General features: G+C 71.8%; 97 protein-coding genes and 3 pseudogenes (2 of these 100 only partly in view). 54 read left to right on the forward strand and 46 right to left on the reverse strand.

Annotation, left to right across the window (positions count from 1 at the left end; genetic code table 11):
* From thrC to AY578_RS22770, 21 genes are all read left to right on the forward strand, one after another.
* On the forward strand, nucleotides 1-327 hold the end of the coding sequence (gene thrC, locus AY578_RS22670; RefSeq protein ID WP_019524099.1) for a threonine synthase. The gene continues 732 nt to the left of window position 1, outside the view; the window shows 327 of its 1059 coding nt (coding positions 733-1059); the start codon falls outside the window, past its left edge; its stop codon occupies nucleotides 325-327.
* A gap of 395 nt (nucleotides 328-722) precedes the next feature.
* Nucleotides 723-1640 carry a homoserine kinase gene (gene thrB / locus AY578_RS22675; RefSeq protein ID WP_019524098.1) on the forward strand — a complete coding sequence of 306 codons (918 nt, stop codon included), beginning with the start codon at nucleotides 723-725 and terminating at the stop codon, nucleotides 1638-1640.
* A 418-nt stretch (nucleotides 1641-2058) separates the two neighbouring features.
* Complete coding sequence (rho, locus tag AY578_RS22680; protein ID WP_028961086.1) at nucleotides 2059-4089, forward strand: transcription termination factor Rho; 2031 nt, start codon at nucleotides 2059-2061, stop codon at nucleotides 4087-4089.
* 177 nt (nucleotides 4090-4266) lie between these two features.
* Complete coding sequence (locus AY578_RS22685; protein ID WP_137210306.1) at nucleotides 4267-6030, forward strand: trypsin-like serine protease; 1764 nt, start codon at nucleotides 4267-4269, stop codon at nucleotides 6028-6030.
* A 169-nt stretch (nucleotides 6031-6199) separates the two neighbouring features.
* Nucleotides 6200-6421 (forward strand): 50S ribosomal protein L31, encoded by a 222-nt coding sequence (gene rpmE / locus AY578_RS22690; RefSeq protein ID WP_006130146.1) that lies wholly within the window; start codon nucleotides 6200-6202, stop codon nucleotides 6419-6421.
* A gap of 109 nt (nucleotides 6422-6530) precedes the next feature.
* Complete coding sequence (gene prfA / locus AY578_RS22695; RefSeq protein WP_019524095.1) at nucleotides 6531-7598, forward strand: peptide chain release factor 1; 1068 nt, start codon at nucleotides 6531-6533, stop codon at nucleotides 7596-7598.
* 26 nt (nucleotides 7599-7624) lie between these two features.
* On the forward strand, nucleotides 7625-8470 hold the full coding sequence (prmC, locus tag AY578_RS22700) for a peptide chain release factor N(5)-glutamine methyltransferase (protein WP_019524094.1): 846 nt from the start codon (nucleotides 7625-7627) through the stop codon (nucleotides 8468-8470).
* 56 nt (nucleotides 8471-8526) lie between these two features.
* Nucleotides 8527-9174: an L-threonylcarbamoyladenylate synthase gene (locus tag AY578_RS22705; RefSeq protein ID WP_019524093.1), complete on the forward strand. Its 648-nt coding sequence runs from the start codon at nucleotides 8527-8529 to the stop codon at nucleotides 9172-9174.
* Nucleotides 9171-9851, forward strand: a complete 681-nt coding sequence (locus AY578_RS22710; protein WP_019524092.1) for an arsenate reductase/protein-tyrosine-phosphatase family protein — start codon at nucleotides 9171-9173, stop codon at nucleotides 9849-9851. The genes AY578_RS22705 and AY578_RS22710 overlap by 4 nt, the downstream gene beginning before the upstream one ends.
* A 101-nt stretch (nucleotides 9852-9952) precedes the next feature.
* Nucleotides 9953-11191, forward strand: a complete 1239-nt coding sequence (locus AY578_RS22715; RefSeq protein ID WP_136238862.1) for a serine hydroxymethyltransferase — start codon at nucleotides 9953-9955, stop codon at nucleotides 11189-11191.
* Between the two features lie 126 nt (nucleotides 11192-11317).
* Nucleotides 11318-12673, forward strand: a complete 1356-nt coding sequence (locus tag AY578_RS22720; protein WP_019524090.1) for an MraY family glycosyltransferase — start codon at nucleotides 11318-11320, stop codon at nucleotides 12671-12673.
* Between the two features lie 311 nt (nucleotides 12674-12984).
* On the forward strand, nucleotides 12985-13422 hold the full coding sequence (locus AY578_RS22725) for a Cg1360 family ATP-synthase-associated protein (protein ID WP_019524089.1): 438 nt from the start codon (nucleotides 12985-12987) through the stop codon (nucleotides 13420-13422).
* Between the two features lie 225 nt (nucleotides 13423-13647).
* The gene (gene atpB, locus AY578_RS22730; protein ID WP_026243712.1) at nucleotides 13648-14469 is read left to right on the forward strand and encodes a F0F1 ATP synthase subunit A; all 822 of its coding nucleotides are present in this window, start codon (nucleotides 13648-13650) and stop codon (nucleotides 14467-14469) included.
* Nucleotides 14470-14540: 71 nt separating this feature from the next.
* A complete protein-coding gene (locus AY578_RS22735; protein ID WP_005311859.1) occupies nucleotides 14541-14780 on the forward strand; it encodes an ATP synthase subunit C-like protein in 240 nt (79 codons plus the stop codon).
* A gap of 43 nt (nucleotides 14781-14823) precedes the next feature.
* Nucleotides 14824-15372 carry a F0F1 ATP synthase subunit B gene (locus AY578_RS22740; RefSeq protein WP_019524087.1) on the forward strand — a complete coding sequence of 183 codons (549 nt, stop codon included), beginning with the start codon at nucleotides 14824-14826 and terminating at the stop codon, nucleotides 15370-15372.
* The gene (locus AY578_RS22745; protein ID WP_136238863.1) at nucleotides 15369-16184 is read left to right on the forward strand and encodes a F0F1 ATP synthase subunit delta; all 816 of its coding nucleotides are present in this window, start codon (nucleotides 15369-15371) and stop codon (nucleotides 16182-16184) included. The genes AY578_RS22740 and AY578_RS22745 overlap by 4 nt, the downstream gene beginning before the upstream one ends.
* 134 nt (nucleotides 16185-16318) lie before the next feature.
* Nucleotides 16319-17908 carry a F0F1 ATP synthase subunit alpha gene (gene atpA / locus AY578_RS22750; RefSeq protein ID WP_019524085.1) on the forward strand — a complete coding sequence of 530 codons (1590 nt, stop codon included), beginning with the start codon at nucleotides 16319-16321 and terminating at the stop codon, nucleotides 17906-17908.
* 21 nt (nucleotides 17909-17929) lie between these two features.
* Nucleotides 17930-18847: a F0F1 ATP synthase subunit gamma gene (locus AY578_RS22755; RefSeq protein WP_019524084.1), complete on the forward strand. Its 918-nt coding sequence runs from the start codon at nucleotides 17930-17932 to the stop codon at nucleotides 18845-18847.
* Nucleotides 18847-20283 carry a F0F1 ATP synthase subunit beta gene (atpD, locus tag AY578_RS22760; RefSeq protein WP_019524083.1) on the forward strand — a complete coding sequence of 479 codons (1437 nt, stop codon included), beginning with the start codon at nucleotides 18847-18849 and terminating at the stop codon, nucleotides 20281-20283. Before AY578_RS22755 ends, atpD begins: the two co-directional genes overlap by 1 nt.
* A 131-nt stretch (nucleotides 20284-20414) precedes the next feature.
* Nucleotides 20415-20792 (forward strand): F0F1 ATP synthase subunit epsilon, encoded by a 378-nt coding sequence (locus AY578_RS22765; protein ID WP_019524082.1) that lies wholly within the window; start codon nucleotides 20415-20417, stop codon nucleotides 20790-20792.
* Nucleotides 20793-20921: 129 nt separating this feature from the next.
* Complete coding sequence (locus AY578_RS22770; RefSeq protein WP_136238864.1) at nucleotides 20922-21368, forward strand: DUF2550 domain-containing protein; 447 nt, start codon at nucleotides 20922-20924, stop codon at nucleotides 21366-21368.
* A 75-nt stretch (nucleotides 21369-21443) separates the two neighbouring features.
* On the opposite strand, the gene AY578_RS22775 is transcribed toward AY578_RS22770, so the two are convergent.
* From AY578_RS22775 to AY578_RS22785, 3 genes are all read right to left on the reverse strand, one after another.
* Nucleotides 21444-23270, reverse strand: coding sequence for a glycoside hydrolase family 18 chitinase (locus tag AY578_RS22775; protein ID WP_028961088.1), 1827 nt, complete (start codon nucleotides 23268-23270; stop codon nucleotides 21444-21446).
* Nucleotides 23271-23410: 140 nt separating this feature from the next.
* Nucleotides 23411-24049: a response regulator gene (locus AY578_RS22780; RefSeq protein WP_019524079.1), complete on the reverse strand. Its 639-nt coding sequence runs from the start codon at nucleotides 24047-24049 to the stop codon at nucleotides 23411-23413.
* Nucleotides 24049-25239 (reverse strand): sensor histidine kinase, encoded by a 1191-nt coding sequence (locus AY578_RS22785; protein ID WP_020700084.1) that lies wholly within the window; start codon nucleotides 25237-25239, stop codon nucleotides 24049-24051. Before AY578_RS22785 ends, AY578_RS22780 begins: the two co-directional genes overlap by 1 nt.
* Nucleotides 25240-25392: 153 nt before the next feature.
* Between AY578_RS22785 and AY578_RS22790 the strand changes: the two genes are divergently transcribed.
* Complete coding sequence (locus AY578_RS22790) at nucleotides 25393-25980, forward strand: hypothetical protein (RefSeq protein WP_161107314.1); 588 nt, start codon at nucleotides 25393-25395, stop codon at nucleotides 25978-25980.
* Nucleotides 25981-25998: 18 nt separating this feature from the next.
* Here AY578_RS22790 and AY578_RS22795 read toward each other — a convergent pair whose 3' ends face one another.
* Both AY578_RS22795 and AY578_RS22800 read right to left on the reverse strand, forming a co-directional pair.
* On the reverse strand, nucleotides 25999-26571 hold the full coding sequence (locus AY578_RS22795) for a cob(I)yrinic acid a,c-diamide adenosyltransferase (RefSeq protein WP_019524076.1): 573 nt from the start codon (nucleotides 26569-26571) through the stop codon (nucleotides 25999-26001).
* A 51-nt stretch (nucleotides 26572-26622) separates the two neighbouring features.
* Nucleotides 26623-27288 (reverse strand): maltokinase N-terminal cap-like domain-containing protein, encoded by a 666-nt coding sequence (locus AY578_RS22800; protein ID WP_136238867.1) that lies wholly within the window; start codon nucleotides 27286-27288, stop codon nucleotides 26623-26625.
* 286 nt (nucleotides 27289-27574) lie between these two features.
* Here AY578_RS22800 and AY578_RS22805 point away from each other — a divergent pair, with 286 nt between their 5' ends.
* The 3 genes from AY578_RS22805 (at nucleotide 27575) to AY578_RS22815 (ending at nucleotide 31678) form a co-directional block, all read left to right on the forward strand.
* Nucleotides 27575-28423 carry a 3-hydroxyacyl-CoA dehydrogenase family protein gene (locus AY578_RS22805; protein WP_019524074.1) on the forward strand — a complete coding sequence of 283 codons (849 nt, stop codon included), beginning with the start codon at nucleotides 27575-27577 and terminating at the stop codon, nucleotides 28421-28423.
* A gap of 153 nt (nucleotides 28424-28576) precedes the next feature.
* Nucleotides 28577-28900, forward strand: coding sequence for an STAS domain-containing protein (locus AY578_RS22810; RefSeq protein ID WP_019524073.1), 324 nt, complete (start codon nucleotides 28577-28579; stop codon nucleotides 28898-28900).
* Between the two features lie 261 nt (nucleotides 28901-29161).
* Nucleotides 29162-31678 carry an ATP-binding protein gene (locus AY578_RS22815; protein ID WP_258905060.1) on the forward strand — a complete coding sequence of 839 codons (2517 nt, stop codon included), beginning with the start codon at nucleotides 29162-29164 and terminating at the stop codon, nucleotides 31676-31678.
* A gap of 75 nt (nucleotides 31679-31753) precedes the next feature.
* Here AY578_RS22815 and nucS read toward each other — a convergent pair whose 3' ends face one another.
* Nucleotides 31754-32425, reverse strand: a complete 672-nt coding sequence (gene nucS / locus AY578_RS22820; RefSeq protein ID WP_019524071.1) for an endonuclease NucS — start codon at nucleotides 32423-32425, stop codon at nucleotides 31754-31756.
* A gap of 288 nt (nucleotides 32426-32713) precedes the next feature.
* On the opposite strand from nucS, the gene AY578_RS22825 reads away from it, so the two are divergent.
* Complete coding sequence (locus AY578_RS22825) at nucleotides 32714-33106, forward strand: SCO5389 family protein (RefSeq protein WP_019524070.1); 393 nt, start codon at nucleotides 32714-32716, stop codon at nucleotides 33104-33106.
* 85 nt (nucleotides 33107-33191) lie between these two features.
* Here AY578_RS22825 and AY578_RS22830 read toward each other — a convergent pair whose 3' ends face one another.
* Nucleotides 33192-34220, reverse strand: a complete 1029-nt coding sequence (locus AY578_RS22830) for an LLM class flavin-dependent oxidoreductase (protein WP_161232972.1) — start codon at nucleotides 34218-34220, stop codon at nucleotides 33192-33194.
* A 241-nt stretch (nucleotides 34221-34461) separates the two neighbouring features.
* Here AY578_RS22830 and AY578_RS22835 point away from each other — a divergent pair, with 241 nt between their 5' ends.
* Nucleotides 34462-34794 (forward strand): Rv1322 family protein, encoded by a 333-nt coding sequence (locus AY578_RS22835; protein ID WP_019524068.1) that lies wholly within the window; start codon nucleotides 34462-34464, stop codon nucleotides 34792-34794.
* Nucleotides 34795-34810: 16 nt separating this feature from the next.
* Here the strand turns inward: AY578_RS22835 and AY578_RS22840 are convergent, their stop codons facing one another.
* From AY578_RS22840 to mce, 7 genes are all read right to left on the reverse strand, one after another.
* The gene (locus tag AY578_RS22840; protein ID WP_028961095.1) at nucleotides 34811-35704 is read right to left on the reverse strand and encodes a DUF2705 family protein; all 894 of its coding nucleotides are present in this window, start codon (nucleotides 35702-35704) and stop codon (nucleotides 34811-34813) included.
* Entirely contained in the window at nucleotides 35701-36909 is a 1209-nt protein-coding gene (locus AY578_RS22845) for an ABC transporter ATP-binding protein (protein ID WP_019524066.1), read from the reverse strand. Before AY578_RS22845 ends, AY578_RS22840 begins: the two co-directional genes overlap by 4 nt.
* 132 nt (nucleotides 36910-37041) lie before the next feature.
* A complete protein-coding gene (locus AY578_RS22850; RefSeq protein ID WP_019524065.1) occupies nucleotides 37042-37815 on the reverse strand; it encodes an ABC transporter permease in 774 nt (257 codons plus the stop codon).
* Between the two features lie 2 nt (nucleotides 37816-37817).
* Complete coding sequence (locus AY578_RS22855) at nucleotides 37818-38792, reverse strand: ABC transporter ATP-binding protein (RefSeq protein ID WP_019524064.1); 975 nt, start codon at nucleotides 38790-38792, stop codon at nucleotides 37818-37820.
* A gap of 88 nt (nucleotides 38793-38880) precedes the next feature.
* Nucleotides 38881-39819 (reverse strand): coiled-coil domain-containing protein, encoded by a 939-nt coding sequence (locus AY578_RS22860; RefSeq protein WP_019524063.1) that lies wholly within the window; start codon nucleotides 39817-39819, stop codon nucleotides 38881-38883.
* 183 nt (nucleotides 39820-40002) lie between these two features.
* The gene (gene scy / locus AY578_RS22865) at nucleotides 40003-43851 is read right to left on the reverse strand and encodes a polarized growth protein Scy (RefSeq protein ID WP_215187996.1); all 3849 of its coding nucleotides are present in this window, start codon (nucleotides 43849-43851) and stop codon (nucleotides 40003-40005) included.
* A gap of 226 nt (nucleotides 43852-44077) precedes the next feature.
* Nucleotides 44078-44518: a methylmalonyl-CoA epimerase gene (mce, locus tag AY578_RS22870; RefSeq protein WP_031023179.1), complete on the reverse strand. Its 441-nt coding sequence runs from the start codon at nucleotides 44516-44518 to the stop codon at nucleotides 44078-44080.
* 147 nt (nucleotides 44519-44665) lie between these two features.
* Between mce and AY578_RS22875 the strand changes: the two genes are divergently transcribed.
* Both AY578_RS22875 and meaB read left to right on the forward strand, forming a co-directional pair.
* Nucleotides 44666-45889: an acetyl-CoA C-acetyltransferase gene (locus AY578_RS22875; RefSeq protein ID WP_078504552.1), complete on the forward strand. Its 1224-nt coding sequence runs from the start codon at nucleotides 44666-44668 to the stop codon at nucleotides 45887-45889.
* A gap of 40 nt (nucleotides 45890-45929) precedes the next feature.
* Entirely contained in the window at nucleotides 45930-46886 is a 957-nt protein-coding gene (meaB, locus tag AY578_RS22880) for a methylmalonyl Co-A mutase-associated GTPase MeaB (protein WP_215048350.1), read from the forward strand.
* Nucleotides 46887-46956: 70 nt separating this feature from the next.
* Here the strand turns inward: meaB and AY578_RS22885 are convergent, their stop codons facing one another.
* Complete coding sequence (locus AY578_RS22885) at nucleotides 46957-47547, reverse strand: PepSY domain-containing protein (protein WP_215048349.1); 591 nt, start codon at nucleotides 47545-47547, stop codon at nucleotides 46957-46959.
* A gap of 121 nt (nucleotides 47548-47668) precedes the next feature.
* Between AY578_RS22885 and AY578_RS22890 the strand changes: the two genes are divergently transcribed.
* Nucleotides 47669-48388, forward strand: a complete 720-nt coding sequence (locus tag AY578_RS22890; protein ID WP_258905061.1) for a response regulator transcription factor — start codon at nucleotides 47669-47671, stop codon at nucleotides 48386-48388.
* A complete protein-coding gene (locus tag AY578_RS22895; protein ID WP_258905062.1) occupies nucleotides 48385-49875 on the forward strand; it encodes a sensor histidine kinase in 1491 nt (496 codons plus the stop codon). Before AY578_RS22890 ends, AY578_RS22895 begins: the two co-directional genes overlap by 4 nt.
* A 28-nt stretch (nucleotides 49876-49903) precedes the next feature.
* Here the strand turns inward: AY578_RS22895 and AY578_RS22900 are convergent, their stop codons facing one another.
* From AY578_RS22900 to AY578_RS22915, 4 genes are all read right to left on the reverse strand, one after another.
* Nucleotides 49904-50380 (reverse strand): MarR family winged helix-turn-helix transcriptional regulator, encoded by a 477-nt coding sequence (locus AY578_RS22900; protein WP_006130189.1) that lies wholly within the window; start codon nucleotides 50378-50380, stop codon nucleotides 49904-49906.
* A 97-nt stretch (nucleotides 50381-50477) separates the two neighbouring features.
* Nucleotides 50478-51278, reverse strand: a complete 801-nt coding sequence (locus tag AY578_RS22905) for an AIM24 family protein (protein ID WP_161232978.1) — start codon at nucleotides 51276-51278, stop codon at nucleotides 50478-50480.
* Nucleotides 51275-51925, reverse strand: a complete 651-nt coding sequence (locus tag AY578_RS22910; RefSeq protein ID WP_019524053.1) for an AIM24 family protein — start codon at nucleotides 51923-51925, stop codon at nucleotides 51275-51277. Before AY578_RS22910 ends, AY578_RS22905 begins: the two co-directional genes overlap by 4 nt.
* 1 nt (nucleotide 51926) lies before the next feature.
* Nucleotides 51927-52559 carry an AIM24 family protein gene (locus AY578_RS22915; RefSeq protein WP_215048352.1) on the reverse strand — a complete coding sequence of 211 codons (633 nt, stop codon included), beginning with the start codon at nucleotides 52557-52559 and terminating at the stop codon, nucleotides 51927-51929.
* A gap of 225 nt (nucleotides 52560-52784) precedes the next feature.
* Here AY578_RS22915 and AY578_RS22920 point away from each other — a divergent pair, with 225 nt between their 5' ends.
* The 3 genes and pseudogenes from AY578_RS22920 to AY578_RS22930 form a co-directional block, all read left to right on the forward strand.
* The gene (locus AY578_RS22920; RefSeq protein ID WP_019524051.1) at nucleotides 52785-53129 is read left to right on the forward strand and encodes a DUF3817 domain-containing protein; all 345 of its coding nucleotides are present in this window, start codon (nucleotides 52785-52787) and stop codon (nucleotides 53127-53129) included.
* Nucleotides 53126-53419: an MTH1187 family thiamine-binding protein gene (locus tag AY578_RS22925; RefSeq protein WP_019524050.1), complete on the forward strand. Its 294-nt coding sequence runs from the start codon at nucleotides 53126-53128 to the stop codon at nucleotides 53417-53419. Before AY578_RS22920 ends, AY578_RS22925 begins: the two co-directional genes overlap by 4 nt.
* 104 nt (nucleotides 53420-53523) lie before the next feature.
* A pseudogene (locus AY578_RS22930) lies at nucleotides 53524-53748 on the forward strand (hypothetical protein); the annotation flags it as partial.
* Between the two features lie 254 nt (nucleotides 53749-54002).
* On the opposite strand, the gene AY578_RS22935 reads toward AY578_RS22930, so the two are convergent.
* Nucleotides 54003-54236, reverse strand: a complete 234-nt coding sequence (locus AY578_RS22935) for a bacteriocin immunity protein (protein WP_020700082.1) — start codon at nucleotides 54234-54236, stop codon at nucleotides 54003-54005.
* Nucleotides 54237-54289: 53 nt separating this feature from the next.
* Nucleotides 54290-54583 (reverse strand): hypothetical protein, encoded by a 294-nt coding sequence (locus tag AY578_RS22940; protein ID WP_019524047.1) that lies wholly within the window; start codon nucleotides 54581-54583, stop codon nucleotides 54290-54292.
* A 131-nt stretch (nucleotides 54584-54714) separates the two neighbouring features.
* Between AY578_RS22940 and AY578_RS22945 the strand changes: the two genes are divergently transcribed.
* From AY578_RS22945 to AY578_RS22960, 4 genes are all read left to right on the forward strand, one after another.
* Complete coding sequence (locus AY578_RS22945; protein WP_019524046.1) at nucleotides 54715-54939, forward strand: GntR family transcriptional regulator; 225 nt, start codon at nucleotides 54715-54717, stop codon at nucleotides 54937-54939.
* Nucleotides 54940-55040: 101 nt separating this feature from the next.
* Nucleotides 55041-55550 carry a MarR family winged helix-turn-helix transcriptional regulator gene (locus AY578_RS22950; protein ID WP_019524045.1) on the forward strand — a complete coding sequence of 170 codons (510 nt, stop codon included), beginning with the start codon at nucleotides 55041-55043 and terminating at the stop codon, nucleotides 55548-55550.
* A 43-nt stretch (nucleotides 55551-55593) separates the two neighbouring features.
* A complete protein-coding gene (locus AY578_RS22955) occupies nucleotides 55594-55926 on the forward strand; it encodes a DUF3817 domain-containing protein (protein ID WP_019524044.1) in 333 nt (110 codons plus the stop codon).
* A gap of 84 nt (nucleotides 55927-56010) precedes the next feature.
* Nucleotides 56011-57711 (forward strand): coenzyme B12-dependent isobutyryl-CoA mutase large subunit, encoded by a 1701-nt coding sequence (locus AY578_RS22960; protein ID WP_136238875.1) that lies wholly within the window; start codon nucleotides 56011-56013, stop codon nucleotides 57709-57711.
* A 64-nt stretch (nucleotides 57712-57775) separates the two neighbouring features.
* On the opposite strand, the gene AY578_RS22965 is transcribed toward AY578_RS22960, so the two are convergent.
* Both AY578_RS22965 and AY578_RS22970 read right to left on the reverse strand, forming a co-directional pair.
* Nucleotides 57776-58576 (reverse strand): SAM-dependent methyltransferase, encoded by an 801-nt coding sequence (locus tag AY578_RS22965; RefSeq protein WP_019524042.1) that lies wholly within the window; start codon nucleotides 58574-58576, stop codon nucleotides 57776-57778.
* 107 nt (nucleotides 58577-58683) lie between these two features.
* Nucleotides 58684-59304 carry a TetR/AcrR family transcriptional regulator gene (locus tag AY578_RS22970; protein ID WP_019524041.1) on the reverse strand — a complete coding sequence of 207 codons (621 nt, stop codon included), beginning with the start codon at nucleotides 59302-59304 and terminating at the stop codon, nucleotides 58684-58686.
* Nucleotides 59305-59540: 236 nt separating this feature from the next.
* On the opposite strand from AY578_RS22970, the gene AY578_RS22975 reads away from it, so the two are divergent.
* From AY578_RS22975 to AY578_RS22990, 4 genes are all read left to right on the forward strand, one after another.
* Nucleotides 59541-60515: a tetratricopeptide repeat protein gene (locus tag AY578_RS22975; RefSeq protein ID WP_215048346.1), complete on the forward strand. Its 975-nt coding sequence runs from the start codon at nucleotides 59541-59543 to the stop codon at nucleotides 60513-60515.
* Nucleotides 60516-61172: 657 nt separating this feature from the next.
* Nucleotides 61173-61808, forward strand: a complete 636-nt coding sequence (locus AY578_RS22980; RefSeq protein WP_019524039.1) for a DUF6230 family protein — start codon at nucleotides 61173-61175, stop codon at nucleotides 61806-61808.
* 116 nt (nucleotides 61809-61924) lie between these two features.
* The gene (locus AY578_RS22985) at nucleotides 61925-62494 is read left to right on the forward strand and encodes a DUF6114 domain-containing protein (RefSeq protein WP_019524038.1); all 570 of its coding nucleotides are present in this window, start codon (nucleotides 61925-61927) and stop codon (nucleotides 62492-62494) included.
* A complete protein-coding gene (locus AY578_RS22990; protein ID WP_026243708.1) occupies nucleotides 62484-63782 on the forward strand; it encodes a prolipoprotein diacylglyceryl transferase in 1299 nt (432 codons plus the stop codon). The genes AY578_RS22985 and AY578_RS22990 overlap by 11 nt, the downstream gene beginning before the upstream one ends.
* 99 nt (nucleotides 63783-63881) lie before the next feature.
* Here the strand turns inward: AY578_RS22990 and pyk are convergent, their stop codons facing one another.
* The 3 genes from pyk to pta all read right to left on the reverse strand — a co-directional run bounded on the left by pyk (nucleotide 63882) and on the right by pta (nucleotide 68705).
* Nucleotides 63882-65309, reverse strand: coding sequence for a pyruvate kinase (gene pyk / locus AY578_RS22995; RefSeq protein WP_019524036.1), 1428 nt, complete (start codon nucleotides 65307-65309; stop codon nucleotides 63882-63884).
* 73 nt (nucleotides 65310-65382) lie between these two features.
* Nucleotides 65383-66594 carry an acetate kinase gene (locus AY578_RS23000; protein ID WP_019524035.1) on the reverse strand — a complete coding sequence of 404 codons (1212 nt, stop codon included), beginning with the start codon at nucleotides 66592-66594 and terminating at the stop codon, nucleotides 65383-65385.
* Nucleotides 66591-68705 (reverse strand): phosphate acetyltransferase, encoded by a 2115-nt coding sequence (pta, locus tag AY578_RS23005; protein ID WP_028961108.1) that lies wholly within the window; start codon nucleotides 68703-68705, stop codon nucleotides 66591-66593. The genes AY578_RS23000 and pta overlap by 4 nt, the downstream gene beginning before the upstream one ends.
* A 184-nt stretch (nucleotides 68706-68889) precedes the next feature.
* On the opposite strand from pta, the gene AY578_RS23010 reads away from it, so the two are divergent.
* Nucleotides 68890-69915, forward strand: a complete 1026-nt coding sequence (locus AY578_RS23010; RefSeq protein ID WP_026243707.1) for an ATP-dependent 6-phosphofructokinase — start codon at nucleotides 68890-68892, stop codon at nucleotides 69913-69915.
* Between the two features lie 433 nt (nucleotides 69916-70348).
* Here the strand turns inward: AY578_RS23010 and AY578_RS23015 are convergent, their stop codons facing one another.
* From AY578_RS23015 to AY578_RS23030, 4 genes are all read right to left on the reverse strand, one after another.
* Complete coding sequence (locus AY578_RS23015; protein ID WP_202415304.1) at nucleotides 70349-71068, reverse strand: helix-turn-helix domain-containing protein; 720 nt, start codon at nucleotides 71066-71068, stop codon at nucleotides 70349-70351.
* Between the two features lie 287 nt (nucleotides 71069-71355).
* Nucleotides 71356-72219 carry a carbohydrate ABC transporter permease gene (locus AY578_RS23020; RefSeq protein WP_161232980.1) on the reverse strand — a complete coding sequence of 288 codons (864 nt, stop codon included), beginning with the start codon at nucleotides 72217-72219 and terminating at the stop codon, nucleotides 71356-71358.
* A gap of 5 nt (nucleotides 72220-72224) precedes the next feature.
* Nucleotides 72225-73178, reverse strand: a complete 954-nt coding sequence (locus AY578_RS23025) for a carbohydrate ABC transporter permease (RefSeq protein WP_161232981.1) — start codon at nucleotides 73176-73178, stop codon at nucleotides 72225-72227.
* Between the two features lie 19 nt (nucleotides 73179-73197).
* Nucleotides 73198-74598 carry an extracellular solute-binding protein gene (locus tag AY578_RS23030; RefSeq protein ID WP_215188849.1) on the reverse strand — a complete coding sequence of 467 codons (1401 nt, stop codon included), beginning with the start codon at nucleotides 74596-74598 and terminating at the stop codon, nucleotides 73198-73200.
* Nucleotides 74599-74914: 316 nt separating this feature from the next.
* Between AY578_RS23030 and AY578_RS23035 the strand changes: the two genes are divergently transcribed.
* Entirely contained in the window at nucleotides 74915-75085 is a 171-nt protein-coding gene (locus tag AY578_RS23035) for a hypothetical protein (RefSeq protein ID WP_215188850.1), read from the forward strand.
* Between the two features lie 3 nt (nucleotides 75086-75088).
* Here the strand turns inward: AY578_RS23035 and AY578_RS23040 are convergent, their stop codons facing one another.
* Nucleotides 75089-75772: a response regulator gene (locus AY578_RS23040; RefSeq protein WP_019524025.1), complete on the reverse strand. Its 684-nt coding sequence runs from the start codon at nucleotides 75770-75772 to the stop codon at nucleotides 75089-75091.
* A complete protein-coding gene (locus AY578_RS23045) occupies nucleotides 75769-77412 on the reverse strand; it encodes a sensor histidine kinase (RefSeq protein WP_026243705.1) in 1644 nt (547 codons plus the stop codon). The genes AY578_RS23040 and AY578_RS23045 overlap by 4 nt, the downstream gene beginning before the upstream one ends.
* 155 nt (nucleotides 77413-77567) lie before the next feature.
* On the opposite strand from AY578_RS23045, the gene AY578_RS23050 reads away from it, so the two are divergent.
* The 4 genes from AY578_RS23050 to AY578_RS23065 all read left to right on the forward strand — a co-directional run bounded on the left by AY578_RS23050 (nucleotide 77568) and on the right by AY578_RS23065 (nucleotide 82306).
* Nucleotides 77568-78956: a cation:dicarboxylate symporter family transporter gene (locus AY578_RS23050; protein WP_215188851.1), complete on the forward strand. Its 1389-nt coding sequence runs from the start codon at nucleotides 77568-77570 to the stop codon at nucleotides 78954-78956.
* Nucleotides 78957-79155: 199 nt separating this feature from the next.
* The gene (locus AY578_RS23055) at nucleotides 79156-79584 is read left to right on the forward strand and encodes a MerR family transcriptional regulator (protein ID WP_019524022.1); all 429 of its coding nucleotides are present in this window, start codon (nucleotides 79156-79158) and stop codon (nucleotides 79582-79584) included.
* Nucleotides 79581-79904 carry a thioredoxin domain-containing protein gene (locus AY578_RS23060; protein ID WP_019524021.1) on the forward strand — a complete coding sequence of 108 codons (324 nt, stop codon included), beginning with the start codon at nucleotides 79581-79583 and terminating at the stop codon, nucleotides 79902-79904. Before AY578_RS23055 ends, AY578_RS23060 begins: the two co-directional genes overlap by 4 nt.
* A gap of 170 nt (nucleotides 79905-80074) precedes the next feature.
* Nucleotides 80075-82306: a HelD family protein gene (locus AY578_RS23065; RefSeq protein ID WP_215188853.1), complete on the forward strand. Its 2232-nt coding sequence runs from the start codon at nucleotides 80075-80077 to the stop codon at nucleotides 82304-82306.
* A gap of 18 nt (nucleotides 82307-82324) precedes the next feature.
* Here the strand turns inward: AY578_RS23065 and glgB are convergent, their stop codons facing one another.
* The 5 genes and pseudogenes from glgB to AY578_RS34135 form a co-directional block, all read right to left on the reverse strand.
* A complete protein-coding gene (gene glgB, locus AY578_RS23070; RefSeq protein WP_258905088.1) occupies nucleotides 82325-84559 on the reverse strand; it encodes a 1,4-alpha-glucan branching enzyme in 2235 nt (744 codons plus the stop codon).
* Between the two features lie 328 nt (nucleotides 84560-84887).
* Nucleotides 84888-86306, reverse strand: a complete 1419-nt coding sequence (locus tag AY578_RS23075) for a maltokinase N-terminal cap-like domain-containing protein (RefSeq protein WP_215189440.1) — start codon at nucleotides 86304-86306, stop codon at nucleotides 84888-84890.
* A 109-nt stretch (nucleotides 86307-86415) separates the two neighbouring features.
* Nucleotides 86416-88238: pseudogene (locus AY578_RS34125) on the reverse strand (maltose alpha-D-glucosyltransferase).
* On the reverse strand, nucleotides 88235-88750 hold the full coding sequence (locus tag AY578_RS34130; RefSeq protein WP_420341318.1) for an alpha-glucosidase C-terminal domain-containing protein: 516 nt from the start codon (nucleotides 88748-88750) through the stop codon (nucleotides 88235-88237). The pseudogene AY578_RS34125 and the gene AY578_RS34130 overlap by 4 nt, the downstream one beginning before the upstream one ends.
* Nucleotides 88751-89725: 975 nt before the next feature.
* The gene (locus AY578_RS34135) at nucleotides 89726-90085 is read right to left on the reverse strand and encodes a hypothetical protein (RefSeq protein WP_420341319.1); all 360 of its coding nucleotides are present in this window, start codon (nucleotides 90083-90085) and stop codon (nucleotides 89726-89728) included.
* A 1006-nt stretch (nucleotides 90086-91091) separates the two neighbouring features.
* On the opposite strand from AY578_RS34135, the gene AY578_RS23095 reads away from it, so the two are divergent.
* Complete coding sequence (locus tag AY578_RS23095; RefSeq protein ID WP_028961697.1) at nucleotides 91092-93710, forward strand: glycosyltransferase family 1 protein; 2619 nt, start codon at nucleotides 91092-91094, stop codon at nucleotides 93708-93710.
* Between the two features lie 289 nt (nucleotides 93711-93999).
* Here the strand turns inward: AY578_RS23095 and AY578_RS23100 are convergent, their stop codons facing one another.
* The 8 genes and pseudogenes from AY578_RS23100 to AY578_RS23135 form a co-directional block, all read right to left on the reverse strand.
* The gene (locus AY578_RS23100; protein WP_028961698.1) at nucleotides 94000-94521 is read right to left on the reverse strand and encodes a DUF1990 domain-containing protein; all 522 of its coding nucleotides are present in this window, start codon (nucleotides 94519-94521) and stop codon (nucleotides 94000-94002) included.
* A 91-nt stretch (nucleotides 94522-94612) separates the two neighbouring features.
* Complete coding sequence (locus AY578_RS23105) at nucleotides 94613-96265, reverse strand: M4 family metallopeptidase (protein WP_136239255.1); 1653 nt, start codon at nucleotides 96263-96265, stop codon at nucleotides 94613-94615.
* 272 nt (nucleotides 96266-96537) lie between these two features.
* Nucleotides 96538-98583, reverse strand: a complete 2046-nt coding sequence (locus tag AY578_RS23110; RefSeq protein ID WP_136239254.1) for a M4 family metallopeptidase — start codon at nucleotides 98581-98583, stop codon at nucleotides 96538-96540.
* A 494-nt stretch (nucleotides 98584-99077) separates the two neighbouring features.
* The gene (locus AY578_RS23115; RefSeq protein WP_136239253.1) at nucleotides 99078-100844 is read right to left on the reverse strand and encodes an ABC transporter ATP-binding protein; all 1767 of its coding nucleotides are present in this window, start codon (nucleotides 100842-100844) and stop codon (nucleotides 99078-99080) included.
* Nucleotides 100841-102615, reverse strand: a pseudogene (locus AY578_RS23120) (ABC transporter transmembrane domain-containing protein). Before AY578_RS23120 ends, AY578_RS23115 begins: the two are co-directional and overlap by 4 nt.
* Entirely contained in the window at nucleotides 102612-103553 is a 942-nt protein-coding gene (locus tag AY578_RS23125; RefSeq protein ID WP_136239251.1) for a fructosamine kinase family protein, read from the reverse strand. The pseudogene AY578_RS23120 and the gene AY578_RS23125 overlap by 4 nt, the downstream one beginning before the upstream one ends.
* A gap of 67 nt (nucleotides 103554-103620) precedes the next feature.
* Entirely contained in the window at nucleotides 103621-105477 is a 1857-nt protein-coding gene (locus AY578_RS23130; protein WP_028961702.1) for an ABC transporter ATP-binding protein, read from the reverse strand.
* Nucleotides 105474-107261, reverse strand: coding sequence for an ABC transporter ATP-binding protein (locus AY578_RS23135; RefSeq protein ID WP_026243736.1), 1788 nt, complete (start codon nucleotides 107259-107261; stop codon nucleotides 105474-105476). The genes AY578_RS23130 and AY578_RS23135 overlap by 4 nt, the downstream gene beginning before the upstream one ends.
* Before the next feature lie 220 nt (nucleotides 107262-107481).
* Here AY578_RS23135 and AY578_RS23140 point away from each other — a divergent pair, with 220 nt between their 5' ends.
* The 4 genes from AY578_RS23140 to AY578_RS23155 are packed head-to-tail and all read left to right on the forward strand — an operon-like array spanning nucleotide 107482 to nucleotide 111071.
* Nucleotides 107482-108384: an ABC transporter ATP-binding protein gene (locus AY578_RS23140; RefSeq protein WP_136239249.1), complete on the forward strand. Its 903-nt coding sequence runs from the start codon at nucleotides 107482-107484 to the stop codon at nucleotides 108382-108384.
* Nucleotides 108381-109130, forward strand: a complete 750-nt coding sequence (locus AY578_RS23145; protein WP_028961704.1) for an ABC transporter permease — start codon at nucleotides 108381-108383, stop codon at nucleotides 109128-109130. Before AY578_RS23140 ends, AY578_RS23145 begins: the two co-directional genes overlap by 4 nt.
* 26 nt (nucleotides 109131-109156) lie before the next feature.
* Nucleotides 109157-110413, forward strand: a complete 1257-nt coding sequence (locus AY578_RS23150) for a sensor histidine kinase (protein WP_258905098.1) — start codon at nucleotides 109157-109159, stop codon at nucleotides 110411-110413.
* Nucleotides 110403-111071: a response regulator gene (locus tag AY578_RS23155; protein WP_019524344.1), complete on the forward strand. Its 669-nt coding sequence runs from the start codon at nucleotides 110403-110405 to the stop codon at nucleotides 111069-111071. Before AY578_RS23150 ends, AY578_RS23155 begins: the two co-directional genes overlap by 11 nt.
* A gap of 24 nt (nucleotides 111072-111095) precedes the next feature.
* Here AY578_RS23155 and glgX read toward each other — a convergent pair whose 3' ends face one another.
* On the reverse strand, nucleotides 111096-113348 hold the full coding sequence (gene glgX / locus AY578_RS23160) for a glycogen debranching protein GlgX (protein ID WP_258905106.1): 2253 nt from the start codon (nucleotides 113346-113348) through the stop codon (nucleotides 111096-111098).
* Nucleotides 113349-113534: 186 nt separating this feature from the next.
* Between glgX and AY578_RS23165 the strand changes: the two genes are divergently transcribed.
* Nucleotides 113535-114615 carry the 5' portion of a L,D-transpeptidase gene (locus AY578_RS23165; RefSeq protein WP_215187902.1) on the forward strand. The gene runs 146 nt beyond the window's last position, so the window shows 1081 of its 1227 coding nt (coding positions 1-1081); the start codon lies at nucleotides 113535-113537; its stop codon lies off the right edge, out of view.

The raw sequence follows: 114615 nt of genomic DNA on the forward strand, positions 1-114615 counted from the left end.
GGCAACCCCGCCTCGTGGCAGTTCGCGCTCGCCGCGCGGGACGAATCCGGCGGCCGCATCGACGAGGTGACGGACCGTGAGATCCTGCGCGCCTACCGGCTGCTGGCCTCCCGGGAGGGCGTCTTCGTCGAGCCCGCGTCCGCCGCGTCGGTCGCCGGTCTGCTGAAGGCCGCCGAGCAGGGCCGGGTCGACCCGGGCCAGACGATCGTCTGCACGGTCACCGGCAACGGTCTGAAGGACCCCGACTGGGCCGTCGCCGGCGCCCCGCAGCCGGTCACCGTCCCGGTCGACGCCGCGACCGCCGCCCAGCGGCTGGGTCTCGTCTGACCCGCGGCACCCGGTGCCGTCCGGCCCGCCGGTCCCCGTGCTCCGCGGTGGCGGAAGCCGCGCGCTTCCGCCGCCGCGAACCGCACAAACGGCGTAAGGACGCGCCTGCCCGGGGACGCTCCCCACAGGGGGTGCACAGGGGGCTTGCGACACGCATCGTGCGCCTCCTGTGCGCCCTATGTCGCAGGTGAACCTTCCTTCGATAGGCTGTAGGGAACCCGCCCGCCGCATATGCCGCGGCAGTGCGCCGTCCCCAGGGTCCCGCCAGTGACCCGGGACGGCCCGGCAGCGGCCGGCCAGCCCGGTCGGCGGCGGCCCCAGGGTTCTCGTACGCCATCGAATGTCCATCGAATGTCATTCGACAGTCCACGCAGCTACAGGAGAGTCTTCGAGCGATGGCCGGTCCCGCGTTCCGCGCCGCCGCCGTCCGGGTGCGCGTCCCCGCCACCAGCGCCAACCTCGGCCCGGGCTTCGACGCCCTCGGCCTGTCGCTGGGGCTCTACGACGACGTGGTCGTCCGGGTGGCCGACTCCGGGCTGCACATCGACATCGCGGGTGAGGGCAGCGAGACCCTCCCGCGGGACGAGAGCCACCTTCTCGTACGTTCCCTGCGCACCGCCTTCGACCTGCTCGGCGGGCAGCCGCGCGGTCTCGAGATCGTCTGCGCCAACCGCATCCCGCACGGCCGGGGCCTCGGCTCCTCCTCGGCCGCCATCTGCGCCGGGATCGTCGCCGCCCGCGCCGTGACCATAGGCGCCGAGGCCAAGCTCGACGACACCGCGCTGCTCGAGCTGGCCACCGAGATCGAGGGCCACCCCGACAACGTCGCGGCCTGCCTCCTCGGCGGTTTCACCCTGTCCTGGATGGAGGGCGGCGCCGCCCGGGCGATCAGGATGGAGCCCGCCGATTCCATCGTTCCGGTGGTTTTCGTGCCCGCGAAGCCGGTACTCACCGAGACCGCGCGCGGACTGCTCCCGCGCACCGTGCCGCACGTCGACGCCGCCGCCAACGCGGGCCGCGCCGCCCTGCTCGTCGAGGCCCTCACCCGGCGCCCCGAGCTGCTGCTGCCCGCCACCGAGGACCGCCTGCACCAGGAGTACCGCGCCCCGGCCATGCCGGAGAGCGCCGCACTGGTGGAGCGGCTGCGCGGGGACGGCATCCCCGCGGTCATCTCCGGCGCCGGACCCACGGTCATGGCGCTGGCCGACGCGGGCACGGCCGACAAGGTCGAAGCGCTCGCCGGCGCCGACTGGGCCGCCAACCGGCTGAGCCTGGACGTCCAGGGAGCGAGCGTCCTTCCGCTCGCGACCTGACACGGTTGCCGGATTTCGAGAGGGGGAATGTTTGTTGGATCCGGTAGTGTTAACCTCAAGTCTGCACCCGACCCCACCATGGCGAGGTGCCTCGTGTCCCCGTCCGGGACAGACATTCTTCCGGGAGCTCCCCAAGCCGCACTGTGTTCACTGCTACGTACGCGGGCAGTACGTCGTACGCGGACACTGAACGGCCCGCAGGTGGGGGCACCCCCTCTGGGGGAGCTTCGGAATCGGTGCGACCACGCCACGTGACACCGGGTGCCACGGCTCGAGGTAGCGCCATCACCAGATATCTCTTCCGCCGCGCAGGCGGACAACCGCCCCGGCACGGTCCACACATCAGGGAACGATGCCGGACAGCACAACCGGTCGCCGAGCCAGACAGGCCGACGTCCGCTCCAGGGAAGGACCCTTCGTGAGCGACACCACCGATCTGATGGGCGCACGTGTCGAGGAGACCGCTGCCGCGCCCGCCACGGACGCTTCCGCGCCTGCCTCCGGTGCCGGCTCCCGGCGGCGCCGCGGTACCGGCCTCGAGGGCATGGTGCTGGCCGAGCTGCAGCAGGTCGCAACCGGCCTCGGCATCAGGGGCACGGCGCGTATGCGCAAGAGCCAGCTGATCGAGGTCATCAAGGAGGCGCAGGCCGCCGGTGGAGGCACCCCTTCCGGGGACGCCCCGGCCAAGGCCGAGTCCGCCGAGAAGCCGAAGCGCCGCGCCACCTCCCGCACGCGCACGGGTGACACGGCCGAGAAGGCCGAGAAGAAGACCGAGGCCAAGGACGAGCAGGCGCCCGCCGACAAGGCCGCGGCCCAGCAGCAGATCGAGATCCCCGGCCAGCCCTCGCCGAAGGCCTCCGCCGCCGAGCAGGCCGAGCAGGCCGCGGAGGGCGCCCCCGAGCGCCGCCGCCGTCGCGCCACCGCCGACGCGGGCGCTCCGGCCGAGACGGTCACGGCCGAGGCGAAGACCGAGACCAAGTCCGACGCCGCGGGCCAGCAGCAGAACCAGCAGGGCGACGGCAAGTCCGACCAGGAGGGCGGCGAGGGCCGCCGCCGCGACCGCCGTGAGCGTGGCCGTGACCGTGACCGTGGTGACCGCGGTGACCGTGGCGACCGCCGCAACAAGGGCGACGACCAGCAGCAGAACCAGGGCGGCGGCCGTCAGCAGAACCAGCAGGGCGGCGGGGGCCGCCAGGACGACGGGTACGACGACGACGGAGGCGGCCGCCGTGGCCGTCGCGGCCGCTACCGCGACCGCCGTGGCCGCCGTGGCCGCGACGACGTGCAGGAGCCGCAGATCAACGAGGACGACGTCCTGATCCCGGTCGCGGGCATCCTGGACATCCTCGACAACTACGCCTTCATCCGCACCTCCGGCTACCTGCCGGGCCCGAACGACGTGTACGTCTCCCTCGCCCAGGTCCGCAAGAACGGCCTGCGCAAGGGCGACCACATCACCGGCGCGGTCCGTCAGCCCAAGGAAGGCGAGCGGCGCGAGAAGTTCAACGCGCTGGTCCGCCTGGACTCCGTCAACGGCATGGCGCCCGAACACGGCCGCGGCCGCCCGGAGTTCAACAAGCTGACCCCGCTCTACCCGCAGGACCGCCTCCGTCTGGAGACCGACCCGGGCGTGCTGACCACGCGGATCATCGACCTCGTGTCGCCCATCGGTAAGGGCCAGCGCGGTCTGATCGTGGCCCCGCCGAAGACCGGCAAGACCATGATCATGCAGGCGATCGCCAACGCGATCACGCACAACAACCCCGAGTGCCACCTGATGGTCGTCCTCGTCGACGAGCGTCCGGAAGAGGTCACCGACATGCAGCGGTCGGTGAAGGGCGAGGTCATCTCCTCGACCTTCGACCGCCCGGCCGAGGACCACACCACGGTCGCCGAGCTCGCCATCGAGCGCGCCAAGCGTCTGGTGGAGCTGGGTCACGACGTGGTCGTGCTGCTCGACTCGATCACGCGTCTGGGCCGTGCGTACAACCTCGCCGCCCCGGCCTCCGGCCGCATCCTCTCCGGTGGTGTCGACTCGACCGCCCTGTACCCGCCGAAGCGCTTCTTCGGTGCGGCCCGCAACATCGAGGACGGCGGCTCGCTGACCATCCTCGCCACCGCCCTGGTGGACACCGGGTCCCGCATGGACGAGGTGATCTTCGAGGAGTTCAAGGGCACCGGCAACATGGAGCTCAAGCTCGACCGGAAGCTCGCCGACAAGCGCATCTTCCCCGCGGTGGACGTCGACGCGTCCGGTACGCGTAAGGAAGAGATCCTGCTCGGCAACGAGGAGCTGGCGGTCGTCTGGAAGCTGCGCCGGGTGCTGCACGCGCTCGACCAGCAGCAGGCGATCGAGCTGCTCCTCGACAAGATGAAGCAGACGAAGTCGAACGTCGAGTTCCTGATGCAGATCCAGAAGACGACGCCGACGCCGGGCAACGGCGACTGACGTCACCTTCTTCCGGGCCCCCGCGGGCACGCGAACGGCCGTCCCTTCACGGGGCGGCCGTTTTTCGTACACAACTGTCGTCGGACAGGTGTACGATCACGGGGCTTCGAGCCGTCCCCGAACAGGGTTCGACGCTCGAACTCCGCATCCCGAGGGGGGAATTGCATGGTTACACCCATGTCCGGACCCGGCCGTCGCAGACGCCGGTTCGCCGTGGCCGCGGCCGGTGCCGCCGTGGCCGTCGGAGCGGCGCTGCTGTCGGCGCCGGCGGCCCAGGCGTCGCCCGGGCTGCCCCGGCCGAACGTCACTCCGGCGACGGAGACACCGTCCCGGTCCGAGCTGATCAGCCGCGTCGTCAAGGCGATGGCCGCGGACGAGGCCGCCGGGGCCAAGGAGAAGGCGTCGCTCAGCACGAGCGGCAAGGCCGGCTCCGGCATCGACGCGAAGATCATCGGTGGCACCACCACCACGATCTCCGCGGCGCCCTGGATGGCGCAGCTGCACTACTACGACCCGTACACCGGCGAGGGCTTCTTCTGCGGCGGCACCGTCGTCGCGCCGACGAAGATCCTCACCGCCGCGCACTGCGTCAAGGGGTACAACTGGTACCTCAACGGCGCCGTCGTCACGGGCGCCACCCAGCTGCCGTCCGCCGACGGCGACCTGCACGGCGGCACCGTCTCCGGTGTCTGGCGGCAGTGGAACAACCCGGCGTACAACGCGGCCGCCATCGACAACGACATCGCGGTGCTCACGCTGCCGGTGCCGGTGAAGGCCACGCCGCTGCGCATGACGACCGCGGGTGACACCGCGTCGTACACGGCCGGGACCAACGCCCGGGTCTACGGCTGGGGGCGCACCAGCTCCACCAACAACGAGATCTCCGAGTACCTGAAGACGGCGACGCTGCCGATCCAGTCCGACGCCACCTGCGGCGGCGCCTGGGGCAGCGACTACGTCCGCGGTCACATGGTCTGCGCGGGCGCGCCGGCCACCGGCAGCGACGCCGGCACCACCACCGCCTGCAACGGCGACTCCGGTGGTCCGCTGGTGGTCAACAACCGGATCGTGGGCGTCGTCTCCTGGGGTGTCCAGGACTGCGTGGCGAAGGGCGCCTACGGCGTCTTCACCAAGGTGACGAGCTACGTCGGCGTCACCTACCCGCGCATCGACGACACCGACATCAACGGCGACCACCGCGCCGACCTGTGGGCCCGCAAGAAGTCCACGGGTGTCGGGTACTCCCGGAACTCGCTGAGCTCCAAGTTCGCCGCCCAGGAGGCGTGGGGTGACTGGAGGGGCGTCAACGTCGTCCTCCAGACCGACCTCGACCGTGACGGCTACCAGGACCTCGTCTACCGCGCCACGGACGGGTCCCTGTACTGGGCGCACTACGTGATCTCCAGCGACAGCTGGGCCACCAAGCGGCTCAGCACCGGCTGGAAGTCCGTCCGCCAGATCGTCACCCCCGGTGACGTGACCGGCGACTACCTGCCCGACCTGCTGATGGTGGACTCGGCGGGCGTGCTGTGGACCTACCCGGGCAAGGGCAACGGCACCTTCTCGGCCCGTCTGAAGACGGGCACGGGCTGGGCCGGGTTCGACGTCCTGCGCGGCCACGGCGACTTCACCGGTGACGGCCGCACGGACCTCGTGGCCCGTGTCCGCTCCACCGGCGACCTGTACCTGTACAAGGGCACCGGCAAGGCCGGCTCCGGCTCCTTCACGGGCCGGACCAAGCTGGCCACGTGGAAGAGCACCACGTACAACGCGATCGTCACGGTCGGGGACGTCAGCGGCGACGGGAAGGCGGACCTGCTGGCCCGCACCCCGAGCGGCACGATGTACCTGTACCGGGGCACCGGCCGAGGCGCCGCGCCGTTCTTCTCGGCACGGCTGTCCATGGGCACGGGTTACCAGCAGTACGACGTACTGGGCTGAGCCCGCCGCACGTCCGCAGGACCGAGAGGTGGCCCCGGGAATGTTTCCCGGGGCCACCCCCGTTTTGGGAGACGGCCCCAGTCCTGGCAGACTGGTACGTCGGCCCCGGTTCACGCTCCCGCATCCCGCGGGCGGCGACCCGGCGCCCTCCCGAAACCTAGGAGACACCTTGAAGCGCGACATCCACCCCGAGTACGTCGAGACGCAGGTCAGCTGCACCTGCGGCGCGTCGTTCACCACCCGCAGCACGATCTCCAGCGGCAACATCCGCGCCGAGGTCTGCTCCGAGTGCCACCCGTTCTACACGGGCAAGCAGAAGATCCTCGACACCGGTGGCCGTGTGGCCCGCTTCGAGGCCCGCTTCGGCAAGGCTGCCGGCTCCAAGAAGTAGCGAGCACCGATTCGCCGGTCCACGGCCGCGTCCCCGCCCGGGGGCAGGCCGGGACCGGCGTTTTTGGTCGCCCGCCCCTTCACCCCCGTACCAGCAGCAGGAGCCCACCATGTTCGAGGCCGTCGAGGAACTCGTCGCCGAGCACGCCGACCTGGAGAAGAAGCTCGCCGACCCGTCGGTCCACGCCGACCAGGCAGGCGCGCGCAAGCTGAACAAGCGCTACGCCGAACTCACCCCGATCGTCGCCACGTACCGCTCCTGGAAGCAGACCGGCGGCGACATCGAGGCCGCGCGCGAACTGGCCGCCGACGACCCGGACTTCGCCGCCGAGGTCAAGGACCTCGAGCAGCAGCGCGAGGAGCTCACCGAGAAGCTGCGGCTGCTGCTGGTCCCGCGCGACCCCAGCGACGACAAGGACGTCATCCTCGAGATCAAGGCGGGCGCCGGCGGCGACGAGTCCGCCCTGTTCGCGGGCGACCTGCTGCGCATGTACCTGCGCTACGCCGAGCGCGTCGGCTGGAAGACCGAGATCATCGACGCCACCGAGTCCGAGCTGGGCGGCTACAAGGACGTCCAGGTCGCGGTGAAGTCCCGCGGGCAGACCGAGCCCGGCCAGGGCGTGTGGGCCCGGCTGAAGTACGAGGGCGGCGTGCACCGCGTGCAGCGTGTGCCGGCCACCGAGTCGCAGGGCCGCATCCACACCTCCGCCGCGGGCGTCCTGGTCACCCCGGAGGCCGAGGAGGTCGACGTGGAGATCAACCCGAACGACCTGCGCATCGACGTCTACCGCTCGTCAGGACCCGGCGGGCAGTCGGTGAACACCACCGACTCCGCCGTGCGCATCACGCACCTCCCGACCGGCGTCGTCGCCTCCTGCCAGAACGAGAAGAGCCAGCTGCAGAACAAGGAGCAGGCCCTGCGTATCCTGCGCTCCAGGCTCCTCGCCATGGCACAGGAGGAGGCGGAGCGCGAGGCCGCCGACGCCCGCCGCAGCCAGGTCCGCACCGTCGACCGCTCCGAGAAGATCCGGACGTACAACTATCCGGAGAACCGCATCTCGGACCACCGCGTCGGCTTCAAGGCGTACAACCTGGACCAGGTCCTGGACGGCGACCTCGACGCGGTGATCCAGGCCTGCGTCGACGCGGACTCGGCCGCCAAGCTCGCCGCCGCCTAAGCACCCGAAGACAGTCCGGAGGACCAGTGAACCTGCTGCTCGCCGAGGTGGCCCAGGCCACCCAGCGGCTCGCCGACGCGGGCGTGCCCTCGCCGCGCACCGACGCGGAGGAGCTCGCCGCGTTCGTGCACGGCGTCAAGCGCGGCGAGCTGCACACGGTCAAGGACACGGACTTCGACGCCCGCTACTGGGAGGTCATCGCCCGCCGCGAGGCGCGCGAGCCGCTCCAGCACATCACCGGACGGGCGTACTTCCGCTACCTGGAGCTCCAGGTCGGCCCCGGCGTCTTCGTGCCCCGCCCGGAGACCGAGTCGGTCGTCGGCTGGGCCATAGACGCGGTGCGCGCCATGGACGTGGTCGAGCCGTGCATCGTCGACCTGTGCACCGGCTCCGGCGCGATCGCGCTCGCCCTCGCCCAGGAGGTCCCCCGGTCCCGCGTGTACGCCGTGGAGCTGTCCGAGGACGCCCTGAGGTGGACCCGCAAGAACATGGAGGGGTCCAGGGTCGAACTGCGCCAGGGCGACGCCCTGACGGCCTTCCCGGACCTCGACGGCCAGGTCGACCTGGTGGTCTCCAACCCGCCGTACATCCCGCTCACCGAGTGGGAGTACGTCGCCCCCGAGGCCCGCGACTACGACCCCGAACTGGCCCTGTTCTCCGGCGAGGACGGCCTCGAACTGATCCGCGGCCTGGAGCGCACCGCGCACCGGCTGCTGCGCCCCGGCGGCGTGGTCGTCGTCGAGCACGCCGACACCCAGGGCGGCCAGGTGCCGTGGATCTTCGCCGAGGACCGCGGCTGGACCGACGCGGCCGACCACCCCGACCTCAACAACCGCCCCCGGTTCGCCACCGCCCGCAAGGCGCTGCCGTGACCGTCCTGGCGCATACTTCATCCCCCCAGCAGCACCCGTACGAGGAGGCCCGCTAAATGGCTCGGCGATACGACACCAACGACGCGACCGACCGCGCGACCGGTCTGCGTGAAGCCGCGTCCGCCGTGCGCCGGGGCGAGCTCGTGGTGCTGCCGACGGACACCGTGTACGGCATCGGCGCCGACGCCTTCAGCTCGGACGCCGTCGCCGACCTGCTCCAGGCCAAGGGCCGCGGCCGCAACATGCCCACGCCCGTCCTCATCGGCTCCCCGAACACCCTGCACGGCCTGGTCACGGACTTCTCCGAGATGGCCTGGGAGCTGGTCGACGCCTTCTGGCCGGGCGCGCTGACCCTGGTCGCCCGCCACCAGCCGTCCCTCCAGTGGGACCTCGGCGACACCCGCGGCACGGTCGCGGTGCGCATGCCGCTGCACCCGGTCGCCATCGAGCTGCTCACCGAGGTCGGCCCGATGGCCGTGTCCTCCGCCAACCTCACCGGCCACCCGGCGCCGGAGAACTGCGACGCCGCGCAGGAGATGCTCGGCGACTCCGTCTCCGTGTACCTGGACGGCGGTCCCACCCCGGGCAACGTGCCGTCCTCCATCGTCGACGTCACCCGCCCGGTGCCCGTGCTGCTGCGCGAGGGCGCGCTCTCGCCCGACGAGCTGCGCAAGGTGGTACCCGATCTCGAGGTGGCGAATTGACGGCCCCTGAGGCGGGGCGTGGCATAGGCAACGGGGAACGGGCCGCGGAGATCACGACCACCTTCGTAGGGCTCCCGCGCGACACCTTCCGGATCCTCCACGTCAGCACCGGAAACGTGTGCCGGTCGCCCATCACCGAGCGGCTGACCCGGCATTTCGTGCACCAGCGCCTGGGCGTCCTCGGCGGCGGTCTCGTCGTCGAGAGCGCCGGCACCTGGGGCCACGAGGGCGCCCCCATGGAGGCCCACGCGGAGACCGTCCTCGCGGAGTACGGCGCGGACGCCTCCGGCTTCACCGGCCGGGAACTGCTCGACGAGCACGTCATCCGCGCCGACCTCGTGCTGACCGCGACCCGCGACCACCGCGCCCAGGTCATCTCCATGGGCCACTCGGCGGGCCTGCGCACCTTCACGCTCAAGGAGTTCACCCGCCTGGTGAACGCCATCGACCCGGCCACCCTGCCGCCCCTGGAGGACGGCCTGGTCGTCCGCGCCCGCGCCCTGGTCCGCGCGGCCGCCGCGCTGCGCGGCTGGCTGCTCGCGCCCACCGCCGAGGCCGACGAGGTGCACGACCCGTACGGCGCCCCGCTGACTTTCTTCCGGTCGATCGGCGACGAGATACACCAGGCGCTGGACCCCGTGGTCACGGCGCTGACCGGAGTGCCCGCGCGGACCTGAGCGCCGGGCGGCGCCCGCGGGGCGGATGCAAGAACTCGGGCGCACCGGGACGGGCGGGCCTACATTGGTCCTACGTCAGTGCCGACGTCCGGGAGTCCACCATGACGGTCACCCCTGCGCTCGAGGCCGATGTCCTGCGCCGTCAGGACCCCGAGCTCGCCGAGGTGCTGCTCGGGGAGCGCGAGCGGCAGGCGACCACGCTCCAGCTGATCGCCGCCGAGAACTTCATGTCGCCCGCGGTGCTGGCCGCCCTGGGCTCACCGCTGGCCAACAAGTACGCCGAGGGCTACCCGGGCAACCGGCACCACGGCGGCTGTGAGATCGTCGACGTGGCCGAACGGCTCGCCGTGGAGCGCGCCAAGGCGCTGTTCGGCGCCGAACACGCCAACGTGCAGGCGCACTCCGGCTCCTCCGCCGTGCTCGCCGCCTACGCCGTCCTGCTGCGCCCCGGCGACACCGTCCTCGCCCTCGGCCTGCCGTACGGCGGCCACCTCACCCACGGCTCCCCGGTCAACTTCTCGGGGCGCTGGTTCGACTTCGTCGGCTACGGGGTGGACGCGGAGAGCGGCCTGATCGACCACGAGCAGGTCCGCGCCCTGGCCCGCACCCACCGCCCCAAGGCGATCGTGTGCGGCTCCATCTCCTACCCGCGCCACATCGACTACGCCTTCTTCCGCGAGGTCGCCGACGAGGTGGGCGCCTACCTGATCGCGGACGCGGCGCACCCCATGGGGCTGATCGCCGGGGGAGCGGCGCCCAGCCCGGTGCCGTACGCGGACATCGTGTGCGCGACCACGCACAAGGTGCTGCGGGGGCCCCGCGGCGGGATGCTGCTGTGCGGCACGGAGCTGGCCGAGCGGCTGGACCGGGCGGTGTTCCCCTTCACCCAGGGCGGGGCGCAGATGCACACCATCGCCGCCAAGGCCGTCGCCTTCGGGGAGGCGGCCACCCCGGCCTTCGCCGCGTACGCCCACCAGGTCGTCACCAACGCGCGGGCGCTGGCGGCCGCGCTCGCCGCCGAGGGCCTGACCGTCACCACCGGGGGCACCGACACCCACCTGATCACCGCCGACCCGGCCCCGCTCGGCGTCGACGGGCGCACCGCGCGCGGCCGGCTGGCGGCGGCGGGCATGGTCCTGGACTCCTGTGCGCTGCCTCACGACGACGCCCGCGGACTGCGCCTGGGCACGGCGGCCGTCACCACGCAGGGCATGGGGACGGGGGAGATGACGCTGGTCGCCGGGATGCTGGCGAGCGTGCTGCGCGGCGGCACGGACCCCGCGCGGGCCCGGGGGGACGTCCGCGAGCTGGTCGCGGCCTTCCCTCCGTACCCCCGCTGAGCCCGTCCCCGGCCACTTCGCGGGCCCGTCCGTGCAACCATCGTCACCACCCGGCAGTCCCCACTCTTATCCGCCCCTCGCTAGGGTGTGGGGCTGTGAAGGCCAGCGAGATCTGTGGGGAAGCCCGTGCGTGAATACCTGCTGACGCTCTGCATCACGGCCGCGGTGACGTACCTCCTGACGGGACCGGTGCGGAAGTTCGCGATCGTGGCGGGGGCGATGCCGGAGATCCGGGCACGTGACGTGCACCGGGAGCCCACTCCGCGGCTCGGCGGGATCGCGATGTTCTTCGGCCTGTGCGCGGGTCTGCTGGTCGCCGACCACCTGACCAACCTCAACACGCTCTTCGAGAAGTCCAACGAACCACGGGCGCTGCTCTCCGGGGCCGCGCTGATCTGGCTGATCGGCGTCCTGGACGACAAGTTCGAGATCGACGCGCTGATCAAGCTGGGCGGGCAGATGATCGCCGCCGGCGTGATGGTCATGCAGGGTCTGACGATCCTGTGGCTGCCGATCCCCGGTGTGGGCTCGGTCGCGCTCACCCAGTGGCAGGGCACGCTCCTCACCGTCGCCCTGGTGGTCATCACGATCAACGCGGTCAACTTCGTCGACGGCCTGGACGGCCTCGCGGCCGGCATGGTCTGCATCGCGGCGGCGGCGTTCTTCCTGTACGCCTACCGCATCTGGTACTCGTACGGCATCGAGGCGGCCGCCCCGGCGACGCTGTTCGCGGCGATCCTGATGGGCATGTGCCTGGGCTTCCTGCCCCACAACATGCATCCCGCGCGGATCTTCATGGGCGACTCCGGCTCGATGCTCATCGGGCTGGTGCTGGCCGCCGGCGCGATCTCCGTGACGGGCCAGGTCGACCCGGACGCGCTGAAGCTGTTCGCCGGTTCGGAGAAGGAGGCCGTGCACCAGACGGTGCCGGTGTACATCCCGCTGCTGCTGCCGCTGACCATCATCGCGGTGCCGGCCGCCGACCTGATCCTGGCGATCGTGCGGCGCACCTGGCGCGGCCAGTCGCCGTTCGCCGCGGACCGGGGGCATCTGCACCACCGGCTGCTGGAGATCGGGCACTCGCACAGCAGGGCGGTGCTGATCATGTACTTCTGGTCGGCGCTGATCGCCTTCGGCGCGCTGGCGTACTCGGTGAACTCGGCGTCGATGTGGATCGTGCTGAGTGTGGTGATCCTCTCGACGATCGGTCTGGTGCTGCTCCTGCTGCCGCGCTTCACCCCGCGTGCCCCGCGCTGGGCGGAGAACTTCGTGCCGCCGCGCTACCGGCGCGGACGGGTGTCCGAGGCCGACGCCCCGGGAGCCGCCGGGAGCGCCGCAGAGGCCGGCGCACAGGCCGATGAGGGACCGCAGGAGGCCGCTCCCGGGGACCGCACGCCCGTGGCGGCAGGTGTCTCCGGCGTCAACGGCGCGAGCGCCGTGGGACCCCGCGCACGCCTGGCCGACCGGTCACGGTCAAGGTAAGAATTCGACTAGAGCATTGCCAACTCGTGGGGGATCGATGGGGCGGTTTTGGGTGCAGCAACCGCCCCAATATCAGACATAAGGGTCCGGTGCGCGCTCAGCCGCGCAGGTTCGCCCTCACGTGTGACTCCACGCACACCGTTCAGGTAAAGACTGCATCAAATAGTTTGTGATACCGTTCACGAGTCCCCGGAAAGAGCCGTAGAGCCGCCCTCCGACGGCTCACCGGTGCGGTGAAATCGCACCCGGCCCGGGGGTTTACGCTCGTCCATGACGACACCACGCCCCCTGTGAATTGCGGAGTTGCCGCCATGCCGTCCAACGACGTCCGGATCCTGGCCCAGGCCGCCGTACCCACGGCAGCCGTCGGAGCCGTTGCCGCGCTCGTCAGTGGCCTGACGGTGGGCGGCAAGGGAGCGGTCGGCGCGATCGTCGCCACGGTCGTGGTCGTCCTCTTCATGGGGCTCGGCCTCTACGTCCTGCAGCGCACCGCCAAATCGCTCCCTCACCTGTTCCAGGCGATGGGACTGATGCTCTACGCGGCGCAGATCCTGCTGCTGTTCGTCTTCCTGGCCGTGTTCAAGAACACCACGCTGTTCCACCCCAAGGCCTTCGCGATCACGCTCGTCGCCGGCACCCTCGCCTGGATCGCCGCGCAGACGCGGGCCCACATGAAGTCCAAGATTCTCTACGTCGAACCCGAGTCGACGACGGACTCGAAGTCCGAAAAATCGGGGCACTCGTCGTGACGGGTAGGGCCGGGATAAAGAGGCATGCACAACCCTGCTATCGTCCGGTGCCAACTGCGGCATCGCGGGCTCGGGCATCCCAGCTGACGCCTGCTCAATCGCGAGGCGAGATGCCCCCCAGCCGCCCCCACATCCGTTACACCAGTCCCGTGCCGAACCGCGGCTCCGCGCCGCGCCGACACAACGAGGTTGCCGTACCTATGCGCCACGCTGAAGGAGCCCGCGGTGAGTGCTGACCCGACGCAGGTGCTCGCCTTCGAGACCGACTGCCACATCTTCGACGGCTGTGGCTTCCCGGCTCCCGGCCTGCACTCGTTCCTGTTCGAGCCCCTCTGGGGCGACGCGGACAGCAACCTGTACTTCAACAAGACGATGCTGCTTGCCCTGCTGGGCTCGCTCGTCATCGTCGGCTTCTTCTGGGCCGCGTTCCGCAAGCCGCAGGTTGTGCCGGGCAAGCTGCAGATGGTCGCCGAGGCCGGGTACGACTTCATCCGGCGCGGTGTCGTCTACGAGACGCTCGGCAAGAAGGAGGGCGAGAAGTACGTTCCTCTGGTCGTCTCGCTCTTCTTCTTCGTCTGGATGATGAACCTCTGGTCGATCATCCCGGTCGCCCAGTTCCCGGTGACGGCGATCATCTCGTACCCGCTGGTGCTGGCTCTGATCGTCTACATCCTGTGGGTCTCGCTCACGTTCAAGAGGCACGGCTTCGTCGGCTTCTTCAAGAACGTCACGGGCTACGACAAGTCGCTCGGCGCGGTACTTCCGCTCGCGATGGTGATCGAGTTCTTCTCGAACCTCATCGTGCGGCCCTTCACCCACGCCGTCCGGCTGTTCGCGAACATGTTCGCGGGTCACACCCTGCTGCTCCTGTTCACGATCGCCAGCTGGTACCTGCTGAACGGCATCGGCATCGCCTACGCCGGCGTCTCGTTCATCATGACCATCGTGATGACGGCCTTCGAGCTCTTCATCCAGGCACTGCAGGCGTATGTCTTCGTCCTTCTGACCTGCACCTACATCCAGGGCGCCCTCGCCGAGCACCACTGAGCGTCCGCACTCCACACCTGGTCGTCCGGTGGCCAACCCCCACCGGTCCGTAAAGAAAAGGAAGAACTGGCATGTCCCAGACCCTTGCCGCTGTCACCGGTGACCTCAAGGCCCTCGGCTCCATCGGTTACGGCCTTGCTGCCATCGGCCCCGGCGTCGGCGTCGGCATCATCTTCGGTAACGGCACCCAGGCCCTCGCCCGCCAGCCCGAGGCTGCCGGCCTGATCCGCGCCAACCAGATCCTCGGCTTCGCCTTCTGTGAGGCGCTCGCCCTGATCGGTCTGGTTATGCCGTTCGTCTACGGCTCCTGATCACTCAGGCTGACGACCAGCAACCCAGACGAAAGGCAACGACATGAGCCAACTGCTCATTCTGGCAGCCGAGGGGGAGACCGAGAATCCCCTCGTCCCGCCGATTCCTGAGCTTGTCATCGGCCTGCTCGCCTTCGTCATCGTCTTCGGCTTCCTCGCCTGGAAGCTCCTCCCGAACATCAACAAGGTTCTGGAAGAGCGTCGCGAGGCCATCGAGGGCGGTATCGAGAAGGCCGAGGCCGCGCAGACCGAGGCCCAGAGCGTTCTTGAGCAGTACAAGGCTCAGCTCGCCGAGGCCCGGCACGAGGCCGCGCGACTGCGCCAGGAGGCGCAGGAGCAGGGCGCCACGCTCATCGCCGAGATGCGCGCGGAAGGCCAGCGCCAGCGCGAGGAGATCGTCGCCGCCGGTCACGCGCAGATCGAGGCCGACCGCAAGGCCGCCGCGTCCGCGCTGCGCCAGGACGTCGGCAAGCTCGCCACCGAACTGGCCGGCAAGCTCGTCGGCGAGTCCCTCGAGGACCACGCCCGGCAGAGCCGCGTCATCGACCGCTTCCTCGACGAGCTCGACCAGAAGGCAGAGGCCGCACGATGAACGGAGCGAGCCGCGAGGCCCTGGCAGCCGCACGTGAGCGTCTCGACGCGCTGACGGACTCCACGTCCGTGGACGCGGCCGCGCTCGCCGACGAACTGGCCGCCGTCACCGCGCTGCTCGACCGCGAGGTGTCGCTGCGTCGGGTCCTCACCGACCCGGCGCAGGCCGGTGAGGCCAAGGCCGAACTGGCACGGCGCCTGCTCGGCTCGCAGGTCAGCGGCACCGCCGTCGACCTGGTGGCCGGCCTGGTGCGCTCCCGCTGGTCGCAGTCGCGCGACCTGGTGGACGCGCTCGAGGAGCTGGCGAACATTGCCGACCTCACCGCCGCCCAGAAGGCGGGCGCGCTCGACAGCGTCGAGGACGAGCTGTTCCGGTTCGGCCGGATCGTCGCCTCCGACACCCAGCTGCGCGCGGCCCTCACCAACCGGTCCGCCACCGCCTCCGCCAAGCGCGAGCTGCTGAGCAGCCTGCTCGGCGGGCGCGCGAACGAGGCCACGGTGCGTCTGGTGACGCGCCTGGTGACCGCGCCGCGTGGACGTAGCCTGGAGTCGGGACTCGAGTCCCTGTCCAAGCTCGCCGCCGAGCGCCGGGACCGCATGGTGGCCGTCGTCACCTCCGCGGTGCCGCTCAGCGACCAGCAGAAGCAGCGCCTGGGCGACGCCCTGGCGAAGCTCTACGGCCGCCGGATGCACCTCAACCTCGACGTCGACCCCGCGGTCGTCGGCGGGATCCGGGTGCAGGTCGGTGACGAGGTCATCAACGGCTCCCTGGCGGACCGGCTCGAGGACGCGGGCCGCCGCCTGGCGGGCTGAGCACCACATTCTTCATAGGCAGTACGTACTTACGGCCCTGGTTGGGCCGTGCAGAGGATTCACCTCCTGTAGGGGGGAGTCCCCATCCCCCCCAAGTGAAACTTCGGGCCCAACAAGGAGAGCAGGGAACTCAGATGGCGGAGCTCACGATCCGGCCGGAGGAGATCCGGGACGCGCTGGAGAACTTCGTCCAGTCGTACAAGCCGGACGCGGCCTCGCGCGAGGAGGTCGGTACGGTCACCCTGGCCGGCGACGGCATCGCGAAGGTCGAGGGCCTGCCCTCGGCCATGGCCAACGAGCTGCTGAAGTTCGAGGACGGCACCCTCGGCCTCGCCCTCAACCTCGAGGAGCGCGAGATCGGTGCCATCGTCCTCGGTGAGTTCAGCGGCATCGAGGAGGGCCAGCCGGTCACCCGCACCGGCGAGGTCCTGTCCGTCGCCGTAGGCGAGGGCTACCTCGGCCGTGTGGTCGACCCGCTCGGCAACCCGATCGACGGCCTCGGCGAGATCGAGACCGAGGGCCGCCGCGCCCTCGAACTGCAGGCCCCCACGGTCATGCAGCGCAAGTCGGTGCACGAGCCGATGGAGACGGGTTACAAGGCCGTCGACGCCATGACCCCGATCGGCCGTGGTCAGCGTCAGCTGATCATCGGCGACCGCCAGACCGGCAAGACCGCGCTGGCCGTCGACACGATCATCAACCAGCGTGACAACTGGCGCTCCGGCGACCCGAAGAAGCAGGTCCGCTGCATCTACGTCGCCATCGGCCAGAAGGGCTCCACCATCGCGTCGGTCCGCCGCGCGCTGGAGGAGAACGGCGCGCTGGAGTACACGACCATCGTCGCCGCCCCGGCGTCCGACCCGGCCGGCTTCAAGTACCTGGCGCCGTACACCGGCTCGGCCATCGGCCAGCACTGGATGTACCAGGGCAAGCACGTCCTGATCATCTTCGACGACCTGTCGAAGCAGGCCGACGCCTACCGCGCCGTGTCGCTGCTGCTGCGCCGCCCGCCGGGCCGCGAGGCCTACCCGGGTGACGTCTTCTACCTGCACTCCCGTCTGCTGGAGCGCTGCGCGAAGCTCTCCGACGACATGGGCGCCGGCTCGATGACCGGTCTGCCGATCGTCGAGACGAAGGCCAACGACGTCTCGGCGTTCATCCCGACCAACGTCATCTCCATCACCGACGGCCAGTGCTTCCTGGAGTCGGACCTCTTCAACGCCGGTCAGCGCCCCGCGCTGAACGTCGGTATCTCCGTCTCCCGAGTCGGCGGTTCCGCCCAGCACAAGGCGATGAAGCAGGTCTCCGGCCGTCTGCGCGTGGACCTCGCCCAGTTCCGTGAGCTCGAGGCGTTCGCCGCCTTCGGTTCCGACCTGGACGCGGCCTCCAAGGCGCAGCTGGAGCGCGGTCAGCGCATGGTCGAGCTGCTGAAGCAGGACCAGTACCAGCCGATGTCGACCGAGGACCAGGTCGTCTCCGTCTGGGCCGGCACCACCGGCAAGATGGACGACGTGCCGGTCGGGGACATCCGCCGCTTCGAGAAGGAGCTCCTGGAGTACCTGCACCGCAAGGAGCAGGGCCTCATGACCTCCATCCGCGAGGGCGGCAAGATGTCGGACGACACCCTGCAGGCCGTGGCCGACGCGATCGCCGAGTTCAAGAAGCAGTTCGAGACGAGCGACGGCAAGCTGCTCGGCGAGGACGCCCCGTCCGCCGCCAAGTGACGTAAGGAAGGGACCTGACTCATGGGAGCTCAGCTCCGGGTCTACAAGCGTCGCATCCGATCCGTCACCGCGACCAAGAAGATCACCAAGGCGATGGAGATGATCGCCGCCTCGCGCGTCGTCAAGGCGCAGCGCAAGGTGGCGGCCTCCACGCCGTACGCGCAGGAACTCACCCGCGCGGTCACGGCGGTCGGAACCGGGTCGAACACCAAGCACCCGCTCACCACGGAGGCGGACAACCCGACCCGTGCCGCGGTCCTGCTCCTCACGAGCGACCGCGGCCTGGCCGGCGCCTTCAACGCCAACGCCATCAAGGCGGCGGAGCAGCTGACCGAGCGCCTCGAGCGCGAGGGCAAGCAGGTCGACACGTACATCGTCGGCCGGCGCGGTGTGGCCCACTACAACTTCCGTGAGCGCAAGATCGCGGAAGCGTTCACCGGCTTCACCGACGAGCCCTCGTACGCGGACGCCAAGAAGGTCGCGGCGCCGCTGATCGAGGCGATCCAGACGGAGACGGCGGACGGCGGCGTGGACGAACTCCACATCGTCTACACCGAGTTCGTCTCGATGATGACGCAGACGGCGGTCGGCTCCCGGCTGCTGCCGCTGCGCCTCGACGAGGCGGCCGAGGAGACCGCGGCCAAGGGCGAGATCCTGCCGCTGTACGACTTCGAGCCCTCGGCGGAGGACGTCCTCGACGCGCTGCTGCCGCGGTACGTGGAGAGCCGGATCTACAACGCGCTGCTCCAGTCGGCCGCTTCGAAGCACGCCGCCACGCGGCGCGCGATGAAGTCGGCCACCGACAACGCGGGCGAGCTGATCAACACGCTCTCCCGTCTTGCCAACGCGGCCCGCCAGGCCGAAATCACCCAGGAAATCAGCGAGATCGTCGGTGGCGCCAGTGCCCTGGCCGACGCGACCGCGGGGAGTGACAACTAATGACCACCACTGTTGAGACCGCGACGGCTACGGGCCGCGTCGCCCGGGTCATCGGCCCGGTCGTCGACGTGGAGTTCCCCGTCGACGCCATGCCGGAGATCTACAACGCCCTGCACGTCCAGGTCGCCGACCCGGCCAAGGAGGGTGAGCTCAAGACGCTGACCCTCGAGGTCGCGCAGCACCTCGGTGACGGCCTGGTCCGCACCATCTCCATGCAGCCCACCGACGGTCTGGTCCGCCAGGCCCCGGTGACCGACACGGGCGCCTCCATCTCCGTGCCGGTCGGCGACTTCACCACCGGCAAGGTGTTCAACACCCTCGGTGAGGTGCTGAACGTCGACGCGGAGTACACGGGCGAGCGCTGGCCGATCCACCGCAAGGCGCCGAACTTCGACGAGCTCGAGTCGAAGACCGAGATGTTCGAGACCGGCGTCAAGGTCATCGACCTGCTGACCCCGTACGTCAAGGGCGGCAAGATCGGTCTGTTCGGCGGCGCCGGCGTCGGCAAGACGGTGCTCATCCAGGAGATGATCTACCGCGTCGCCAACAACCACGACGGTGTGTCGGTGTTCGCCGGTGTCGGTGAGCGCACCCGTGAGGGCAACGACCTCATCGACGAGATGAGCGAGTCGGGCGTCATCGACAAGACGGCGCTCGTCTTCGGCCAGATGGACGAGCCCCCGGGCACCCGTCTGCGCGTGGCCCTGGCCGGTCTGACCATGGCGGAGTACTTCCGCGATGTGCAGAAGCAGGACGTGCTGTTCTTCATCGACAACATCTTCCGCTTCACCCAGGCCGGTTCCGAGGTGTCGACCCTGCTCGGCCGTATGCCCTCCGCGGTGGGCTACCAGCCGAACCTGGCCGACGAGATGGGTCTCCTCCAGGAGCGCATCACCTCGACCCGTGGTCACTCGATCACCTCGATGCAGGCGATCTACGTCCCCGCGGACGACCTGACCGACCCGGCCCCGGCCACCACCTTCGCCCACCTCGACGCGACGACGGTGCTGTCCCGTCCGATCTCGGAGAAGGGCATCTACCCGGCCGTGGACCCGCTGGACTCGACGTCCCGGATCCTGGACCCGCGCTACATCGCGCAGGACCACTACGACGCGGCCATGCGCGTGAAGAACATCCTGCAGAAGTACAAGGACCTGCAGGACATCATCGCGATCCTCGGTATCGACGAGCTCGGCGAGGAGGACAAGCTCGTCGTCCACCGTGCCCGTCGCGTGGAGCGCTTCCTGTCCCAGAACACCCACGTCGCCAAGCAGTTCACCGGCGTCGACGGGTCGGACGTCCCGCTGGACGAGTCGATCGCGGCCTTCAACGCGATCTGCGACGGCGAGTACGACCACTTCCCGGAGCAGGCGTTCTTCATGTGCGGTGGCATCGAGGACCTGAAGAAGAACGCGAAGGAGCTGGGCGTCTCCTGACCCCCGCGCTCTGACGTGAGCCGAACGGCTCACCCTTGAGGGGGCGGGCACGTCCCGCCCCCTCTGCCACGCCCACTAGACTTGTAACCAACACCCGGCACTACCGCCGGGTGGTGACCCGAGGAGCCACCTTGGCTGCTGAGCTGCACGTCGCGCTGGTCGCGGCCGACCGAGAGGTCTGGTCCGGCGAGGCCACCCTGGTCGTCGCGCGCACCACGTCCGGCGACATCGGCGTCATGCCCGGTCACCAGCCGCTGCTCGGTGTGCTGGAGTCGGGCCCGGTGACCATCCGCACGCCCGAGGGCGGGACGGTCGTCGCCGCGGTGCACGGCGGATTCATCTCGTTCGCGGACAACAAGCTGTCCCTGCTGGCCGAGGTCGCCGAGCTGTCGGACGAGATCGACGTCCAGCGCGTGGAGCAGGAGCTCGCCCGCGCGAAGGCGGACGACGACGCCGAGGCCCAGCGCGCCGCGGACGTCCGTCTGCGGGCGGCGACGGCGGGGCGCTGATCCCGGCGACGGTGAGATGACGTCACTCAGCCGCGGCCGGCACCGGAGCGATCCGGAGCCGGTCGCGGCTGAGGCAGATCTGGATGATTTTTCCGTTCCGTTACCTAGGAGACGAGGAGGTCGGTGCCGATGGTCCTCGCTCTGACTGTGTGCGGAATCGTCGTGGCCCTCGTGGTGGTGGGGCTCTTCGTCTTCGGCCTGCGGCGTCGGCTCATCCAGCGGTCGGGCGGCACCTTCGACTGCAGTCTGCGCTGGGACGCGCCCGAGAAGGGCGACTCCGGCGGCAAGGGCTGGGCCTACGGGGTGGCGCGCTACAACGGCGACCGGGTCGAGTGGTTCCGGGTGTTCTCCTACGCCCCGCGTCCGCGCCGTGTCCTGGAGCGTTCCGCGATCGAGGTGGCCGGCCGCCGCGTCCCGGAGGGCGAGGAGGAGCTGGCGCTGCTGTCCGACGCGGTGATCCTCGCCTGTGTCCACCGGGGCACGCGGCTGGAGCTCGCGATGAGCGAGGACGCGCTGACCGGTTTCCTCGCCTGGCTGGAGGCGGCGCCTCCCGGCCAGCGGGTGAACGTCGCCTGATCGTCCGATCTGCTGAAGCACATCGCCCCTCCTCCCGGGCTGGGAGGAGGGGCGATCGCTCGTACCAGGTGCGGGTTACCTCAGTCCGGCGTCCACGGCGGTGGCCAGCTCACCGTTGGCGGTGTCGCCGCTGAACTCCCAGTAGAAGGCGCCGCCCAGGCCCTGGGACTTGGCCCACGCCATCTTGGAGGCGATGGTGGCGGGGGTGTCGTAGGACCACCAGTTGGTGCCGCAGTAGGCGTACGCGGTGCCGCCGACGGTGCCGGTGGCCGGGCAGCTGTTCTTGAGGATCTTGTAGTCCTCGATGCCCGCCTCGTACGTGCCGGGCGCGGCGCCGGTCGCGGTGCCGCCGGGCGCGGACTGGGTCACGCCGGTCCAGCCGCGGCCGTAGAAGCCGATGCCGAGCAGCAGCTTCTTGGACGGGACGCCCTTGGACTTCAGCTTGGCGATGGCGTCGGCCGAGTTGAAGCCGGCCTGCGGGATGCCCGGGTACGACGTCAGCGGCGAGTGCGGGGCCGTCGGACCCTGCGCGTTGAAGGCGCCGAAGTAGTCGTACGTCATCACGTTGTACCAGTCCAGGTACTGGGCGGCGCCGCCGTAGTCGGCCGCGTCGATCTTGCCGCCGTTGGAGCCGTCCGCCGTGATGGCCGCGGTGATCAGGTAGTTGGACCCGAACTCGGCGCGCAGCGCCTGCGTCAGGGTGCGGAAGGCCGCCGGCCCGCTGCTGTCACAGGTGAGACCGCAGGCGTTCGGGTACTCCCAGTCGATGTCGATGCCGTCGAAGACGTCGGCCCAGCGCGGGTCCTCCACGACCTGCTTGCAGGAGCGGGCGAACGCGGCGGCGTTCTGTGCGGCCTGGCCGAAGCCGCCGGAGTAGGTCCAGCCGCCGAAGGAGTACAGCACCTTGATGTGCGGGTACTTGGCCTTCAGCTGGCGCAGCTGGTTGAAGTTGCCGCGCAGCGGCTGGTCCCAGGTGTCGGCCTGTCCGCTGACGGACTGGTCGGCGGTGTACGCCTTGTCGTAGGCGGCGTAGGTGTCGTCGACCGTGCACTGGCCGTTCTTCACGTTGCCGAAGGCGTAGTTGATGTGGGTGATCTTCGAGGCGGTGCCCGAGGTCACCAGGTTCTTGACGTGGTAGTTGCGGCCGTAGACGCCCCACTCGGTGAAGTAGCCGAGCTTGACCTTGTCGCCCGTGGGCGGCTCGGTGGAGCCTCCGCCGGTGGTGCGCACCGCGCGGGCGCCGCTGACCGGGCCGAGCTGGTCGGCGGTGTCGCGGGCCTGGACGGTGTACGAGTAGTCGGTGCCGGCGGTGAGACCGGTGTCCGTGTACGAGGTGGCGGTCACGGTGGCGACCTTGGCGCCGTCGCGCAGCACGTCGTAGTTCTTGACGCCCTTGTCGTCGGTGGCCGCGCTCCAGGACAGCTTCACCGAGGTGTTGGTGATGTCCGAGGCGGACGGGGTGCCGGGGGCGCTGGGCGGGTTGTCACCGGGGTTGGTGGAGCCGCCGTCGCAGCTGCCGCCGTTGAGCTTGCAGTTGGCGGGGGAGCCGGGGCCGGCGCCGTTGAAGCCGAAGCTGACGGACGCGCCGGGGGCGAGGGTGCCGTTCCAGGACTTGTTCTTGGCGGTCCAGTGGGTGCCGGAGGAGGTGACGTCGGCGTCCCAGGCGGAGGTGACCGAGGTGCCGGAGGGGAAGTCCCACTCGACGGTCCAGGAGCTGAGGCTGGTGGTGCCGGTGTTCTTGACGGTCCACTTGCCCTCGAAGCCGGTGCCCCAGTCCTGGGTCTTGACGTAGGTCGCGGTCGCCGACGTCGCCGCCTGGGCGGGGTTCGCGAGGCCGACGAGGCCGGCGAAGGGGAGCACGAGGGTCGCGATTCCGGCCGCGACTCTGTGTCTGAAGCGCATGCCGCGCCTCCTTCTGGGGGATGGGGGCACGACTGAGCCTTCGTGCCCACGGTGCGGCGAGAATAGAAAGGTCTGGACCACGGGTCAATAGGTCTGGACCACTGTGCGCGAGTCTTTGCGTTCTAAACCTTCACGCGGCCTCAGATCCCCAACTCCTGGGCCAGCACCGCCGCTTGGACCCGGCTGCGCAGCTCCAGCTTCCCCAGCAGCCGGCTGACGTGCGTCTTCACCGTCGCCTCGGCCATGTCCAGGCGCTCCGCGATGGCGGCGTTCGACAGCCCCTCCCCGAGGCACGACAGCACCTCCCGCTCCCGCCGGGTGAGCGTGTCGAGCACCGACGGGTCCGCCGCCGGACGGGCGGGCCTCGCGGCGAACTCCGCGATCAGACGCCGCGTCACCGCCGGGGCGACGATGCCCTCGCCGCCCGCCACCGTGCGCACCGCCGCGATCAGGTCCTTCGCCTCGGTGTTCTTCAGCAGAAACCCGGCCGCCCCCGCCCGCAGCGCCCCGAAGACGTACTCGTCCAGGTCGAAGGTGGTCAGCACCAGCACGTCCGCGAGGTTCTCCCCGACCACCTGCCGGGTCGCCGACACCCCGTCCAGGCGCGGCATCTGGACGTCCATCAGCACCACGTCCGGGCGCAGTTCGCGGGCGAGCGCCACCGCCTGCTCGCCGTCGGCCGCCTCGCCCACCACCTCGACGTCCGGCGCGCTGCGCAGGATCAGCACCAGCCCCGCGCGGACGGCGGACTGGTCCTCGGCGACCAGGACCCGGATCATCAGGCTTCTCCTTGCTCGACGTCGGTGACCGGCAGGGCGGCACGCACCACCCACCGCTTGCCCTCGGGCCCGTCCTCAGGCCCGGCCTCGAAGGAGCCGTCCAGCAGGGCGGCCCGCTCCCGCATGCCCACCAGACCGGCCCCGGACCCCGGCGCGCGCGGGCCGGCACGGTCGCCGTAAGGGCTGGTGACCCGGATCTCCAGGCCCTCGGGCGAGCGGCGCAGCCGCACGTCCACCCGGCCGGGGGCGGCGTGCTTCAGCGCGTTGGTCAGCGACTCCTGCACGATCCTGTACGCGGCCAGCTCCACCGGCGCGGGCACGGCGCCGTGCTCCGCGTCCAGGGCGACGTCCAGGCCGTTGGCGCGGGCGGTGTCGATCAGGGCGCCGAGACCGTCGAGGGTGGGCGTCGCGGCGGGCTCCCGGTCGTCGGCGCCGTCACGCAGGATGCCGATGAGCCGTCGCATTTCGGACAGACCTTGGACGCTGTTCTCCCGGATCACCGTGAGCGCGTCCTTCGAGGTCGCCGGGTCGTCCAGGGAGAGCGCGGCAGTGGAGTGGATGGCGATCGCGGAGAGGTGGTTGGCGACCAGGTCGTGCAACTCCCGCGCCATGCGCGAGCGTTCCGCGGTGACCGCCTGGACCCGGTCCATCTCCGCCAGCAGCGCGGTCTGTTCGGCCTGGAGACGGGCGGCGTCGGCGGCGTCCCGGTGGTTGCGCACGATCAGCCCGGTCGACGCGGGCGCGAAGGTCACCGCGCCGACCACCAGACCGATCAGCAGCGCCTCGGGCACCCGGAGCACGGCGTACGGCACCAGCATCCCGGCCAGCGTCAGCACCCCGGTGATCCACGGCAGCCGGCGGGCGGTCGCGGGGGAGCCGTAGACCACGGCGGCGTACATCAGGTCGGTGTACATCACGATCGTCGCGATGCTGCCCTGCGTCACGGTGTCCGCGGCCAGCGCCAGCGTGCCGACGGCGAGCGCGGTGCGCGGGGCGGTGCGGCGCAGCAGCTCGCAGCACGCCGTCACACCGAGCGGCACCAGCAGCGCCCACCGGCCGTGGAAGAGCACCATCGGGTCGTCGCCCGGCCGCACGCCCAGCCCGAACGCCCACAGCAGCAGCCCGCCCAGCAGTCCGGCGAGGGCGACGGCCACGTCGAAGCGGGGCGGGCAGAGGGGTCGTACGGTCATGGATCCCATCCAACACGGTGTCCGGGGCCCGCGCCTGATCCCCGAGACCGGTCCCGGACTGCATCTTTCGATGTACCGCGGATTCGTCGGCCGCGACGACGCGGCGGGCCGAGGCGCACGGAAGCCTGGAGGGGAGACCGAGAGGAGCGAACCGTGATCGTCGCCTTGATCATCGCCTGCGAGATCGGGTTCTGGGTGCTGCTGGCGGCCGGGCTGGCCTTCCGCTACCTGCTGCGCATGCCGCGCACGGGCCTGGCGCTGCTGCTGTGCGAGCCGGTGCTGGAGGTCGTGCTGCTCGTCGTCACCGCCTGGGACCTGAAGAACGGCGCCGAGCCGGACTGGACCCACGGTCTCGCCGCGCTCTACATCGGCTACACCGTGGGCCACGGCCACCGCACCGTGACATGGCTCGACGGCCACGCGGCGCACCGCCTCGACGGCCGCCCCCTGGTCCGGCCGCCCCGCCACGGCCTGGCCCGCGCCCGGCACGAGACCAAGGTGTGGCTGGGCACGGTCGTCGCCGCCGCCGTGGCGACCGCGCTGCTCCAGCTCGCCATCTGGTACGTCGGCGACCCGGGCCGCGTCACCTCCCTGGAGTCCTGGCGCGCCACCGCCTGGCGGGCGGCCGGCATCCACGGCCTGATCACCCTCACCTACTGGCTGTGGCCCAAGAAGACGCCCCTGCGCGGCGCCGGCACCGCGCAGGACGCGGGGACGGACCGGGAGAAGGCGGTCCGGTGAGCGCGGCCCAGACCGGGCTCAGCGCTCGCCGCCCGGCACCCACAGGACGTCGCCCGTCTCCTTGTTGGCGATGCGGGCCAGGATGAACAGCAGGTCCGACAGACGGTTCAGGTAGGTCGCGGTGAGCGGGTTCATCGTCTCGCCGTGCGCCTCCAGGGCCGCCCACGTCGAGCGCTCCGCCCGGCGCACCACCGTGCACGCCTGGTGCAGCAGGGCCGCGCCCGGCGTGCCGCCCGGCAGGATGAACGAGCGGAGCTTCTCCAGCTGCTCGTTGAAGCGGTCGCAGTCCTCCTCCAGCCGGTCGACGTAGAACTGCTCGACCCGCAGCGGCGGGTACTTCGGGTCCTCCACCACCGGCGTCGACAGGTCGGCGCCCACGTCGAACAGGTCGTTCTGCACGCGGGTGAGGACCGCGACCACCTCGTCCGGCAGATCGCCCAGGGCGAGCGCGGTGCCGATCACCGCGTTCGCCTCGTTGGCGTCCGCGTAGGCGGAGATCCGCAGATCGGTCTTGGCGACCCGGCTCATGTCCCCGAGGTGGGTGGTGCCCTTGTCGCCGGTCCGCGTGTAGATGCGTGTCAGGTTGACCATGAGGTCAGCCTAGTGACGCGCCCGCCACCCGGGGCACCTGTGTGCCCGTTGTCACGGCGCGGGCGGCGGGGTGAGCAGCAGCACCATCAGGCCCTGCGCCCGCGTGCCGTCCGGCGCGTCCCACGCCCCGGCGACATGGCCCGCCGCGCCCGGCTCCGCCTGCGGGGCGCCGTCCTGGGCGGGGTGCAGGGTGCGCAGCACGCGCAGCACCGTGCCGTCCGCCGCGGTCAGCTCGGTGTGCTCCTCGCCGTCCTCGACCGCAGGGAACTCCGCCGGCAGCGGGCCCTCGCCCGCCAGCGCGCGGCTCACCTCACGGTCGGGGGTGTGGCTCACGCTCTGCGCCTGCGGCTCCGCCCGGCCCTCCAGCAGCGCCGCCAACTCCGCGACGGCCACCGGGTCGTGGCAGGCGTCGTAGACCCAGCGGCGGCCCAGCACCCCGTGCTCGGCCGTGCCGACGAGGGCCGCGTCCGCCCCGTCGAGCGGCGCGGCGCGGTAGGTGAGCGGCACCAGGTAGGAGACCGGGGCGTCGCCCGACCCGTCGCGGACCACCATGAACTCGATGCCGACCTCGCCCTTGGGGTCGTCCAGCCGGAAGCCGCCCGCCTTGCCGAGCTTCGGCTCCCCCAGGCCGCCGTGGTACCAGGGCCGGGTGGGCAGCCAGCCGGTCAGCAGCTCCAGCTTGGTCGGCTCGAGGGTGGTGCGGTGGATGACGGCCATGCCGGGGTTCTCCTTCGAGGGGCGGACACACCGGCCCCCACCCTCGCACCGGCGGCGCTCCGGCGCGACGGCTTTCCGCGGGGCCGCCGGCCCGCCCGCCGTACCGGCCCTCGGGACGGCGGGCGCCCGCGAGCTGACGCCCCGTCGCCTCCCGCCGCCTCTGCCGCCGGTGTGATGTCCGTCATGTGAGACGTGACGCGCGTTACTTACCGGTCACAGGGCTCCCCGCGAACGCTAATGTCCGCTCCTGGAGAACATGGACAGCGCGTATCAGGGGAGTCGCACAGTGGCACGCAAGCTCGCCGTCATCGGGGCCGGTCTCATGGGGTCCGGCATCGCCCAGGTCTCCGCTCAGGCGGGCTGGGACGTCGTCCTGCGCGACGTCACCGACGAGGCGCTGACGCGGGGCACGGACGGGATCAAGGCGTCGTACGACAAGTTCGTCGCCAAGGGGAAGCTCGAGGCGAAGGACGCCGAGGCCGCCCTCGGCCGGATCACCACGACCACCGATCTCGACGCCTGCGCCGACGCGGACGTCGTCGTCGAGGCCGTCTTCGAGAAGCTCGAGGTCAAGCACGAGATCTTCCGCACGCTCGACAAGCTCGTACGCGAGGACGCCGTCCTCGCCTCCAACACCTCGGCCATCCCGATCACCAAGATCGCGGCCGTGACGGAGCGCCCGGAGCGGGTCGTCGGCACGCACTTCTTCTCGCCGGTGCCGATGATGCAGCTCTGCGAGCTGGTCCGCGGCTACAAGACCAGCGACGAAACCCTCGCCAAGGCGCGGGAGTTCGCCGAGTCCGTCGGCAAGACCTGCATCGTCGTCAACCGCGACGTCGCCGGCTTCGTCACCACCCGCCTCATCTGCGCCCTCGTCGTCGAGGCCGCCAAGCTGTACGAGTCGGGCGTGGCCAGCGCCGAGGACATCGACCTCGCCTGCAAGCTGGGCTTCGGCCACGCCATGGGCCCGCTGGCCACGGCCGACCTCACCGGCGTGGACATCCTGCTGCACGCCACGAGCAACATCTACACGGAGTCGCAGGACGAGAAGTTCGCGGCACCCGAGCTGATGCGCCGGATGGTTGACGCCGGTGACATCGGACGCAAGAGCGGGCAGGGCTTCTACGAGCACTGAGACCGCGCACACCCCGGCGTGCATCACACGCCGGGGTGAATTCGGTATCGGTTCGCTCACAGGCAGCAACCTCCGCGGCCGTCACGCAGTCAGAGGTTGCAACACCGGCCGTCAGGACACCGCGGAGCACACCACGCATCACGGGGAGCGCATATGCACATCAGGGGCGACCACGCCGAGCTGGTCGTCGGGGGCCGCCTCGACGTCCGCAGCGCGGCGGACGCCCGTACGGTCCTGCACTCGGCCGTCGACGACGGAGTCGGCGACCTCGTGCTGGACCTGTCCGAACTGGACTCCTGGGACGCCACCGGACTCGGGGTGATCATGGGGGCCCACCGACGGGCCGGCCGCTGCGGCCGGCGCCTGGTGCTGCGCGACGTGCCGCCGCAGATGCAGCGCCTGTTGGTGGCCACCCGGCTGCACCGCATCCTGGCGATCGAGGGGGGCATCGGGGTGGACACGCTGCCCCGCGTGTAGGGGCGTACGGGTGCACGACGGACGAGCCGGAGAAGCCGGGCCCACGCCCGCGAACCCCGCGCCGCGCGCACAATCCTCACGAGACCGTGACCAGTCGGACGCCCTGGTACCCCGGGCTGTCGTGGATACTGACCGAAGGTTTAGGGTTCGGCTGCCCGCTGCCTTGCAACCCTCGAGCGGGCCCGGACCAGAAGCGACAGCGCGGTGTGCAGCGAGGCCGGGGAGGGCTTCAGCCACGACGCTTTTGGGGGGCTAGGACCTATGGACCCGAACCACACGGGACCCGAGGAGTACGGCCACGGCGGCGACGCGCCGCGCCAGCGCCCTCCCAGGGAATCCCTCACCTCCGACTTCGGACAGCACGCGCCCGTGCCCGCCCGCACGGTGCAGCTCGTCTCCGGGGACTTCCTGCTGACCGTCAACCCCGTCGACGGCAGCGAGATCGAGCCCTGCCCGCCCGCCGAGCGGCCCGCCCGCCCCGGCAGGCTCACCGAGCCCGAGCGCGCCGAGGTGGAGCGTGCCGCCGCCCCGCCCGTCCCCCCGGGCCCCGCGCAGCCGTCGCTGCCCCTGCTGGCCCGTCAGGACGAGCGGGAGGCGCTGGTACGGCTGCTCGCCCGCGGCCGCTCCGTGCGACTCGTCGGCCCCGGCGGCTCCGGCCGCACCCGGCTGCTCGACGTCGTCGCCGAGGACTGCGCCGATCTCGCGCCCGACGGAGTGGTCCGCCTCAACGGCCACCGCCGCAGCGCCGACGACCTCCTCCACGACCTCTTCCGCGCGGTCTTCGACGCGCCCCTGAACCGCCCCGACCGGGACGAACTGCTGGAGAGCGTCCGCGAGATCGGCGCCGTCGTCGTCCTGGACGACCTGGAGTTCGGCGGGGCCGCCCTCGACGAACTGCTGGACGCCACCCCCGAGTGCGCCTTCCTGTTCTCCGCCACCCCGGACGTGGCCGACCCCTCCGCCGACTCCGGCGTCGAGGACGTCGAGCTGCCGGGCCTCGACCGCGCGGCAGGACTCGACCTGCTCGGGCACGCCGTCGGCCGCACCCTCACCGACGAGGAGGCCACCTGGGCGGGGGACCTGTGGTTCGAGTCCGAGGGCCTGCCGCTGCGCTTCGTCCAGGCGGGCGCCCTGCTGCGCCAGCGCGACCGGCTGCGGGCCGGCACCAGCGCCGTCGACGAGTTCGGCGTCTTCGAGGACGTACGGCCCGACGAGGCGCCCTACGACCCCGCCGACGGCGACGAGGTCCCGCTGCCCTCCCTCGGCGAGGCCGCCGCGCCCGCCCCGCTGCTCGCCTCCCGGCTCAGCGCCTCCGCCCGCGCCACCCTGCGGTTCGCCGTCGCGCTCGGCGGCGAGGTGCCGCACCAGGCGCACCTGCCCGCCCTGGTCGGCGACACCCACGCCGACGCCGCCCTCGGCGAACTGGTCTCCTGCGGACTGGTCTCCCCGGTCGGCGCCCGCTACCGGCTCGCCGCGGGCGTCCCCGCCCAGCTGGAGGCCGCCGGGTACACCGACGACGCCGACACCCGCATCCGCGAGGCCGCGCAGCACTACGCCTGGTGGACCGGACACCCCTCGGTCACCCCGGAGCGGGTCTGCGCCGAGTCCGACGCGATCCTCGCCGCGCTCACCGCCCTGTCCCCGCTCGCCGCCGGCGCCGCCGACGAGCCCGGCACCGCCGTGCAGTTCGCCCGCACCGCCGCGCCCGCCTTCGCCGCCGGGCTCCACTGGAGCGCCTGGGAGCGGGCGCTGCGGGCCGGCGCGGAGGCCGCCCGCATCGCGGGGGACGTGGGCGAACAGGCCTACTTCCACCACGAGCTGGGCATCCACGCGCTGTGCGCCGGACAGCTCGACCGGGCGCGCGCCGAACTGGAGGCGTCCATCGGCCTGCGCGGCGCCCTCTCCGACAAGCGCGGCACGGTCGCGGGACGCAGGGCGCTGGCCCTCGTCGCCGACCGCTCCGGCGTCCCGCTCTCGATCGCGCCGACCGCGGCGGAGGAGGTGCCCGAGGCGCACGTCGAGGAGTCGGCGTCCCCGCCCCGCGGGGTGCCGATGGCCTTCCCCGACCTCCAGCCCCCCGCGGACACCGGTCTGGTCGTCTCCCGCGCCGTGCCGGCCGCCACGGTCCCGCAGCAGACCAAGGACGGCGTCGGGGGCGGCGTCAAGGGACTCGCCAAGCGGAACCTGGTCGCGGCGGGCGCGGGCGCCCTGCTCGTCGCCGTCCTCGGCACCGTCGTCACCCTCGGCGCCACGTCCGGCAACGACCCCGCGTCGCCCTCGGAGAACGTCGGCGTCAACCCGTCCGCCAGCCAGGGCCTGGACGACGGCAGCCTGGACGCGGACCCGGCCGCCGGCAACGAGGGCGACACGGGCAAGGCCACCAGCCGCCCCTCCGATCCCGGCCCCGACGGCACACCCGGCACCGCCGACGACCCGACGCCGACGGCCACCGGGTCCGACGAGCCGTCGGACGACGAGACGCCTACGGAGGAGCCGGACGAGCCGACGCGGCCGACGTCGCCCGGCAGCACGCCGACCAAACCGACCAAGTCGCCGAAGCCGCCGACGTCGAACTCGCCCACGCCGACCGAGACGGAGACCGAGGACCCGGAGGACCCCACGGAGGAGCCGACGGAGAGCCCCACCACGCCGCCGGAGGAGCCGTCCACCAGCAACTCCGCCAGTGGTCCCGCCTCCTCATCTCCCGTCGAGACCTCCACGACCGCCACGCAGAGCACGGACCAGGCATCGCCCGACGACACGGAGACGATGATCTGAGCCGCCGCAGACGACAGGGGGGCCGGGTTCCGCACGGAACCCGGCCCCCCTGCGCGCGCCGTCGTGGCGCGCCGCTCAGAACAGGCGCAGCTTGTCGTCCTCGATGCCGCGCAGGGCGTCGTAGTCGAGGATCTGGCAGCCGATGCCGCGGTCGGAGGCGAGCACCCGGGCCTGCGGCTTGATCTCCTGGGCGGCGAAAATGCCGCGCACGGGCGCGAGATGCGGGTCGCGGTTGAGGAGTTCCAGGTAGCGGGTGAGCTGTTCCACGCCGTCGATCTCGCCACGCCGCTTGATCTCCACGGCGACGGTCTGCCCGTCGGCGTCCCGGCACAGGATGTCGACCGGACCGATCGCGGTCATGTACTCGCGGCGGATCAGGGTGTAGCCCTCGCCCAGGGTCTCGATGCGGTCGGCGAGCAGTTCCTGAAGGTGTGCTTCCACGCCGTCCTTGATCAGGCCGGGATCGACGCCGAGTTCGTGCGACGAGTCGTGGAGGATCTCCTCCATCGTGATGATGAGCTTCTCGCCCGCCTTGTTGACGACGGTCCAGACGCCCTCCTGTTCACCGGTGCCCTCCTTCAGGGTGCACGGCGGCGACATCCAGTTGAGGGGCTTGTAGGCCCGGTCGTCGGCATGGATCGAGACGCTGCCGTCCGCCTTGACGAGGATCAGACGAGGTGCGGACGGCAGGTGCGCGGTGAGCCGCCCGGCGTAGTCCACGGAGCAGCGGGCAATGACGAGACGCATGGTCGGCAACGCTACTCGACCGGCCGGGGTGGACGCGATTCGCCCTCACAGGTGCCCCTCGGGGCGCATGAGGCGCGTCCTGTATCTCCTGGAAAACGCGTGTTCCACGATGGCCGATTCCCGGCCTACAGGAAGTTCCGCATCCGCCCGTTCTCCTGGTGCGGTCACCGTCCGTTGCTTACGGTATTGAACGGGAGGTCGCGGACCGTGTACGCAGCGTGCCCGTTTTCGCGCACTCCCTTTTCTGTCAGGCAACCCCCGAGTGCTGGGGGTGCGAGAGGAGAACCCATGTCGCTCGACGTCTCACCGGCCCTACTCGAACAGGCCGAGCGAGGCGAGGTCGACGAAGCTGACTTCGTCGACTGCGTCCGGACCTCCCTGCCCTACGCATGGGAGATGATCAGCTCCCTGGTGGCCCAGCTGAAGGTGGACGGCGGAGCCTTCGCCGACAACCAGACGCCTCCGCCGGACGAGCAGGCACGCGGTCAGCTGCTGCGTGCGCTCGCGAGTGACGCGATACGCGGCGCGCTGCAACGGCACTTCGGTGTGCGGCTGGCCTTCCAGAACTGCCACCGGGTGGCCGTGTTCCCGCTTGACTCCTCGGTCGACGAGAAGCTGGCCCGCTTCACCTCGGTGCGCAGCCAACTGCTCAACCAGTCGCCGGAACTGCGCGACTGCTGACGCTCCATCGATAGCTTGCCGCTCCGCCACGCGGGAGGTGCAGTCTGTGGCGGGGCGGCAAGCATCCCTGGAACGCCCTGGCACGTCAGGTGAGTTGGGGGAGCACCTCGGCGCCGAGCCGCCGTACGTTCTCCTCGGTCGCCGCCAGGTCCCCGGATCCCTCGACGAGCAGCGCGAAGCGGGAGATGCCGGTCCGCTCGCTGGTCGCGGCGAGCCGGTCGGCGCACAGCCGCGGGGTGCCCACCGGGTGCAGCCCGCACAGCAGCTCGGTGTAGGCCAGCGGGTCGCGCATCCGCCGCTCGCGGCCGTCCACCGTCACATGCGCGCCGAGCCCCTGTTTCAGCCAGCCAGGCATCGCCTTCAGCAGCGTCTCGGCCGCGTCCGCGCGCCGGTCCGCGATCTGGCACACCCCGGCGGAGACATGGGCCGCGCCCTCGATCTCGGCGGACGTCCGGCCGGTGGCGCGCGCGTGACGCCGCCACAGGGCGACCATCTCGGCCTTCTCCTCGTCGCCGACGTGCATGCCGAGCAGCATCGGCAGCCCGCGCTCTGCGGCCAGCCTCACGCTCGCGGGGGAGGTGCAGGCGACCACGACCTCCGGGCCCTCGGCCTCGTTGAGCGCCTCCGAGGGGCGCGGGACGACGGGCACCTCGCGGAACCTGTACCGCTCGCCGTCGGCGCCCACGGACGGCTCGCGCAGCCACCGCAGCAGCAGGTCAAGCGCCTCCGGGAACCCCTTCTCGTACGCCTCCAGGCCGGCCCCGAAGACCTCCAGGTCCACCCACGGGCCGCCGCGGCCGAGACCCAGCGAGAACCGTCCGCCACTGGCGACGTGCAGCAGCGCGGCCTGCTCTCCGAGCGCGACCGGGTGGGCGGTGGGCAGCACACTGACCGCCGTGCCGACACGCAGCCGCCGCGTGCGGCCTAGCAGCATGGCCGCCAGGGTGACGGCGGACGGGCAGGTGCCGTAGGGCACGAAGTGGTGCTCGGCCAGCCAGACCGTGTCGAGCCCCGACTCCTCGGCCACTTCGGCGGAGCGGACCGCGCGGTGCAGCGCTTCCCCTTCGCCCTGCCCGGGGAACCGGGCCGCCAACACGAAACTTCCAACGCGCATTGCTCTTCCTGCTTCCTTGGCTCCGACGCGGAGCTCCCCCGCAGGGCATAACCGTCCGACACGTGCCGAGGACACGGCCGGGTGAGCGATTTTGCGGATTGTCTGCAGAATGGGCCGCTCGCACAGGGCCGCCGGACGCCATGGAGTGACTTGTGACGATTGGCGGCGTACGCGTACCCCGGCCCGCGGCGGCTAGGCTGGACGCGGTCCGTGCATCCTGTATAGCCCCGTGAGGTGTCCTGTGTCCCCGCGTCGCAACCGACCCAAGGGAGCCGGTTCGTCCGGCCGGAGCGCCGAGGACGACCGCTCCGGGAGGTATGGCGGCTGGCAGTCCACCGAGTCCTGGCAGGGCGAGGACTGGAGCGTGCGGCACGTGGCGGGCAGCAGCGCCCGCGGCAAGTCCTACCGGTGCCCGGGCTGCGACCAGTTGATCCCGGACGGGGTGCCGCACGTGGTGGCCTGGCCCGAGCACTCCGGCGTCGACGAGCGCCGGCACTGGCACAAGGCCTGCTGGAACGCGAAGGACCGCCGCACCACGCGGGTGCAGCGGTCCCGTAACGCGCCCAGGTTCTGACGGACCCCCGGATCTTCTAGACGTCCCGCTTCCGCAGCAGGGTGAACGCGAGGGCCAGTGCGGCCCCCGTGACGACCAGCATGATCCACAGCGGGTCCCAGCCCGACGGGCCGGACTGCGACAGGGACGTCGAGTAGAAGACGCTCATCTGGTTCGGGATGGAGTACTCGAACAGCGCCTCCTGCACGTCCTCCAGCGACGGCGAGAACATGAACATCGCGATCACCAGCGGGGCGAGGACCAGCGCGATCATCACGGTGATGGCGCCCGCCGAGTGGCGCACGATCGAGCCGACCGCCAGCGACAGGGTGCCGAGCAGCGCCAGGTAGAGCGAGACGCCGACCGTGCCCTTCAGCCATTCCTCGGCGGACGGCTCGGCCGCGTTGTACTCCTCGAGCAGCGACACGTGCACCAGGCCCACGACCGACGCGCACACCACGGTCACCACGAAGGCGACCAGGAAGAACACCAGGGCCTTCGCCGCAAGCACCCGGCCGCGGCTGGGACAGGCGACCATCGTCGTGCGGATCATGCCCGTGCCGTACTCGGAGGCGGTGGTCAGCACGCCCAGCGTGATCAGGCACATCGAACCCAGCAGCAGACCGAAGAAGCCCAGCGACAGCGGGCTCTCGCCGCCCAGGTCGGGGTCGGAACCGGCGATCACCATGCCGGTGAGCAGACCGATGCCGATCACGAGCGCGACGAGCACGCCCAGCGTCCACAGGGTCGAGCGCACCGACTTGATCTTCGTCCACTCGGAGGCGAGCGCGTGCCCGAGGTGGGTGCGCACCACCGGGATGGGCGACGTGTAGGTGGGATACGCCGGGGCCGGAGCGGAGGGCGCGGCACCGGGTGCGGCCGGCCACTGGGGTGCGGCGCTGTGCGGCATCGGGGGCTGGGGCGTGCTCATCGGGCGTCCTCGGACTCGGTCGGCTCGGCGGAGGGGGCGGGCTGGGGAGCGCTCTGCGGCGCCTGCGGAGGCTGCGCGTACGGATTCGCCACCGGGGCGGCCGGAGGGGACGCGGGGGCCACAGGAGCGCCGTAGGGGCCCGCGGGGGCGGTCTGCGGCGGGGCGAAGGGCTGCCCGCCCTGCTGGGGCGGCGGCGGGGCGTACCAGCCGGGCTGGCCCTGGCCCGGCACCGGCATCGGCGGCTGCGCGCCCGGCGGCAGCGGCTGCTGGAGCCCTTCCTTCTGGTCGGTGGTCGAGCGGTAGTCGACGGCGCCCTGCGTCATCCGCATGTAGGCCTCCTCCAGGGACGCCTGGTGCGGCGACAGCTCCCACAGCCGTACGTCGTGGTCGTGGGCGAGGTCGCTGATCCTGGGCAGCGGCAGTCCCGTCACCCGCAGCGCGCCGTCCTGCTCGGGCAGGACGTGGCCGCCGGCCTCGGTGATCGCCGCCGACAGCTTCTCGCGCTGCTGCGGCTCGCTGTCCGGCGTGCGCACCCGCGCGAAGTCGGCGGAGTTGTGGGAGATGAAGTCCTTCACGCTCATGTCGGCCATGAGCTGGCCGCGGCCGATCACGATGAGATGGTCGGCGGTCAGCGCCATCTCGCTCATCAGGTGGGAGGAGACGAAGACCGTACGGCCCTCGGCGGCCAGCGACTTCATCAGGTTGCGCACCCAGAGGATGCCCTCGGGGTCGAGGCCGTTGACCGGCTCGTCGAACAGCAGCACCTGCGGGTCGCCGAGCAGCGCGGCGGCGATGCCCAGGCGCTGTCCCATACCGAGGGAGAAGCCCTTGGACCGCCGGCCCGCCACCTCGTGCAGACCCACCACGCCCAGCACCTCGTCCACCCGGCGGGCCGGGATGCCCGACAGCTGGGCCAGGCTGAGCAGGTGGTTGCGGGCGGAGCGGCCGCCGTGCACCGCCTTGGCGTCCAGCAGCGCGCCCACCTGACGGGGGGCGTTGGGCAGCTTGTCGTACGGGTGGCCGCAGATCGTGACATGGCCCGCCGTGGGGTTGTCCAGACCGAGGATCATCCGCATCGTCGTCGACTTGCCCGAGCCGTTGGGGCCCAGGAAGCCGGTGACGGCGCCGGGACGCACCTGGAAGGAGAGGTTGTACACAGCGGTCTTGTCGCCGTACCGCTTGGTCAGGCCGACTGCCTCGATCATGCTCCGCACCCATCGAAAGGTTCAGGACAGCGGGGCATACGCCCCCCGTAAGGGTTAGGAGCTTATCGGGACGCTGACGGTTCCGTTCAAGGGTGCTTCACGGGCGGGCCGGAACCGGTCCCGAACGGTCGTTCACTGGGCGTCACGCCGTTTCAGCAGCACGTAGCCGCCGACGACGGCCGCGATGACCCACAGCGCCATGATGCCGAGGCCGCCCCACGGCCCGTACGGGGTGTCGTCGTCCACCGGGGTGACCACCTGCATGATCTTGCTGCCCGCCTGGTCGGGCAGGAACCGGCCCACCTTCTCGGTGGCGCTGACGTTGCCGAGGATGTTGGAGATCAGGAAGAAGAACGGCATCAGGATGCCCAGCGACAGCATGGGGGAGCGCAGCATCGTGGCCACCCCCATCGAGAACAGGGCGATCAGCGTCATGTAGAGCCCGCCGCCGAACACCGCGCGCAGCACCCCGTCGTCGCCGATGGACGCCTTCAGGTCGCCGAGCATCAGCTGGCCCAGGAAGAACGTGGCGAAGCTGGTCGCCATCCCGACCACGAACACCAGGGCCGTGGCCACCGCGAGCTTGCTGAACAGGAAGACGCCCCGCTTGGGCACGGCCGCCAGCGAGGCGCGGATCATCCCGGTGCTGTACTCGTTCGACACCACCAGCACCCCGAACACGATCATCGCGAGCTGGCCCAGACCGGTCCCGGCGAAGCTGATGAACGTCGGGTCGAAGGAGAGCTTCTCCCGCTGGCTCAGGTTGTCGAACTCGTTCTTCGACAGCGCCGAGATCAGCATGCCGAGGGCGATGGTGACGACCACCGCCGTGGACAGCGTCCACACGGTCGACGCCACCGACCGGATCTTGGTCCACTCCGACCGTACGACCTGTGCCGTCGCCATGCTCAGCCCTTCCTCCAGCTCTCGCCCCACTGCTGCTGTTGCCGTTGCTGCTGCTGCGGGGGCAGGGGCGTGCCGGTGTGCGCGTGGTACTCCACCGACTCCGCCGTCAACTGCATGAAGGCCTCCTCGAGGGACGCCTGCTGCGGGCTCAGTTCGTGCAGCACCACTCCGTTGACCGCGGCCAGCTCCCCGATCTTCTCGGCGGGCGTCCCGTCCACCTCCAGCGTCCCGTCCGGGCCGTCCACGGCGGTGACGCCCGCCTGGTGCAGCGCGTCCAGCAGCGCCTCCCGCTGCGGGCTGCGCACCCGGACGTAGGAACGGGAGTTCCGCTCGATGAACTGGGCCATCGAGGTGTCGGCGAGCAGCCGGCCCTGCCCGATGACGACGAGGTGGTCCGCCGTCAGGGCCATCTCGCTCATCAGATGGGAGGAGACGAACACCGTGCGGCCCTGCTGGGCCAGCGACTTCATCAGCGTGCGGATCCAGTGGATGCCCTCGGGGTCGAGGCCGTTGACCGGCTCGTCGAACATCAGGATCCGCGGGTCGCCGAGCAGCGCGGCGGCGATGCCGAGCCGCTGCCCCATGCCGAGCGAGAACCCCTTGGCCTTCTTCCGCGCCACCGCCGTCAGGCCGACCTCTTCCAGCACCTCTCCCACCCGCCGTTCGGGGATGCCGTTGCTCTGCGCGAGCCACAGCAGATGGTTGTAGGCGCTGCGCCCCGGGTGCACCCCCTTGGCCTCCAGCAGGGCGCCGATGTACGTCAGCGGGTCCTGCAGCCGGTCGTAGTGCGTGCCGTCGACGCGCACGTCGCCCGCGGTGGGGTGGTCGAGCCCCAGGATCATCCGCATGGTGGTCGACTTGCCGGCGCCGTTCGGGCCGAGGAAGCCCGTGACGATGCCCGGCCGGACGGTGAAGGTCAGGTTGTCCACCGCGACCTTCTCGCCGTACCGCTTGGTCAGCCCCTCCAGCTCGATCATGCGGCCACGCTAGAACGGGGTGAAGCCCTCTGCCACCGCAGTGGCAGAGGGCTTCACCTGGGTCCGGTCGTCCGGTGCTCCGGTCGTGTTACCGGGACTGCTGGGCCGGGACGCCGCGGGAGACGGGCTCGTCCTCGGTGGCGGGCGCGCCGGTGGCGGCGACCGCGGCACCCGTGAGGGTCGCCAGCATCTCGCGGACGTTGGTCAGCTGGGCGTTGATGGAGTCGCGGCGGTTGGTCAGCGCGGCCAGCTCACGCTCGGACTCCGAACGGATCCGGTCGGCCTTGGCGTTGGCGTCGGCCACGATGTCCTCGGCCTGGCGCTGGGCGGTCTCCACCGTCTGGCGGGCACGGCGCTCGGCGTCGGTGCGCAGCTTCTCGGCCTCCAGGCGCAGCTGCTCCGCGCGGTGCTCGATCTCCGCGAGGCGCTTCTCGGCCTTGGCCTGACGCGAGGCCAGGTCGCGCTCGGACTGCTCGCGGCGCTTCGCCAGGTTCGTCTCGAAGTCCGCGGCGGCCTGGGCGGCCTTGGCGCGGGTCTCCTCGAAGAGGGCGTCCGCCTCCTCGCGCTTGGACTGGGCGTCCTTCTGCGCCTCGGAGCGCAGCTGGGCGGCCTCGCCCTTGGCCTTCTCGACGATCCGGACGCCCTCGTCCTCCGCCTTGGCCTTGCGCTCGGCGGCGTAGGACTCGGCGTCGTTGCGCACCTGCTGGGCGGCCGACTCGGCGAGCTCGCGGTGCTGCTCCGCGGCGCGACGGGCCTCCTCGCGCAGATCCTTGGCCTCCTCCTCGGCGAGACGGAGGATCTTCTCCACGCGCGCGCCGAGACCCGCGTACGACGGCTCGGCGTCGTTGATCTGGGCCTGGGCGTTCTGCGTCTCGAGGTGGAGCTCTTCGATGCGCTTTTCCAGAGCGGTGATGCGGGCGAGAGCGCTGTCACGGTCGGAGACGAGCTTGGAGATACGTTCGTCCACCTGAGCGCGGTCGTACCCACGCCGCACAAGCTCGAAGCCGTAGGGGGAAGTGTCGCTCATGGGGTTCCTGTCGAATGAGACCGGTGAGGTGATAGGTGGAATCCTAGGGGCCGAAGCGCTGTGTCATCGAGCGGATGCACGTTTGATACGGAAGATGACACCCCTTTTGAGTGGCTCGCCGCCGGAAGCCTTGCCAAAGCCATGGTCAAAGCCCTCACCGTACAAGGGATTTCGCCCGGATTGCTAATTGTCGGCCGACTTGCCACCCGTACGGGTAGCACCCGCCGCGGCCCCCGCCTTGACGCCGTTGTCCTTGCCGCCCGCCGGGGCCTCGAAGGACTCCAGGGCCTCCAGGACGTCCTGGACGCGCGAGATCTCCGCGTTGATGTCCTCGCGGCGCCGGACGAGGACCTCCAGTTCGCGCTTGCCCTCCTCGACGGTGCGCCGTGCCTCGCGCACCGCCTCGGCCTTCAGCTCCTCGGCCTCCTTCACGAGCGTGGCCTTCTTCTGCTCCGCCTCCTTCAGAAGACCCTCGGCCTTCTTCACGGCGGCGATGCGCACCTTGCCCGCCTCGGAGTTGGCCTCGGAGACGATCTCCTTCGCCTTGGCCTCCGCCTTGGCCAGCTGCTCCTCCGCGGCCTTGATCAGCGCGTCGCACCGGTCGCCGGCCGACTTCATGGTCTCCGCGGCCTCGCGCCGGGCCCGCTCGTGCAGCTGCTCGATCTCGCTGGTGATGCGGTCGCGCAGCTCCTCGGCGCGCTCCCGGATCTGCGTCGCGTCGCGGCGCGCGCCGACCAGCAGCTCGTCGGCGTCCGTACGGGCCTTCTCCACCAGGGAGTTGCCCTCGACCCGCGCCTCGGACATCAGCCGCTCGGCCTCGCTGCGGGCCGCGCCCACCATGGTGTCCGCCTGCGACTCGGCCTCCGCCTTCGTCTTCAGCGCCTGCTGCTGCGCCTCCGTGAGCAGCTTGTCCGCCTCGGCGGTGGTCTCCGTGATGAGGGTGTCGACCTGCTCGGCCGCCTCCGAACGCCGCTTGTTGGCCTCCCTGCGGGCCTCGTCCAGCGTCCGCTCCGCCTCGTCGCGCGCGGACGACACCAGCCGCTCCGCCTCCGACTCCGCGTCCGCCTTGACCCGCTCGGCCTCGGCGCGCAGCCGCTCCGCGTGCTGCTGCGCCGACTCCACCGTCTCCGCGGCCTCGGCGCGCAGCCGCTCCGCGTCGCCGGTGGCGTCCGCGATGAGCTTCTCCGCCTTGGCGACCGACTCCGAACGCACCCGCTCGGCCTCGGCGACCGTCTCGTCGGTGAGCCGCTCCGCCTCGCTGCGCGCCTCGGTGATGAGGGTGTCCGCCTGCGTCGCCGCGTCCGAACGGATCCGGTTGGCGTCCTCGCGGGCCTCCGCCCGGGTGCGCGCCGCGGCCTGCTCGGCCTCGGCGACCGCGTCGGACGCCTCGGTGCGCAGCCGCTGCGCGTGCTCGGAGACCTCGGTGCGGATCCGGTCCGCCTCCGTGATCGCCTCCGAAACCGTGCGCTCCGCTAGGGACTTGGCCTCCTCGGCCTCCTCCTGCGCGTCGCGCCGCATCCGGGCCGCGTCCTCGCCGGCCCGCTCCCGCTCCGCGTAGGCGTCGGCGCGGACCCGGTCCGCCTCCTCCTCGGCCTCGCGCCGGGTGCGGTCCGCCGCGTGCTCGGCGGCGCTGCGCAGTCCGGTGATCTCCTCCTGCGCCTGCTCGTGCAGCCCCGCGACGGAGTCCCGCACCTGCTGGGCGTGGAGCTCGGCCGCCGACACCATCTCCGTGGCGCGCCGGTCCGCCTCCTCGACCAGCCGTACGGCCTCGGCCTGCGCCTCCTCGACACGGGTGCGCGCCGCGGCCAGCAGCTCCTCGCTCTGCTCGCGGGCCCGCCGGCGCTCCTCCTCGGCCTCCTCGCGGGCCGCGCCGAGAAGCTCCTCCGCCTCCCGGCGCCGCCGGCCCGCCTCCTCCTGCGCCGCCGCCAGCGTCTCGGACGCCTCCGTGCCGATCCGCTCGGCGGCCGCCTGGGCCTCCGCGCGCATCCGGTCCGCGCTGTCCTGCGCCTCCGACTTGAGCCGCTCCGCCTCGGCCGCGGCCTCCGACCGCAGCCGCACGGCGACGGCCTCGCCCTCGGCCCGGGACGCCGACGCGTCCGCGGCGGCCTCGTCGCGCAGCCGCTCGGCCTCCTGCTCGGCCTGCTGCTGGAGCGTACGGATCCGCTCGGCGGCCTCCGTGCGCAGCCGCTCGGCCTCCTCGGTCGCCTCACGGCGGATCCGGGCGGCCTCCTCGCGCGCGTCGCTCAGCGCCTGCTCGGCCGAGGCGAGACGCTCCTCGGCCTCGGTGTGCAGCCGGGTCAGCTCCTCGGCCGCCTCCGCGCGGCGCGCCTCCACGGCCCGCTCGGTCTCCTCGCGCAGCTCGCGCGCGGCCCGCTCGGCGTCCTCCTTGAGCGCCTCCGCCTGCTCCTCGGCCTCCGCGCGGTGCCGCTCGGCCTCCTTGCGGGTGCGCTCCAAGGTCTCCTCGGCCTGCCGGCGCAGCGTCGTGGCGCGCTCGATGGCCTCGGTGCGGACCTTCTCGCTGTCCGTCTGCGCGGTGGACCGCAGCTCGTCCGCGTCCGCCTTCGCCTTGGCGAGCAGCTCCTCGGCGGACTTCGCCGCCTCCTCGATCTGCGCCACGGCCTCCTTGCGGGCCTCCGCGCGGATCTTCTCGCCCTCGGCGACCGCGTCGGCGCGCAGCTGCTCGGCCTCGCCGCGCAGCCGGCGCGCCTCCTCCTGCAGCTCGACCGTCTTGGCGCGGTACTCCTTGGTGTCGTCCTTCGCCGCGCCCTTGAGCTGCTCGGCGATGTCGTGCGCCTCGGCGCGCAGCCGGTCCGCCTCGGCCTCCGCCTCGCTGCGGATCCGCTCGGCCTCCTCGGCGGCGGCCTTGGTGGTCCGCTTGGCCTCCTCGGAGGCCTTGTTGAGCACGTCCTCGGCGGTCTTGGCCGCCTTGGACAGCTGGGTGGCCGACTCCTCCGCGGTGAGCGTACGGGCCTTCTCCGCGGCCTCCGCGACGATCTTCTCCGCCTCGGCGCGGGCGTCTGCGACCAGCTGCTCGGCGTCCGCCTTGGTGGCCTCCGCCTCCTTGGTCGCCTCGCTGACCAGCCGCGCCACCTGCTCCTTGGCGGTGCGCGTCCGGGTCTCGTTGGCGGCCTCGGCGGACGCCAGCGCCTTGGCGGCGGCCTCCTTCGCCTCCGCGAGCACCTTCTCGGCCTCGGAGCGCGCCTCGCGCAGCGCGCTCTCCGCCGCGGCCATCCGCTCCTCGGCGGCCCGGCTCATCTCCTGCGCCCGGCGGCGCGCCGACTCCGACTCGGTGACCGTGGAGGTGCGCAGCTGCTCGGCGTGCTCGGTGGCCTCCTGGGCCTGCGTGGACGCCGCGTTCAGCAGCCGCTCGGCGTCCGTGCGGGCGCGGCGCAGCAGCTGCTCGGCCTCGCTGCGGGCGGCCTCCGCCTCGCTCTGCAGCCGGCGGCGGGCCTCGGCGGTCAGCCGCTCGGCCTCCTCACGCGCGGCGGCGAGGGCCTGTTCCCGCTCGGCGCGGGTCTCCTCCAGCAGCCGGCGGGCCTGCTCCTCGGTGCGGGCGCGCAGCTGCTCCGCCCACGCCACGTTCTCGTTGACGTGCGTCTCGACGGTCTGGCGGCGCTCGGCCAGCTCCTGGTCGAGCTGCTGGCGCCGGGTCACGGCCTCCTGGTGCAGCTCCGCCTGGAGGCGGGCGGCCTGCTCGGCGTGCTCCTGGAGGATGCGCTGGGTCTGGGCGCGGGCCTGGCTCAGCTCCCGCTCGGCGTCCGCGCGGAGCTGGTCGGCCTGCATCTGCGCGTTGCGCAGCAACTGCTCGGCCTGGTAGCCGATGTCGCCGCCTTCGTAGGCGGGCCGGGACATGATGGTGCGCCGCGCCTCGTGCAGCTTGGCGCGCAGCACCTCGACCTGGTAGCCGAGGTCCTCGGCGTGCTGGATCGCCTTTTCCCGCTCGGTCTTCAGCCGCTTCATCTCGGCTTCGAACCGAGAGAGGTGGTCGACGTCAGCCGCCGGCTCTCGCTCCTGGCTCTCGTAGCCCCGCACTGCGCGGTCCCATCCGTCCCCTGGTCGCAAGTCTGGCCGAGCCCCGCCCATCCCGAACGGGGCCCCCGGGGAATGGTGTCAGATCAACGGCGGAGCATGGGCTGATGCCCCGCGCTCGCCCCCCGCCACCCGGCCCCGGCGATCCCGTCGCCGAACACGACGGGACTCGGTCACCACGCTTCGAGCGGCGACCAGACCCAACCCTACCGGCCCTTATGTACGTGGGTCAGTGCTCGGACGACTCAACAGGCGCGGAAGTGACCAGTTCTGTCAGTACGCCGTGGCAGTCCTTCGGGTGCAGGAAGGTGATCCGTGACCCCATGGAACCGCGCCGGGGCTCTTCGTACAGAACGCGTACGCCCTTCTCCTTGATGTCCGCCGCCTCCGCGTCGACGTCCGCCGTACCGAAAGCGATGTGGTGGACGCCCTCGCCGTTCTTCGCGAGCCACTTGGCGACGGTGGAGTCCTCGCGGGTCGGCTCGAGGAGCTGCAGGTAGGAGGCGCCGCCGTCCGAGGTCTCGTTGATCTTGAGCATGGCCTCGCGCACGCCCTGCTCCTCGTTGACCTCCGAGTGGAACACCTCGAAGCCGTAGGTCGAGCGGTAGAACTCCACGGTCTTGTCGAGGTCGAAGCAGGCGATCCCGATGTGGTCGATTCGCGTCAGCATGGATTCAGTGCAGCGCCCCCGGGGCGGTTACGCAACGTGCGCGCGATCACACCGAAAGGCCGATGACGGGGTCACCCGCGCGTCAGTACATTCGAAGTAAACCCTCGTTCACTCCTCGGCTGTGCAGCCGGAAGGGGACCGCAGCTCATGACTTCTGCATCATCTGCATCATCCGCAACGAACGGCACGACGTCCGTCATCGTCGCGGGCGCCCGCACCCCGATGGGTCGGCTGCTCGGTTCGCTGAAGTCGTTCTCCGGAGCCGACCTCGGCGGCTTCGCGATCAAGGCCGCCCTCGACCGTGCGGGGATCGGCGGCGACCAGGTCCAGTACGTGATCATGGGCCAGGTGCTCCAGGCCGGGGCGGGGCAGATCCCGGCGCGCCAGGCCGCCGTGAAGGCCGGCATCCCGATGAACGTCCCGGCGCTCACGATCAACAAGGTGTGCCTCTCCGGCCTCGACGCCATCGCGCTGGCCGACCAGCTCATCCGCGCGGGCGAGTTCGACGTGGTCGTGGCCGGCGGCCAGGAGTCCATGACCAACGCCCCCCACCTGCTGCCGAAGTCCCGCGAGGGCTACAAGTACGGCGCGGTGCAGGTGCTCGACGCGATGGCGCACGACGGCCTGACCGACGCCTTCGAGAACATCGCCATGGGCGAGTCCACGGAGAAGCACAACACCCGCCTCGGCATCGGCCGCGCCGAGCAGGACGAGATCGCCGCCCTGTCCCACCAGCGGGCCGCCGCCGCGCAGAAGAACGGCGTCTTCGAGGCCGAGATCACCCCGGTCGAGATCCCGCAGCGGAAGGGCGACCCGGTGCTCTTCAGCAAGGACGAGGGCATCCGCGGCGACACCACCGCCGAGTCCCTCGGCAAGCTGCGCCCGGCCTTCGCCAAGGACGGCACCATCACCGCCGGCTCCTCCTCGCAGATCTCCGACGGCGCCGCCGCCGTGGTCGTGATGAGCAAGGCCAAGGCGCAGGAGCTGGGCCTGGAGTGGATCGCCGAGATCGGCGCCCACGGCAACGTGGCCGGACCCGACAACTCGCTCCAGTCGCAGCCGTCGAACGCCATCCTGCACGCCCTCAAGAAGGAGGGCCTGGAGGTGTCCGACCTCGACCTGATCGAGATCAACGAGGCCTTCGCGGCGGTCGCCGTGCAGTCAATGAAGGACCTCGGTGTTTCCGCCGAAAAGGTGAATGTGAACGGTGGCGCCATCGCCCTCGGCCACCCGATCGGGATGTCCGGCGCGCGACTGGTGCTGCATCTGGCGCTGGAGCTGAAGCGGCGCGGCGGCGGTGTCGGCGCCGCGGCGCTGTGCGGTGGCGGCGGCCAGGGTGACGCGCTGATCGTGCGGGTACCCAAGGCCTGACCCGGTTGTTGCCGACTTCCCTTACGTGAACGGAGCTGTGATGCAGGACGTCTCCACTCTGGTGGCCCAGGCCAGAGAGGGCAGGCCACGGGCCGTGGCCCGGCTGATCTCCCTGGTGGAGGGGGCGTCACCGCAGCTCAGGGAGGTCATGGCGGCCCTCGCGCCGCTCGCGGGCAACGCCTACGTGGTCGGCCTCACCGGGTCCCCGGGCGTCGGCAAGTCGACGTCCACCTCGGCGCTGGTGACCGCGTACCGCAAACAGGGCAAGCGGGTCGGCGTCCTGGCCGTCGACCCGTCCTCCCCCTTCTCCGGGGGCGCCCTGCTCGGCGACCGCGTCCGGATGTCGGAGCACGCCTCCGACCCGGGCGTCTACATCCGCTCCATGGCCACCCGCGGCCATCTGGGCGGCCTCGCCTGGGCCGCGCCGCAGGCCATCCGCGTCCTGGACGCGGCCGGCTGCGACGTGATCCTCGTCGAGACGGTCGGCGTCGGCCAGTCGGAGGTGGAGATCGCCTCCCAGGCCGACACCTCCGTGGTCCTCCTCGCCCCCGGCATGGGCGACGGCATCCAGGCCGCCAAGGCCGGAATCCTGGAGATCGGCGACGTCTACGTCGTCAACAAGGCCGACCGCGACGGCGCCGACGCCACCGCCCGCGAGCTGAACCACATGCTGGGCCTCGGCGAGTCCCGCGGCCCCGGCGACTGGCGCCCCCCGATCGTCAAGACGGTCGCCGCCCGCCAGGAGGGCGTCGACGAGGTCGTCGAGGCGCTGGAGAAGCACCGGGCGTGGATGGAGGAACGGGGCGTCCTCGCGGAGCGTCGCCGCGCCCGCGCGGCCCACGAGGTCGAGACGATCGCGGTCACGGCACTCCGCCGCCGCATCGGCGACCTCCACGGCGACCGCCGCCTCGACGCGCTCGCCGAGCGGATCGTCGCGGGCCGGCTGGACCCGTACGGGGCGGCGGACGAGCTGATCGAGGGACTCACGGGCAACTGATCAAACGCCGGACGGGCTGGAATCAGCCCTTCCGGCGTTTGAGGAGCGGGGTCCGGGGCGGAGCCCCGTGTCAGTCGTCGTCCCGGTCCGCCGTGACCGTGGCGGACCGCAGGTCCACGTTCCAGTCCCGTTCGTCCCCGCCGGAGGCGCGCGTCTCCGTTTCCCAGCCTCGGTCGTCGCCGTCGTCGTCCAGGTCGACGGAGATCACGGTGTCCTTGGACTCCGCGGCCCGCGCGGCCTGTTCGGCCGTCACCGTCGCGTTCTTCAGCACGGCCCGCACCTCCGCCGCGTCGTCCTCGTCGTCCTGATGGGCGCTCAGGACCTTCCCGCTGTCCGGGGCGATCCTGACGGTGTGCCAGGTGTCGCCCTTGGCGAGGACGTCGATCTCCCAGGAGCCGTCGTCCAGTTCGGCGGAGACGGCCGTACCCGGGGTGTGGTCCAGCGCGGCGGCGATGGCCTCGGCCGCGGTCACCTTGCCGGAGGCGGGGGCGGCGGCACCGATCCCGTCGTCGTCGCGGTCGTCGCGGTCGTCCCTGTCGTCGTCCGCGCGCGTCACCGACGTCGTGTTCTCGTCGTCCCCCGCGACCGACAGGGCCGTCGCCGTGCCCCCGCCCACCAGTGCCGCGGCCGTGACGACGGCGATCACGATGTTGCGCTTCATGTGCGTTCCTCCCGAGTCGGTGTGCTTCGCGCTGTACGACATCAATGTCGCCCACCGACGCTGAGCCGAAGCTGAAGCAGCCTGAAGTGATCTTCAGCTTCCCTTTGCGACCCTGGGTCCCATGCGCCCACCCGTCTCCCGCCACCGCCCCGATGGAGGCGCTTCGCGCCGCCCCTTTCGCCTCCTGATCGTCGAGGACGAAAAGCGCCTCGCCCTCTCCCTCGCCAGGGGACTCACCGCCGAGGGGTACGCCGTCGACGTCGTGCACGACGGCCGGGAGGGGCTTGACCGGGCCACGACCGAGCCGTACGACCTGGTGATCCTCGACATCATGCTGCCCGGCCTCAACGGCTACCGGGTGTGCGCCGCCCTGCGCGCCGCCGGGCACGACGTGCCGATCCTGATGCTCACCGCCAAGGACGGCGAGTACGACGAGGCCGAGGGCCTGGACACCGGGGCCGACGACTATCTGACCAAGCCGTTCTCCTACGTCGTGCTGGTCGCCCGGGTGAAGGCGCTGCTGCGCCGCCGGCGGGCCGGGGGCGCGTCCCCGGTCCATGTGCACGGCGACCTGAAGGTGGACACCGCCGCCCGCCGGGTGTGGCTCGGCGAGGAGGAGGCCGAGCTGACGGCGAAGGAGTTCTCGGTGCTGGAGCACCTGGTGCTGCGGGCCGGCGAGGTGGTGTCCAAGGCCGACATCCTGGAGCACGTCTGGGACTTCGCGTATGAGGGCGACCCCAACATCGTCGAGGTCTACGTCAGCGCCCTTCGCCGCAAGCTCCGCGCGGACCTCATCCGCACGGTGCGCGGCGCCGGATACCGGCTGGAGACGGCGCTGTGAGCCGGCTGTTCGGCTCGGTCCGCTCCCGGGCGACGCTCGGCGCCACGCTCGTCGTCGCCGTGGCCCTCGTCGCGGCCGGCACCGCCCTCCTGCTGTCCCTGCGCGCCAACCTCACGAGCGAGGCGGGCACCCGGGCCGAGCGCTCCGCGCAGGCCGTCGCCTCCGAACTCGCCGCCCGTACGCCCCTCGACAAGCTCTCCGGGCTGGACGCCGAGGACACCCCCGTGCAGATCGTCGACGAGGACGGCGTCCTGCTCGCTGCCTCGGAGGACCTGGAGCGGATCACCGGGACCGGCACCGCCGAGGTGACACCCGCGCCGGAACGCTCCGACGGGGACGACCACGACGACCGTGGCGACCGCGACGACCGTGACGACCCCGATGACGACCATGACGACCGGGGCGACGACGACTCCCTCGACCCCGGCGAGATCTCCCCCGGCGCGAGCCATGCCAACGGCACCGCCACCATCGATGGTGACACCGAGGACTACCGCTTCGCCTCCGTCGAGGTGGAGACCCCCGACCGGGGCCGTCTCACCGTCCACGCGGGCGCCCCGCTGGCCGCCGAGCACAGCGCCGTGGGCACCGCGCTGACCGCCATGCTCATCGGCTTCCCGCTGCTGCTCGGCGTCGTCGCCGCGGTGACCTGGCTGGTCACCGGAAGGGCTCTGCGCCCCGTCGAGGGCATCCGCCGGGAGATGGCCGCGATCACCGCCTCCGAGGACCTCCGCCGCCGCGTCCCCGAACCGGCGACGCACGACGAGATCGCCCGGCTCGCCCGCACCACCAACGCCACGCTCGCCGCGCTGGAGTCCTCCGTGGAGCGGCAGCGCCGGTTCGTCGCCGACGCCTCGCACGAACTGCGCAGCCCCATCGCCTCGCTGCGCACGCAGCTGGAGGTCGCGGCCGCCCACCCCGAGCTGCTCGATCTGGACGGCGCCGTCGAGGACACCGTACGGCTGCAGAACCTCGCCGCCGATCTGCTGCTGCTCGCCCGGCTGGACGCGGGGGAGCGGCCCGCCGGCACCCGGGTGGACCTGGCCGCGCTGGCCCGCGAGGAGGCGGCGGGGCGGCAGCGCGTCAGGGTGGAGGCGGAGCCCGCCGAGGTCTCCGGGTCACGCGGGCAGCTGGGGCGGGTGCTCGCCAACCTGCTGGACAACGCGGAGCGGCACGCCCGTGAGCGGATCACGGTGACCGTGCGCCGGGAGGGTGGCGAGGCCGTGGTGGGCGTCGCCGACGACGGCGAGGGGGTGGCCGAGGCCGACCGTGAGCGGATCTTCGAGCGGTTCGTACGGCTGGACGCGGCGCGCAGCCGGGACGACGGCGGGGCCGGTCTGGGCCTGGCCATCGCGCGGGACGTGGCCGTACGGCACGGCGGGACGCTCACCGCGGGCGCGGCGCCGGCGGGCGGAGCCCTCTTCGAACTCCGCCTGCCGCTCGCCGGCGCGGACCGGGGCCACGCCCCGGACCCAGACAGGCCGTGACCCGTGACCCGTAAGGAGGGGGAGGACGTCAGAGCCGTCCCCGCTGCCCCCGCAGGTGCTCCGCGATGGGCTTGAGGGCCTTGTCGAGCTCGATCAGGGCCTCGGGGGAGAGCAGGTCGATGAAGTGCCGGCGCACGGACGCCACATGGTGCGGGGCGACCTTCTGCATTGTCTCCATGCCGTGGTCGGTGAGGACCGCGTAGAGTCCGCGGCGGTCCGACTCGCAGTTCTCCCGGCGGACCAGGTGGGCGTTCTCCATCCGGGTGATCTGGTGGGAGAGCCGGCTCTTGGACTGCATGGTGGCGGAGGCGAGGTCACTCATCCGCATCCGCCGGTCCTCCGACTCGGACAGGTTCACCAGGATCTCGTAGTCGTTCATTGTCAGGCCGAACGGCTGCAGATCCTTCTCGAGCTGGTAGGTCAGCAGCTTGTTGACCTCCAGGTGGGTGCGCCAGGCGCACTGCTCCGCATTGGTCAGCCAGCGGGTGGCCGTCTCGGTCTCCATGAATGAAGTCTACCTAAGGAAGTTGAAAGGCGAACTAATAGGGCTTCCGTGTGGCACGACGTGCAGGCGTTCGATGTCACACCCCGCACACTACCGCTCACAGCCCGAAGCGACGCTGGAGGTCTCCCAGCTGTCCGGGAAGGCGCGGTCCGCCTGCGCCAGGTCCGGCCCCGCCTGGCGAGCCCCCGCCCGGCACCCCGGGCTGCTGCGGAGGCGCCCCCGTGGCCTGCTCCGTCACCAGCGCCTCGGACGACTGCAGCAGCACCGTGCCCGCGCCAACGAACTCGAACTGGTGCTCCTCGCCGGAGACCCCTCCGAGGCCCGTCATCGCACGTAGACCGCCCAGTACGCCGGTCAGGTAACCGTGGTCGTAGTGGTGGCACGGGGACGGGCAGTCCGCCCAGCCGACCAGCGCCTGCGGGTCGACCCTGATCGGCGGCTCCATGAACACCACCGGCCCGTTAGATGCCGCCACGAACTTTCCGGTTCCGATCAGTGTCAGAAAACCTGGCACGATCGACTGCTTCAGCGACAAGCTTGGCTGAAAAGCGAGCAAGTTGCCCGAGCGAATGGTCAGATTGCCGTCATCCAAGTCGTACGAATTGACGTCGAAGGCCCGGTCGGCGAGCAGCATCTTGCCCGAGCCCTCCGCCACGACCCAGTCGCTCGCGTGCAGTGGCGAATGGAACGCCTTCCGGACAAGTCGGTCGAGTCGCCCGTGCCCGATGCCGTTGAACTCGATCGAGCCGTAGTAGGCGATCATCTTCCCCTTCTGCATGAACCACTGGCTCCCCTTGAGCTCCACGCAGAAGGTGTACGCGTCCACGTTGTCGTCGGACGGCAGCGTCACGGGGTCGAGGACCCGGGGTGCGGCGCCGGGCGTTCCGTACGTGCTCACAGCTTCTCCTCCGAGGCCTGGACGTAGACCGCGCCGCTGCCGCTCAGCTCCAGCTGGAAGGCCTCACCGGAGCCGCGCCCCACCATGTCCCGCCAGCCGAGCGCCGTCGACAGCTTGTTGCGCACGTCGCCGTGGTGGGCGACGTACGCCTGCGGGTCGACGTGCACCGGGCGCTGCGGGGTGACCGGCACCTCGATCACCCCGCCGTGCGCCATCACGGCGACCGCGCCGTGTCCCTTGAGCGTGGTGGTGAACAGGCCCTGACCGGAGACCTGGCCCCGGACCATGCCCATCACCCCGCCCTGCGAGCCGAGGAACACCGTGCCCTGCTCCAGCGTGCCCTCGAAGGCCAGCAGCCGGTCCGCCTCGACGTACAGGATGTCGCCGGAGAGGTGGATCACCTGGACGTGGTGGCCGCCGTGCCCGAACAGCACCGTGCCGCTGCCCTCCACGGTCATCAGGGGCGTGTCCTCGTTCGCCACGCGCCGGCCGATCATCGACATCACCCCGCCCTGGCCGCCGCGCAGGTTGGGGGTGAAGCTGACCTCGCCCTTGTACGCGAGCATCGCGCCGCGCTGGCTGAACAGCCGCTGACCGGGCGCCACGGTCGCCTCGACCATCTTGGAGTTGATCTCCCGGAAGCCCATGTCAGACGTCCCCCGCGATCGTGTTGCGCTCACTGGGCTGGACGTAGACCACCCCGTCGCCCTCGAAGCGGATCTGGAAGGCCTCGCCGCCGCCCTCGCCGATGAGCGTGCGGAACGTCACGCCGGACTGGAAGGACTGCCGCAGGTTCCCCTGGTGCGCGACGTAGGCGCCCGGGTCGACCGTCAGCGGGTACTGCGGGCTCACCCGCAGCAGCACGGCGGGGCCGTCCGACATGATCGCCGCCTGGCCGTGGCCCTCGATGGTGGTCGTGAACAGTCCGTTGCCCTGGGAGGCGCCGCGCAGGCCGGTGAAGGTGGTGCCCGTGCGCAGGCCGCCGTCGGTCGCCAGCAGGTTGCTGGACTCGACGTACAGCCTCTCCCCGTTCAGGGACACCAGGTTGATCTCCGAGGCGCGGTCGGCGAAGAAACAGGTGCCGTGCCCCTTCACCTCCATGAGCGTCATCTGCTCGCCCGTGAGCCGCCGGGTCACCATCCCCCGGAGGCCCTCACCACCGCCCGTGAGCTTCTTGAAGGCCATCTGCCCGTCGTACGCGACCATGGAGCCGTTCTTCGCCTTGACGGCGTCCCCGGTCATGTCGACGGCGAGCACCTTGCTGCTCTGAAGTCGGAACATCGCCACGAGTGCGACGGTAGCGGCCCTTTTGCCCCGCGCCCAGATCCTGGAGGAGGAGTCGCACCCTGATGCGGCCCTGATCCACGGTTCTGGGCCCAGCCCGACCCCGCGCGGTGATCGCTCCCGGGGTTTGCCACAATGGACGCGCTTGTGCGCGCGTTCACAAGGCGCTCGCGAGCCGACAGCATCGTCGACGCCGACGTCTCTCCCTTCCGAAGGTGACCCGTGGACATCAAGACCGCCTCCGCACTCCGCCGCCTCCGCCTGGTCTCGGGCCCCGAAGCGATCTCGTTCCTGCTGCTGCTCGTCTGCTCGGTCCTAAAGCGGACGACGGAGTTCAACGCCGTGCCGGTCATGGGCGCGGTCCACGGCTTCCTCTTCGTCCTCTACGTGATCTTCTGGGCGGACGCCTGGAACCGCGCGAAGTGGTCGCTGGGGACCGCCGCCTTCTACTTCCTGATGTCGGTCCTGCCCACCGGCGGCTTCTTCGCCGAGCGGCGGCTGAAGCGTGAGGCCGAGGACGCGGTGATCGCCTCCCGCGCCCGCAAGGAAGGGGTCGTGAACGCATGATCGTCGCCTTTTCCGTGACGCCGCTGGGCGTCGGCGAGGACGTGGGGGAGTACGTCGCCGACGCCGTGCGGGTGGTCCGCGAGTCCGGGCTGCCGAACCGTACCGACGCGATGTTCACGTCGGTCGAGGGGGAGTGGGACGAGGTCATGGACGTGGTGAAGCGCGCCGTGGCCGCCGTGGAGGCGCGTGCGCCGCGCGTCTCGCTCGTGCTGAAGGCGGACATCCGTCCGGGTGTGGAGGACGGGCTGACGTCGAAGGTGGAGACCGTCGAACGGCACCTGGGCGAGTAGGACCTGTCCGGGCGATCATGTGACCGTCCCGTGCCTGGGTCGTAGTTGTGGGCGTGGAGCGGGGCGATCTCACGGATGCGGAGTGGGAACGGCCGCGGCCGTTCCTGCCGGTGAGCAATGGACGTTGTGGCCGGTGACGGGGTCTTCCCGAGCGCTTCGGCCCCTGGAAGACCGTCTGTGAAGGCCACCGGCTGTGGTCCGCCGACGGGACGTGGGAACGTCTGCTGCATCAAGTCCAGGCCGCCGCCGACATCGCGGGTGAGATCGACTGGGACATCTCGATGGACTCCACCATCGTGCGGGCCCATCAGCACGCGGCCGGTGCCCGGACCGACCCGCCGCCGGCCCCCGCGTCAAAGGGGGCCGGCGCGGCAGAACACCAGGGCGAAGCACCGTGGCAAAGCCTGCTCGCCCGGCCGGTGGAGGTGGTGCGGGAGGCGAGGGCCTGGGCCGCTCGAGCGATCAACAGGCTGAAGCAGTCCCGGGCCGTGGCCACCCGCTATGACAAGCGCGGCTACGTCTTCCTCGGCGCCGCAACCACCGCAGCTCTCCTCATCTTGGCTTCGGGGCTGAGTCCCCGACCTCACAAACCGATCGGCCGGTACGCCAGGGTGGCCTGATCGACTACCTCATCAGCCGAAAGCTCCCGCTCCGGCGGCCAGAAGATCAAGTCGCTGACATAACCGGACGGGCATGCCAGGGCTCTGTCGAGCCGACCCAGCCAGCCGTCCACCTCGTCGTCCGAGGCGTAGTCCGCGTCCATGATCCGCTGCACGAGCGCAGACGCCTCCGCGCGGCTCATCTCCCCAGCACTCATCAGGTCCCTCCGCCGAGTCACCCTAACGAGATCCTTGATCGCCCGGACAGCTCCTAGTCGAGGCTGGGGCCGTCCAGCCCCAGCCGCTCACCGCGTAGGACCGCGACCAGGGCCGCGTCTTCGGCGGAGTGCGCGACGAAGCGCAGGGCTGCCCTCAACTCGGCCGGTGTCGCTGCGGCCTCGTCGGCCAGGTCCCGTGCCCGGGCGGCGTCCGCTTGTGCGGTCTCGATCAGCTCGGTCTCCAAGGCGTCGGCCAGCCGGTTGACGAGCCCGTCGCCCGGCGGGACGAACGCGGGTCGATCGTCCTCTCGCCAGGGCAGGCGCCGTAGCCGGGTGGTGTCGGGCATGTCATCACTCCTCAACGGTGTGGCGGGCCAGGCGGCGGCCGCCGTACTCACGGGATACGCACAGTCACGACCTTACGCGGTTTCGCGGTTACGTGGTAGCTCGAATATGCATATCCGCGGAGGCTGGTGGCATGGAACTTGATCGCTCCGTCCCCGTGTGGCCGCAAGTGGCGGCCGACCTCCGTCGGCGCCTGGACGCCGGAGAGTGGGAGCCCGGGGAGCGCTTCCCGGGCACGGTCACGTTGGCGGCGGAGTACGGAGTGACGCAGTCGACGGTGCAGAAGGCTGTCGTGGCCCTTCGCGAAGAAGGGCGTCTGCGTACGGTTCTCGGTGCGGGCAGCTACGTTCAGCATTGACCGCCGTTGCCGCGGGTCGCGCCGTCAAGGATGTGCGTGCCCGCGGACCGAAGGGCGAGACAGGGCTGACCGGCATCTGACCCGCCGGTAGGGTCGGGAGCGTGCCCAAACCGCTCAGTCTCTCGTTCGATCCCATCGCCCGTGCCGACGAGCTCTGGAAGCAGCGCTGGGGAAACGTGCCGGCGATGGCCGCCATCACCTCGGTCATGCGGGCCCACCAGATCCTGCTGGCCGAGGTCGACGCGGTGGTCAAGCCCTACGGGCTCACGTTCGCGCGGTACGAGGCGCTGGTCCTGCTGACCTTCTCCAAGTCCGGCGAGCTGCCGATGTCCAAGATCGGCGAACGGCTGATGGTGCACCCGACGTCGGTGACCAACACCGTGGACCGGCTGGTCAGGTCAGGGCTGGTCGCCAAGCGCCCCAACCCCAACGACGGCCGCGGCACGCTGGCGTCCATCACGGACAAGGGCCGCGAGGTGGTCGAGTCGGCGACCCGCGACCTGATGGCGATGGACTTCGGCCTGAGCGCCTACGACGCGGAGGAGTGCGCGGAACTCTTCGCCATCCTCCGCCCCCTGCGGCTCGCGGCGGGGGACTTCCAGGAGGGGTGACCCTCCCGAAGATCGCCCGGAACGTGCCGTTACGCTCGATCGTATGAAGAAGAGCGTCCTCACCCGCTACCGGGTCATGGCCTACGTGACCGCTGTCATGCTGCTCGTGCTCAGCACCTGCATGGTGTTCAAGTACGGCTTCGAAAAGGGCGAGGACGTCACGCTGGTCGTCTCCCAGGTGCACGGCTTCTTGTACATGATCTACCTGATCTTCGCCTTCGACCTCGGCTCCAAGGCCAAGTGGTCGTTCGGCAAACTGCTGTGGGTGCTGCTGTCCGGGACGATCCCCTTCGCCGCCTTCTTCGTCGAGCGCAAGGTGACGGAGCAGGTGGAGCCCCTCGTGGAGGGCTCCGAGCCGGCCGTCGCCAAGGCCTGACGCCCCGCGTCCCACCGCCGTACGGTCGAGCGTGCGGCGGTCTCCCATCGACATTTACTTGGACGTCCTAGTAAATTCGAAGGTATGGACGCTGACGCCATCGAGGAGGGCCGCCGTCGCTGGCAGGCCCGGTACGACGCCGCGCGCAAGCGCGACGCAGACTTCACCACGCTTTCCGGGGACCCCGTCGAGCCGGTGTACGGGCCGCGGCCCGGGGACCGCTACGACGGGTTCGAGCGGATCGGCTGGCCGGGGGAGTACCCGTTCACCCGGGGGCTGTACCCGACCGGCTACCGGGGGCGGACGTGGACCATCCGGCAGTTCGCCGGGTTCGGGAACGCCGAGCAGACCAACGAGCGGTACAAGATGATCCTCGGCAACGGCGGAGGCGGCCTGTCCGTCGCCTTCGACATGCCGACGCTCATGGGCCGCGACTCCGACGACCCCCGCTCGCTGGGCGAGGTCGGCCACTGCGGGGTGGCCATCGACTCGGCGGCCGACATGGAGGTCCTGTTCAAGGACATCCCCCTCGGTGACGTCACCACCTCGATGACCATCAGCGGGCCCGCCGTGCCCGTCTTCTGCATGTACCTCGTCGCCGCCGAGCGCCAGGGCGTCGACCCCGGCGTGCTCAACGGCACGTTGCAGACGGACATCTTCAAGGAGTACATCGCGCAGAAGGAGTGGCTCTTCCAGCCCGAGCCGCACCTGCGCCTCATCGGCGACCTGATGGAGTACACCAGCGCGCGCATCCCCGCGTACAAGCCGCTGTCGGTCTCCGGCTACCACATCCGCGAGGCGGGCTCGACGGCCGCGCAGGAGCTGGCGTACACGCTCGCGGACGGCTTCGGGTACGTCGAGCTGGGGCTCAGCCGCGGCCTCGACGTGGACGTCTTCGCGCCCGGCCTCTCCTTCTTCTTCGACGCGCACGTCGACTTCTTCGAGGAGATCGCCAAGTTCCGTGCCGCTCGCCGCATCTGGGCGCGCTGGATGCGGGACGTCTACGGCGCCGAGAGCGAGAAGGCGCAGTGGCTGCGGTTCCACACCCAGACCGCCGGCGTCTCGCTCACCGCGCAGCAGCCGTACAACAACGTCGTCCGCACCGCCGTCGAGGCGCTCGCCGCGGTGCTCGGCGGGACCAACTCGCTGCACACCAACGCCCTCGACGAGACCCTCGCCCTGCCCAGCGAGCAGGCCGCCGAGATCGCCCTGCGCACCCAGCAGGTGCTGATGGAGGAGACCGGCGTCGCCAACGTCGCCGACCCGCTGGGCGGTTCCTGGTACGTCGAGCAGCTCACCGACCGCATCGAGGCGGACGCCGAGAAGATCTTCGAGCAGATCAAGGAGCGGGGACTGCGGGCCCACCCGGACGGGCAGCACCCCATCGGGCCGATCACCTCCGGCATCCTGCGCGGCATCGAGGACGGCTGGTTCACCGGCGAGATCGCCGAGTCGGCCTTCCGCTACCAGCAGGCGCTGGAGAAGGGCGACAAGAAGGTCGTCGGCGTCAACGTCCACACCGGCTCCGTCACCGGCGACCTGGAGATCCTCCGGGTCAGCCACGAGGTGGAGCGCGAGCAGGTACGGCTGCTCGGCGAGCGCAAGGCCGCCCGCGACGACGCCAAGGTGCGCGGCACGCTGGACGCGATGGTCGAGGCGGCCCGCTCCGGCGCGAACATGATCGAGCCGATGCTCGACGCCGTCCGCGCCGAGGCCACGCTGGGCGAGATCTGCGACGCCCTGCGCGACGAGTGGGGCGTCTACACGGAGCCCGCCGGCTTCTGAACCCGGGCCCACGGCACCACCACCCCGCCCCGGCAGGCCCCGTGCCCGCCGGGGCGCGGTGCGTTCACGGCTTGCGGGCGACCGCCCCGTACAGCGAGATGACCGCGTCCTCGTCGACGGTCTCCCCGACCGCGAGTTCCGGGTGCCAGTCGGTCAGCTGGACCAGCCCCGGCTCGACCGGCTCGAGGCCCTCGAAGAAGCGGGCGATCTCCGCGCGGGAGCGGGGCGCCAGGGTGACGCCGCCAGCCCGGTACATCTCCACCCCGCGCGCCACCGCCTCCGGGTCGAAGTCCGCCGTGAGCTGCGACAGCACCAGGTAACTCCCGGAGGGCAGGGCGTCGACGAGACCGGCCACCAGGGTGTGCGGGTCGTCCTCCTCGCCCAGGAAGTGCGTCAGCGCCACCAGGGACAGCGCCACCGGGCGGGCGAGGTCCAGCGTCTCCCGGGCCCCCTTCAGGATCCGGCCGGGCTCGCGCACGTCCGCTTGCACGTAGTCGGTGGCGCCCTCGGGCGTGCTGCGCAGCAGCGCCTCGGCGTGCTTCAGCACGATGGGGTCGTTGTCCGTGTAGACCACCCGCGACTCCGGCGCGATGCCCTGCGCGATCTGGTGCAGGTTCGGCTCGGTCGGTATGCCGGTGCCGATGTCCAGGAACTGCCGTACGCCCCCCGGTCCCGCCAGCCAGCGGGTGACGCGCTGCATGAACCAGCGGTTGGTGCGGGCGATGTGCCGCGCGCTCCCGTCCACGCCCATGATCTGCCGGCCCAGTTCCTCGTCGACCGGGTAGTTGTCCTTGCCGCCGAGGAACCAGTCGTAGACCCGGGCCGGGTGCGGCGTGGACGTGTCGATGCGTGCGGCGCCGGTCATGCCAGTTCCCCCTGGAGTGCGTGCGTCCCGAACCGGTCACGATCATCGCAGTGGGTGACCGGGGGTGACAGATGAGTATCGGCCGACCGTGACCCCGCCTCCCGGTACTAGCGCGTGCTCGCCGCCAGCCCCGACAGCAGCACCCGGGTCAGGCCGTGCACCCACTCCTCGTCGGCCGGCTGGTTGCTGACCAGGGTCCGGTGCACCACCGAGCCCGCCACCATGTCGAAGATCAGGTCCACCGCGCGGGCCGCGCGGTCCGCGTCGGCCTCCGGGGGGAGTTCGCCCCGCTCCTGGGCGCGGGCGCGGCCCGCGATCACCAGCCGTTTCTGCCGGTCGACGATCGACGCGCGGATCCGCTCGCGCAGCGCCTCGTCGCGGGTGGCCTCGGCGACCACCGCCATCAGCCCGCTGCGGGCCTCGGGGCGGGCCAGGATCGCCGCGAACTGCAGCACCACGCCCTCGATGTCGGCGGCCAGCGAACCCCGGTCGGGCAGCGTCAGCTCGTCGAACAGTTCGGCGACGGCGTCCACGACCAGTTCGTTCTTGCCCGCCCAGCGCCGGTACAGCGTCGTCTTGGCCACCCCGGCGCGCACCGCGACGTCCGAGAGCGTGAGCTTGGACCATCCCAGGTCCACCAGCGCCTGCCGGGTCGCGGCGAGGATCGCGGTGTCGGCCGCGGCACTGCGGGGACGCCCGGTGCGACTGGCTGGATGGCGGCGCTGCATGGCACGACCATAACCGGCGGAAACCGTGCGGTGGTGAGGGAGATCACCGGGAACCGTTGCCGCGCACCCGCCCCTTGCCATTACGCTACGACTCGTAGCGAAAGCACGTGAGCACCTGACGTGCCCGAGCGACGACCACCGCGCCGGGTGGGGACCCGGCGCACCAGCACCACACGTACGCCTGTGTTTCCCGGGCGCTTTTCACACTCACGCGGAGTACGGGGGAGGATAGACGCATGCAGCCACGGAACATGTCCATGAGCGGAGTCGTCGACCTCGCCGCGGTGAAGGCGGCCCAGGAGGCCAAGGCGAAGGCGGAGCAGGCGCGCGCCGAGGCGGCCCGTACGGGCGGCACCGGCGCCGTCTCGCCCGCCGATCTCGTCATCGACGTCGACGAGGCCGGCTTCGACCGCGACGTCCTGCAGCGTTCCACCGAGGTTCCGGTCGTCATCGACTTCTGGGCCGAGTGGTGCGAGCCCTGCAAGCAGCTGAGCCCCGTCCTCGAGCGGCTCGCCGTCGAATACAACGGCCGTTTCCTCCTCGCCAAGATCGATGTCGACGCCAACCAGATGCTGATGCAGCAGTTCGGCATCCAGGGCATCCCCGCCGTCTTCGCGGTGGTGGCCGGACAGGCCCTGCCGCTCTTCCAGGGCGCCGCGGGCGAGGCGCAGATCCGCCAGACCCTGGACCAGCTGGTGCAGGTCGCCGAGCAGCGTTTCGGCCTGACCGGTCTCACCGTCGACCCGGAGGCCGAGCCGGGCGGCGCCCCGGCGCCCGCCGAGACCCCCGCCGGCCCGTACGACTCCCTCCTGGAGGCCGCCGCCCGCGCACTGGACGGCAACGACCTGGACGGCGCCGTGCAGGCGTACAAGAACGTACTCGCCCAGGACCCGGCCAACCCCGAGGCCAAGTTGGGCCTCGCCCAGGCCGAACTGCTGCGCCGCGTACGGGACATGGACCCGCAGCAGGTGCGCAAGGACGCCGCCGAGAAGCCGGGCGACGTGCAGGCGCAGATCGCCGCCGCCGACCTGGACCTGGCGGGCGGTCATGTCGAGGACGCTTTCGGCCGGCTGGTCGACACCGTGGCCCGCACGGCGGGCGACGACCGGGAGGCCGCGCGCGTGCGGCTGCTGGAGCTGTTCGACGTGGTCGGCGCCGACCACCCCGCCGTGGTGACCGCGCGCCGGGCCCTGGCCCGCGCCCTGTTCTGAACGAGTCCCGCCCGGGCACCCGTTCTGCCGCTTTCGCCCGGTAAGGCGGCGGACGGGGCTCGAGGTACGGACCGGCCGTCAGAGGCCGAAGCGGCCGCGCTTTGCCAAATCTTGGTAATCGCGGCCGCTGTTACTGCGAGTAAGTCGCAGGCGTTGATCTGTCGGGTTCTGTCCATCGATCAACTGTTTTGCACACCCCTATCGATGCACCCAGCGTCGCCGCTCGGGTCCATGGGGTCGCGCCACGGTTATGCGGCCGTTACCGGTCAGTAACGAACCCCCTTGTGCGGGCGGCCAGAATGCACCACGATCGGCGACGCTCGGTCCATTACCCGTACCCCCGACAGCCGGTCGGGCCGCGGGAACTCCTGGGTCCCCACCGAGCAGGAGCGCCGGCAATGACGGCGCTCCTTGGACAGGGGGGTCTTCGCCCGTCCGGCGAAGCCTGTCCAGCAGGGTTGTGCGTGATGCGTGTCAGGCGCGACCAGTGGTTGTCGCTCGGGGGTGAACGCCGGTGATTCGGGCGCGTACCTCGCGTCGCCGAATGCGGGCGCTCTCCTTCCCGAGGACGTAGCACTTCTCCCATCCCTGCCCGACTCGGCCGCCGGTCAAGGCGGCGAGCCAGGACAGGAGATGTACGTCCGAGAAGGAGGAAATATGGAGTCCCAGGTGCGTGGCGGGACCAGATGGAAGCGGTTCGCTGTGGTCATGGTGCCCAGCGTGGCCGCCACGGCGTGCATAGGTGTCGCTCTCGCGCAGGGCGCCCTCGCGGCGTCGTTCAGCGTTTCCGGCCAGTCGTTCAAGGTCACCACGAAGGAGCTCGTCGGCGAGGGCTTCTCGCAGTACGGCGCCATCGACGAGGGCTACACCGCTGACGGCAAGAAGACGGCTCACCCCGTCGCGGTCTCGGCGTTCAAGTCCGCGACCATCAAGAGCCTGTGCCAGTCGGTCGTGACCCCGAACATTCCGGTGCTCGGGAACGTCAGCCTGATCCTGCGTGCCGGTGACGGCGCCCAGCCGGTAGAGGCCAAGAACCTGTACATCGACGTCGCCGACCTGAACGCCGATGCGACGTTCACGAACATCGACATCGGTGTTGCCGCCAAGGACGCCACCAAGGGTCCGGGCATGAAGGGTGGCGGCGAGCAGTCCAACCCCTTCGGGTTCGCGCAGCAGGCCGACAAGGCCGTGCTGAAGGACGTGAAGCAGACGGCGTGGGCGACCACCGCCGGAACCTTCAAGCTCAGCGGGCTGAAGATGTCGCTCTCGAGCGGCGTCAAGGAGTGCTACTAAGCACTCGCTGACGGGCGGGGGAGCCGGTGGCGCCCCCGCCCGTCCACCTTCCCGCCGCGCTTTCACAGGCGGCGCACATCACCACCACAGCAACGCCATCCAGGGAGCTGTTTCTCATGAGCGCCGAGACTCCTGCCGCCTCCGGCCAGTTCACTCGCCGACGGCTGCAGTTCCGCGCCTGGCGTGGCCAGCGGCCTTTCTGGGCCGGTCTGTTCATCATCTTCGGCGGACTCCCCATCGCCTACTTCCCGTACGCGAACCTGCGGATCGGTCATCTGACCCTGGCGATGGCGACCACCGCGGGCGCCGGGTCCCTGATCATCGGCGTGCTGCTCGTCGTCCTCGGCATCAGCCTCTGGTTCCAGAAGCACATCCGCGTCTTCGCTGGTGTGGCGGCGATTCTGCTGGCGTTGGTGTCCATCCCCGTGTCGAACCTCGGCGGCTTCCTCATCGGCTTCCTCTTCGCCCTGGTGGGCGGGGCGATGGCCGTGTCGTGGGTGCCGGGCGAGGCGTCCGAGCAGGAGCTGCGGGCGGACGCGGGCGTGCACGGCGGCGCACCCGAGGGCGCCTTCCCCGAATCCACGGTCTCCGGCCCCGCAGAGGGCGCCGCGGCGACGGGTGAGCCGAACGATCTGTCAGGAACGAGCCCGGCGAACGGGGCGAACGGGAGGCACAGTGCCGGCTGACGAGGTGACCCACGGGGCTGATGTGGAGGCGTCCCGTGTGAGAACCGGGCCGCGACACGCGGCACCCAAGAAGCCGCTGTTCACCAGGTTCCACATGCCCGCGGGGAAGGCGATAGCCATAGCGGCGATGCCGACCGCGGTTCTGATGGGGATGGGCTTCACCCCGACGCTCGCCCAGGCCGACGACCAGCCGTCGTCGCGGAGTCTCACGGCGGACGAGTTCAAGGAGTGCCTGGAGGCCATCGAGAAGGCGGAGAAGGGGGACGCGAGCGCGTCGCCCACGCCGTCCGCCAGTGAGAGCGCCTCCGAGGACGAGAAGGAGCCCTCGGCCGACCCGACCACGGCTCCCGCCCAGGAGGCCCCGGAGGAGGACGCGGACAAGGGATCGGACTCTTCGCCGGATTCAGGTTCCGACGACAAGGCCGAGCCCACGCCTTCGCCCTCCGCGTCCGCGGGCGGACAGGCGGCGGACACCGCGCCCGCCCCGTCCCCGTCGGAGACCGACAAGAACCTGCTGGAGGAGATCGGGGACGCCATCAAGGACGTCTTCACCCCCGGCGGGAAGGCGTCGGAGACCCCCAGTCCCGAACCGTCCCCCTCCGCCTCCTCGTCCGCCCCCGCCGGGGAGGCGGACGAGAAGGACGAGAAGGCCTCGCAGAAGCCCGCGGAGAAGCCCGCGGGGGACATCCTCGGCAAGGTCGGCGACGCGGCGCAGGACGCCACGGAGCAGGCCGAGGAGGCCGTGAAGGAGGAGACGAAGGAGCCCGAGGCCACCGCCTCGCCCAGCGTCTCCGAGTCCGGGATGGCCCTCGAGGACTGCCCGGTCGCCACCGACGACGAGGGCGGGGTCGACAACAAGGTCCCGCTGCCCGACGACCCGTGGTTCCTGAACGCCAGTTCGCTGCTGCTGAAGGGCGCCGACTACAAGGGCGTCGTCGAGGTGCGGACCGCCAACGGCACCACGAAGAAGGTCCTGAAGTACGTGGTCTCCGACGGCACCGACATCGGCGACCTGCACCAGACGGTCAAGGACAAGCAGTCCGGCAAGACGTACCACGTCCAGGCCGCCAAGGGTTCGACGTCGACCATCCGCGACGGCGACACCGTGATGTACACCGAGAGCATCTCCGGCAACCTGCTGGGGCTGATCCCGATCACGTTCGACCCGGAGAACCCGCCGCCGCTGAACATCCCGCTGATCTACTTCACCAAGGTCACGGTCCAGCAGGCCGGTCAGTTCGGCGGCACCCTGCACGTGCCGGGGCTCCACCAGTACGTCACCGACTGAGCGTCACCGGGCCGCACCAGGACCACCCCGGGAGCCGCGACACCGAGGGCGCCCCCTGTTCGCAGGGGGCGCCCTCGGGCGTCGGACCGGTGTGCCGGGTCAGGCGGTCGCCTCGCCCAGGTGGTGGACGCGGACCATGTTCGTGGTGCCGGGGACGCCGGGCGGGGAGCCGGCGGTGATGACCACGATGTCGCCCTCGTTGAAGCGGCTCAGGCGGACCAGTTCCTGGTCCACCAGCGCGACCATCTCGTCGGTGCTGTTCACGAACGGCACCACGTACGGCTCCACGCCCCAGCTCAGCGTGAGCTGGTTACGGGTCGACTCGTCCGTGGTGAACGCCAGGATCGGCTGCGCGACGCGGTAACGGCACAGGCGGCGGGCCGTGTCGCCGGACTGGGTGAAGGCCACCAGGCCCTTGCCGCCGAGGAAGTCGGCGATCTCGCAGGCCGCGCGGGCCACCGAACCGCCCTGCGTGCGCGGCTTCTTGCCCGGCACGAGCGGCTGCAGGCCCTTGGACAGCAGCTCCTGCTCGGCCGCCTGGACGATCTTCGACATCGTCCGGACCGTCTCGATCGGGTACGCGCCGACCGAGGACTCCGCCGACAGCATGACCGCGTCCGCGCCGTCCAGGATCGCGTTGGCCACGTCGGAGGCCTCGGCGCGGGTCGGACGGGAGTTGGTGATCATCGACTCCATCATCTGGGTCGCCACGATCACCGGCTTGGCGTTGCGCCGGCACAGCTCGATCAGGCGCTTCTGCACCATGGGGACCTTCTCGAGCGGGTACTCGACGGCCAGGTCGCCGCGCGCGACCATCACGCCGTCGAACGCCATCACGACGTCCTCCATGTTCTCCACCGCCTGCGGCTTCTCCACCTTGGCGATGACGGGGACGCGGCGGCCCTCCTCGTCCATCACGCGGTGGACGTCGGCGACGTCCTTCGCGTCCCGGACGAAGGACAGGGCGACCAGGTCGCAGCCCATCCGCAGGGCGAACCGCAGGTCCTCGACGTCCTTCTCGGACAGCGCGGGGACGTTCACGGCCGTGCCGGGCAGGTTGATGCCCTTGTGGTCGGAGATGACGCCGCCCTCGATGACGATCGTCCTCACCCGGGTGCCCTCGACGTCCAGCACCTTCAGCTCGACGTTGCCGTCGTTGATGAGGATCTGGTCGCCGCGGGAGACGTCGCCCGGGAGGCCCTTGTAGGTGGTCCCGCAGATCGTCTTGTCACCGGGGACGTCCTCGGTGGTGATGGTGAACTCGTCACCGCGCACCAGCTCGACGGGGCCCTCGGCGAAGGTCTCCAGCCGGATCTTGGGGCCCTGGAGGTCGGCGAGGACGCCGACGGCCCTGCCGGTCTCCTTGGAGGCGGCCCGGACCCGGTCGTACCGGCCCTGGTGCTCGGCGTGGGAGCCGTGGCTGAAGTTGAAGCGGGCCACGTTCATGCCGGCTTCGATCAGAGTGACGAGCTGCTCATGGGAGTCGACCGCGGGGCCGAGAGTACAGACGATTTTCGAACGGCGCATGGGGCGATCCTATCGGTTTGTTTCGCTCCGGAATATTCCGTCTGGCGGAATGTACAAATGAGGTTCCCGCTGCTCAGTTGTTCTTTCCGACCAGTGCGTATGTCTGCTGTGCGATCTCCATTTCCTCGTCCGTCGGTACCACCGCGACCGCGACCCGTGCCCCCTCGGGCGAGATCAGCCGCGCCCCGCCGCCGCGGACCGCGTTGCGCGCGCCGTCCACCGCGAGGCCCAGCCCTTCCAGGCCCGCCACGGCGGCCTCACGCACCTCGGCGGAGTTCTCGCCGACCCCGGCGGTGAAGACCACCGCGTCCACCCGCCCGAGAACGGCGTAATAGGCGCCGATGTACTTCCTCAACCGGTGAATGTAGATGTCGAAGGCGAGCTTCGCCCGTTCGTCGCCCTCGGAGATCCGGCGCCGGATCTCCCGCATGTCGTTGTCCCCGCACAGTCCGACCAGCCCGCTCCGCTTGTTCAGAAGGGCGTCGATCTCGTCGGCGGACATTCCGCCGACACGCATCAAATGGAAGATCACGGCCGGGTCCATGTCACCGGACCGCGTACCCATCACGAGCCCCTCCAAGGGGGTGAGCCCCATGGAGGTGTCCACGCAGCGGCCCGCCCGCACGGCCGAGGCGGACGCCCCGTTGCCCAGGTGCAGCACGATCACGTTCACCTCCTCGGGCGCCTTCCCCAGCAGCCGTGCCGTGGCCCGGGAGACGTACGCGTGCGAGGTGCCGTGGAAGCCGTAGCGGCGCACCCGGTGCGCGTCGGCGGTCTCCACGTCGATGGCGTAGCGGGCCGCGGACTCCGGCATCGTCGTGTGGAACGAGGTGTCGAACACCGCGACCTGCGGCAGGTCGGGGCGCAGCGCCGTCGCCGTGCGGATGCCGGTGAGGTTGGCCGGGTTGTGCAGCGGCGCGACGGGGATCAGCCGCTCGATCTCGGAGAGCACCCGCTCGTCGATCACGGTCGGCTCGGTGAAGTACTTGCCGCCGTGCACCACCCGGTGGCCGATGGCGAGCAGCTCCGGGGAGTCCAGGCCGAGGCCGTCGGCCGCCAGCTCCTCGGCCATCGCCTTCAGCGCGGCGTCGTGGTCGGCCACCGGACCGGTCCGCTCCCGGGTCTCCCCGCCGGACGCCAGCGGGCTGTGGCGCACCAGCGAGGTGCGCTCGCCGATCCGCTCGACCAGGCCGGAGGCCAGCCGGCTGCTGTCGCTCATGTCCAGCAGCTGGTACTTCACCGACGAGGAGCCGGAGTTGAGGACGAGGACGCGGGACTGGCTCACTGGGCGGCTGCCTTCTCGTTCGGAGAACTCGGAGAACTCGGGGCCGGGGACTGCGCCTGGATGGCGGTGATCGCGACGGTGTTGACGATGTCCTGCACCAGGGCGCCCCGGGACAGGTCGTTGACCGGCTTGCGCAGGCCCTGGAGGACCGGGCCGACGGCGATCGCGCCGGCCGAGCGCTGCACGGCCTTGTAGGTGTTGTTGCCGGTGTTCAGGTCGGGGAAGATCAGCACCGTCGCCTGGCCGGCCACCTCGGAGTCCGGCAGCTTGGTCGCCGCCACCGACGGCTCCACGGCCGCGTCGTACTGGATCGGCCCCTCGATCCGCAGGTCGGGGCGGCGCTTGCGGACCAGTTCGGTGGCCCGGCGCACCTTGTCCACGTCGGCGCCGGAGCCGGAGGTGCCCGTCGAGTACGACAGCATCGCGATCCGCGGCTCCACCCCGAACCGCGCCGCCGTGACCGCCGACTGCACCGCGATGTCGGCGAGCTGCTCGGCGTCCGGGTCCGGGTTGACCGCGCAGTCCCCGTACACCAGGACCTTGTCGGCCAGGCACATGAAGAACACCGACGAGACGATGTCCGCGTCCGGCCGGGTCTTGATGATCTCGAAGGCGGGACGGATGGTCGCCGCCGTGGAGTGCACCGAGCCGGACACCATGCCGTCGGCGAGGCCCTCCTCGACCATCAGCGTGCCGAAGTAGTTCACGTCGGACACCACGTCGTACGCCAGTTCCACGGTGACGCCCCGGTGGGCGCGCAGCGCCGCGTACTTCTCCGCGAAGGAGTCACGCAGCTCAGAGGTGGCCGGGTCGATCAGCTGGGTGTCGCCGAGGTCGATGCCCAGGTCGGCGGCCTTCTTGCGGATCTGGTCGACGTCGCCGAGCAACGTCAGCTCGCACACGCCCCGGCGCAGCAGCACCTCCGCCGCGTGCAGCACCCGCTCCTCGGAGCCCTCGGGGAGCACCACCCGGCGCAGGTCGGAGCGGGCCTGCTCGAGCAGCTTGTGCTCGAACATCATCGGGGTGACCCGGTCGCTGCTGGGCGCGGACACGTGGCGGGTCAGCTCGGCGGTGTCGGCGTACCGCTCGAAGAGGCCGAGCGCCCGCTCCGCCTTGCGCGGGGTGGCCGCGTTCAGCTTGCCCTCCAGGGAGAACAGCTGCTCGGCGGTGGGGAAGCTGTTGCTCGGCACCGACAGCACCGGGGTGCCGGGCGCCAGCCGGTCGGCCAGGGTGAGGATGCGCTCGCCGGGCACCTCGGCCAGGGTCAGCAGCACCCCCGCTATCGGCGGGGTGCCGGCGCTGTGCGCGGCCAGAGCGCCCACCACCAGGTCGGCCCGGTCGCCCGGGGTCACCACCAGGCAGCCGGGGGTCAGCGCGGCGAGGAAGTTGGGGAGCATCGCGCCGCCGAAGACGAAGTCCAGGGCGTCACGGGCGAGCCCGGAGTCGTCGCCGAGCACCACCTTCGCCCCCAGGGTGTGGGCGATCTGCGACACCGTGGGCGCGGACAGCGCGGGCTCGTCGGGCAGCACGTAGCAGGGCACGGGCAGCCGGGTGGCGAGCCGCTCGGCGATCTCGTCGCGGTCCTCGGGCGCGACCCGGTTGACCACGATCGCCAGCACGTCGCAGCCGAGGGTGTCGTAGGCGCGGTAGGCGTTGCGGGTCTCGGCGCGCACGGACTCGGCGGTCTGCCTCCGGCCGCCGACGACGGGGATGACCGAGGCGCCGAACTCGTTGGCGAGGCGGGCGTTCAGGGACAGCTCGTCCGGGAACTGCGTGTCCGCGTAGTCGGTGCCGAGGACCAGCACCACGTCGTAGTCGCGGGCCACCAGGTGGAACCGGTCGACCAGGGTGGACACCAGCTCGTCGGTGCCGCGCTCGGCCTGGAGCGCGGAGGCCTCGGCGTAGTCCATGCCGTAGACGGTCGCGGGGTCCTGGGAGAGCCGGTAGCGGGCGCGCAGCAGTTCGAAGAGCCGGTCGGGCCCGTCGTGCACCAGGGGCCGGAACACCCCCACCCGGTCGACCTGCCGGGTCAGCAGCTCCATGACCCCGAGCTCGACGACCTGACGGCCGTCGCCGCGGTCGATTCCGGTCACGTACACGCTGCGGGTCACGCGCGCTCTCCGTTTCGTCCGAAGCTTGGTCGAAACCGCCCACACAGGTGAGCGGATCCCTCTTGACAGTACCCGCGGCGCTGGCTAGGACGCTCGCGCATCGGGCCGTCGGCGGTGCTCCGGGGGACGTGAAACAATCGGCAGTGGCTCACCGGTATCGACAGCGACCAGGAGACACAGCACGATGCGTATAGGAGTCCTCACCGCAGGCGGCGACTGCCCTGGACTGAACGCAGTGATCCGGTCGGTCGTGCACCGGGCGGTGGACAACTACGGCGACGAGGTCATCGGCTTCGAGGACGGCTACTCCGGCCTGCTGGACGGCCGCTACCGGACGCTGGACCTCAACGCGGTCAGCGGCATCCTGGCGCGCGGCGGCACCATCCTGGGCTCCTCCCGGCTGGAGCGAGACCGGCTGCGCGAGGCCTGCGAGAACGCCTCCGACATGATCCACGAGTTCGGCATCGACGCGCTCATCCCGATCGGCGGCGAGGGCACGCTGACGGCGGCCCGGATGCTGTCCGACGCGGGTCTGCCGGTGGTCGGCGTCCCCAAGACGATCGACAACGACATCTCCTCCACGGACCGCACGTTCGGCTTCGACACGGCCGTCGGCGTCGCCACCGAGGCGATGGACCGCCTGAAGACCACCGCCGAGTCGCACCAGCGGGTGATGGTCGTCGAGGTCATGGGCCGGCACGCGGGCTGGATCGCCCTGGAGTCCGGCATGGCGGCCGGCGCCCACGGCATCTGCCTGCCCGAGCGTCCCTTCGACCCGGCCCAGCTGGTCAAGATGGTCGAGGAGCGCTTCGACCGGGGCAAGAAGTTCGCGGTGATCTGCGTCGCCGAGGGCGCCCACCCGGCCGAGGGCACCATGGACTACGGCAAGGGCGAGATCGACAAGTTCGGTCACGAGCGCTTCCAGGGCATCGGCACGGCCCTGGCGTACGAGCTGGAGCGGCGCCTCGGCAAGGAGGCCAAGCCGGTCATCCTCGGCCACGTCCAGCGCGGCGGCGTGCCCACCGCCTACGACCGCGTCCTCGCCACCCGCTTCGGCTGGCACGCGGTGGAGGCCGCCCACCGCGGCGACTTCGGCAGGATGACCGCCCTGCGTGGCACGGAGATCGTGATGGTCCCGCTCGCGGAGGCGGTCACGGAACTGAAGACGGTCCCGAAGGACCGGATGGACGAGGCGGAGTCGGTCTTCTAGACCGCGCTGTCCGTTCCGCGGGGGGTGTCACGTCCCAGGGTGCGGGCGCCGCAGGAGGCCTGACGGCCGTCAGGGAGCCGAGGGCGCCGCAGGAGTCGCCCGGCCGCGGGCCGAGGTCCGGCCGGGGTGCCTGCGCCGGGTGGCTGGTACGCCTCCCAAGTGGGCGGGCGGGCCCTCTGCGTGAAGCTCCTCCGCCGGCAAGCGATCCGCCGCCGAAGAGCGGCCGTCCGCAGGTATGGGTCCGACGGGACCCACGCCCGCAAGGGCGGGAGCCGGCCACCTCCGCGGGCCCGTCGAGCGGCACAACGCCCGTGAGTGCCGGAACACCGGTACCGCCGACTCGTCGTCGGCGCGCCCGGCAGGGGCACGTGGTGCGGGCGGGTGCCTGCGGCGGCCGTGGAGGCGTGGTGGCCGGGTCCCGGGGCCCGGTGTGTCAGCCGCTCTCCGCCGCGACCGCCGTCCAGAAGTGGTCGACCACGTGGGCGAGGAAGTCGCGGCCCGGGTCGGACGCGTCGGACGGGTTGCCGCCCCAGGTGAGGGTGGCGGCCATGTGGGCCCGGTAGTCCTGGTGGAGGCCGTGCAGCACCTCCTCGAGGAGGCGGCGGTCCAGTGGGGCGATCTTCGACACCGGGCGGACGTACGCCTGCCAGCGCGTGGTCACCGCGTCGCGCAGCAGTTCCGCGAGGCGTTCCTCGCGGCCGGTGACGGCGAGGACGTCCGCCAGGGACAGGCCGAGCACCCGGGTCAGGGCGGCCGTCTGACGCTCGGTGCCGCGCCACCGACCCGTCTCCTCCATCCGTAGATACGCGTGGAGTTCGAGCCCCACGGTGCGGGCGACGTCCTCGGGTGCCAGGCCGCGAGCCGTTCTGTGCTCGCGCAAGGTCCGCGGGCGGCCTATGAGTTCGCCCGGGGAGCACCACAGCACGCCGGCGAGAGCGGTGAGTTCGGGGCGGGACGGGGACGCCGTGCCCCGCTCCCACGCGGCGACGAGGGCCGGCGTGACGTACGGCAGGTCGTACGAGGCGCGCAGGGCGTGGGCCACGTGGTCCGGGTCCAGGCCCAGCGCGGCACGCAGCCGCCGGGCGGCGGGGGCGTTGAACGGCGGGGGCGGATGGCGGTCGCTGCGAAGCGGAGGTCGGCGCACGGCCCACAAGCTAGGCCCGCCCGCCGGGGGTGACTACGGTCTGTTCGGCCACGCTCACGGATCGTAGGAAGGTACGGCTACCGGCCGGTCGCGTTTCGAGGGCGACGCCTCTCAGGTCGCGGAGGGGCTCACTCCGTATTGCGAACGGCACGCTCAGCGGGCATATGCGGGCCCGAACGCCCTCGGCTGTGGCGCGTGCCGGACGGAACGGACGCCCGCCCCTCGCACCCCCGTACGAGCCCCGCGCCCCGTGTGCCCCACCGCCCGCGTCCCCGCCCGCGGCGCGAATCCGCCGGTCACCCCTTCACCGCACCGCCCAGCGCGAACCCCGCCCCCAGCCGCCGGGAGATCAGCACGTACAGCAGGATCACCGGCGTCGAGTAGACGATCGAGAACGCGGCGAGCTGGCCGTACGCCACCATCCCGCGGTTGCCGAAGAAGTCGTTGATGCTCACCGACGCCGGCATCAGATCCGGGCTGAGCAGCAGCATGAACGGGACGAAGAAGTTCCCCCACATCATCACGAACGAGAAGACGGTCACCACCGCCACGCCCGGCCCCATCAGCGGCAGCACGATCCGCGCGAGCGACTGCAGCGGGGACGCCCCGTCGGTCCAGGCCGCCTCCTCCAGTTCCTTCGGCACGCCGTCCATGAAGTTCTTCATCAGCCAGATCGCGAAAGGAAGTTGGGACGCGGCGAAGAAGAAGATGGTGCCCTGCATCGTGTCGATCAGGTTCACCCGCACGAACAGCGCGTACACCGGCACCATGATCGCGGTGATCGGCAGGCTGGTCGCGAAGAGGATCGTCAGCAGGAACGGCCGGTTGAGCCGGGACCGGTAGCGGGACAGCGGATACGCGGCCAGCGCCGCGCACACCACGGTCAGCGCGGTCGCGCCCCCGCACAGGAGGAAGCTGTTGAGCAGCGGGGTGAAGGTGATCTCGTCGGTGAGGATCGCGTCGAAGTGCTCCAGCGTCACCCCGTCCGGGGCCTTCACCCGCAGACCGGCGTGCGGGTCGACGGCGGAGAGCACCACCCACGCCAGCGGCAGCAGGAACGTGACGGCCACGACCAACAGCCCGGCGTCCGCGGCCAGCCGCCGGGCGGTGCGGCGCGAGGACAGGGACCGGGGGGACGAGGACCGCGAAAACGGGGACATGGCGGTCAGACCTCCGTCCGCAGCAGGCGCATGTACAGCAGCGAGAACAGCGAGCCGACCAGCAGAAGCAGCAGCGCCACCGCCGTGCCGTACCCGATCAGGCTGTTCTGGAAGGCCTGTTCGTACATGAACAGCGGCAGCGTCTGGCTCTTCCCTCCGGGACCGCCCCGCGTCATCACCCAGATCAGCCCGAACACCGAGAGCGTCTGCAGGGTGTTGAGCATCAGCGTGGTGCCGATGGAGCGGCGGATCATCGGCAGCGTGACGTGCCACATCCGGCGCCACCCGCTCGCCCCGTCCACCTCGGCGGCCTCGGTGATCTCCTTCGGGATCTCGTTCAGCGCGGCGGAGTACACCAGCATCGAGAACGCCGTGCCGCGCCACACGTTGGCGAACGACACCGCAAGGATGGGAAGGGTGAACAGCCAGTTCTGCGAGGGGAGATGGAGGAAGTCGAGGACCGCGTTGAGCGTGCCCTCGCGGCGGAAGAAGGCGTACAGCAGGAACCCCGCCACCACCTCCGGCAGCACCCACGCCGTGACGACGACTCCGCCGGCCAGCGTGCGCACCGGCTTCGACGCCCGCTGCATCAGCGCGGCCAGCGCCAGACCCAGCGTGTTCTGCCCGACCAGCGCCGACAGCACGGTGAACACCAGCGTCAGCCATACGGCGTTGAGGAACGCGTCGTCGCGGAACGCCCGCCGGAAGTTGTCCACACCGACGAACGACTCCTGCGCCTGACCGGTCAGCTGGAGGTCGGTGAAGGCGATGAGGACGCAGTACGCGATCGGCCCGGCGAGGAACACCAGCAGCAGGGCCAGCGCGGGGGTGAGCGGCAGGAAGCGGGGGAGGGACCGGCGCAGGGTGCGCCGGCCCGACGAGGAGGGGGGCGGGGAGGCGGCGGGCGGGCCCGGGGTCTTCGCAAGGTCCGGGCCCGCGTGCGGTGCGGCGGCGGTCATCGGCGTGTTCCGTCGCCGCTCACTTGGAGGTGACCTGGCCGCCGGCGGCGTCGCGCAGTGCCTCGTCGTAGCCCCGCGCGGCCTCCTCGACGGACGCGTCACCCGTGGTCACCGCCTCCATCGCCTCCTGGATGGCGGTCGACACCTTCGGGTACGCCGGGTACGCGGGCCGGTAGTGGGTGTGCTCCACCAGGTCGGTGAAGAACCGGATGCCGGGCTGGGCCGCCGTGTACGCCGGGTCCGACGCGACGTCCTCGCGGACGGCGATGCCGGAGTTGGCGATGTACCACTTCTGGGCGTTGGCCTTGGTCTGCATCGTCTTCACGAACTCGAAGGCCAGGTCGGGGTTGGCCGCCTTGGCGGGGATCGCCCAGGTCCAGCCGCCCGACATGCTCACCTTGCCGGGCGCCTGCCCGTGCTGGGTGGGCATCGCCGCGAGCCCCAGCTCCTTCGACCACTCCGGCCACTCGTGCCCGCTGCCCTCCAGCCAGTCCTGCGGCAGCCAGGAGCCGTCCAGCGCGATGCCGAGCTTGCCCTGCGGCAGCCACTCGCCCCGCACCCGGGTGCTCACGTTGGGGTCGAGGGCGTCGGCGACGTCGGGCCCGAGCTTCTCCTTGTAGACGGTCTCGACGAAGCTCAGGGCGTCACGGAAGCCCTTGCCCGCCGTGATCCACTTCTTGCCGTCCTTGTCGTACAGCGGGTCCGACGTGCCGTCGTTCGTGCCGTACAGCAGCATCTCGAAGGTCTGCATGGTGGCCGCCTCGCCGACCGGCTTGCCGGTGTAGACGTTCAGCGGGATGACGCCTGGCACCTTCTTCTTGATGGCGCGGGCGGCGTCGAGGACGTCCTCCCAGGTCCTCGGCTGCCAGTCGGCCGGCAGACCCGCCTTCGCGAAGACGTCCTTGCCGAACCACAGCCCGCGCGTGTCGGTCCCGTCGGGGACGCCGTACGTCTTCCGGTCCTCGCCCTGCGCGGCGGCCTTGGCGGTGTCGGCGAACCGGTCCCAGTCCTTCCACCCGGCGAGATACGGGTCGAGGGGCTTCAAGTACCCGCTGGTGATGTCGGAGTTGATGAGGAACGTGTCCTCGTACACCAGGTCAGGCGCGGTCCTGGGGGAGCGGAGCATCTGCTGGAGCTTGGTGTAGTACTCGGCGTCCGGCGCCTTGATGGGGACGAGCTCCACCTTCTTGCCGGGGTTGGCCTTCTCGAACTGCCTCTTGACGTCCGCGAGATAGGTGTCCATCACCTTCACGGAGTTGTCCGTGGACTGCTTGAAGGACACCTTCAGCGTGTCCGGATCCCCGCCGGACCCGCCCCCGCAGGCGGTCAGCAGCAGCGGGGCGGCGGCGCAGAGGGCGACGAGAGCGGTCGGTCGGACGGCGGGGCGAGCGGCGGTGGGGCGAGCGGCGGTGGGGCGCACGGGCACGACCTCCTACGGGCACACGACACTGTGGCCTGGACGGCTGCCTGGTGAACGTAAGTTGACCGGTCCAGCCGGGTCAATGAGCGTGCGCAGGGGGAACCGCCGGGGGCGGTGAAGGCTTCGTGAGCTTCGCCCCACCCGCTCGCGGGTCCGGCGCTTCCGTCTCCGACTGTGTCGGCCGTGCGGCTCGGGCACGTGACGTCGGGCGCCGTCGTCGCCACTGCCGCGCAGGCGAAACAGCACCCGGCCGGTGCTGCCACCGGTGTGGGAGGCCTCGCACGGAAGAGACGTCCGACGGCGGTCCCGTAAGGCCGTGCAGCTCGCCGTCGACCTGACCGCGTTCTGCGCCGTCCCGCTCGCCGCCCTGGCCGTGTTCTGGGCGCAGGACGACCACGGACGGCTGATGGTCGCGCTGTCCCTGCTGGAGGAGCTCGCCGTGGCCGGGCTCGCCTCGCAGGTCGTGCGGTTCGCGCGAGCCGCGTGACGGTCAGGCGCCGGAGGTCCACCGGTACTGCAGCTCCGGCCGCCCCACCGTCCCGTACTGGGGCCGGCGGGCCGCGCAGCCGGAGTCGACGAGGTGTTCCAGGTAGCGGCGGGCCGTGATGCGGGAGATGCCGACCGCCTCCGCGACGCCCGTGGCGGTGAGGCCGTCGGGGGCGTCGCGCAGGGCCGTGGAGACGCGTTCCAGGGTGGGCCCGCTCAGGCCCTTCGGGAGGGCGGCCGGGCCGGGGGCGCGCAGGGTCGCGAGGGCGCGGTCGACCTCGTCCTGGCCGCTCGCCTCGCCCGCCGCCGCGCGGAACTCGGCGTACCGGACGAGCCGGTCGCGGAGCGTCGCGAAGGTGAACGGCTTCAGCACGTACTGGACGACGCCCAGCGACACCCCCTCGCGCACCACCGCGAGGTCCCGCGCCGACGTCACCGCGACCACGTCCGCGTGACGGCCGGCCGCCCGCAGCGAGCGGGCCAGCTGCAGCCCGTGCACGTCCGGCAGGTGCAGGTCGAGAAGCAGCAGGTCGACGGGGGTGCGGTCGAGCGCCCGGCGGGCCTCGGCGCCGGTGTGCGCCTTGCCCACGGCGACGAATCCGGGCACCCGCCCGACATACATCATGTGCGCGTCGGCGGCCACCGGGTCGTCCTCGACGACCAGCACCCTGATGGGCTGCCCGGTCATACGGCGCCGCCCGCGCCGTTCACGACCGCACCGGCCGGCACCCGCAGCGGGATCCGCACGTCGAACACGGCGCCGCCGTCCTCACCGGAGGTCACCGTGAGGGTGCCGGCGTGCCGGGACACCGCCTGCCGGACCAGCGCGAGGCCCAGTCCCCGGCCGCCGGGGCCGGACGGCTTGGTGGTGTAGCCGAGCCGGAACAGCTCCTCGGCGCGGTCGGGGTCGACGCCCGGCCCGGTGTCGCCGACCCGCAGCACCAGCTCGGAGCCGTCCTCCTCGGTCAGCGCCGTCACCGTCACCCGCGGCCGCACCCCGCCCTGGGACGCGTCCACCGCGTTGTCGATCAGGTTGCCGAGGATGGTCACCAGGTCGCGGGAAGGCAGCGCCTCCGGGAGCAGGCCGTCGTCCAGGCGGCTGTCCGGGGACACCACCAGCTCCACGCCCCGCTCGTTGGCCTGCGCGGTCTTGCCCAGCAGCAGCGCCGCGAGCACCGGCTCGCTCACCGCCGCCACCACCTGGTCGGTGAGCGCCTGCGCCAGCTCCAGCTCGGCGGTGGCGAACTCCACGGCCTCCTCGGCGCGGCCCAGCTCGATCAGCGACACCACGGTGTGCAGCCGGTTGGCCGCCTCGTGCGCCTGGGACCGCAGCGCCTGCGTGAAACCCCGCTCGGAGTCCAGCTCGCCCATCAGCGACTGCAGCTCGGTCACGTCCCGCAGCGTCACCACCGAGCCGCGCCGCTGCCCGCCGGTGACCGGGGAGGTGTTCACCACGAGCACCCGGTCGGCGCTGAGGTGCACCTCGTCGACCCGGGGCTCGGAGGCGAGCAGCGCGCCCGTCAGCGGGGCCGGCAGCCCCAGCTCCGCGACCGACCGGCCCACCACGTCCTCCTCCTGGTCCACCCCGAGCAGCACCCGGCCGCCGTCGTTGATCAGCGCCACCCGGAACTGCCCGTCCAGCATCAGCAGACCCTCGCGCACGGCGTGCAGCGCGGCCTGATGGTAGTCGTGCATATGGCTCAGCTCGGTCGCGTTCATCCCGTGCGTGTGCCGGCGCAGCCGCGCGTTGATCACGTACGTGCCGATCGCGCCGAGGGCGAGCGCGCCCCCCGCGACCGCCAGCAGCGCGGCGAGCTGCTCCTGCACCCGCCGGCCGATCTCCTCGACCCGTATGCCCGCGCTGACCAGGCCCACGATCCGGTCGCCGTCCCGCACCGGCGTCACCGCGCGCACGGACGGGCCGAGCGTGCCGGTGTACGTCTCGGTGAACGTGCGCCCCTGCAGCGCCGGACCGGTGTGCCCCCGGAAGGGCAGGCCGATCTGGGCCGGGTCGGGGTGGGTCCAGCGGATGCCCCGCGGATCCATGATCGTGACGAAGTCCACGTCGGTGTCGCGCACCACCGCCACCGCGTAGGGCTGGAGGCGCGCCGAGGGGTCGGACGAGCGGATCGCCTCCCGCACGGACGGCGAGTCGGCGACCGAGCGGGCCACCGAGGTGGCCTGCCTCCCCGCGGCCTGCTCGGCCTCGCTGCGGTGGCTGAGATAGGTGGCCAGCGCGTACCCCGCCACGACGACCGTGAGCAGCACGGCCTGCATGGCGAAGAGCTGTCCCGCGAGACTGCGGGGCCGGGGGAGGGGGATACGCATTCAGCCAGTCTGCCTCGTGCATGAGCGGTGAACTAAATGAACGGAAGGGTGACCGCACTCACAAGGCGCGACATAGTCACCGCGTTCCCCCGAACCATCCCCCGGACGTGAGCCGCACGCCGGTGATGCCGACGACGACGTCAAGGAGGGCCGCCGTGACCAGCACCGCCGATACGGCACCTGCCGCACCCGAGGCCAAGCGGGACCGCACGCACTATCTCTACATCGCGGTGATCGTCGCGGTCGCCCTCGGCATCGCCGTCGGCCTGATCGCGCCGGACTTCGCGGTCGAGCTGAAGCCGATCGGCACCGGCTTCGTGAATTTGATCAAGATGATGATCTCGCCGATCATCTTCTGCACCATCGTGCTGGGCATCGGGTCCGTGCGGAAGGCCGCCAAGGTCGGCGCCGTGGGCGGCATCGCCCTCGGCTACTTCATGGTCATGTCCGTGGTGGCGCTCGCCATCGGTCTGGTCGTCGGCAACATCCTGGAGCCGGGCAGCGGCCTCGCGATCACCGACGCGGTGAAGGAGACCGGCCACGCGCAGATCGACGCGGAGGCCAAGGACACCACCGAGTTCCTGCTCGGCATCATCCCGACCACGATCGTGTCCGCCTTCACGCAGGGCGAGGTGCTCCAGACCCTGCTGATCGCCCTGCTGTGCGGCTTCGCCCTGCAGGCCATGGGCAAGGCGGGGCAGCCGGTCCTGCGCGGCATCGAGCACATCCAGCGGCTGGTCTTCCGCGTCCTCGCCATGATCATGTGGGCGGCCCCGGTCGGCGCGTTCGGCGCGATGGCCGCGGTCACCGGCTCGGCCGGCGTCGACGCGCTGAAGAGCCTCGCGGTGCTGATGCTCGGCTTCTACCTCACCTGTGTGCTGTTCATCTTCGTGGTGCTCGGCGCGATGCTGAAGATCGTCGCGGGGCTGAACGTGTGGACCTTGTTCAAGTACCTGGGCCGTGAGTTCCTGCTGATCCTGTCCACGTCCTCCTCCGAGTCCGCGCTGCCGCGGCTCATCGCGAAGATGGAGCACCTGGGCGTCAGCAAGCCGGTGGTCGGCATCACCGTCCCGACCGGCTACTCCTTCAACCTCGACGGCACCATGATCTACATGACCATGGCCTCGCTGTTCATCGCCGACGCCATGGGCACGCCGATGTCGGTCGGCGAGCAGATCCCGCTGCTGCTGTTCCTGCTGGTCGCCTCGAAGGGCGCCGCCGGTGTCACCGGCGCCGGCCTCGCGACCCTGGCCGGCGGCCTCCAGTCGCACAAGCCCGCCCTGGTGGACGGCATCGGCCTGATCGTCGGCATCGACCGCTTCATGAGCGAGGCCCGCGCGCTGACCAACTTCGCCGGCAACGCGATCGCCACGGTGCTGATCGGCACCTGGACGAAGGAGATCGACAAGGAGCGGGTCGCCGAGGTGCTGGCCGGACGCGCCCCGTTCGACGAGCGCACGCTGCTGGACGACCACGGCGCCGGCCGGAACGACGACGCCGAGGCGTCCGAGCCGGGCGACGAGAAGGAACTCGCCAAGGCCTGACCCCAGGCCCTCCGCACCCCGGCCGGCCGGTCCGCACCCCCGTCGGACCGGCCGGCCGGTCCCGGAGGCCCGACTTCCCTGACCGGGCCTCCCGCCGGGCGGCCGGACTCCTCCCCCGTGAGTCCGGCCGCCCGGCTCTTCCTTGCCCAGGCCTTCCGCGCTTGCCCTGACGCCGACGTCAAGCCGTACGTTCGGCGGCATGCGAATCGGCGAGCTGGCCGCACGCGCCGGGACCACGACGCGGACGCTGCGGTACTACGAGTCCCGCGGGCTGCTGCCCGCGCGCAGGGACGTGAACGGCCATCGGACCTACGACGAGTCCGACCTGAGGCTGCTGCGGCAGATCCGCACGCTGCAGGACTTCGGGTTCGGTCTGGAGGAGACCCGGCCGTTCGTGGAGTGCCTGCGCGCCGGGCATCCCGAGGGCGACTCGTGCCCGGCCTCGCTCCAGGTCTACCGGCGCAAGCTCGACGAGCTGGACGCGCTCATCGCCGAGCTGGGCGCGGTGCGGGAGCAGGTCGGGCGGCAGCTGGCGCGGGCGGAGGCGGCCCGTGCGGCGCTCGCGGCCGACGCGGCGGTCCCGGGAGGTCCGGAACCGGAGTGCGAACTGGGAGGGGGACCGCGATGAGCGGCGTGCCCGAGGTGACCGACGCGGATTTCGCGGAGGAGGTGCTGGGCGCCGGACTTCCGGTGCTGGTGGAGTTCACCGCGGACTGGTGCCCGCCGTGCCGGCAGATGGCGCCGGTGCTGCGTGAGCTTGCGGCGGAGGAGGAAGGCCGGCTGAAGGTCGTCCAGCTGAACGTGGACCGCAATCCGGTCACGACGAACGCGTACAAGGTGCTGTCGATGCCGACGTTCATGGTGTTCCGTGACGGGGAGCCGCTGCGCTCCATGGTCGGCGCGCGGCCGGGTCGGCGGCTGCGGGAGGAGCTGGACGGCGTGCTCTGACCGGCCGCCCTCTGTACGAAGAAAACCCCCGGGCAATTGCGCCCGGGGGTTTTCCTTGCGTATATTCGTCCATTCACGCCTTCGTTATGAGAAGTCGCGAAGAAGTTCAGTGAGCACAGTATATCCGGGCGGGAGTGGAATTGTCAAACACCGAATTTCCGGACGATGAATTGCGGCACGAACAGGAATTCATCGACGGACTGTACGCACGGGTGGACGTCCTGCGGGGCGACGCCGAGGCCGGTGTGGCGGACGCCCTCGCCCAGGGCCACACCCCCCGGCAGGCCCGGCTGGAACGGGACATCTTGGTCGCCGAGCGCTCCGGGCTGCTCGCCGCGCTGAACGCGGTGGACGGCTCCCTCTGCTTCGGCCGTATCGACCTGGCCTCCGGGCAGACCCATCACATCGGGCGCATCGGCCTGCGCGCCGACGACGACGAGCGCAGCCCGGTCCTCATCGACTGGCGGGCCGACGTCGCCCGCCCGTTCTACCTGGCCACCGGCCACACCCCGATGGGACTGCGCCGCCGCCGGCACATCGCCACCGAGGGCCGCCGCGTCACCCACCTGCACGACGAGATCCTCGACCTGGGCGACGACACCCGCACCGGCCACGAGGACCCCACCGGCGACGCCGTGCTGCTCGCCGCCCTCAACTCCGCCCGCACCGGCCGCATGGGTGACATCGTGCGCACCATCCAGGCCGACCAGGACCGCATCATCCGCGCCCCGCACCGGGGCGTCATGGTGGTCGAGGGCGGACCCGGCACCGGCAAGACCGCCGTCGCCCTGCACCGGGCCGCGTACCTGCTCTACGAGCACCGCGAGCTGCTGGCCCGCCGCGCCGTCCTCATCGTCGGGCCCAACCCGGCGTTCCTCGGCTACATCGGCGAGGTGCTGCCCAGCCTCGGCGAGACCGGCGTGCTCCTCGCGACCGTCGGCGAGCTGTTCCCGGGCGTGCGGACGACCCGCACGGACACCCCGGAGGCCGCCGAGGTCAAGGGGCGGGCGGAGATGGCCGGCGTGCTCGCGGAGTACGTTCGCGACCGGCAGGCGCTGCCCGACCCGGTCATCGCGATCGAGCACGACCGCGAGATCCTCATGCTCGACGACGGCCTGGTGAACGTCGCCCGGGAGCGCACCCGCGCCACGAAGCTGCCGCACAACGTGGCCCGCGAGCACTTCGAGGGGCACATCCTCAACACGCTCACCGACATGCTCGCCGAGCGCATCGGCACCGACCCGTACGACGGGTCCAACCTGCTCGACCCGAGCGACATCACCCAGATCCGCGACGAGCTGGCGGAGAACCCCGAGGTGTGGTCCGCGATCGACCAGCTCTGGCCGCGGATCACCCCGCAGCGGCTGGTCGCGGACTTCCTCGCCGCCCCGGAGGACTACCTCTCCGACGAGGACGCCGCCGCGGTCCGCCGCCCGGTCACCCGCCACTGGACCGTCTCCGACGTGCCGCTGCTCGACGAGGCCGCCGAACTCCTCGGCGAGGACGACCGGCTCGCCCGCGAGCGCGCCGAACGCGAGCGGCAGCGGCAGATCGCCTACGCCCAGGGCGTGCTGGACGTCTCGTACGCCTCCCGCACCTTCGAGTTCGAGGACAAGGAGGAGGACGACCCCGAGTCCTCCGAGGTGCTGTCCGCGCACGACATCATCGACGCGGAGCGGTTCGCCGAACGGCACGAGGAGGACGACCACCGCAGCGCCGCCGAGCGCGCCGCCGCCGACCGCACCTGGGCGTTCGGCCACATCATCGTGGACGAGGCGCAGGAGCTGTCCCCGATGGCGTGGCGGCTGCTGATGCGGCGCAGCCCCACCCGGTCGATGACCCTGGTCGGCGACCCGGCGCAGACCTCGGAGGCGGGCGGCGTCGGCTCCTGGGAGGGCATCCTCAGCCCCTACGTCGAGGACCGCTGGGAGCACCACCGCCTCGGCGTCAACTACCGCACCCCCGCGGAGATCATGGAGGTCGCCGCCGCCGTGGTGAGGGACGCGCACCCCGGCTTCGAGCCGCCCAGCTCGGTGCGCGCCACCGGGGTGAGGCCGTGGGCCCGCGCCGCCGCCGACCTGCCCGCCGCCACCGCCGACGCGGTCAAGGAGCTCACCCCGCAGGAGGGCCGCCTCGCGGTCATCGCCCCGCGTGAGCTGCACCGCGCCCTGGCCGCCCGCCTGGACGGGGTGACGGCCGGCGCCGAACCGGACCTCACCCACCAGGTGGTGCTGCTCGACCCACGCCAGGCCAAGGGGCTCGAGTTCGACTCGGTCCTCGTGGTCGAACCGGGCCGCTACGGCACCAGCGACCTGTACGTGGCCCTCACCCGCGCCACCCAGCGGCTCGGCGTGCTGCACACCGAGCCGCTGCCGGAGCCGGTGGCCAAGGCTCTCGCGTAAGCCCGGGCGCGCCCGCCGTCAGGCCGGGCGCAGCCACACCGTCGCCAGGGGAGGCAGGGTCAGCCGGATGCTCGCCGGCAGACCGTGCCACCCCTGCGGCTCCGGCTTCACCGGGTCCGGGTTGGTGACGTCGGAGCCGCCGTAGCGGGCCGCGTCGGTGTTCAGGGCTTCGTGCCAGGCGGGCACGTCGTCCGGGACGCCGATGCGGTAGTCGTGCCGCACCACCGGCGCGAAGTGGGACACCGCGAGCAGCGGCGAGCCGTCGGCGTCGTACCGCAGGAACGCGAGCACGTTGTCGTCGGCGGCGTCCCCGGCCACCCAGCGGAAACCGGCCGGCTCGGTGTCGTACTGCCACAGCGCCGGGGTGGCGCGGTAGACGGTGTTCAGGTCGCGCACCAGGTCCCGCACACCCCGGTGGTCGGCCTCCGCGCCGTAGTGCGGGTCCAGCAGCCACCAGTCCGGGCCGTGCGCCTCCGACCACTCCGCGCCCTGCGCGAACTCCTGCCCCATGAACAGCAGCTGCTTGCCCGGATGGGCCCACATGAAGCCCAGGTAGGCGCGCAGGTCGGCGCGCTGCCGCCACCAGTCGCCGGGCATCTTCGACACCAGCGACCGCTTGCCGTGCACCACCTCGTCGTGGGAGATCGGCAGCACGTAGTTCTCGCTGTACGCGTACACCATGGAGAAGGTCATCTCGCCGTGGTGGTACTTGCGGTGCACCGGCTCGTGGCTCATGTACTCCAGCGAGTCGTGCATCCAGCCCATGTTCCACTTCAGCCCGAAGCCGAGGCCGCCGAAGCCGCTCGGGCCGCGGTGGTGGGTGGCGCGGGTGACGCCGTCCCAGGCGGTCGACTCCTCGGCGATCGTCACCACCCCCGGCACCCTGCGGTAGACGGTCGCGTTCATCTCCTGCAGGAACGCCACCGCGTCCAGGTTCTCCCGGCCGCCGTGCTCGTTCGGCGTCCACTGGCCCGGCTCGCGCGAGTAGTCCAGGTAGAGCATGGAGGCGACGGCGTCGACCCGCAGGCCGTCGATGTGGAACTCCTCGCACCAGTACAGGGCGTTGGCCACCAGGAAGTTGCGCACCTCGCGGCGCCCGAAGTCGAACTCCAGGGTGCCCCAGTCGGGGTGGGCGGCGCGCAGCGGGTCGGAGTGCTCGTACAGGGGGCGGCCGTCGAACTCGGCCAGCGCCCACTCGTCGCGCGGGAAGTGCGCGGGCACCCAGTCCATGATCACGCCGATGCCGGCCTGGTGGAGGGCGTCCACCAGGTACTTGAAGTCGTCCGGGCTGCCCATACGGGCGGTCGGCGCGTAGAAGCCGGTGACCTGGTAGCCCCAGGAGCCGCCGAAGGGGTGCTCGGCGACCGGCATCAGCTCGACGTGCGTGAAGCCCAGGTCCTTGACGTACGCGGGGAGTTGGTCGGCGAGCTGCCGGTAGGTGAGGCCCGGCCGCCACGACGGCAGGTGCACCTCGTAAAGGGAGAGCGGCGCGCGGTGTGCCGGCACCTCCGCCCGCTGCTCCAGCCACTCCGCGTCGTTCCACTCGTGGTGCGACGCCGTGACGATCGAGGAGGTGGCCGGGGGCACCTCCGTGCGGCGGGCCATCGGGTCGGCGCGCAGGGTCTTCGTGCCGTCGGGGCGGGTGATCTCGAACTTGTACAGTTCGCCCTCGCCGATGCCCGGCACGAACAGCTCCCACACGCCGGACGAGCCGAGCGAGCGCATGGGGTGGCCGGTGGCGTCCCAGAAGTTGAACGTGCCGGCGACGCGTACGCCTTGCGCGTTCGGCGCCCACACCGAGAAGCGGGTGCCGTCCACGCCCTGGTGGGTCATGGGGTGTGCGCCGAGCACGGTCCACAGCTGCTCGTGGCGGCCCTCGCCGATCAGGTGCAGGTCCAGCTCGCCGAGCGTGGGCAGGAAGCGGTAGGCGTCCTCCGTCTCGACCTCGGTGCCCTCGTACGCGACGCGCAGGCGGTACGCGGGGACGTCCCGGAGGGGGAGCAGGCCGGAGAAGAAGCCGTCGCCGTCGTCGTGCAGGGTGACGGTCATGCCGCCGGAGACCACGCTCACGGCTTGTGCGTACGGGCGGAAGGCGCGGAAGGCGATGCCGCCGGGGACGGGGTGGGCGCCGAGGACGGAGTGCGGGGCGTGGTGGGTGCCGTGGAGGAGGCGGTCGCGGTCGCCGGCGTCCACGGCGGGGGAGACGGGGATCTCCGCTTCCGGAGGGGCGGACTGGGGGGTGTTCTCTGGCACCGGTGCCGCCGGTGCTGTCCCCGAGGCGCCCTGAGCGGTGCCGCCTGCGCCCACCCTCCCCCGCTCTCGGCTTCGCTCGAGCGGGGGGACCCCCGTCGCCCCAGCGGCACGACTGCCCGCAGGCCGGCCGGTCGCCCCAGGGGCACCGTTGTCCGCAGGCGGCGGGGTCGCCCCTGCGCTGCGATTGCCCGCAGGCGGCGGGGTCTTCTTCTTCCGTGCCGGCGTCTGTGGCTCGGTGCGGCGTGCGTCGGCCGGCTGCTCACGGGAGGGACCGCTGGGCTCGGGGCGGGGGGTCACGGGGAAGCCTCCTGGGCGCGGGGCGGGTGGGTCAGGTCGGGTCGGCCGAGGCGAGCCGGTGCAGGGCCGCCATCGGCACGGGCAGCCAGTCGGGGCGGTGCCGTGCCTCGTACACCGCCTCGTAGACCGCCTTGTCGGTCTCGTACGCGCGCAGCAGCACCGGCTCGGTGCGCGGGTCACGGCCGGCGGCCTCCGCGTACCCGGAGCAGTAGGCCGCCCGGCAGTGGGTGGCCCACTCGGGCTGGGGCGGGTCCGTGGTGCGCGCCGCGTAGTCGAAGGAGCGCAGCATGCCCGCCACGTCCCGCACGGCCGGCTGCGGCATACGCCGCTCGGCCAGCGGCCGGGCCGGCTCGCCCTCGAAGTCGATCAGCGACCAGGTGCCGGCCGGGGAGCGCAGGCACTGCCCGAGGTGCAGGTCGCCGTGGATCCGCTGGGCGGTCCAGGTGCGGCCCTCGGACGCGAGGTCGTCCAGCGCGGTGTACGCCGAGCGCAGATCGTCCGCGTACGGCCGCAGTGCGGGCACCGCCTGCACGGCCGCCTCGAGCCGCTCGGTCATGCCGTCGACCAGGGCGCGCATCTGCACATGGCCCAGGGTGACCGTGGGCAGGGCGTGTGCCAGCGCGGTGTGCACCTCGGCGGTGGCCCGCCCGAGGGCCCGCGCCTCGGCGACGAAGTCCTCCCCCTTGGCCAGCTCCCGCAGCGCCAGCTCCCAGCCGTCGGTGGCGCCCTGCACGAACGGCTGGAGCACCCCCAGGACGTACGGCTCGGCCGGACGCGAGGGCCCGGCCGTGTCCTCGGCGTCGGCGACCAGCCATGCCGTCGGCGGGGGCACCCGGGGGCAGCCCTCGCGGGCCAGCGCCAGCGGCAGCTCCAGGTCGGGGTTGATGCCGGGCACCACGCGGCGCATCAGTTTCAGGATGTAAGTGTCGCCGTAGACGACCGACGAGTTCGACTGCTCGGCCGTCATCAGGCGCGGCACGAGCCCGGGCCGTATCTCCTGGCGCGGGTCGCGCTCGAAGCGAAGCCCGCCGATCCGGGCCTGGGTGCGCAGGGCTTCCAGGAGCAGGTCGGCGGGCCGGGTGTCGTGCAGGGCCTCGTAGACCGTCCGTCCGGCCAGCGGACCCTGCGACACATGACCGATCAGCGCGGGCGCCAGCCTGGGCGGCAGCGCCTCGCGCACGCCTATGAACAGCTGGTAGCAGTCGCCCGGCTGCTCGGGCCCGCCGTGGCCGGGCTGGAGCGCCTGGTGGGCGCGCACCAGCAGGTGGTAGAGGCCGAGCTTGGCCGTGGCGGGCAGCAGCTCGGTGGCCGCGACCAGGTCGAATCCGGTGACCGGGCGGCCCTTCCCGGCGAACCAGCGCTGCCTCGGCAGCCACTCCCGCAACAGTGGATCGAGTGACGCAAGGAGGCCGGGCGGGGTCGTGACGGTGCGTGTGACGGCTTCCGACATGGCGTCGCGTCCTTTCCCCTCTGTCGGCGCGCCACGGGGCGCCGCCGGTGGGCGGGGTGTTACTCATGCGTGCCCCGGGCGGAGCGGGAGAAACCGCCCCGCCCCGGTTCTACGCGCCGTCCTTCCGGAGCCGGAACCAGTAGAAGCCGTGCCCTCCGAGCGTCAGCAGGTACGGCAGCGCGCCGACGGCCGGGAAGCGCACCCCGCCGAACAGCTCCACCGGATGCCGCCCCTCGAAGGCGCTGAGATCCAGCTCCGTGGGCTGCGCGAAACGGGAGAAGTTGTTGACGCAGAGAACCAGGTCGTCCCCGTCTTCCCCGTTCGGGGGGGCCTCGCGGAGGAAGGCGAGGACGGCGGGGTTGGAGGAGGGAAGCTCGGTGTAGGAGCCGAGGCCGAACGCCGGGTTCTGCTTGCGGATCTCGATCATGCGCCGGGTCCAGTGCAGCAGCGACGAGGGCGAGGCCATGGACGCCTCGACGTTGGTGACCTGGTAGCCGTAGACCGGGTCCATGATCGTGGGCAGGTAGAGGCGGCCGGGGTCGGCGGAGGAGAAGCCGGCGTTGCGGTCCGGGGTCCACTGCATGGGGGTGCGGACGGCGTCGCGGTCGCCGAGCCAGATGTTGTCGCCCATGCCGATCTCGTCGCCGTAGTAGATGATCGGCGACCCGGGGAGCGAGAGCAGCAGGGCGGTGAAGAGTTCGATCTGGTTGCGGTCGTTGTCCAGCAGCGGGCCGAGGCGCGGCGGATGCCGAATGTTGGCGCGCATGCGGGGGTCCTTGGCGTACTCGGCCACATGTAGTCGCGTTCCTCGTCGGTGACCATCTCCGGGTCAGTTCGTCGTGGTTGCGCAGGAAGATGCCCACTGGCAGCCGGAGGGGATGGCCGGGCGTCTTGGCGAGGATTCTCGGAGACCGGGTAGCGGACTTCGCGGCGGACGGCTTCGTCGTGGTTGCGCAGGAAGATGCCCCACTGGCAGCCGGAGGGGATGGCGGGCGTCTTGGCGAGGATCTCGGAGACCGGGTAGCGGGACTCGCGGCGGACGGCCATGAAGATGCGGGGCATGACCGGGAAGTGGAAGGCCATGTGGCACTCGTCGCCGCCGGCGGCGTAGTCGCCGAAGTAGTCGACGACGTCCTCGGGCCACTGGTTGGCCTCGGCGAGGAGGACGGTGTCCGGGTACTGGGTGTCGATCTCCTTGCGGACCCGCTTGAGGAACGCGTGCGTCTCCGGCAGGTTCTCGCAGTTGGTGCCCTCCCGCTGGTACAGGTACGGCACCGCGTCCAGCCGGAACCCGTCGATCCCGAGGTCCAGCCAGAACTTCAGCGCGGAGATCATCTCCTCCTGCACGGCCGGGTTCTCGTAGTTCAGATCCGGCTGGTGCGAGAAGAAGCGGTGCCAGTAGTACTGCTTGCGTACCGGGTCGTACGTCCAGTTGGAGGCCTCGGTGTCGACGAAGATGATCCGGGCGTCCTGGAACTGCTTGTCGTCGTCGGCCCACACGTAGTAGTCGCCGTACGGACCGTCGGGGTCGCGCCTGGACTCCTGGAACCACGGGTGCTGGTCGCTGGTGTGGTTCATGACGAAGTCGATGATCACGCGCATGCCGCGCTGATGGGCGGAGTCGACGAACTCCACGAAGTCCGCCAGGTCGCCGAACTCCGGCAGCACCGAGGTGTAGTCGGCGACGTCGTAACCGCCGTCCCTGAGGGGCGACTTGAAGAACGGCGGCAGCCACAGGCAGTCGACGCCCAGCCATTGCAGATAGTCCAGCTTGGCGGTCAGACCTTTCAGGTCACCGATGCCGTCCCCGTTGCTGTCCTGGAAGGAGCGGACGAGGACCTCGTAGAAGACGGCGCGTTTGAACCAGTCGGGGTCCCGGTCCTTGGCGGGGGTGTCTTCGAAGGTGTCCGGGACGGGTTCGTTGACGCTCATGTGGCGGATGACCCTCCGATCTGCGGGGTGGACGGTCGCAGAACCGTGCTGTGCGTCCCGGGAGGCCCGTCACCGGACCGCCCGCCGACGACGAGTACATGTGCCCCGCCCGGACCGAGACGCACATAGTTGGCGCTGCCCCATTGATAGGTCTCGCCGGTGAGCTCGTCGCGCACCGGCACCGACTCGTGCCAGTCCAGGCCGAGTTGCGGCATGTCCAACGAGACCGTCGCCTCCTGGGTGTGCCGGGGGTCGAGATTGGCGACCACGAGCACCGTGTTGCCGTCCTGCCGCTTCGAGTAGGCGATGACCTCCTCCTTGTCCGCCTGGTGGAAGTGGAGGTCGCGCAGCTGCCGCAGGGCAGGGTTCTCCCGCCGGATGGTGTTGAGGCGGGTGATGAGGGTGCGATGGTGCGGCCTCGCGTTCGGCGGCTTCCCAGTCGCGGGGTTTGAGCTGGTACTTCTCGCTGTCGAGGTATTCCTCGCTGCTTCGCGCAGCGGGTGTTCTCGCACAGTTCGTAGCCGCTGTAGATGCCCCACGTGGGGAGAGGGTGGCGGCGAGGACGGCGCGGACCTCGAGGCGGGCGGCCGCGTGCTGGAGGTAGGCGTGCAGGATGTCGGGGTGTTGGTGAAGAAGTTGGCCGCATGTAGGAGGCGCTCCCCCGTCAGTTCGGTGAGTACTCCGTCCAGCTCCTGCTTGGTGTTGCGCAGGTGAAGTACGTGTAGACTGCTGGAACCGATCTGGGCGAGGGTGTGCATCATCGCCGGGCGGGTAGGCCTCCGCCAGGAGATGACGTCGGGTCGGTGCCGTTGATGGTCGGCGATGACGCGTTCCCAGAAGACGACGGGCTTGGTGTGCGGTTGTCGACGCGAAGATCCGCACCCCGGTGTCCATCCCAGTGCCGCAGATCCGGCAGGTCTCGGCGACAGGCCGTCCATGTCGGCGTCGAAGGCGATCGGGTAGATGTCCTGGTACTTCTTCGCGGGTTCTCCGCGTAGGCGATGGGCCGTCGGGCGGTGGTGGACCACTCGGGTGCTTGTGCACCCAGGGGTGGTCGGGGGGCACTGAGGGCGAGTCGAGGGCGACCTCCATGCCCAGGTCCCGGCGCGGGCGACGAAGCGGGTAAGTCTTCCAGCGTGCCAGCTGCGGTGGACGGCGTCGTGGCGCCTCGGGGAGCCGATCGCCCACGGCAACCCACGTCGTCCGGGCCGGCGTCGAGGCTGTTGTTCGGGCCTTGCGGAAGGTCGTGCCGATCGGGTGGATGGCGGCAGGTAGCACACGTCGAAGCCATCGCCGCGATCGCGGGGAGCCGGCGCGCGGCGGTGTCGAAGGTGCCGTGCGGCTGCTCGGGTGTGCCCTCCGAGGGGGAAGAACTCGTACCAGGAGCCGTACAGGGCGCGTTCGCGCTCGACGAGCAGGGGGAGCGGCTCGCTGCTGGTGACAGCTCGCGCAGCGGATGCGGGCCAGCACCCGCGTCCCCTCCGGCGTCAGCGCCGCCGCCAGCCGGCCGCCCGCCGGGCGCTCCGTGTCACGCAGAGCCTCCACGCCGCGCGCAGCACCTTCCGGTCCGGACGGGCACCTGCTCCGCCGCCCGCTCGTGCAGCGGCGCCCTCCTCCAGCACCACCTCGGTGTCGATGCCCGCCGGATCTTGATCTGCGCGTGGTGCCGCCAGGTGGTGACCGGTCGCCCACGCCTCCACGGTGTACGTCCATACGCCCGTAGCCGTCGGCGTGACGGTCGCGCCACCGGTCGTGCCGGCGCCAGCTCCGCATCGGCGTGAACGGCCGGTTTCCCTGCGGATCCCGCAGCACCACGTGGCCGACCGCGTCGTGCCCTCGCGGAACACGGTCGCCCGTCACCTCGAACGACTCGCCCACCACCGCCTCGCGGGCCGGCGCCCCTGCCGCACCAGCGGCCGGACGTCCAGCACGGGATGCGCCCACGGAAGTCTCGGGAGGCGCGGAGGACGCGGGGCGCGTTGGCGGCGGGGGCGGTTTCGTGCGGGGCGGGCCGGCCGCGCGCCGGCGCTGTCGGCGCGGGCGACGACTTGGCGCCGGCGGCGAGGGGAGGACGAGTGGCGCTTGGCGGCATGACCGCTCCTGTCCGCGTCAACGAGGGTGCGGATGACTGTGGGGAGGGTCCTGCGGGTCTCAGTGGGGTGTACCCGCAGGCTTCCCACACCGTTCGGGTGGGCAATCCGGCCTTTGTTAACTACTCACGCGTATGTCGACACACAAGACGGCGGCCCCTGGACGCCCTCCGGGTCCGGAGCACACCCGTGCTGGTGCGTTCACCGCGCGGGCGCGTCGAAGCGTGTACGGCGCCGGCGCACGCGGGCGCCGGGGCGACCGGGGCGCGCGCGGCGCCGGCACCGCCCGGTGACCAGCGGCTTCCCCGCCCGCCCACGCCGACGCCCGCCGGGGGTGCGGCGGCCTCCCCGCGACACGCGGGGACGACGGCCTGTGACCGGTGGGAAAGGCGGGACGGAAGAGGCGCGCGGGGCCCGAACACCGGAGGTGACGCGGGTGCGGGCCCGGCGGTCGGCGGAAACGGCCGGTTTCTTGTCCTGCCCGCCGGCGGGCCCGGGGCGCGCGGTACGGACGGGGTCCCGGGGCGGGGGCGCGCGGTGCGGACGGGGTGGCGGGGCGGGGGCGCGACGCGCGGGGTGAAGTACGACAAGACCGCACATGGGGCCGGAATCGGCCATGTCCACTGTGCGGTGAATCGTTTGGACAGGGCAGGCGAGGTACCCGTGTCTCCCGGCTTCCCCCGCTGACGGTGTCCGCGCCGGTACTGTCGGCTGCGATACCCGGACGCACACCGCGTCTCTCACGAACGCGCCGAGGTGGCTTGTGAAGGCTATCCGTCGATTCACCGTCCGACCCGTGCTCCCCGAACCCCTCCGGCCGCTGAGCGATCTGGCCCGCAATCTGCGCTGGTCCTGGCACGCCGGGACCCGTGACCTGTTCCGCTCCGTCGACCCCGAACGCTGGGCCGCGGCCGGCGGCGACCCCATGCGTCTGCTGGGCAGCGTGCCGACCGAGCGGCTCTCCGAGCTGGCCGGCGACCGCGACTTCCTCGACCGCCTCGCCGCGGCCGCGGACGACCTGGACACCTACATGACCGGCGACCGCTGGTACCAGCGGCAGAGCGGCCGGCTGCCCGCCGCCGTCGCCTACTTCTCCCCCGAGTTCGGCATCACCGCCGCCCTGCCGCAGTACTCCGGCGGACTCGGCATCCTCGCCGGCGACCACCTCAAGGCCGCCAGCGACCTCGGCGCCCCGCTGATCGGCGTCGGCCTGCTCTACCGGCACGGCTACTTCCGCCAGTCCCTGTCCCGGGACGGCTGGCAGCAGGAGCACTACCCGGTCCTCGACCCGCACGAGCTGCCCCTGGACCAGCTCAAGGAGGCCGACGGCACCCCCGCCCAGATCACCCTCGCCCTGCCCGGCGACCGCTCCCTGCGCGCCCGCGTCTGGGTCGCCCAGGTGGGCAGGATCCCGCTGCTTCTGCTCGACTCCGACATCGAGGAGAACGACCTCATCGAGCGCGGGGTGACCGACCGGCTCTACGGCGGCGGCAGCGAGCACCGGCTGCTCCAGGAGATGCTCCTCGGCATAGGAGGTGTCCGCGCCGTCCGCACGTACTGCAGGCTCACCGGGCACGCGGCGCCCGAGGTGTTCCACACCAACGAGGGGCACGCCGGGTTCCTCGGCCTGGAGCGGATGGCGGAACTGCGCGCCGAGGGGCTCGACTTCGACGCGGCCCTGGAGGCGGTCCGCGCCGGGACCGTGTTCACCACGCACACGCCTGTGCCGGCCGGCATCGACCGCTTCGACCGCGAGCTGGTGGCCCGGCACTTCGGCCCGCACGCCGAGCTGCCGAACCTGGAGGTCGACCGCATCCTGCGGCTCGGCATGGAGACCTACCCGGGCGGCGAGCCCAACCTGTTCAACATGGCCGTGATGGGCCTGCGCCTCGCCCAGCGCGCCAACGGCGTCTCCCTCCTCCACGGGCAGGTCAGCCGGGAGATGTTCGCCGGACTGTGGCCCGGGTTCGACCCCGAGGAGGTGCCCATCACCTCCGTCACCAACGGGGTGCACGCGCCCACCTGGGTCGCCCCCGAGGTGTACCGGCTCGGCGCCCGGCAGATCGGCAGCCGGCGCGCGGAGGAGGCGCTCAGCATCGGCGACTCCGACCGCTGGGACTCCGTCGCCGACATCCCCGACCAGGACATCTGGGAGCTGCGCCGGTCGCTGCGCGAGCTGCTGGTGCTGGAGGTACGGGAACGGCTGCGGGCCTCCTGGCGGCAGCGCGGCGCCGGGACCGCCGAACTGGGCTGGATCGACGGCGTCCTCGACCCGGACGTGCTCACCATCGGCTTCGCCCGGCGCGTCCCGTCGTACAAGCGGCTGACGCTGATGCTGCGCGACCGGGACCGGCTGATGGATCTGCTGCTGCACCCCGAGCGGCCGGTGCAGATCGTGGTCGCGGGCAAGGCGCACCCGGCGGACGACGGCGGCAAGCGGCTCATCCAGGAGCTGGTCCGCTTCACCGACGACCCGCGGGTGCGGCACCGGATCGTGTTCCTGCCCGACTACGGCATGGCGATGGCGCAGAAGCTGTACCCCGGCTGCGACATCTGGCTGAACAACCCGCTGCGGCCGCTGGAGGCGTGCGGCACCAGCGGCATGAAGGCCGCGCTCAACGGCGGGCTCAACCTGTCGGTGCTGGACGGCTGGTGGGACGAGTGGTTCCAGCCCGACTTCGGCTGGGCCATCCCTACGGCGGACGGCGCGGGGACCGACCCGGACCGGCGCGACGACATAGAGGCCGCGGCGCTGTACGACCTGCTGGAGCAGCGTGTCACCCGCACCTTCTACGAGCGCGGGCGCAGCGGGCTGCCGGACCGGTGGATCGAGATGGTCCGCCGGACGCTGAGCCTGCTCGGGCCGAAGGTGCTGGCCGGGCGCATGGTGCGGGAGTACGTGGAGCGGCTGTACACGCCGGCCGCGCACGCGCACCGGGCGATGAACGCGGACGCCGCGCGGGAGCTGGCGGAGTGGAAGGCGGTGGTGCGGGGGGCGTGGCACGGGGTGACCGTCGACCACGTCGAGACCTCCGTGGCCTCCGCCACCGCGGAACTGGGCAGCACGCTGGCCCTCCGGGTGCGGGTGGGTCTGGGCAGCCTGCGGCCGGAGGACGTGGAGGTGCAGGCCGTCGCGGGGCGGGTGGACGAGGAGGATCGCATCACGGATGCGGCTGCCGTGCCGCTCAAGCCGGTGGGTTCGCCCGGGGCGGGGGGTGAGTGGGTCTACGAGGGCCCGCTGTCCCTCGACCGCACGGGGCCGTTCGGCTACACGGTGCGGGTGCTGCCGAGTCACCGGCTGTTGGCATCCGGGGCGGAGCTGGGGTTGGTGGCGGTGCCACCGGAGGACGTCGCGGAGGCGGCGGGCTTACTGATGCGGTAGCGCCCGTAGGGGCGCGGGGAACTGCGCGAACGGCCCCCGCCGGGCCGCACCCGGCGATGGACAGTGCCCGGCACCTCGGTGGCCGTGGGGGGCGTTGCGCGGCTCGGCGCTGACGAGGTGCCGCCTGCGCCCACCCGTGCCGCCCTGGGGGTACCTCCCAGGCCCTTAAGGCACTGGGGAAGGCACAACTGCCCGCAGGCTAGGCCCCCTCAGAGGCGCGGGGAACTGCGCGACCAGCCCCCACGGGCCCGCACCCGGCGATGGACAGTGCCCGGCACTCCGGTGGCCGTCAGGCCTCCTCCACTCCCCGCGTCGCCAGACGCCGAAGCGTCTTGCCGGCCCGGCGGGCGTACGCGTGCTGGAGGGATCGGGTGGCCGGGCCACCAGCCCGCGCGTACCAGCTCGCCGGGCGGCTGAACGCCGAGACCGTCAGCCACACCGTCCCGTCCCCGGTCCGGTGCACCACGAACGCCTCCTCGCCGCTCTCCGGATGCCCGGACAGCGTCCCGTACGCCCACCCCGCCTCGCGGTACTCCTCCGCCGCCCACACCACCCGGCACGGCGCCTTCACCAGCCCCGCCAGGGTGACCGTGACGTCGACGTCCACCGCCGCCCGCTCCGCCGAGGCGTCGATGCCGACCCCCATCTCCCGGTGCATCTCAAAACCGAACAGCGCGTCCGCGGCCTGGCGGAACACCTGCTCCCCCTCGCCGAGCCGGGTGCGCTCCCTCAGGTGGTGGTACCCCGGAGGGCAGTAGTCGGGATCCCGGCTCGCGCCGACGTGGTCGTAGGTGAAGTCCGCCGAAGACATGGGACCCAAGCCTAGGCGGTGCCCCCGAACGCACCGGCGGCACCCGGAGCGAAGCGCTCCGGGTGCCGCACGGCACCAAGAAGAGTCAGGCTCAGCTGACGTTGATCGCCTTCCAGGCGGCGTCGACCGCCTTGTACTCCGTGCTGCTCGAGCCGTACAGCGCGGACGCCGCGTTCAGGGTGCCCGTACGGGCCGCCTTGTAGTTGGTCGTCGAGGTGAAGTACGTGGTCAGCGCCTTGTACCAGATCTGCAGCGCCTTGGCGCGGCCGATGCCGGTGACGGTGGAGCCGTCGTACGTCGGCGAGTTGTAGCTCACGCCGTTGATGGTCTTCGCGCCGCTGCCCTCGGCGAGCAGGAAGAAGAAGTGGTTCGCCGGACCCGAGGAGTAGTGCACGTCGACCGAGCCGAGGCTGGAGGACCAGTAGTCCTTGGACGCGCCGTCCTTGCTCGGCTTGTCCATGTACCGCAGCGGCGTGCCGTCGCCGTTGATGTTGATCTTCTCGCCGATGAGGTAGTCACCCTTGTCGGTGGAGTTCGCCGCGTAGAACTCCGCACCGGTGCCGAAGATGTCGCTGGTCGCCTCGTTGAGGCCGCCGGACTCGCCGCTGTAGTTGAGGCCGGCGGTGACGGAGGTGACGCCGTGGCTCATCTCGTGGCCGGCGACGTCCAGCGAGGTCAGCGGGTGGGTGTTGCCCGAGCCGTCGCCGTAGGTCATGCAGAAGCAGCTGTCCTGCCAGAAGGCGTTGACGTAGCTGCTGCCGTAGTGGACGCGGGAGTAGGCGGCCTTGCCGTCGTTCCTGATGCCGTTGCGCCCGAAGGTGTTCTTGTAGAAGTCCCAGGTGATCTGGGCGCCGTAGGCCGCGTCCACGGCCGCGGTCTGGTCGCTGGAGGAGCTGGAGGCGGTGCCGGTGCCCCAGGTGTCGTCCGCGTCGGTGAACAGGGTGCCGGTGCCGGAGGTGCCGCGCGCCAGGTTGTAGGTCTTGTGACCGCCGCGCGAGGTGTCGTACAGCTGGTACGTCGAGCCGGACTTGTAGGTGCCCAGGGTGACGGTGCCGGAGTACAGGCTCTTGCCGGTGCCGGTGTGCACGGCCTGCCACTCGTGCAGCTTCTCGCCGGTGGTGGCGTCGGTGATCACGTGCAGCTCGTTCGGGGTGCCGTCCTCCTGGAGGCCGCCGACGACGGTCTCGTAGGCGAGGACCGGCGTGCCCTCGGCGGCCCAGATCACCTTGCGGGGCGCGGAGTCGGCGTCGGTGCGCTCCGAGCCGGCCTTCGCGGCGGCGGCGAGCGCCTGCGCCTCGGCCTTGCCCGCGGCGACCTTCGGCGTCACGGTGGCGACCGCGACGGAGGTCTTCACGGCCTTGGTGACGGTTCTGGCACCGCCCGCCGGCTCGTGCACGACGAGGTCGCCGCCGAGCACGGGCAGCCCGTCGTAGGTGCGCTCGTAGCGGGTGTGGACGGTGCCGTCGACGTCCTTGACGACGTCCTTGACGATCAGCTTCTCCTTGGCGCCGAGGCCTATCGCGTCGGCGGTCTCGGAGGCCGTGGCCTGCTGCTCCCGGATGAGGGAGGTGCGCGCGGAGGCGGACAGCAGCACGGGGGCGCCGCCCAGAACCGGCTTGCCGGCGGGGGCGGAGTCGGCGGTCGCGGTACCGGTGGCCAGGCCGGTGGTGAGCAGGGCACCGGCCACGACGGCGGTGGCGGCGGCCAGGGCGGTACGGCGGCGACGCGCGTAGAGGGGAGTCACTCGAAGCTCCTTGGGGGGTGAGTGGGGGTGCCGGACGGTTGGGGGCCGTCCGGGTGGTGCACCGAGCGAGGGAAGAGTGACATCCGCGTCGCGTACATGTCATGAGGGTCTGATGATGTTGGCCGAAAATCGATGTCCGGCCGTGTGTTGCGTGCGTGTGAACCCGCGTGACCTCGGCAAAGACGCAACCCGCCGTGCGTATGGGACAGGCAAAAAGCGGCGCCGTCCCGGGCGGTGGGAACCACCCGGAACGGCGCCGCGCAGGGGCCTGTTTACGGGAAGGTCAGGCTCCAGCCGTTGATGTAGCCGGTGTCGTAGCGCGCCAGGTCCTGGACCCGCAGCTTCCAGGTGCCGTTGGCCGTCTCCGACGACGCGTTGACCGTGTACGTCTCGTTGATGTTGTCCGCCGAACCGCCGGTGCGGTTGCGCAGGCGGTACGCGGTGCCGTCCGGGGCGATCAGGTCGACGACCAGGTCACCGCTCCAGGTGTGCACGATGTCCACCGAGACCTGAAGGTTGCTCGGCGCGTTTCCGGTGCGGCCGGTGACGGTGATCGACGAGGTCACCGCGGCGCCGGCGTCCGGGATCGCCACGTCGGTGGTCGATTCGAAGGTGGTGCCGCCGCCCCCGGGACCGCCGGAGCGGGTGCCGACGTTGACGCCCGCCCAGGCGTCCTGCACCGCCTTGTACTCGGCGCTGTCCGTGCCGTACAGCTCACCGGTCGCCGCCAGGGTGCCGGTGCGGGCCCCCGCGTAGTTCGTGGTCGAGGTGAACTTCGTGGTGAGCGCGCGGAACCAGATCTTCTCCGCCTTGGCCCGGCCGATGCCGGTGACCGGCAGGCCGTCGGAGGTGGGGGAGTTGTAGGTGACCCCGTTGATGGTCTTCGTGCCGCTGCCCTCGCTCAGCAGGTAGAAGAAGTGGTTCGCCGGGCCCGAGGAGTAGTGCACGTCGACCGAGCCGATGCCCGAGTACCAGGAGTCCTTGGACGCGCCGTCCTTGCTCGGCTTGTCCATGTACCGCAGCGGCGTGCCGTCGCCGTTGATGTCGATCTCCTCGCCGATGAGGTAGTCACCGACGTCGGAGGAGTTGTTGGCGTAGAACTCGACGGTCGAGCCGAAGATGTCGCTCGTCGCCTCGTTGAGGCCGCCGGACTCGCCGCTGTAGATCAGCCCCGCGGTGGCCGAGGTGAGGCCGTGCGACATCTCGTGCGCGGCCACGTCGATCGCGGTGAGCGGGTTGACGTTGCCGGAGCCGTCGCCGTAGGTCATGCAGAAGCAGCTGTCCGACCAGAAGGCGTTGACGTAGTTGTTGCCGTAGTGGACCCGGGAGTACGCGCCGACGCCGTCTCCGCGGATGCCGCTGCGGCCGTGCACGTTCTTGTAGTAGTCCCAGGTCAGCGCCGCCCCGTAGTGGGCGTCCGCGCCGGCCGACTCCGCGTTGGAGGGGGTGCCGTCGCCCCACACGTCGTCGGAGCCGGAGAACAGGGTCCCGGTGCCGGAGGTGCCGCGGTTCAGGTTGTACGTCTTGTGTCCGCCGCGCGCCCCGTCGGTGAGGTTGTACGTCGAACCCGACTGGGTGGTCGTCAGGTTGACCGTGCCGCTGTAGACGGTGTGGCCGGTGCCGGTCTGCACGGCCTGCCACTCGTACAGCCTCTCGCCGGTGGTGGCGTCGGTGACGACGTGCAGTTCCTGCGGGGTGCCGTCGTGCTGGAGGCCGCCCACGACCGTCTCGTACGCGACGACCGGGGTGCCGCTCGCCGCCCAGATCACCTTGCGCGGCGCCCGGTCGACGTCCGCGCCCTCGGCCTTCTCGGCCTTCGCGGCGGACAGGGCCTGCGCCTCGGCCTTCGCGGCCGGCACCTTCGCGGCGGTGGTCGCGGGCTTCACCGGCTTCCGCGTCGCCTTCACGACCTTGTCCGCGTCGCCGGCCGAGTCACCCTGCACGATCAGGTCGCCGCCGAGGACGGGCAGGCCGTCGTAGGTGCGCTCGTAGCGCACGTGCACGGTGCCGTCGCGGTCCTTGAGGACGTCGCGGACGACGAGCTTCTCCTTGGCGCCCAGGCCGATGTCCTTGGCGGTCTCGGCCTTGACGGAGTCCGCCTGGCGCATCAGCGCGGCACGCTGGGCCGGCGTGAGGTTGACCGACTCCGAGCCAGGCGCGGCGGCGCTCGCGGTCCGGGCCTGCGTGCCGGGGGCGGCGACGGCGGCGCCGGACTGCACGGCCGTGGCGATCAGCGCGGCCACGCCGGCCAGGGCGACGGCGGCGACGCGGCGCTGCGCGGTGCGGGGGGTGCGTCTGTGGGACGTCCTGCTTCTCAACGCTGACTCCTTCTGCGGGGCCGCGGGGTGCGCGGCCTGGGGAGACCGGCCGACGGGTCAGCCGGCCGGGCAGAACGGAAGTGCTGTGTTCCGAGCAGTGACCGCCGCACAACGGGCAGCCGAGGCTGTGGGGTTGCTGTGAAGCGGCCGTGGGAAGAGTGGCAGGGGATCGCGGTTTCTGTCAGGAGCGCGTCAGGAAGTTGGCCGGATTCCGTTCGGTGTGCGGGAGGGGGCGCCCGTTATGCGGACAGCGGTGGCCTGGCGGCGGTGAGGCGACGCGGGTGCGTCGCCCTGGTGGGCCGGGTGACCCGGGCCTGCCGCCGTCGCGGCCGGCGCGCGGGGCTCCTGTTGCGTGCAAGCGCCCGGGCCTCGGGCTTGTTCGCCGTCTGCCGTTCCGGGACCCGCCGTTGTGTGCCGGCCCCGGGCCCGTCGCACCTCGTGCCGGTCCTCCGGCCCGCCGGGCCGGGGCGCCCGGCCGTCCTCCGGCCCGACTTCTACGCCGGGCCGCGCGCCGCGGGCTCCCCGTGCCAGGACCGCCACAGCGCCGCGTACACCCCGTCCGCCGCCACCAGGGCGTCGTGCGTGCCCAGTTCGGAGAGGCGGCCGTCCTCCATGACCGCCACCCGGTCCGCGTCGTGCGCGGTGTGCAGGCGGTGGGCGACGGCGACGACCGTACGGCCCTCGAGCACCGCGGCCAGCGCGCGTTCCGCGTGCCGGGCGGTCGCCGGGTCGAGCAGGGCCGTCGCCTCGTCGAGGACCAGCGTGTGCGGGTCGGCCAGCACCACGCGCGCCAGGGCGAGCTGCTGCGCCTGCGGGCCGTCGGTGGGGTGGCCGCCCTCGCCCAGCTCGGTGTCGAGGCCGTGCGGCAGCTCCCGCACCCAGCCGTCCGCGCCCACCACCGCCAGCGCCGCCCACAGCTCCTCGTCCCCGGCGTCCGGTGCGGCGATCCGCAGATTGTCCCGGACCGACCCCAGGAACACGTGGTGCTCCTGGGTCACCAGCACCACCTGCCGGCGCAGCCGCTCCGGGTCCAGCGACGCCACCGGCACCCCGCCCACGGTCACGCTCCCGGCGGCCGGCGCGTCCACCCCCGCCAGCAGCCGGCTCAGCGTCGTCTTGCCCGCGCCCGAAGGACCCACCACCGCCAGCCGTTCACCCGGCGTCAGCGTCAGGTCCACCCCGCGCAGCACCTCGCCGCCCCCGTCGTACGCGTAGCGCACGCCGGTCACGTCGATGCGGGCGTCCGCCGGGTCCGGGGCGTCCCCGCGCCCGGCCGCGCGCGGCACCCGCGCCAGCCCCTCCACCCGCGCGAACGAGGCCCCGCTGGACTGGAGTTGCTCAAGCCGCATCAGCACCTCGTCCAGCGGACCGCTCAGCTGCAGCAGGTACAGCGAGGTCGCCACCACCGCGCCCAGGCTCACCGCGCCCCGCGCGTGCAGCCATCCGCCGCACAGCAGCACCCCCGCCACCGGCACGATGTACGACAGCTCGACCACCGGGAAGAACACCGAACGCAGGAACAGCGTGCGCATACGGGTGCGCCGGGACGTCTCCAGCGCCTCCCGGCTCGCCCGGATCCGTCGCTCCTCCATCCGGAACGCCTCCACCGTGCGGGCGCCCGCCGCCGTCGACGCGACCACCTCCGCCACGTCCGAGTTGGCCGCGCCCTCGGCGAGGTACGCGTCCCGGGCCCGCCGCAGGTACCAGCGCAGCACCAGCCAGATCGGGGTGAGGCACAGCAGCCCCAGCGCGCCCAGCACCGGGTCCACGACCAGGATCGCGACCGTCACGAACAGCGACTGCACCGCGTTGACCAGCAGGGCGGGGCCGGCGTCGCGCAGCGTGGTGCCCACGGCGGTCACGTCCGCCGTGCCCCGCGTCGTCAGATCGCCGGTGCCGGCCCGCTCCACCACGGCGGACGGCAGCGCCAGCACCCGGTCCACGAACCGCTCCCGCACACGCGCCAGCGTCCGCTCGCCGAACCGGTGCCCCACGTACCGCGCCCAGCGGGACAGCAACAACTGCGCCACCGCGCACGCCAGGATGACCGGGGCCAGCCGGTCGACGACCGAGGTGCCGGCGCCCGCCCGCACCTCGTCGACGATCCGCCCGAGCAGCCAGGGCCCGGCCAGACCGGCCAGGGCGGCCGCGCCGTTCAGCGCCAGCACCCCCGCGAAGACCCGCCCGTCCGCCCGCACCAACTCCGCGGCGGCCCGGCGCACATCGGCCGGTTCCGCCACGGGCAGCCGCTCGCCGCTCATCGGGCCACCTCCCCGGGAGCGCCCAGCACGACGTCCGACGCGTGTACACCCGTCGGTTCCGCCACACCCTGCTCCACCTGCTCTACTTCCCTCGCCACCAGCCGCCGGTACTCCGGCTCGCCGCCCAGCAGTTCACGGTGCGTGCCGCTCGCCGTCACCTTGCCGTCGGCCAGGAACAGCACCCGGTCGGCCCGGTCCAGGACCAGCGGCGAGGCGGTCACCAGCACCGTCGTACGGCCCTCGCGCGCCGCGCGCAGCCGGTCGGCGACCAGGGCCTCGGTGTGCGCGTCCAGCGCCGACGTCGGCTCCACGGCCAGCAGCACCTCCGGGTCGGCGAGCAGCGCCCGCGCCAGCCGGACCCGCTGCCGCTGACCGCCCGACAGGCTGCGGCCCTGCGCGGACACCACCGAGTCGAGCCCCTCGGGCAGCCCGCGCACCACGTCGTCGGCGGCCGCCGCGCGCAGCGCGGCCGGCACCCGCGCGTCGGACGCCTCACCCCGGCCCGCGACCACCTCGCGCAGCGGGCCCGCGAACAGCGCGGCCTCCGGCTCGGCGACCAGGATCCGCTCCCGCACCCGGGCGAGCGCGACCTCGTCCAGCCGTACCCCGCCCCAGGTGACTTCGGACGGCGTGTACCGCCGAGCCGGTCCACCACGGCCGCCGCGTCCGCGGGCCGGGCGCACACCAGCGCGGTCAGCCGGCCCGGCAGCACCCGCACCCCGGACTCCGGGTCCTCCAGCGCGGACGGCTCGGCCGGCGGCTCGGCGGTGGCCGCGTCCGGCGGCGGCTGCATCCGCAGCAGGGCCGCCACCCGGCCGGCCGCGACCACGCCCCGGCTCAGGTAGTAGCCGCACTCGATCAGGAACATCACCGGCCACACCAGGACGGTCACGTACCCGTACACCGCCACCAGTTCGCCGACGGTGATGTCCCCCTGCGCGGCCTGCCGTGCCGCGATCCAGGTCACCACCGCGAGGAACAGCGTCGGCAGCCCGGCGGCCAGCGCCTGCATCCAGCTGGTCACCGCCCCCACCCGGTAGCCCTGCTCCCGCAGCCGCCCCGAGTCGCGGCGGAACGCGTCCGCGACCAGACCCTTGCCGCCGAGCCCGCTCAGTACCCGCAGCCCGCCCGCGAGATCCCCGATCCGCGCGGTCAGCACCCCCTGCCGTTCGCGGTACTCCGTCTCCGCGCCCCGCAGCCGCCCGGCGAGCGGTCCCACCACGAGCCCGATCACCGGAACCCCCAGCAGCACCACCACGGCCAGCAGCGGAGACACCGACAGCAGCAGCCCCGCCACCGCCGCGTACGCCACGACCGCGCCGAACCCCGGGCCGACGGCGGTGAGCGACTGGGCGATCACCTGCACGTCGCCCACGCCGATCGTGACGACCTCCCCGGCCCCCGCCCGCCGGTGCAGGGCCGCGCCCAGCCGCACGGTGTGCCCGACGACCACCTTCACCGTGCGGAAGTTGGCGTCCATCCGCACCTTCGTCATCGTGCGGTGCCGCATCACGCTCAGCCAGGCGTTGAAGGCGGTCACCCCGACCAGGGCGGCGGCCCAGCCGGCCAGCGCCGTCATGTCGCCGGTCGCGAGCCCGTCGTCCACGGCCCGGGACATCAGGTACGGCGTGGACGCCAGCAGCACCATCCACACGCTGCCGTACACCGCCCCCGCCGCGCAGCGCCCCGGCTGCCGGCGCACCAGCCACCACAGATAGCGGGCCCCGCCGCGCCCGTCGGGCGTGCCGGGATCTCCGTAGGCGTCGATCACGTGCGCTGTCCTCCCCCTGCGGCCCGGCGGCCGGCGTTCCTTGTCGGTCGTCTCACGGGCGCGAGGCGGAACGGCGCGAGCGTGGCCCGTACCTGGTCGGCGGCGCCCCAGTCGGGCTCGAACTGGGCGATCACGGCCAGGTGCTGACGCAGCTGGAGGACCGGCATCCGCTCCCGCCAGCCGTCGTCGAGGCCGGTCAGCTCCGCGTACATCTCGAAGAACACCCGCGCCTCGGGCGGCGGCGCGGTCGTCCACAGATGGGCGAGGTCCACCTCGGCCCAGGTGTACGACACGGCCGGGTCGATCAGCGCGGGCCGGCCGTCGGGCGTGGCCATCACGTTCTGCGCCCACAGGTCGCCGTGGGTCAGACAGGCGGGCCGCTCCGGCAACACCTCGGGCAGCCGGTCGCACAGCCGCTCCAGCGCCCGGCGGTCGGCCGCGTCCAGCGCCGCACGGACGCGGGGCTCCTCCAGCCAGCGCAGCAGACGGTGCCGGGCGAAGAACTCGAACCCGTCGTCGGTCCAGGTGTTGACCTGACGGCGGCGGCCCAGCCAGTTGTCCCGGTGCCAGCCGAACCGGTCGTGGCGCGTGGCGGTGTGCAGGCGGGCGAACGCGTGCGCGCACTCCTCCCAGAACGCCTTCGTGTCCGGCCGGGGACGCAGCACCGACAGCACGAGCAGGTCCCGTTCCGCGAGCAGCACGTCCGGTGTGACGACCCCGCCCCTCTCCCGCAGCACGGCCAGCCCCTCCGCCTCCGCCGCGAAGGCGTCGTCCGCCGGCGGCTCGCCGAACGCCTTCACGAACAGAGGGGTGCCGTCCGCGCGGCGGGCCAGACCCGCGGTCGCGGCGAGACCCCCGGCGGCCGGCTCGACCGCGCCGACGTCCGTCAGCCCGGCCGCGTGCAGCCGCGCGAGCAGCAGCGGCGTCGCCTCCGTCACGGGTGTGCTCCTCTCGGTCGGTTTCCCGGCGCGCACCCGGAAGCCGGGCCCGCGACGACGGCGGTCGTCAGGCCAGGCTGTCCCTCCAGGCCCGGTGCAGGTCCGCGAACCGGCCCGCGCCGCCGATGAGTTCGTCCGGGGTGCCGTCCTCCACGATCCGCCCGTGCTCCATCACCAGCACCCGGTCCGCGATCTCCACGGTGGACAGCCGGTGCGCGATCACCACGGCCGTACGGCCCTTCAGCACCGTCGCCATGGCCCGCTGCACCGCCCGCTCACCGGGGATGTCCAGCGAGCTGGTCGCCTCGTCGAGGATCAGCACCGCCGGGTCCGCCAGCAGCGCCCGCGCGAACGCCACCAACTGCCGCTGCCCCGCCGAGATACGGCCGCCGCGCTTGCGGACGTCCGTGTCGTAGCCGTCGGGCAGCGCGGCGATGAAGTCGTGCGCGCCGATCTCCCTGGCCGCCTGCTCGATCTCCTCGCGGGTGGCCTCCGGACGGCCGATCGCGATGTTCTCGGCGACCGTCCCGGAGAACAGGAACGCCTCCTGCGTCACCATCACCACCTCGCGCCGCAGGTGCCGTCCCGTCAGGTCGCGCAGGTCCACCCCGTCGAGCAGCACCCGCCCGTCGCTGGGGTCGTAGAAGCGGGCGAGCAGCTTCGCCAGCGTCGACTTGCCCGCGCCGGTGGAGCCGACCACGGCGACGGTCTGCCCGGCCGGCAGGGTGAGGCCGAAGCGGGGCAGCACCTCGCCGCCGGTGCGGTACGCGAACCGCACGTCGTCGAAGACCACCTCCCGCCCGGGGAGACCGGAGCGCCGGTCCGGCAGCTCACGGGGCGCCGCCGGCTCCGGCACGGACGGGGTCTGCGCCAGCAGCCCGGCGATCTTCTCCAGCGAGGCAGCCGCCGACTGGTACGAGTTGAGGAACATGCCCAGCCGGTCGATCGGGTCGTACAGCCGCCGCAGATACAGCACGGCCGCCGCCAGCACACCGAGCGCCAGCGTCTCCCCGGCCACGCGGTAGGCGCCCCACAGCGCGATCAGCGCGACCGTGGTGTTGGCGGTGATCCGGGAGCCGACGACGTACCGGGCCATCTCGAGCAGCGCGTCGCCGTTGGTCTTCTCGTGCCGCCGGTTCAGCACCGCGAAGTCCGCGTCGTTGGCCGCCTCGCGGCGGAAGGCGCGCACCGGGCGGATGCCGTTCATCGTCTCGACGAACTTCACGATCACCGCGGCGATCGCCGTCGACCGCTTCCGGTAGACCCGCTGCGCCCGCCGCTGGTAGGACCGCACCAGCAGGTACAGCGGCACGAACGACGCCACCGCCACCGCGCCGAGACCCAGGTCCAGCCAGAGCAGCAGCACCGAGATGTACACGGCGGACAGGATGGTCATCACCAGTTCCTGCAGGCCCTCCTCCAGCAGCTCCCGCAGCGACTCGACGTCGGTGGTGGAGCGGGAGATCAGCCGGCCGGAGGTGTAGCGCTCGTGGAAGTCCACGCTCAGCGCCTGCGCGTGCCGGAAGATCCGGCCGCGCAGATCCAGCAGCACGTCCTGGCTGACCCGGGCGGAGGCGGTGATGAACGCGTACTGCAGCGCCCCGGCCGCCGACGCGCACAGCAGATAGCCCACCGCCACCGCGATCAGCGGCCCGTGGTCGCTGTCGCGGAACGCGGGCACCGCGTGGTCGATCGCGTACGCCACCAGCAGCGGTCCCGCCTGCACGGCGGCCTGCCCGAGCAGCAGGAACAGCACGGCGACCGCGACCCGGCCGCGCATCGGCGCGAGCAGGGAGCGCAGCAGCGCGCCGGTGGCGCCCGGGGGAGTGGGCAGCACGTCCCGGTCGAAGGGGTCGCCGCCGCCCTGCTCCGGCGACCGGTCGTCGTCCTCGTCGCGGACCGGTGCGGTCGTGGCCGCCGTCATCGCTGCTCCTCCCGTTCCCCCGCCGGGTCACCCGACATGAGGTGCGCGTACTCGGCATTGCCGCGCAGCAGTTCGTGATGGGTGCCGACCGCCGTGATCCGCCCGCCGGACAGCAGCGCCACCCGGTCGGCGAGCAGCACGGTGGACGGGCGGTGCGCCACGATCAGCGCCGTGGTGTCGGCGAGCACCCGGCGCAGCGCGGCCTCGACCGCGGCCTCGGTGTGCACGTCCAGCGCGGACAGCGGGTCGTCCAGCACCAGGAAGCCGGGGCGCCCCACGACCGCGCGGGCCAGCGCGAGCCGCTGCCGCTGCCCGCCGGACAGGCTCAGGCCCTGCTCGCCGACCTGCGTGGCGGTGCCCTGGGGCAGCGCGTGCGCGAAGTCGGCCTGGGCGACGGCCAGGGCGCGGTCCAGGTCCTCCTCGCCGCTGCCGCCGCCCATCAGGACGTTCTCGCCGACGGTCGCGGAGAACAGCGTGGGCTCCTCGAAGGCCACGGCCACCCGCGAGCGCAGCTCCTCCCGGGACATGTCCTGGATGTCCCGTCCGTCGAGGGTGATGCGCCCCTCGGTGACCTCGTGCAGCCGGGGCACCAGCGCGGTCAGCGTGGTCTTGCCGCTGCCGGTCGCCCCGACCAGCGCCAGCGACTCGCCGGGCCGGACGTGCAGGTCGACGCGGTCCAGCACGGGCGGCGAGTCCTCGGGCGCGTCCGGGTAGCGGAAGGTGACGTTCTCGAACCGCAGCCCGCCCTCACGGGAGGCGCCGTTCTTCGCCGGGATCGCCGGGGCGCCCGACTCCGGCTCGGCGTCCATCACCTCGAAGTACCGCTCGGTGGCCGTCGCCGCCTCCTGGCTCATCGCCAGCAGGAAGCCGATGGAGTCCACCGGCCAGCGCAGCGCCAGCGCCGTGGACAGGAACGCCACGAGGGTGCCCGCCGACAGCTCGCCGTCCGCCACCCGCACGGCGCCCAGCACCAGCGCGGCGCCGACGGCCAGTTCGGGCAGGGTCACGATGATGCCGAGGATCGCCGCCAGCAGCCGCGCCTTGTGCAGCTCGGTGCCCCGCAGCTTCCCCGACAGCTCCCGGAACGCCCGCGCCTGGCTGCGGTGCCGGCCGAACCCCTTGATGATCCGGATGCCGAGCACGCTCTCCTCGACCACGGTCGTCAGATCGCCCACCTGGTCCTGCGCCTGACGGGCCGCCCGCGAGTACTGCTTCTCGAACACCACGCAGGTGATCAGCACGGGCACCGCCGGGATCAGGATGACCAGCCCCAGCGTCCAGTCCTGGACCAGCATGATGATCACGCCCACCAGGATCGTCACGCCGTTGACCAGCAGGAAGGTCAGCGGGAACGCGAGGAACATACGCAGCAGCATGAGGTCCGTGGTGGCCCGGGACAGCAGCTGGCCGGAGGCCCAGCGGTCATGGAAGGCGATCGGCAGCCGCTGCAGGTGCCGGTAGAGGCCGGCCCGCATCTCCGCCTCGACGTGCGACAGGGGCCGCGCCACCAGCCAGCGCCGGAACCCGAACAGCAGCGCCTCGGCGAGCCCGAGCAGCAGCAGGTACAGCGCGCCGAGCCACACCCCCGCCGGGTCCCGGTCGGCGATCGGGCCGTCGACCATCCACTTGAGCACCAGCGGGATGACCAGCCCGATGCAGGACGCCAGGACGGCGATGAACGCGGCGGTGAACAGGCGCGCCCGCACGGGCCGCACGTACGGCCACAGCCGCAGCAGCGTCCGCACGGTGGAGCGGGGTTCCCGGGGAGAAGGTGTAGTGGGCATCAGCAGTGAGAGTACGGTTCGCCACTGACGCTGCCCACCGAATTCCGGCCCGGTCCGCCTCGTCCGCGAGTCCTGCGACCGCCGTGCCGACGCGCCCGTACCTCGGCGAACGTCCGTCACGGGCCCGGGAGTCGTACCACCCCATCGGCCGATCGGACGATGCGCGGACGAGCGCGACGGCCGATGTCCGCGCGCTCCCTCCACCGCGACACTGACCGTCATGTCCGTCATCGACGTCACCGACCTGCGCAAGGCCTACGGCGGCAGGACCGCCGTCGACGGGGTGTCCTTCTCCGTCGACGAGGGCGAGATCTTCGGGATCCTCGGCCCCAACGGCGCCGGCAAGACCACCACCGTGGAGTGCGTGGAAGGCCTGCGCGTCCCCGACGCCGGCCGGGTCCGGGTCGCCGGGCTCGACCCCGTCGCCGACCACGCCGAGGTCACCCGCGTCCTCGGCGCGCAGCTCCAGCAGAGCGAACTCCAGCCGAAGCTGACCGTCCGCGAGGCCCTGGAGCTCTACGCCTCCTTCCACCCCCGCCCCGCCGACTGGCGGCCGCTCGCCGAACGGCTCGGCTTGACCGCGAAGCTGACCACCCGGTTCGCGAAGCTGTCCGGCGGCCAGAAACAGCGCCTGTTCATCGCGCTCGCCCTCATCGGCAACCCGCGGATCGTGGTGCTGGACGAGCTGACCACCGGTCTCGACCCGCGCGCCCGGCGCGACACCTGGGAACTCATCGAGGACGTCCGCGCGGGCGGCGTCACCGTCCTCCTCGTCACCCACTTCATGGAGGAGGCCCAGCGCCTCTGCGACCGCATCGCCGTCATCGACCAGGGACGCGTCGCCGCCCTCGACACCCCGGCGGGACTCGTCCGCCGCTCGGCCGGGGCCACCGTCATCAGCTTCACCCCGTCCGCCCCGCTCGACGACGCCCACATCGACGCGCTGCCCGGGCTCGCCTCGGCCGCCCGCAAGGACGGCCGGATCACCTTGTCCGGCACCGACGACACCGTGAACGCGGTCCTCACCCTCCTCGCCCGCTCCCACGTCACCGCCCACCAGTTGCGCGTCACGGACGCGACCCTGGACGACGCCTTCCTGGACCTCACGGAGAGCCCCGCATGAGCACCGGACCCGTCAACACGGCAGTTCTGCGCACCGAGTTCCGCCTCTTCCGGCGCGAACCCGCCGGCATCTTCTGGATCATGCTCTTCCCGACCCTGCTGCTGGCGGTCCTCGGCTCCATCCCCTCCTTCCGCGAGGCCGACCCGGCCCTCGGCGGACTGCGCCCCGTCGACGCCTACGTGCCGGTCACCCTCCTCCTCGGCCTGATCATCGGCGGACTGCAGGGCATGCCGCCCACCCTCACCGGCTACCGCGAGACCGGCATCCTGCGCCGGATGTCCACCACACCGGTCCGTCCGTCCGCCCTGCTCGCCGCGCAGATGACGGTGCTCGGCGCCGCCTCCCTGGTCTCCGCGCTGCTCACCCTCGCCGTCGGCCGGCTCGCCTTCGGCGTGGCCCTGCCCAGGCAGCCGCTCGGCCACCTCCTGGCGCTGCTGCTCGCCCTGGCCGCCTCCCTCGCCCTCGGCGCGCTGCTCAGCGCCCTCTCCCGCACCGCGAAGATCGCCACCGCGGCCGGCTCCGCCGCGCTGTTCCCGGCCATGTTCACCGCGGGCGTGTGGCTCCCCGTCGAGGCCATGCCCGAGCTGATGGCGGACATCGTCGGGTGGACCCCGTTCGGCGCGGCCGCCCGGGCGCTCGACGCGGCCTCGGCGGGCCACTGGCCGGGCGCGGCGCACCTCGCGGTGACGGCCGGCTGGGCGGTGCTGCTCACGGCCGGCGCGGTGCGCTGGTTCCGCTGGGAGTGAGGGCGGCGGTGCCGGACACTGGTGCGATGACGGAATCGGCCCGACTCGAGGACCGCTGGGCGGTGTTCGACCGCTGGGGCCCCTACGGACTGCTGGTGCTGGGCGCCGTGCTGGCCTGGGCGAGCGCCGACGCCCTGGACATGAGCACCGGCGAACGGCAAACCGCCGGCGCCCTCACCGCCGGGGCCGTCGCCGTGGAGCTGTGGTGGGGCGTGCGCTCACGCACCCGGTCGCCCGGACCGTCCGCGGCGGGCATCCGGCAGTACGTCCTGCGCTGGGCCCTCGGCTTCGCCCTGACCTGGCTGAACCCGCTGTTCGCCTTCTACGCCGTCATCGGCTACTTCAGCACCGAGCGCCTGCTGCCGCGTGCGCTGCGCAAGGCGGGCCTGTGCGCCACCGCCGTGACCTTGGCCGGCTCCCAGTCCGGCGGACTGCCGCCGCACGACGGGCTCGGCTGGACGCTGTTCGGTGCCCTGCTGGCCGCCAACGGCATCCTGGTCCTGCTCTTCGGACACTTCGCCGACCTGGAGGAGGACCGCGGCCGGGCCCGCCTGGCCACCATCGCCGAACTCGAGCGCACCAACACCGCGTTGCAGCGGGCCCTCGACGAGAACGCCGCTCTGCACTCCCAGCTGCTCGTCCAGGCGCGTGAGGCCGGGGTCGCCGACGAGCGCCGCAGGCTCGCCGCCGAGATCCACGACACCCTGGCCCAGGGCCTGACCGGCATCATCGCCCAGCTCCAGGTCGCCGCGAACACCCCCGACCCGGTCGCCGGACGCGCCCGTCTGGACCGGGCCCTCGCCCTGGCCCGCGAGAGTCTCGGCGAGGCCCGCCGCTCCGTGCACAACCTCGCCCCGGTCGCCCTCGCCGACGGCGGCCTGCCCGGCGCCCTGCGCAGGACCGTCGCCGAATGGAGCCAACACAGCGATGTGAAGGCCGAGTTCACCGTCACCGGGACCGTCGAGCCGCTGCACGACGAGATGGCGGCCACCCTGCTGCGCATCGCCCAGGAGGCCCTCGCCAACACCGCGCGCCACGCGGGGGCCACCCGCGCCGGCGTCACCCTCTCCTACATGGGCGACGAGGTGACCCTCGACATCCGCGACGACGGCCGGGGCTTCGACCCGCTCGCCGTCCGCGCGCGCACCTCCGCCGGCGGCTTCGGCCTCGGCGGGATGCGGGCCCGCGCCGAACGCGTCGCCGGGTCCCTCACGGTCGAGTCCGAGCCGGGCGGCGGCACGGCGGTCTCGGCTCGCGTACCGTTGGTCCGCCATGACCCGTGACACCGTGCCCGACGAGGCCGCCGAGCCCGTGATCACCCTGCTGGTCGTCGACGACCATCCGGTCGTCCGGGACGGCCTGCGCGGCATGTTCGAGTCCGCGCCCGGCTTCCGTGTGCTGGGCGAGGCGGCCGACGGCGCGGCGGCGCTCCGGCGGGCGGAAGAGCTGGACCCCGACGTGATCCTGATGGACCTGCGGATGCCCGGCACGGGCGGCGTCGAGGCCATCCGCGAGCTGACCCGCCGGGGCGCCCGCGCCCGGGTGCTGGTGCTCACCACGTACGACACCGACTCCGACACCCTGCCCGCGATCGAGGCGGGCGCGACCGGCTATCTGCTCAAGGACGCCCCGCGCGAGGAGCTGTTCGCGGCCGTCCGCGCCGCGGCCGAGGGGCGTTCCGTGCTGTCCCCGGCCGTCGCCTCCCGGCTGGTGTCCGCCGTCCGCGCGCCCCGCACCCCGGGCGCGGAGCCGCTGTCCGCGCGGGAGAGGGAGGTGCTGGCGCTGGTCGCCAAGGGCACCTCCAACCGGGAGATCGCCCGCGAGCTGTTCATCAGCGAGGCCACCGTGAAGACGCATCTGACGCACATCTTCGCCAAGCTGGGCGCCAAGGACCGGGCCGCGGCGGTGGCGACGGCGTACGACCGGGGCATCCTGGGCTGACGGCGGACCCGCGCACGCCGGACGTCAGCGCAGCACCCGCAGCAGCACCACCGACCGCCCCGGCACCGTCATCGGCGCCCCCGCCCGGTGCACCACGCCCGGCGCGCGGTCCTGCTCCTCCCGCGCCGTGTCGACGACCACCTCGTACCGCTCGGCCCACGGAGGCCCCGGCAGGGCGAAGTCCACCGGCTCCGCGCCCGCGTGCAGGACCGCCAGGAAGCTGTCGTCGAGCACCGGCGCGCCCTGCTCGTCGCGCCCCGGGATGTCCCGCCCGGAGAGGTACATACCGAGCGTGGCGGCCGGCGCGTACCAGTCGTCCTCCGTCATCTCCCGGCCGTGCGGGGTGAACCACGCCAGGTCGCGCAGCCCGTCCGCGGAGTGCGCCCGGCCGGAGAAGAAGGAGCGGCGGCGCAGCACCGGATGCCGGTGGCGCAGGGCGATCAGCCGCGAGGTCAGCTCCCGCAGCGGACGCCACTCGGGGTCGTCGCGCAGGCCCCAGTCCACCCAGCCGATCTCGTTGTCCTGGCAGTAGGCGTTGTTGTTGCCGCGCTGGGTGCGGCCCATCTCGTCGCCCGCCACCAGCATCGGCACGCCCGTCGACAGCAGCAGTGTGGTCAGCAGGTTCCGCAGCTGCTGCCGCCGCAGGGCGCGCACGTCCGGGTCGCCGGTCTCGCCCTCCGCGCCGCAGTTCCAGGACCGGTTGTCGTCCGTGCCGTCGCGGTTGCCCTCCCCGTTGGCCTCGTTGTGCTTGCGGTCGTACGACACCAGGTCGCGCAGGGTGAAGCCGTCGTGCGCGGTGACGAAGTTGACCGAGGCGTACGGCCGCCGCCCGCCCCAGGCGTACAGGTCGCTGGAGCCGGACAGCCGGTAACCCATCTCCCGCACGTCCGGCAGCGCGTGGCGCCAGAAGTCCCGTACGGCGTCCCGGTAGCGGTCGTTCCACTCCGTCCACAGGGGAGGGAAGGCGCCCACCTGGTAGCCGCCCGAGCCGACGTCCCACGGCTCCGCGATCAGCTTCACCCGGCGCAGCACCGGGTCCTGCGCGATCACGGCGAGGAACGGGGAGAGCATGTCGACGTCGTGCATGGAGCGGGCCAGCGCCGCCGCCAGGTCGAAGCGGAAGCCGTCGACGCCCATCTCCGTCACCCAGTACCGCAGCGAGTCGGTGATCAGCCGCAGCACGTGCGGCTGGACGACGTGCAGGGTGTTGCCGCAGCCGGTGTAGTCGGCATACCGGCGGGCGTCGGGCTGGAGGCGGTAGTAGCCGCGGTTGTCGATGCCCTTGAGGGACAGCGTGGGGCCCAGCTCGCCGGCCTCGGCGGTGTGGTTGTAGACGACGTCGAGGATCACCTCGATGCCGGCCGCGTGCAGCGCGCGCACCATCCGCTTGAACTCGCCGACCTGCTGCCCGGCCGTCCCGGAGGCCGCGTAGGCGGCGTGCGGGGCGAAGTAGCCGATGGAGTTGTAGCCCCAGTAGTTGCGCAGGCCCCGGCGCAGCAGATGGTCCTCGTGCGCGAACTGGTGCACAGGCAGCAGCTCGACCGCCGTCACGCCCAGCCGGCTCAGGTGCTCGATCGCCGCGGGGTGCGCGAGCCCCGCGTAGGTGCCGCGCAGCTCGGGCGGGATGTCCGGGTGGCGCTGCGTGAAGCCCTTGACGTGCAGCTCGTAGATGACCGAGTCGGCCCACGGCGTCTTCGGCCGCCGGTCGTCCGCCCAGTCGTCGTCGTCATGCACGACCACGCCCTTCGGCACGTACGGCGCCGAGTCCCGGTCGTCCCGCACGGTGTCCGCGACATGCTGCTCCGGCCAGTCCCGGACGTGCCCGTACACCTCGGGTGGCAGCGTGAAGTCCCCGTCCACCGCACGCGCGTACGGATCGAGCAGCAGCTTCGCCGGGTTCCAGCGCCCGCCCGTCCACGGGTCCCAGCGGCCGTGCACCCGGTAGCCGTACCGCTGCCCCGGCATCACCCCCGGCACGAAGCCGTGCCAGATGCCGTGCGTCAGCTCGGTCAGCGGGGCCCGGCTCTCCCGGCCGTGCTCGTCGAACAGGCACAGCTCCACGCCCTCCGCCCTGCCCGCCCACAGCGCGAAGTTGGTCCCCGCCACCCCGTCCGGGCCGGTGCGGAACCGGGCGCCCAGCGGCGTCGGCCGGCCCGGCCGGACGGGCACCGTGGGCACGGGCCGCGCCGGCCGCGCGCCGTTCACGACGACGGCCGGGCGCCCGTCCCCGGTGGCCCGCTCTCCGGCCACCGCCTCCTGCTCGGCTGCGCTGGACACCTGTCAGCCTCCCGCGGCTCGTGGGGGACGACGGCGGACAGGTGAGCCACGGCCCGTGCGGCTGCGGCCGCGGCTCCCCGGTGCGTCGTCCTCCCACAGTTCTGCCCAGAGCGCGCCTCGCACTCACGTTTCCCCGAGGGGCGGCACGGTCGTTTCCCGGAGGCGAGGCCCGTCGTTGGGTACCGCGTGAGGCACGTACAAGGGCGCGCACGGCGCGCGAGGGCCGCGCTGGCCGTCGTAGTGACATGGGCAGGACTGCTGACCGCGACCGCCGGGTGCAGCCCGGAGGGTCCCCTCCCGGGGGCCTTCGGGCCGCCGGGACGCGGGGACGTCATCCAGGTGTCCCCGCACGACGGCAGCAAGGGCGTACGCCCCGGCGAGCCGCTGCGGGTGCGGGTGGCCGAGGGACGGCTGGAGTCGGTGAAGACGGTCGTGTCGCAGGACGCGCGCGAGACACCGGTCCCGGGCCGGATCTCCGAGGACGGGCGCACGTGGAAGCCCGACGACGAACGGCTGGCGCTCGCCGCGAAGTACACCGTCGACGCGGTCGCCGTGGACGGCTCGGGACGCCGATCCGCCCGGCACGCCACGTTCGCCACGCACGTCCCGGAGGAACGCTTCATCGGCTACGTCGCCCCTGAGGACCGCTCCACCGTCGGCACCGGGATGATCGTCTCCCTGGAGTTCAACCGGAAGATCACCCGCCGCGCCGCCGTGGAGCGCGCGGTCAGGGTCACGGCGCGGCCGGCCGTCGAGATCCGCCCGCACTGGTTCGGCGACACCCGCCTGGACTTCCGCCCCGAGGACTACTGGAAGCCCGGCACCCAGGTCACCGTCGACCTGAACCTGCGCGACGTCGAGGGCGCGCCCGGCGTCTACGGCCTTCAGCGCCGCACCTTCACCTTCACCGTCGGCCGCAGCCAGGTGTCCGTGGTCGACGCCTCCGCCCACACCATGCGGGTACGGCGGGACGGGGAGCTGCTCACCACCGTGCCGGTCACGGCGGGCGCGGCGAAGACGCCCACGTACAACGGCAAAATGGTGATCACCGAGATGCTCGAGGTCACCCGCATGAACAGCCGCACGGTCGGCTTCGGCGGCGAGTACGACATCCCCGACGTCCCGCACGCCATCCGGCTGACCAGCTCCGGCACCTTCCTGCACGGCAACTACTGGGCCGGCTCCGAGGTGTTCGGCAGCGACAACGTCAGCCATGGCTGTGTCGGCCTGCGCGACGTGAAGGGCGGCAGCCCGGACACTCCGGCGG

This window comes from Streptomyces thermocarboxydus (assembly GCF_024760485.1).
GTDB lineage: Bacteria > Actinomycetota > Actinomycetes > Streptomycetales > Streptomycetaceae > Streptomyces > Streptomyces cellulosae.

Excerpts from the sequence above, each read along its gene's own strand:
- thrB (WP_019524098.1), top strand. The coding sequence starts at position 723 with ATGGCCGGTCCCGCGTTCCGCGCCGCCGCCGTCCGGGTGCGCGTCCCC.
- AY578_RS22685 (WP_137210306.1), top strand. The coding sequence starts at position 4,267 with ATGTCCGGACCCGGCCGTCGCAGACGCCGGTTCGCCGTGGCCGCGGCC.
- prfA (WP_019524095.1), top strand. The coding sequence starts at position 6,531 with ATGTTCGAGGCCGTCGAGGAACTCGTCGCCGAGCACGCCGACCTGGAG.
- AY578_RS22705 (WP_019524093.1), top strand. The coding sequence starts at position 8,527 with ATGGCTCGGCGATACGACACCAACGACGCGACCGACCGCGCGACCGGT.
- AY578_RS22715 (WP_136238862.1), top strand. The coding sequence starts at position 9,953 with ATGACGGTCACCCCTGCGCTCGAGGCCGATGTCCTGCGCCGTCAGGAC.
- AY578_RS22725 (WP_019524089.1), top strand. The coding sequence starts at position 12,985 with ATGCCGTCCAACGACGTCCGGATCCTGGCCCAGGCCGCCGTACCCACG.
- AY578_RS22735 (WP_005311859.1), top strand. The coding sequence starts at position 14,541 with ATGTCCCAGACCCTTGCCGCTGTCACCGGTGACCTCAAGGCCCTCGGC.
- AY578_RS22740 (WP_019524087.1), top strand. The coding sequence starts at position 14,824 with ATGAGCCAACTGCTCATTCTGGCAGCCGAGGGGGAGACCGAGAATCCC.
- AY578_RS22745 (WP_136238863.1), top strand. The coding sequence starts at position 15,369 with ATGAACGGAGCGAGCCGCGAGGCCCTGGCAGCCGCACGTGAGCGTCTC.
- atpA (WP_019524085.1), top strand. The coding sequence starts at position 16,319 with ATGGCGGAGCTCACGATCCGGCCGGAGGAGATCCGGGACGCGCTGGAG.
- AY578_RS22755 (WP_019524084.1), top strand. The coding sequence starts at position 17,930 with ATGGGAGCTCAGCTCCGGGTCTACAAGCGTCGCATCCGATCCGTCACC.
- atpD (WP_019524083.1), top strand. The coding sequence starts at position 18,847 with ATGACCACCACTGTTGAGACCGCGACGGCTACGGGCCGCGTCGCCCGG.
- AY578_RS22770 (WP_136238864.1), top strand. The coding sequence starts at position 20,922 with ATGGTCCTCGCTCTGACTGTGTGCGGAATCGTCGTGGCCCTCGTGGTG.
- AY578_RS22775 (WP_028961088.1), bottom strand. The coding sequence starts at position 23,270 with ATGCGCTTCAGACACAGAGTCGCGGCCGGAATCGCGACCCTCGTGCTC.
- AY578_RS22780 (WP_019524079.1), bottom strand. The coding sequence starts at position 24,049 with ATGATCCGGGTCCTGGTCGCCGAGGACCAGTCCGCCGTCCGCGCGGGG.
- AY578_RS22785 (WP_020700084.1), bottom strand. The coding sequence starts at position 25,239 with ATGACCGTACGACCCCTCTGCCCGCCCCGCTTCGACGTGGCCGTCGCC.
- AY578_RS22795 (WP_019524076.1), bottom strand. The coding sequence starts at position 26,571 with ATGGTCAACCTGACACGCATCTACACGCGGACCGGCGACAAGGGCACC.
- AY578_RS22800 (WP_136238867.1), bottom strand. The coding sequence starts at position 27,288 with ATGGCCGTCATCCACCGCACCACCCTCGAGCCGACCAAGCTGGAGCTG.
- AY578_RS22810 (WP_019524073.1), top strand. The coding sequence starts at position 28,577 with ATGCACATCAGGGGCGACCACGCCGAGCTGGTCGTCGGGGGCCGCCTC.
- AY578_RS22815 (WP_258905060.1), top strand. The coding sequence starts at position 29,162 with ATGGACCCGAACCACACGGGACCCGAGGAGTACGGCCACGGCGGCGAC.
- nucS (WP_019524071.1), bottom strand. The coding sequence starts at position 32,425 with ATGCGTCTCGTCATTGCCCGCTGCTCCGTGGACTACGCCGGGCGGCTC.
- AY578_RS22825 (WP_019524070.1), top strand. The coding sequence starts at position 32,714 with ATGTCGCTCGACGTCTCACCGGCCCTACTCGAACAGGCCGAGCGAGGC.
- AY578_RS22830 (WP_161232972.1), bottom strand. The coding sequence starts at position 34,220 with ATGCGCGTTGGAAGTTTCGTGTTGGCGGCCCGGTTCCCCGGGCAGGGC.
- AY578_RS22840 (WP_028961095.1), bottom strand. The coding sequence starts at position 35,704 with ATGAGCACGCCCCAGCCCCCGATGCCGCACAGCGCCGCACCCCAGTGG.
- AY578_RS22845 (WP_019524066.1), bottom strand. The coding sequence starts at position 36,909 with ATGATCGAGGCAGTCGGCCTGACCAAGCGGTACGGCGACAAGACCGCT.
- AY578_RS22850 (WP_019524065.1), bottom strand. The coding sequence starts at position 37,815 with ATGGCGACGGCACAGGTCGTACGGTCGGAGTGGACCAAGATCCGGTCG.
- AY578_RS22855 (WP_019524064.1), bottom strand. The coding sequence starts at position 38,792 with ATGATCGAGCTGGAGGGGCTGACCAAGCGGTACGGCGAGAAGGTCGCG.
- AY578_RS22860 (WP_019524063.1), bottom strand. The coding sequence starts at position 39,819 with ATGAGCGACACTTCCCCCTACGGCTTCGAGCTTGTGCGGCGTGGGTAC.
- mce (WP_031023179.1), bottom strand. The coding sequence starts at position 44,518 with ATGCTGACGCGAATCGACCACATCGGGATCGCCTGCTTCGACCTCGAC.
- AY578_RS22875 (WP_078504552.1), top strand. The coding sequence starts at position 44,666 with ATGACTTCTGCATCATCTGCATCATCCGCAACGAACGGCACGACGTCC.
- meaB (WP_215048350.1), top strand. The coding sequence starts at position 45,930 with ATGCAGGACGTCTCCACTCTGGTGGCCCAGGCCAGAGAGGGCAGGCCA.
- AY578_RS22885 (WP_215048349.1), bottom strand. The coding sequence starts at position 47,547 with ATGAAGCGCAACATCGTGATCGCCGTCGTCACGGCCGCGGCACTGGTG.
- AY578_RS22890 (WP_258905061.1), top strand. The coding sequence starts at position 47,669 with ATGCGCCCACCCGTCTCCCGCCACCGCCCCGATGGAGGCGCTTCGCGC.
- AY578_RS22900 (WP_006130189.1), bottom strand. The coding sequence starts at position 50,380 with ATGGAGACCGAGACGGCCACCCGCTGGCTGACCAATGCGGAGCAGTGC.
- AY578_RS22910 (WP_019524053.1), bottom strand. The coding sequence starts at position 51,925 with ATGGGCTTCCGGGAGATCAACTCCAAGATGGTCGAGGCGACCGTGGCG.
- AY578_RS22915 (WP_215048352.1), bottom strand. The coding sequence starts at position 52,559 with ATGTTCCGACTTCAGAGCAGCAAGGTGCTCGCCGTCGACATGACCGGG.
- AY578_RS22925 (WP_019524050.1), top strand. The coding sequence starts at position 53,126 with ATGATCGTCGCCTTTTCCGTGACGCCGCTGGGCGTCGGCGAGGACGTG.
- AY578_RS22935 (WP_020700082.1), bottom strand. The coding sequence starts at position 54,236 with ATGAGTGCTGGGGAGATGAGCCGCGCGGAGGCGTCTGCGCTCGTGCAG.
- AY578_RS22940 (WP_019524047.1), bottom strand. The coding sequence starts at position 54,583 with ATGCCCGACACCACCCGGCTACGGCGCCTGCCCTGGCGAGAGGACGAT.
- AY578_RS22945 (WP_019524046.1), top strand. The coding sequence starts at position 54,715 with ATGGAACTTGATCGCTCCGTCCCCGTGTGGCCGCAAGTGGCGGCCGAC.
- AY578_RS22955 (WP_019524044.1), top strand. The coding sequence starts at position 55,594 with ATGAAGAAGAGCGTCCTCACCCGCTACCGGGTCATGGCCTACGTGACC.
- AY578_RS22960 (WP_136238875.1), top strand. The coding sequence starts at position 56,011 with ATGGACGCTGACGCCATCGAGGAGGGCCGCCGTCGCTGGCAGGCCCGG.
- AY578_RS22965 (WP_019524042.1), bottom strand. The coding sequence starts at position 58,576 with ATGACCGGCGCCGCACGCATCGACACGTCCACGCCGCACCCGGCCCGG.
- AY578_RS22970 (WP_019524041.1), bottom strand. The coding sequence starts at position 59,304 with ATGCAGCGCCGCCATCCAGCCAGTCGCACCGGGCGTCCCCGCAGTGCC.
- AY578_RS22975 (WP_215048346.1), top strand. The coding sequence starts at position 59,541 with ATGCAGCCACGGAACATGTCCATGAGCGGAGTCGTCGACCTCGCCGCG.
- AY578_RS22980 (WP_019524039.1), top strand. The coding sequence starts at position 61,173 with ATGGAGTCCCAGGTGCGTGGCGGGACCAGATGGAAGCGGTTCGCTGTG.
- AY578_RS22985 (WP_019524038.1), top strand. The coding sequence starts at position 61,925 with ATGAGCGCCGAGACTCCTGCCGCCTCCGGCCAGTTCACTCGCCGACGG.
- pyk (WP_019524036.1), bottom strand. The coding sequence starts at position 65,309 with ATGCGCCGTTCGAAAATCGTCTGTACTCTCGGCCCCGCGGTCGACTCC.
- AY578_RS23010 (WP_026243707.1), top strand. The coding sequence starts at position 68,890 with ATGCGTATAGGAGTCCTCACCGCAGGCGGCGACTGCCCTGGACTGAAC.
- AY578_RS23020 (WP_161232980.1), bottom strand. The coding sequence starts at position 72,219 with ATGTCCCCGTTTTCGCGGTCCTCGTCCCCCCGGTCCCTGTCCTCGCGC.
- AY578_RS23025 (WP_161232981.1), bottom strand. The coding sequence starts at position 73,178 with ATGACCGCCGCCGCACCGCACGCGGGCCCGGACCTTGCGAAGACCCCG.
- AY578_RS23040 (WP_019524025.1), bottom strand. The coding sequence starts at position 75,772 with ATGACCGGGCAGCCCATCAGGGTGCTGGTCGTCGAGGACGACCCGGTG.
- AY578_RS23045 (WP_026243705.1), bottom strand. The coding sequence starts at position 77,412 with ATGCGTATCCCCCTCCCCCGGCCCCGCAGTCTCGCGGGACAGCTCTTC.
- AY578_RS23055 (WP_019524022.1), top strand. The coding sequence starts at position 79,156 with ATGCGAATCGGCGAGCTGGCCGCACGCGCCGGGACCACGACGCGGACG.
- AY578_RS23060 (WP_019524021.1), top strand. The coding sequence starts at position 79,581 with ATGAGCGGCGTGCCCGAGGTGACCGACGCGGATTTCGCGGAGGAGGTG.
- AY578_RS23075 (WP_215189440.1), bottom strand. The coding sequence starts at position 86,306 with ATGTCGGAAGCCGTCACACGCACCGTCACGACCCCGCCCGGCCTCCTT.
- AY578_RS23100 (WP_028961698.1), bottom strand. The coding sequence starts at position 94,521 with ATGTCTTCGGCGGACTTCACCTACGACCACGTCGGCGCGAGCCGGGAT.
- AY578_RS23115 (WP_136239253.1), bottom strand. The coding sequence starts at position 100,844 with ATGAGCGGCGAGCGGCTGCCCGTGGCGGAACCGGCCGATGTGCGCCGG.
- AY578_RS23130 (WP_028961702.1), bottom strand. The coding sequence starts at position 105,477 with ATGACGGCGGCCACGACCGCACCGGTCCGCGACGAGGACGACGACCGG.
- AY578_RS23135 (WP_026243736.1), bottom strand. The coding sequence starts at position 107,261 with ATGCCCACTACACCTTCTCCCCGGGAACCCCGCTCCACCGTGCGGACG.
- AY578_RS23140 (WP_136239249.1), top strand. The coding sequence starts at position 107,482 with ATGTCCGTCATCGACGTCACCGACCTGCGCAAGGCCTACGGCGGCAGG.
- AY578_RS23145 (WP_028961704.1), top strand. The coding sequence starts at position 108,381 with ATGAGCACCGGACCCGTCAACACGGCAGTTCTGCGCACCGAGTTCCGC.
- AY578_RS23150 (WP_258905098.1), top strand. The coding sequence starts at position 109,157 with ATGACGGAATCGGCCCGACTCGAGGACCGCTGGGCGGTGTTCGACCGC.
- AY578_RS23155 (WP_019524344.1), top strand. The coding sequence starts at position 110,403 with ATGACCCGTGACACCGTGCCCGACGAGGCCGCCGAGCCCGTGATCACC.